At 69.5% G+C, this 112,914-nt stretch carries 103 protein-coding genes, 2 tRNA genes, 2 other RNA genes and 1 pseudogene (1 of these 108 only partly in view); 64 read left to right on the forward strand and 44 right to left on the reverse strand.

The genetic code is table 11. From position 1 onward, the window contains the following. Positions 1 to 215: 215 nt before the first annotated feature. From uvrC to E2493_RS05085, 6 genes are all read left to right on the forward strand, one after another. Entirely contained in the window at positions 216 to 2,138 is a 1,923-nt protein-coding gene (gene uvrC, locus E2493_RS05060; RefSeq protein WP_135084388.1) for an excinuclease ABC subunit UvrC, read from the forward strand. Between the two features lie 10 nt (positions 2,139 to 2,148). After that, a complete protein-coding gene (locus tag E2493_RS05065; protein WP_135084390.1) occupies positions 2,149 to 3,099 on the forward strand; it encodes a polysaccharide deacetylase family protein in 951 nt (316 codons plus the stop codon). Next, entirely contained in the window at positions 3,096 to 3,998 is a 903-nt protein-coding gene (locus tag E2493_RS05070; protein ID WP_225421157.1) for a GNAT family N-acetyltransferase, read from the forward strand. Before E2493_RS05065 ends, E2493_RS05070 begins: the two co-directional genes overlap by 4 nt. A 12-nt stretch (positions 3,999 to 4,010) precedes the next feature. Beyond that, on the forward strand, positions 4,011 to 4,742 hold the full coding sequence (gene recO, locus E2493_RS05075; protein WP_135084394.1) for a DNA repair protein RecO: 732 nt from the start codon (positions 4,011 to 4,013) through the stop codon (positions 4,740 to 4,742). A gap of 65 nt (positions 4,743 to 4,807) precedes the next feature. After that, on the forward strand, positions 4,808 to 5,875 hold the full coding sequence (locus tag E2493_RS05080; RefSeq protein WP_135084396.1) for a hypothetical protein: 1,068 nt from the start codon (positions 4,808 to 4,810) through the stop codon (positions 5,873 to 5,875). Positions 5,876 to 5,976: 101 nt separating this feature from the next. After that, positions 5,977 to 8,151, forward strand: a complete 2,175-nt coding sequence (locus tag E2493_RS05085; RefSeq protein ID WP_135084398.1) for a M3 family metallopeptidase — start codon at positions 5,977 to 5,979, stop codon at positions 8,149 to 8,151. Between the two features lie 44 nt (positions 8,152 to 8,195). Here E2493_RS05085 and E2493_RS05090 read toward each other — a convergent pair whose 3' ends face one another. After that, the gene (locus E2493_RS05090) at positions 8,196 to 9,263 is read right to left on the reverse strand and encodes a phosphotransferase family protein (RefSeq protein WP_135084400.1); all 1,068 of its coding nucleotides are present in this window, start codon (positions 9,261 to 9,263) and stop codon (positions 8,196 to 8,198) included. Positions 9,264 to 9,285: 22 nt separating this feature from the next. Here E2493_RS05090 and E2493_RS05095 point away from each other — a divergent pair, with 22 nt between their 5' ends. The 5 genes from E2493_RS05095 (at position 9,286) to E2493_RS05110 (ending at position 12,785) form a co-directional block, all read left to right on the forward strand. Beyond that, positions 9,286 to 9,870: an RNA polymerase sigma factor gene (locus E2493_RS05095; RefSeq protein ID WP_135084402.1), complete on the forward strand. Its 585-nt coding sequence runs from the start codon at positions 9,286 to 9,288 to the stop codon at positions 9,868 to 9,870. Further along, positions 9,867 to 10,487 carry a hypothetical protein gene (locus tag E2493_RS05100; RefSeq protein ID WP_135084404.1) on the forward strand — a complete coding sequence of 207 codons (621 nt, stop codon included), beginning with the start codon at positions 9,867 to 9,869 and terminating at the stop codon, positions 10,485 to 10,487. The genes E2493_RS05095 and E2493_RS05100 overlap by 4 nt, the downstream gene beginning before the upstream one ends. A gap of 201 nt (positions 10,488 to 10,688) precedes the next feature. Beyond that, on the forward strand, positions 10,689 to 10,814 hold the full coding sequence (locus E2493_RS22035) for a hypothetical protein (RefSeq protein ID WP_263854055.1): 126 nt from the start codon (positions 10,689 to 10,691) through the stop codon (positions 10,812 to 10,814). A gap of 58 nt (positions 10,815 to 10,872) precedes the next feature. After that, entirely contained in the window at positions 10,873 to 11,865 is a 993-nt protein-coding gene (locus tag E2493_RS05105) for a HEAT repeat domain-containing protein (RefSeq protein WP_135084406.1), read from the forward strand. After that, entirely contained in the window at positions 11,853 to 12,785 is a 933-nt protein-coding gene (locus E2493_RS05110; RefSeq protein ID WP_135084408.1) for a transposase, read from the forward strand. The genes E2493_RS05105 and E2493_RS05110 overlap by 13 nt, the downstream gene beginning before the upstream one ends. Positions 12,786 to 12,804: 19 nt before the next feature. Here the strand turns inward: E2493_RS05110 and E2493_RS05115 are convergent, their stop codons facing one another. Then, on the reverse strand, positions 12,805 to 14,928 hold the full coding sequence (locus tag E2493_RS05115; protein WP_135084410.1) for a malate synthase G: 2,124 nt from the start codon (positions 14,926 to 14,928) through the stop codon (positions 12,805 to 12,807). A gap of 132 nt (positions 14,929 to 15,060) precedes the next feature. Between E2493_RS05115 and E2493_RS05120 the strand changes: the two genes are divergently transcribed. The 7 genes from E2493_RS05120 (at position 15,061) to E2493_RS05150 (ending at position 23,469) form a co-directional block, all read left to right on the forward strand. Continuing rightward, positions 15,061 to 16,314 carry a metal-dependent hydrolase family protein gene (locus tag E2493_RS05120; protein WP_135084412.1) on the forward strand — a complete coding sequence of 418 codons (1,254 nt, stop codon included), beginning with the start codon at positions 15,061 to 15,063 and terminating at the stop codon, positions 16,312 to 16,314. An 85-nt stretch (positions 16,315 to 16,399) separates the two neighbouring features. Then, positions 16,400 to 16,473: transfer RNA gene (locus tag E2493_RS05125), tRNA-Cys, on the forward strand. 218 nt (positions 16,474 to 16,691) lie between these two features. Next, complete coding sequence (locus E2493_RS05130) at positions 16,692 to 17,342, forward strand: protein-L-isoaspartate O-methyltransferase family protein (RefSeq protein WP_135084414.1); 651 nt, start codon at positions 16,692 to 16,694, stop codon at positions 17,340 to 17,342. A gap of 16 nt (positions 17,343 to 17,358) precedes the next feature. Then, positions 17,359 to 18,795, forward strand: a complete 1,437-nt coding sequence (locus E2493_RS05135) for a TolC family outer membrane protein (protein ID WP_135084416.1) — start codon at positions 17,359 to 17,361, stop codon at positions 18,793 to 18,795. Between the two features lie 44 nt (positions 18,796 to 18,839). Continuing rightward, the gene (locus tag E2493_RS05140) at positions 18,840 to 19,226 is read left to right on the forward strand and encodes a DUF2497 domain-containing protein (protein ID WP_318531678.1); all 387 of its coding nucleotides are present in this window, start codon (positions 18,840 to 18,842) and stop codon (positions 19,224 to 19,226) included. Positions 19,227 to 19,292: 66 nt separating this feature from the next. Next, positions 19,293 to 21,941, forward strand: coding sequence for a valine--tRNA ligase (locus E2493_RS05145; protein ID WP_135084420.1), 2,649 nt, complete (start codon positions 19,293 to 19,295; stop codon positions 21,939 to 21,941). A 55-nt stretch (positions 21,942 to 21,996) separates the two neighbouring features. Further along, on the forward strand, positions 21,997 to 23,469 hold the full coding sequence (locus E2493_RS05150) for an MATE family efflux transporter (protein WP_135084676.1): 1,473 nt from the start codon (positions 21,997 to 21,999) through the stop codon (positions 23,467 to 23,469). A 6-nt stretch (positions 23,470 to 23,475) separates the two neighbouring features. Here the strand turns inward: E2493_RS05150 and E2493_RS05155 are convergent, their stop codons facing one another. Continuing rightward, positions 23,476 to 24,369: a diacylglycerol/lipid kinase family protein gene (locus tag E2493_RS05155; RefSeq protein WP_135084422.1), complete on the reverse strand. Its 894-nt coding sequence runs from the start codon at positions 24,367 to 24,369 to the stop codon at positions 23,476 to 23,478. Positions 24,370 to 24,438: 69 nt separating this feature from the next. Further along, complete coding sequence (locus E2493_RS05160; protein ID WP_135084424.1) at positions 24,439 to 24,879, reverse strand: hypothetical protein; 441 nt, start codon at positions 24,877 to 24,879, stop codon at positions 24,439 to 24,441. A gap of 174 nt (positions 24,880 to 25,053) precedes the next feature. Here E2493_RS05160 and hemB point away from each other — a divergent pair, with 174 nt between their 5' ends. The 4 genes from hemB to E2493_RS05180 all read left to right on the forward strand — a co-directional run bounded on the left by hemB (position 25,054) and on the right by E2493_RS05180 (position 29,492). After that, positions 25,054 to 26,043 carry a porphobilinogen synthase gene (gene hemB, locus E2493_RS05165; protein WP_135084426.1) on the forward strand — a complete coding sequence of 330 codons (990 nt, stop codon included), beginning with the start codon at positions 25,054 to 25,056 and terminating at the stop codon, positions 26,041 to 26,043. 133 nt (positions 26,044 to 26,176) lie between these two features. Then, positions 26,177 to 28,426, forward strand: a complete 2,250-nt coding sequence (locus tag E2493_RS05170) for a fused MFS/spermidine synthase (RefSeq protein WP_225421159.1) — start codon at positions 26,177 to 26,179, stop codon at positions 28,424 to 28,426. Continuing rightward, positions 28,423 to 28,959: a GNAT family N-acetyltransferase gene (locus E2493_RS05175; protein WP_135084428.1), complete on the forward strand. Its 537-nt coding sequence runs from the start codon at positions 28,423 to 28,425 to the stop codon at positions 28,957 to 28,959. The genes E2493_RS05170 and E2493_RS05175 overlap by 4 nt, the downstream gene beginning before the upstream one ends. Then, on the forward strand, positions 28,947 to 29,492 hold the full coding sequence (locus E2493_RS05180) for a gamma carbonic anhydrase family protein (RefSeq protein ID WP_135084430.1): 546 nt from the start codon (positions 28,947 to 28,949) through the stop codon (positions 29,490 to 29,492). Before E2493_RS05175 ends, E2493_RS05180 begins: the two co-directional genes overlap by 13 nt. On the opposite strand, the gene E2493_RS05185 is transcribed toward E2493_RS05180, so the two are convergent. Beyond that, positions 29,479 to 29,982, reverse strand: a complete 504-nt coding sequence (locus E2493_RS05185) for a hypothetical protein (RefSeq protein WP_135084432.1) — start codon at positions 29,980 to 29,982, stop codon at positions 29,479 to 29,481. The two genes, E2493_RS05180 and E2493_RS05185, sit on opposite strands and share 14 nt — an antisense overlap. A gap of 143 nt (positions 29,983 to 30,125) precedes the next feature. On the opposite strand from E2493_RS05185, the gene E2493_RS05190 reads away from it, so the two are divergent. Continuing rightward, positions 30,126 to 30,202, forward strand: a tRNA-Arg gene (locus tag E2493_RS05190). A 174-nt stretch (positions 30,203 to 30,376) separates the two neighbouring features. Further along, a complete protein-coding gene (locus E2493_RS05195; RefSeq protein ID WP_167737390.1) occupies positions 30,377 to 31,162 on the forward strand; it encodes a class I SAM-dependent methyltransferase in 786 nt (261 codons plus the stop codon). Positions 31,163 to 31,256: 94 nt separating this feature from the next. Here the strand turns inward: E2493_RS05195 and E2493_RS05200 are convergent, their stop codons facing one another. The 6 genes from E2493_RS05200 to E2493_RS05225 are packed head-to-tail and all read right to left on the reverse strand — an operon-like array spanning position 31,257 to position 37,220. After that, the gene (locus tag E2493_RS05200; RefSeq protein WP_225421160.1) at positions 31,257 to 32,129 is read right to left on the reverse strand and encodes an RDD family protein; all 873 of its coding nucleotides are present in this window, start codon (positions 32,127 to 32,129) and stop codon (positions 31,257 to 31,259) included. Further along, complete coding sequence (locus E2493_RS05205; protein WP_135084435.1) at positions 32,122 to 33,114, reverse strand: stage II sporulation protein M; 993 nt, start codon at positions 33,112 to 33,114, stop codon at positions 32,122 to 32,124. Before E2493_RS05205 ends, E2493_RS05200 begins: the two co-directional genes overlap by 8 nt. Continuing rightward, positions 33,111 to 34,424 carry a DUF58 domain-containing protein gene (locus E2493_RS05210; RefSeq protein ID WP_135084437.1) on the reverse strand — a complete coding sequence of 438 codons (1,314 nt, stop codon included), beginning with the start codon at positions 34,422 to 34,424 and terminating at the stop codon, positions 33,111 to 33,113. The genes E2493_RS05205 and E2493_RS05210 overlap by 4 nt, the downstream gene beginning before the upstream one ends. Further along, positions 34,421 to 35,377 (reverse strand): AAA family ATPase, encoded by a 957-nt coding sequence (locus E2493_RS05215; RefSeq protein ID WP_135084439.1) that lies wholly within the window; start codon positions 35,375 to 35,377, stop codon positions 34,421 to 34,423. The genes E2493_RS05210 and E2493_RS05215 overlap by 4 nt, the downstream gene beginning before the upstream one ends. Beyond that, a complete protein-coding gene (locus E2493_RS05220; protein WP_135084441.1) occupies positions 35,374 to 36,576 on the reverse strand; it encodes a DUF4350 domain-containing protein in 1,203 nt (400 codons plus the stop codon). The genes E2493_RS05215 and E2493_RS05220 overlap by 4 nt, the downstream gene beginning before the upstream one ends. After that, positions 36,573 to 37,220 (reverse strand): DUF4129 domain-containing protein, encoded by a 648-nt coding sequence (locus E2493_RS05225; protein ID WP_135084443.1) that lies wholly within the window; start codon positions 37,218 to 37,220, stop codon positions 36,573 to 36,575. The genes E2493_RS05220 and E2493_RS05225 overlap by 4 nt, the downstream gene beginning before the upstream one ends. Positions 37,221 to 37,358: 138 nt before the next feature. Between E2493_RS05225 and E2493_RS05230 the strand changes: the two genes are divergently transcribed. Further along, positions 37,359 to 38,759 (forward strand): M48 family metalloprotease, encoded by a 1,401-nt coding sequence (locus tag E2493_RS05230; RefSeq protein WP_167737391.1) that lies wholly within the window; start codon positions 37,359 to 37,361, stop codon positions 38,757 to 38,759. 63 nt (positions 38,760 to 38,822) lie between these two features. Then, positions 38,823 to 41,249, forward strand: a complete 2,427-nt coding sequence (locus tag E2493_RS05235) for an alpha-L-rhamnosidase-related protein (RefSeq protein WP_135084447.1) — start codon at positions 38,823 to 38,825, stop codon at positions 41,247 to 41,249. 5 nt (positions 41,250 to 41,254) lie between these two features. On the opposite strand, the gene E2493_RS05240 is transcribed toward E2493_RS05235, so the two are convergent. Continuing rightward, positions 41,255 to 41,437, reverse strand: a complete 183-nt coding sequence (locus E2493_RS05240; RefSeq protein WP_135084449.1) for a DUF3008 family protein — start codon at positions 41,435 to 41,437, stop codon at positions 41,255 to 41,257. Positions 41,438 to 41,522: 85 nt separating this feature from the next. On the opposite strand from E2493_RS05240, the gene pgl reads away from it, so the two are divergent. Further along, positions 41,523 to 42,236 (forward strand): 6-phosphogluconolactonase, encoded by a 714-nt coding sequence (gene pgl, locus E2493_RS05245; protein ID WP_135084450.1) that lies wholly within the window; start codon positions 41,523 to 41,525, stop codon positions 42,234 to 42,236. 52 nt (positions 42,237 to 42,288) lie between these two features. Here pgl and E2493_RS05250 read toward each other — a convergent pair whose 3' ends face one another. From E2493_RS05250 to E2493_RS05270, 5 genes are read right to left on the reverse strand one after another with little or no spacing between them, the layout of a single operon-like run. Beyond that, complete coding sequence (locus E2493_RS05250; protein ID WP_135084682.1) at positions 42,289 to 43,542, reverse strand: N-succinylarginine dihydrolase; 1,254 nt, start codon at positions 43,540 to 43,542, stop codon at positions 42,289 to 42,291. Then, positions 43,539 to 44,558: an arginine N-succinyltransferase gene (locus E2493_RS05255; protein WP_135084452.1), complete on the reverse strand. Its 1,020-nt coding sequence runs from the start codon at positions 44,556 to 44,558 to the stop codon at positions 43,539 to 43,541. The genes E2493_RS05250 and E2493_RS05255 overlap by 4 nt, the downstream gene beginning before the upstream one ends. Then, positions 44,555 to 45,766: a hydrolase gene (locus E2493_RS05260; protein WP_135084454.1), complete on the reverse strand. Its 1,212-nt coding sequence runs from the start codon at positions 45,764 to 45,766 to the stop codon at positions 44,555 to 44,557. The genes E2493_RS05255 and E2493_RS05260 overlap by 4 nt, the downstream gene beginning before the upstream one ends. A 57-nt stretch (positions 45,767 to 45,823) precedes the next feature. Further along, positions 45,824 to 46,306 carry an RNA pyrophosphohydrolase gene (locus E2493_RS05265; protein WP_135084457.1) on the reverse strand — a complete coding sequence of 161 codons (483 nt, stop codon included), beginning with the start codon at positions 46,304 to 46,306 and terminating at the stop codon, positions 45,824 to 45,826. Beyond that, positions 46,303 to 47,262: an alpha/beta hydrolase gene (locus E2493_RS05270; protein ID WP_135084459.1), complete on the reverse strand. Its 960-nt coding sequence runs from the start codon at positions 47,260 to 47,262 to the stop codon at positions 46,303 to 46,305. The genes E2493_RS05265 and E2493_RS05270 overlap by 4 nt, the downstream gene beginning before the upstream one ends. Positions 47,263 to 47,582: 320 nt before the next feature. Here E2493_RS05270 and E2493_RS05275 point away from each other — a divergent pair, with 320 nt between their 5' ends. Together E2493_RS05275 and E2493_RS05280 are read left to right on the forward strand one after the other, a co-directional pair. Next, a complete protein-coding gene (locus E2493_RS05275) occupies positions 47,583 to 48,020 on the forward strand; it encodes a bactofilin family protein (protein ID WP_135084461.1) in 438 nt (145 codons plus the stop codon). An 87-nt stretch (positions 48,021 to 48,107) separates the two neighbouring features. Continuing rightward, on the forward strand, positions 48,108 to 48,581 hold the full coding sequence (locus E2493_RS05280) for a hypothetical protein (RefSeq protein ID WP_135084463.1): 474 nt from the start codon (positions 48,108 to 48,110) through the stop codon (positions 48,579 to 48,581). Positions 48,582 to 48,605: 24 nt separating this feature from the next. On the opposite strand, the gene E2493_RS05285 is transcribed toward E2493_RS05280, so the two are convergent. The 5 genes from E2493_RS05285 to E2493_RS05305 are packed head-to-tail and all read right to left on the reverse strand — an operon-like array spanning position 48,606 to position 54,718. Further along, positions 48,606 to 50,810 (reverse strand): ATP-binding protein, encoded by a 2,205-nt coding sequence (locus tag E2493_RS05285; RefSeq protein WP_135084465.1) that lies wholly within the window; start codon positions 50,808 to 50,810, stop codon positions 48,606 to 48,608. After that, the gene (locus E2493_RS05290; protein WP_135084467.1) at positions 50,807 to 52,225 is read right to left on the reverse strand and encodes a glycosyltransferase family 2 protein; all 1,419 of its coding nucleotides are present in this window, start codon (positions 52,223 to 52,225) and stop codon (positions 50,807 to 50,809) included. The genes E2493_RS05285 and E2493_RS05290 overlap by 4 nt, the downstream gene beginning before the upstream one ends. Continuing rightward, positions 52,222 to 53,250 (reverse strand): HEAT repeat domain-containing protein, encoded by a 1,029-nt coding sequence (locus E2493_RS05295; RefSeq protein WP_135084469.1) that lies wholly within the window; start codon positions 53,248 to 53,250, stop codon positions 52,222 to 52,224. The genes E2493_RS05290 and E2493_RS05295 overlap by 4 nt, the downstream gene beginning before the upstream one ends. After that, entirely contained in the window at positions 53,247 to 54,344 is a 1,098-nt protein-coding gene (locus tag E2493_RS05300; protein ID WP_135084471.1) for a YaiO family outer membrane beta-barrel protein, read from the reverse strand. The genes E2493_RS05295 and E2493_RS05300 overlap by 4 nt, the downstream gene beginning before the upstream one ends. Beyond that, positions 54,341 to 54,718 carry a response regulator transcription factor gene (locus E2493_RS05305; protein WP_225421161.1) on the reverse strand — a complete coding sequence of 126 codons (378 nt, stop codon included), beginning with the start codon at positions 54,716 to 54,718 and terminating at the stop codon, positions 54,341 to 54,343. The genes E2493_RS05300 and E2493_RS05305 overlap by 4 nt, the downstream gene beginning before the upstream one ends. A gap of 558 nt (positions 54,719 to 55,276) precedes the next feature. Between E2493_RS05305 and proS the strand changes: the two genes are divergently transcribed. From proS to E2493_RS05335, 6 genes are all read left to right on the forward strand, one after another. Further along, positions 55,277 to 56,581: a proline--tRNA ligase gene (gene proS, locus E2493_RS05310; protein ID WP_135084473.1), complete on the forward strand. Its 1,305-nt coding sequence runs from the start codon at positions 55,277 to 55,279 to the stop codon at positions 56,579 to 56,581. Then, entirely contained in the window at positions 56,578 to 57,828 is a 1,251-nt protein-coding gene (locus E2493_RS05315) for a lipoprotein-releasing ABC transporter permease subunit (RefSeq protein ID WP_135084475.1), read from the forward strand. The genes proS and E2493_RS05315 overlap by 4 nt, the downstream gene beginning before the upstream one ends. Beyond that, entirely contained in the window at positions 57,821 to 58,492 is a 672-nt protein-coding gene (locus tag E2493_RS05320; RefSeq protein ID WP_135084477.1) for an ABC transporter ATP-binding protein, read from the forward strand. The genes E2493_RS05315 and E2493_RS05320 overlap by 8 nt, the downstream gene beginning before the upstream one ends. A gap of 86 nt (positions 58,493 to 58,578) precedes the next feature. Then, positions 58,579 to 59,490 carry a lysozyme inhibitor LprI family protein gene (locus tag E2493_RS05325; RefSeq protein ID WP_225421162.1) on the forward strand — a complete coding sequence of 304 codons (912 nt, stop codon included), beginning with the start codon at positions 58,579 to 58,581 and terminating at the stop codon, positions 59,488 to 59,490. An 83-nt stretch (positions 59,491 to 59,573) separates the two neighbouring features. Then, a complete protein-coding gene (gene dnaE, locus E2493_RS05330) occupies positions 59,574 to 63,047 on the forward strand; it encodes a DNA polymerase III subunit alpha (RefSeq protein ID WP_135084481.1) in 3,474 nt (1,157 codons plus the stop codon). 100 nt (positions 63,048 to 63,147) lie between these two features. Further along, complete coding sequence (locus E2493_RS05335; protein ID WP_135084483.1) at positions 63,148 to 64,782, forward strand: long-chain fatty acid--CoA ligase; 1,635 nt, start codon at positions 63,148 to 63,150, stop codon at positions 64,780 to 64,782. 207 nt (positions 64,783 to 64,989) lie between these two features. Here the strand turns inward: E2493_RS05335 and E2493_RS05340 are convergent, their stop codons facing one another. The 3 genes from E2493_RS05340 to E2493_RS05350 all read right to left on the reverse strand — a co-directional run bounded on the left by E2493_RS05340 (position 64,990) and on the right by E2493_RS05350 (position 68,772). Further along, the gene (locus E2493_RS05340) at positions 64,990 to 66,066 is read right to left on the reverse strand and encodes a PA0069 family radical SAM protein (RefSeq protein WP_135084485.1); all 1,077 of its coding nucleotides are present in this window, start codon (positions 66,064 to 66,066) and stop codon (positions 64,990 to 64,992) included. A gap of 175 nt (positions 66,067 to 66,241) precedes the next feature. Further along, on the reverse strand, positions 66,242 to 67,993 hold the full coding sequence (locus E2493_RS05345; RefSeq protein WP_135084487.1) for a lytic transglycosylase domain-containing protein: 1,752 nt from the start codon (positions 67,991 to 67,993) through the stop codon (positions 66,242 to 66,244). Next, positions 67,990 to 68,772, reverse strand: coding sequence for a uracil-DNA glycosylase (locus E2493_RS05350; RefSeq protein ID WP_135084489.1), 783 nt, complete (start codon positions 68,770 to 68,772; stop codon positions 67,990 to 67,992). The genes E2493_RS05345 and E2493_RS05350 overlap by 4 nt, the downstream gene beginning before the upstream one ends. A gap of 115 nt (positions 68,773 to 68,887) precedes the next feature. On the opposite strand from E2493_RS05350, the gene E2493_RS05355 reads away from it, so the two are divergent. From E2493_RS05355 to E2493_RS05390, 8 genes are all read left to right on the forward strand, one after another. Beyond that, positions 68,888 to 70,534 carry an electron transfer flavoprotein-ubiquinone oxidoreductase gene (locus tag E2493_RS05355; protein ID WP_135084491.1) on the forward strand — a complete coding sequence of 549 codons (1,647 nt, stop codon included), beginning with the start codon at positions 68,888 to 68,890 and terminating at the stop codon, positions 70,532 to 70,534. 64 nt (positions 70,535 to 70,598) lie between these two features. Further along, positions 70,599 to 72,188: a tetratricopeptide repeat protein gene (locus E2493_RS05360; RefSeq protein WP_135084493.1), complete on the forward strand. Its 1,590-nt coding sequence runs from the start codon at positions 70,599 to 70,601 to the stop codon at positions 72,186 to 72,188. After that, the gene (locus E2493_RS05365) at positions 72,188 to 73,006 is read left to right on the forward strand and encodes a 4-(cytidine 5'-diphospho)-2-C-methyl-D-erythritol kinase (RefSeq protein WP_191992970.1); all 819 of its coding nucleotides are present in this window, start codon (positions 72,188 to 72,190) and stop codon (positions 73,004 to 73,006) included. Before E2493_RS05360 ends, E2493_RS05365 begins: the two co-directional genes overlap by 1 nt. Before the next feature lie 250 nt (positions 73,007 to 73,256). Then, positions 73,257 to 73,991, forward strand: coding sequence for an enoyl-CoA hydratase/isomerase family protein (locus tag E2493_RS05370; RefSeq protein ID WP_135084495.1), 735 nt, complete (start codon positions 73,257 to 73,259; stop codon positions 73,989 to 73,991). A gap of 40 nt (positions 73,992 to 74,031) precedes the next feature. Beyond that, positions 74,032 to 74,448 (forward strand): hypothetical protein, encoded by a 417-nt coding sequence (locus E2493_RS05375; protein ID WP_135084497.1) that lies wholly within the window; start codon positions 74,032 to 74,034, stop codon positions 74,446 to 74,448. Then, a complete protein-coding gene (locus tag E2493_RS05380; protein ID WP_225421163.1) occupies positions 74,445 to 75,833 on the forward strand; it encodes an NAD(P)H-hydrate dehydratase in 1,389 nt (462 codons plus the stop codon). The genes E2493_RS05375 and E2493_RS05380 overlap by 4 nt, the downstream gene beginning before the upstream one ends. Continuing rightward, a complete protein-coding gene (locus E2493_RS05385) occupies positions 75,824 to 77,035 on the forward strand; it encodes a class I SAM-dependent RNA methyltransferase (protein WP_404828294.1) in 1,212 nt (403 codons plus the stop codon). Before E2493_RS05380 ends, E2493_RS05385 begins: the two co-directional genes overlap by 10 nt. 96 nt (positions 77,036 to 77,131) lie before the next feature. Further along, the gene (locus E2493_RS05390; protein ID WP_135084501.1) at positions 77,132 to 77,428 is read left to right on the forward strand and encodes a hypothetical protein; all 297 of its coding nucleotides are present in this window, start codon (positions 77,132 to 77,134) and stop codon (positions 77,426 to 77,428) included. Here E2493_RS05390 and E2493_RS05395 read toward each other — a convergent pair. The 4 genes from E2493_RS05395 to E2493_RS05410 form a co-directional block, all read right to left on the reverse strand. Next, a complete protein-coding gene (locus E2493_RS05395) occupies positions 77,425 to 77,817 on the reverse strand; it encodes a c-type cytochrome (RefSeq protein ID WP_135084503.1) in 393 nt (130 codons plus the stop codon). The two genes, E2493_RS05390 and E2493_RS05395, sit on opposite strands and share 4 nt — an antisense overlap. Further along, positions 77,814 to 78,803, reverse strand: coding sequence for a Vgb family protein (locus E2493_RS05400; RefSeq protein WP_135084505.1), 990 nt, complete (start codon positions 78,801 to 78,803; stop codon positions 77,814 to 77,816). Before E2493_RS05400 ends, E2493_RS05395 begins: the two co-directional genes overlap by 4 nt. Positions 78,804 to 78,876: 73 nt before the next feature. Next, complete coding sequence (locus E2493_RS05405) at positions 78,877 to 79,437, reverse strand: hypothetical protein (protein WP_135084507.1); 561 nt, start codon at positions 79,435 to 79,437, stop codon at positions 78,877 to 78,879. Between the two features lie 11 nt (positions 79,438 to 79,448). Further along, positions 79,449 to 80,597 carry a zinc-dependent alcohol dehydrogenase gene (locus E2493_RS05410; protein WP_135084508.1) on the reverse strand — a complete coding sequence of 383 codons (1,149 nt, stop codon included), beginning with the start codon at positions 80,595 to 80,597 and terminating at the stop codon, positions 79,449 to 79,451. Between the two features lie 228 nt (positions 80,598 to 80,825). Between E2493_RS05410 and E2493_RS05415 the strand changes: the two genes are divergently transcribed. After that, complete coding sequence (locus tag E2493_RS05415; RefSeq protein ID WP_135084510.1) at positions 80,826 to 81,914, forward strand: extracellular catalytic domain type 1 short-chain-length polyhydroxyalkanoate depolymerase; 1,089 nt, start codon at positions 80,826 to 80,828, stop codon at positions 81,912 to 81,914. 16 nt (positions 81,915 to 81,930) lie between these two features. Here the strand turns inward: E2493_RS05415 and E2493_RS05420 are convergent, their stop codons facing one another. From E2493_RS05420 to E2493_RS05430, 3 genes are all read right to left on the reverse strand, one after another. Beyond that, the gene (locus E2493_RS05420; RefSeq protein ID WP_225421164.1) at positions 81,931 to 84,141 is read right to left on the reverse strand and encodes a CHASE domain-containing protein; all 2,211 of its coding nucleotides are present in this window, start codon (positions 84,139 to 84,141) and stop codon (positions 81,931 to 81,933) included. 150 nt (positions 84,142 to 84,291) lie between these two features. After that, positions 84,292 to 85,347 carry a 1,9-bis(guanidino)-5-aza-nonane synthase gene (locus E2493_RS05425; protein ID WP_135084514.1) on the reverse strand — a complete coding sequence of 352 codons (1,056 nt, stop codon included), beginning with the start codon at positions 85,345 to 85,347 and terminating at the stop codon, positions 84,292 to 84,294. 128 nt (positions 85,348 to 85,475) lie between these two features. Continuing rightward, complete coding sequence (locus tag E2493_RS05430) at positions 85,476 to 86,657, reverse strand: type III PLP-dependent enzyme (protein ID WP_135084516.1); 1,182 nt, start codon at positions 86,655 to 86,657, stop codon at positions 85,476 to 85,478. 203 nt (positions 86,658 to 86,860) lie between these two features. On the opposite strand from E2493_RS05430, the gene E2493_RS05435 reads away from it, so the two are divergent. Next, positions 86,861 to 87,760, forward strand: coding sequence for a threonine ammonia-lyase (locus E2493_RS05435; protein ID WP_263854056.1), 900 nt, complete (start codon positions 86,861 to 86,863; stop codon positions 87,758 to 87,760). Positions 87,761 to 88,007: 247 nt separating this feature from the next. Here E2493_RS05435 and E2493_RS05440 read toward each other — a convergent pair whose 3' ends face one another. Next, a complete protein-coding gene (locus E2493_RS05440; RefSeq protein ID WP_135084520.1) occupies positions 88,008 to 88,253 on the reverse strand; it encodes a hypothetical protein in 246 nt (81 codons plus the stop codon). Positions 88,254 to 88,428: 175 nt separating this feature from the next. On the opposite strand from E2493_RS05440, the gene E2493_RS05445 reads away from it, so the two are divergent. The 4 genes from E2493_RS05445 to E2493_RS05460 all read left to right on the forward strand — a co-directional run bounded on the left by E2493_RS05445 (position 88,429) and on the right by E2493_RS05460 (position 91,901). Further along, complete coding sequence (locus E2493_RS05445; protein ID WP_135084522.1) at positions 88,429 to 88,608, forward strand: hypothetical protein; 180 nt, start codon at positions 88,429 to 88,431, stop codon at positions 88,606 to 88,608. Between the two features lie 137 nt (positions 88,609 to 88,745). Continuing rightward, on the forward strand, positions 88,746 to 89,303 hold the full coding sequence (locus E2493_RS05450) for an ankyrin repeat domain-containing protein (RefSeq protein ID WP_135084525.1): 558 nt from the start codon (positions 88,746 to 88,748) through the stop codon (positions 89,301 to 89,303). A 109-nt stretch (positions 89,304 to 89,412) separates the two neighbouring features. Next, positions 89,413 to 90,531, forward strand: a complete 1,119-nt coding sequence (locus E2493_RS05455; RefSeq protein ID WP_135084527.1) for a DUF1176 domain-containing protein — start codon at positions 89,413 to 89,415, stop codon at positions 90,529 to 90,531. Between the two features lie 11 nt (positions 90,532 to 90,542). Further along, positions 90,543 to 91,901 (forward strand): alpha/beta hydrolase family protein, encoded by a 1,359-nt coding sequence (locus E2493_RS05460; RefSeq protein ID WP_167737393.1) that lies wholly within the window; start codon positions 90,543 to 90,545, stop codon positions 91,899 to 91,901. A gap of 34 nt (positions 91,902 to 91,935) precedes the next feature. Here the strand turns inward: E2493_RS05460 and E2493_RS05465 are convergent, their stop codons facing one another. The 7 genes from E2493_RS05465 to E2493_RS05495 form a co-directional block, all read right to left on the reverse strand. Beyond that, on the reverse strand, positions 91,936 to 93,045 hold the full coding sequence (locus tag E2493_RS05465) for an NAD(P)/FAD-dependent oxidoreductase (RefSeq protein ID WP_135084531.1): 1,110 nt from the start codon (positions 93,043 to 93,045) through the stop codon (positions 91,936 to 91,938). 126 nt (positions 93,046 to 93,171) lie between these two features. Continuing rightward, positions 93,172 to 94,062, reverse strand: a complete 891-nt coding sequence (locus E2493_RS05470) for a DMT family transporter (protein ID WP_135084533.1) — start codon at positions 94,060 to 94,062, stop codon at positions 93,172 to 93,174. Positions 94,063 to 94,269: 207 nt separating this feature from the next. After that, positions 94,270 to 94,518, reverse strand: a complete 249-nt coding sequence (locus E2493_RS05475) for a DUF6894 family protein (RefSeq protein WP_135084535.1) — start codon at positions 94,516 to 94,518, stop codon at positions 94,270 to 94,272. A gap of 57 nt (positions 94,519 to 94,575) precedes the next feature. Next, positions 94,576 to 94,935, reverse strand: a complete 360-nt coding sequence (locus E2493_RS05480) for a hypothetical protein (protein WP_135084537.1) — start codon at positions 94,933 to 94,935, stop codon at positions 94,576 to 94,578. A gap of 68 nt (positions 94,936 to 95,003) precedes the next feature. Then, positions 95,004 to 95,888, reverse strand: coding sequence for an archaetidylserine decarboxylase (gene asd / locus E2493_RS05485; protein WP_135084539.1), 885 nt, complete (start codon positions 95,886 to 95,888; stop codon positions 95,004 to 95,006). Positions 95,889 to 96,060: 172 nt separating this feature from the next. Beyond that, complete coding sequence (locus E2493_RS05490; RefSeq protein ID WP_135084541.1) at positions 96,061 to 96,360, reverse strand: UvrB/UvrC motif-containing protein; 300 nt, start codon at positions 96,358 to 96,360, stop codon at positions 96,061 to 96,063. 316 nt (positions 96,361 to 96,676) lie between these two features. Then, positions 96,677 to 97,333, reverse strand: a complete 657-nt coding sequence (locus E2493_RS05495) for an alpha/beta hydrolase (protein ID WP_135084543.1) — start codon at positions 97,331 to 97,333, stop codon at positions 96,677 to 96,679. A gap of 107 nt (positions 97,334 to 97,440) precedes the next feature. On the opposite strand from E2493_RS05495, the gene E2493_RS05500 reads away from it, so the two are divergent. The 4 genes from E2493_RS05500 (at position 97,441) to bla (ending at position 99,861) form a co-directional block, all read left to right on the forward strand. Continuing rightward, entirely contained in the window at positions 97,441 to 98,358 is a 918-nt protein-coding gene (locus tag E2493_RS05500) for a cysteine desulfurase family protein (RefSeq protein ID WP_135084545.1), read from the forward strand. Between the two features lie 80 nt (positions 98,359 to 98,438). After that, the gene (locus E2493_RS05505) at positions 98,439 to 98,648 is read left to right on the forward strand and encodes a hypothetical protein (RefSeq protein ID WP_135084547.1); all 210 of its coding nucleotides are present in this window, start codon (positions 98,439 to 98,441) and stop codon (positions 98,646 to 98,648) included. Further along, positions 98,645 to 98,980: a 2Fe-2S iron-sulfur cluster-binding protein gene (locus E2493_RS05510; RefSeq protein WP_135084549.1), complete on the forward strand. Its 336-nt coding sequence runs from the start codon at positions 98,645 to 98,647 to the stop codon at positions 98,978 to 98,980. The genes E2493_RS05505 and E2493_RS05510 overlap by 4 nt, the downstream gene beginning before the upstream one ends. Next, a complete protein-coding gene (gene bla / locus E2493_RS05515) occupies positions 98,977 to 99,861 on the forward strand; it encodes a class A beta-lactamase (RefSeq protein ID WP_135084551.1) in 885 nt (294 codons plus the stop codon). The genes E2493_RS05510 and bla overlap by 4 nt, the downstream gene beginning before the upstream one ends. Before the next feature lie 36 nt (positions 99,862 to 99,897). Here the strand turns inward: bla and ffs are convergent. Continuing rightward, an RNA gene (gene ffs, locus E2493_RS05520) (signal recognition particle sRNA small type) lies at positions 99,898 to 99,992 on the reverse strand. A gap of 106 nt (positions 99,993 to 100,098) precedes the next feature. On the opposite strand from ffs, the gene E2493_RS05525 reads away from it, so the two are divergent. Both E2493_RS05525 and E2493_RS05530 read left to right on the forward strand, forming a co-directional pair. After that, positions 100,099 to 101,892 (forward strand): DNA polymerase III subunit gamma/tau, encoded by a 1,794-nt coding sequence (locus E2493_RS05525; RefSeq protein ID WP_135084554.1) that lies wholly within the window; start codon positions 100,099 to 100,101, stop codon positions 101,890 to 101,892. Continuing rightward, complete coding sequence (locus E2493_RS05530) at positions 101,893 to 102,216, forward strand: YbaB/EbfC family nucleoid-associated protein (protein ID WP_135084556.1); 324 nt, start codon at positions 101,893 to 101,895, stop codon at positions 102,214 to 102,216. 511 nt (positions 102,217 to 102,727) lie between these two features. On the opposite strand, the pseudogene mtgA reads toward E2493_RS05530, so the two are convergent. The 3 genes and pseudogenes from mtgA to E2493_RS05545 form a co-directional block, all read right to left on the reverse strand. Then, positions 102,728 to 103,459: pseudogene (gene mtgA, locus E2493_RS05535) on the reverse strand (monofunctional biosynthetic peptidoglycan transglycosylase); the annotation flags it as partial. Positions 103,460 to 103,514: 55 nt separating this feature from the next. Beyond that, a complete protein-coding gene (rpoH, locus tag E2493_RS05540) occupies positions 103,515 to 104,417 on the reverse strand; it encodes an RNA polymerase sigma factor RpoH (RefSeq protein ID WP_135084560.1) in 903 nt (300 codons plus the stop codon). A gap of 48 nt (positions 104,418 to 104,465) precedes the next feature. After that, positions 104,466 to 105,428 (reverse strand): RluA family pseudouridine synthase, encoded by a 963-nt coding sequence (locus tag E2493_RS05545; RefSeq protein WP_135084562.1) that lies wholly within the window; start codon positions 105,426 to 105,428, stop codon positions 104,466 to 104,468. A 153-nt stretch (positions 105,429 to 105,581) separates the two neighbouring features. On the opposite strand from E2493_RS05545, the gene E2493_RS05550 reads away from it, so the two are divergent. From E2493_RS05550 to E2493_RS05590, 9 genes are all read left to right on the forward strand, one after another. After that, entirely contained in the window at positions 105,582 to 106,223 is a 642-nt protein-coding gene (locus E2493_RS05550; protein WP_135084564.1) for a histidine phosphotransferase family protein, read from the forward strand. 96 nt (positions 106,224 to 106,319) lie between these two features. After that, positions 106,320 to 108,659, forward strand: a complete 2,340-nt coding sequence (locus tag E2493_RS05555; RefSeq protein ID WP_135084566.1) for a chemotaxis protein CheA — start codon at positions 106,320 to 106,322, stop codon at positions 108,657 to 108,659. Between the two features lies 1 nt (position 108,660). Then, on the forward strand, positions 108,661 to 109,092 hold the full coding sequence (locus E2493_RS05560) for a chemotaxis protein CheW (RefSeq protein ID WP_135084568.1): 432 nt from the start codon (positions 108,661 to 108,663) through the stop codon (positions 109,090 to 109,092). 64 nt (positions 109,093 to 109,156) lie between these two features. Next, entirely contained in the window at positions 109,157 to 109,522 is a 366-nt protein-coding gene (locus E2493_RS05565) for a response regulator (RefSeq protein ID WP_135084570.1), read from the forward strand. A 68-nt stretch (positions 109,523 to 109,590) separates the two neighbouring features. Beyond that, positions 109,591 to 110,613 (forward strand): chemotaxis protein CheB, encoded by a 1,023-nt coding sequence (locus E2493_RS05570; protein ID WP_135084572.1) that lies wholly within the window; start codon positions 109,591 to 109,593, stop codon positions 110,611 to 110,613. After that, on the forward strand, positions 110,604 to 111,455 hold the full coding sequence (locus E2493_RS05575; RefSeq protein WP_135084573.1) for a CheR family methyltransferase: 852 nt from the start codon (positions 110,604 to 110,606) through the stop codon (positions 111,453 to 111,455). Before E2493_RS05570 ends, E2493_RS05575 begins: the two co-directional genes overlap by 10 nt. A gap of 31 nt (positions 111,456 to 111,486) precedes the next feature. Then, positions 111,487 to 112,179, forward strand: a complete 693-nt coding sequence (locus E2493_RS05580) for an N-acetylmuramoyl-L-alanine amidase (RefSeq protein WP_135084574.1) — start codon at positions 111,487 to 111,489, stop codon at positions 112,177 to 112,179. Positions 112,180 to 112,189: 10 nt separating this feature from the next. Further along, positions 112,190 to 112,586, forward strand: an RNA gene (gene rnpB, locus E2493_RS05585) — RNase P RNA component class A. A gap of 41 nt (positions 112,587 to 112,627) precedes the next feature. Next, on the forward strand, positions 112,628 to 112,914 hold the 5' portion of the coding sequence (locus E2493_RS05590) for a J domain-containing protein (protein ID WP_135084576.1). 241 nt of this gene lie beyond the right edge of the window; the window shows 287 of its 528 coding nt (coding positions 1–287); its start codon is at positions 112,628 to 112,630; its stop codon lies beyond the right edge, outside the window.

Below are 112,914 nucleotides of genomic sequence, written 5' to 3' on the forward strand. Positions count from 1 at the left end.
GGGACCGCGCGTAGCGCGGTGGAGGGGCCGGGCAGACCGGCAAGGAGCACCCGGCCCCTCCACCAGCCTGCGGCCACCGGCTGCTGCGCAGCCGGGTTCCGCCTTCCGGCATGCCCCCGGCGTGCCGCGGCTACACCCCCCTCCCCATCCGCTGCGCGGACAGGGAGGATTACGGGCACTGGCCTCCCGCGCCCGGGCCCCCTACATCGCCAGCCGTGACCAAGACCCCGCCCACCGACCGCTTCCACGAAGAGAAATCCGCTTACACCGTCCGCGGCTCGGACCAGCCGGACATCGAGGCCGGCGTCGCGGCCATCCGCGCGGTGGTGAAGACGCTGCCGGTCCGGCCGGGCGTCTACCGGATGCTCGATGCGAAGGGTGAGGTGCTCTACGTCGGCAAGGCGCGGGCGCTGAAGAACCGGGTGACCAATTACACCCAGGTTTCGCGGCTGACCAAGAGGCTGCAGCGGATGGTCGCCCAGACCCGGTCGATGCAGATCGTCACCACCAACACCGAGGCGGAGGCGCTGCTGCTCGAGGCGCAGCTGATCAAGCGCTACCGGCCGCCGTACAACGTGCTTCTGCGCGACGACAAGAGCTTCCCGTTCATCCTGCTGCGCGAGGACCATGCCTTTCCGCAGGTCCGCAAGCATCGCGGCGCGCGGCGCTTCAAGGGCCAATATTACGGGCCGTTCGCCAGCGCCGGCTCGGTGACACGGACGCTCAACGCGCTGCAGAAGCTGTTCCTGCTGCGCAGCTGCACCGACACCTTCCTCGCCACCCGCGACCGGCCGTGCCTTCTCTACCAGATCCGCCGCTGCTCGGCGCCGTGCGTCGGCCGGATCAGCGAGGAAGGCTATGCCGAGCTGGTCCAGGACGCGAAGGACTATCTCGGCGGCAAGTCGACCCGGGTGCAGCAGAAGCTGGCGAGCGCCATGCAGACGGCGGCCGAGGCGATGGATTTCGAGCTCGCCGCCGTCTACCGCGACCGCCTGCGCGCGCTGACCTTCGTCCAGGGCACGCAGACGATCGCCGCCGAAGGCATGGGCGATGCCGACATCTTCGCGCTGGCGGCCAAGGGCGGCACGATCTCGATCCAGGCCTTCTTCATCCGCGGCGGCAACAATTGGGGCCATCGCAGCTTCTTCCCGGCCCACACCGCAGACGTGCCCGAAGAGGAGGTGCTCGCCGCCTTCCTGATGCAATTCTACGAGGAGGTGCCGCCGCCCAAGCTGATCCTGGTCGATCGCACCCTCCCCGAGGAGGGGCTGCTCTGCGAGGCCCTGTCCGAGCGCGCCGGGCGCAAGGTGACGCTGAAGGAGCCGAAGCGCGGCGATCAGGCGCGGATGATGCGCCAGGCCACCCGCAACGCGGAGGAGGAGCTCGACCGCCATCTCGCCGAGAGCAGCACCCAGGCGAAGAACCTGCGGGCACTGGCCGAGATGTTCGAGATGTCGGAGCCGCCGCAGCGGATCGAGATCTATGACAACAGCCACGTCATGGGCACCAACGCGGTCGGCGCGATGGTCGTCGCCGGGCCGGAGGGGTTCCTCAAGAACCAGTATCGCAAGTTCAACATCAAGCGCGACGAGACCGTACCGGGCGACGATTTCGCGATGATGCGCGAGGTGCTCGGCCGCCGCTTCGCCCGGCTTGAGAAGGAGGATCCGGACCGCAGCCGCGGCGACTGGCCGGACCTGCTGCTGATCGACGGCGGCAAAGGCCAGCTCAACGCGGTGCTCGAGACGCTGGAATGCGCCGGCATCCACGACGTGCCGGTGGTCGGCATCTCCAAGGGGCCGGATCGCAACGCCGGCCGCGAGGTGATGCACCTGCCCGGCGGCCGCGAGCTCACCCTGCCGGTCAACTCGCCCGTGCTCTTCTACCTGCAGCGGCTGCGCGACGAGGCGCACCGCTTCGCGATCGGCGCGCATCGCCAGAAGCGCGCGAAGAGCATGGCCTCGTCGCCGCTCGACGAGGTGCCGGGCATCGGCCCGAGCCGCAAGCGCGCCCTGCTGATGCACTTCGGCACGGCGAAGGCGGTGCGCGGCGCCGCGCTCGAGGATCTCGAGAAGGCGCCGGGAATCTCGCGGGGCATGGCGCGCTCCATTTACGATTATTTTCATCCGAGCGGCTAAGCCGCCGAGGATGGCCACGCGCGTCCTTCTGACCGTCGATACCGAGCTCGCCTGGCGCCACCATGCGCGCGGCGCCTCGTGGCAGGAGAACCTCCGCTTCTCCTACGATCCGGCCGGGGTCGGCGTGCCCTGGCAGCTCGCGCTGCTCCGCGAGCACGGGCTGAAAGCCTGCTTCTTCGTCGATCCGATGCCGGCCGAGGTCTACGGCCTCGCGCCGATCCGGGCGATGGTCGAGCCCATCCTCGCGGCGGGGCAGGAGGTCCAGCTCCATCTCCATCCCTGCTGGCGCAACGCGGCCGAAGGGGCCGCGGCGGGCGGAGCGTTCGAGCTGACCGCTTATGATGGCGAACGCCAGCGCGCCCTGATCGAGGCCGCCCGCGACCTTCTCGTCGCCGCCGGCGCGCCGCCGCCGGTCGCCTTCCGTTCGGGCAGTTACGCCGCCAATTCATGCACGATCGAGGCGCTGCGCGCGGCCGGCCTGGTCTTCGACAGCAGCCACAATGGCGCGCATCACCCGTGGCCGAGCGCGCTCCCGCTCGACCGAAGCCAGATCGCGCCCGTCCCCCTCGGCGGGATGATCGAGATTCCGGTCGGCCAGATCGAGGACTGGCCCGGCCAGCTGCGCCATCTCCAGCTCTGTGCGGTGTCGTTCGACGAGATGGCGGCGGCGCTGCTCCATGCCGAGCGCGAGGGCCAGCCGTTGGTCACTTTCGTCAGCCACAGCTTCGAATTCGCCAGCCGCGACGGCGCCCGGCCGAACCGGACGCTCTGCCGCCGCTTCGAGCGCCTGTGTGCCTTCCTCGCCGATCGACGTGCGGGAATGCCCACGGTCCATTTCAGCGATCTGGACAATGTGCCGCTCGCCGCCGACGCCCGGCCGCTCCCCGCCCGGCGGCTGCGCACCGCGCGGCGCATGGCCGAGCAGATATGGGCGAACGCCGTCTACGAGCGCGCCCTGTGAGCGCCGCAATCGCCCTTCCGTTCCGCGTCGGAGCGCGCACTTTGTGGCGGATCCGGCGGCAGTTGCAGCGGGTGTCGCTGACGCTCGATCAGGCGCGCAGCGGCACGGTGCCGGCGCTGCCGGACGCCTGTGGCGACGGCTATCTGATCGTCTCGCTTGCCGAAGCGAGCCTGGCGCCGCTGCTCGCGGACCGGCCAGGCCTGAAGCCGTTCGTGCGGCAACGCTATCCCCGCTTCTTCGCGTCGCTCGATCTCGGCTTCGACGCCTATCTCGCCGGCTTCTCGGCCAAGAGCCGGTCGACGTTGAAGCGCAAGGTGCGCAAGCTCGCCGAGCGCTGCGGCGGGACGCTCGATCTGCGCTGCTATCGGACGGCGTCCGAAGCGGAGGAATTCCATCGCCACGCCCGCGCCGTCTCGGCGATCAGCTATCAGGAAAGGCTGCTCGACGCCGGCATGCCCGACGGGGAGGCGGCGCTGGCCGATCTGCGGGCACGCGCGGCACGGGACGCGATGCGCGGCTGGGTCCTGTTCCTGGACGAACGGCCGATCAGCTATCTCTATGCGCCGGCGGAGGGCACGACCCTGGTCTACGCCTTTCTCGGCTACGATCCGGCGCATGCCGATCTGTCGCCGGGCACCGTCCTCCAGTTCGAGGCGATGCGCCAGCTGATGGAGGAGGGGCGTTTCCGCCTGTTCGATTTCACCGAAGGGGAGGGGCAGCACAAGCGCCTGTTCTCGACCGGTGAGGTGGCGTGCGTCGATCTCCTGCTGCTCCGGCCGACGGTCTCCAATCTCGCGGTCGGCTGGTCGCTGACCGGCTTCGATCGCGCGGTGGCGGTCGCCAAGTCGCTGGCGCGGCATCGGACGCTGGAGGGCCTCGCTCGCCGCCTGCGGCGCTGATAGACGGGGCCGATGCGGCTCGAGACCCAGGCGATCATCTGCGCGGTGCGGCCGCACGGGGAACACGGCGCCATCGTCCGCGCGCTGACCCCCGACGACGGCCTCCAGGCCGGTTATGTGCGCGGCGGCCGCTCCCGGGCGCTTCGGCCGGTGCTGTTGCCCGGAAATGTCGTCGCCTGCGAATTCCGCGCCCGCACCGCCGATCAATTGCCGCATCTCACCGCCGAGCTCAGCGTCAGCCGCGGCGCCCTGCTCTCCGAGCCGCTGCCGGCGGCGGCGATCGACTGGGCAACGGCGCTGGCGGCGGCCGCGTTGCCCGAGGGGCAGCCCTATCCGAGGCTCTACCTCGCGCTCGACGGCCTCCTCGGCGCGATCGATGCCGCGCCTGCGGCGCGCGGCTGGGCCGCGGCGCTGGTCCGCTACGAATTGCTCGTCCTTTCGGAGCTCGGCTTTGGCCTCGATCTCTCCGAATGCGCCGTCACCGGATCTGCCCTCGACCTCGCCTATGTCAGCCCGCGCAGCGGGCGGGCGGTAGGCGCCGAAGCGGGCGCGCCCTATCGCGAGAAACTGTTCCGGCTGCCCGGCTTCCTCGGCGACCGTGGCCCCGCGGAATGGGACGAGATCCACGACGGGCTTCGCATCACCGGCCACTTCCTCGCCCGCGACGTGCTGATCGAACGTCACGCCGAGGTCCTCGCCGCGCGCGATCGCCTGATCGAGCGGTTGAAGCGGGTGACCGGCTGAGGGGAGGACCGATTGCGGCGCGCGCCGCCTTCGGCCATCAAGGGGCCAGGTCAGGGGAGGGGCGAATGCTTGCTTGGCGACAGCTTCGGGGAGCGGCGCGCGCGGTCGGCGCCGCCTGTGCGGCGGTCCTCCTCTCGACGTCCGCCAATGCTGCGCCCCCGTCCAAGCCGCTTCCGACCAAGCAGCAGCTGAAGGCGTGTCCGGCGTTCAAGGACATCGATTTCCGCAAGATCTACGCCGATTACGACTCCGGCCGAACAGAGTGGCGCCAGCAGCTGGAAGCACGCCACGCCGCCACCCGCGGGCCCTACGGGCCGTTCCAGCCACCTGCGGACGCAGCGCTCACTTTGCGGATCTGGGCCGGCGGCAGCGAGACGCAGGAGGTGCGGACCGACACGTCGAGCGTCGTGTGGAAGGGCGCTGACGGCGCGTGGCGGGTCGATCGGGTCGACCACGCGACGACGCGTCCGCCACCACCGCCGCCACCTCCGCCTGCGGGCTGGGACGGGAAGACCCCCTATTTCCAGCGCAGCCCGGACGAGGAAGCGCGGCTGGTTCGCGATCACATCGTGGGCATCCTCGACCCGCAAAGGGCCGCGGGCATCGAGCAGACCCTTCGCGATCCCTGCTTCCTGCTCCAGCCCGACTCGATGCCGTTCGTGGTCCCGGTGAAGAAGGGGCGCGAGCCGCTCTCGCCCTGCTGGGGGATCATCGGCGGCACGCTCGAGATGCGCTGGGCCGACGGGCGCCGCCGTGACGTCACTGAGCTGTGCGGCAATTTCTACGCTCGGGGCATCATCAATGCGGTGATGTACGCGCGGCCGCTCGCCGAGGACGCTCAAACCACGGCGGCGTGCGATCCACTGCGGTCGGCCGCGGCCGCCGCGCTTTCGCCGCAGCAGCGCCGCGAGCTGGCGTTCTGCGAAGCGGGAGTCGCGGGAGATCTCGCGAGGAACGGGCTGGACGAGGCAGCCCGGGAACGGTTGGCGGCCGATGCCCTCGCTCTCGACCCGCGGGCCCTTACCGCGCGATACGACTTCCTGTCGGAGTGGGCGGCGGGGGCGCTGTCGAGCAGCCTGCGCGCGAGCGGGGGTGTCGGGGCGGCTGCGCGGGCGAGGACTGGCGGCGACTGAACGCCAAACGAGCAAGAGTGGGCCGTTGCTTGCCCTTCAGCGGGCCCTCTATATGGCGAACCATCGCCGCGGGCGCCCGCCCGTGGGCACCTGACGGAGATATGAACTTGAAGGCATTGCTCCTTGCCTCGGCCGCGGCCCTGAGCCTCGCGGCCTGCACGACCGCCACCGACACCGCCCCTGCCCAGAGCGCCGCCGATGCGGCCCCCGCCATCACCGAGGCTGCCGTGACCGTCCCCGACAACATCCTGCTCGCCGACTGGACTGGCCCCTATGACGGGGTTCCGCCCTGGGACCAGGTGAAGCCCGAGCTCTTCCCCGAGGCGATCCAGTTCGGCATCGACGAACAGCGCCGCGAGGTGCAGGCAATCGTCAACAATCCCGAGGCGCCGACCTTCGCCAACACGGTCGAGGCGCTCGAGAAGGTCGGCCAGCGCCTGGACCGCGTCCTCTCGATGTTCGGCGTGATGACCAGCAACATGGCGACGCCCGCCTATCAGGCGCTCGACAAGGAATGGTCGCCCAAGCTCTCGGCGGCTTCGGACGAGATCACGCTCGATCCGAAGCTCTTCCAGCGGATCAAGGCGGTCTATGACGCCCGCGAGGGTGCCGGCCTCGACGCCAAGCAGCAGCGGCTGGTCACGCGCCTCTACGAGAGCTTCGTGCGCCGCGGCGCCAACCTCGCCCCCGAGCAGAAGCAGCAACTATCCGCCTACAACAGCGAGCTCGCCGCCAAGTTCGCGACGTTCAGCGAGAAGGTGCTCGCGGACGAGAGCACCCACATCGTCGCCAGCGAGGCGGAGATGAAGGGCGTCCCGGCCGACATCAAGGCGGCCGCGGCGGCTGCGGCCAAGGAGCGGGGGCTGCCCGCCGGCAGCTACGCGATCGTCAACACCCGTTCCGCGGTCGATCCGGTGCTGACCTTCGCCGACAATCGCGCCCTGCGCGAGAAGGTCTGGCGTGCCTTCGTCAACCGCGGCGACAATGGCGGCGCGACCGACACCAACCAGACGATCGCCGAGATCGTGAAGCTGCGCGCGGATCGCGCCAAGCTGCTCGGCTTCGCCAACCATGCCGATTTCCGCATGCAGGACACGATGGCGAAGACGCCGGCGCGGGCGATGGAGCTGATGATGCGCGTCTGGCCCGCCGCCGCGGCCCGGGTCCGCGAGGAGGTCTCGGACATGCAGGCGCTCGCCCGCAAGACCGATCCGAAGCTCACCATCGAGCCCTGGGACTATCGCTACTATCAGGAGAAGGTCCGCAAGGACCGGTACAATCTCTCCCAGGAGGAGGTGAAACCCTATTTCGAGCTCAACAACATCATCGAGGCCTCTTACTGGGCCGCGGGCGAGCTGTACGGGCTGGACTTCAAGGAGATCACCGGCACCGTGCCCACCTGGAACCCGGACATCAGGGTCTACAGCGTCACCGATCGCCGCGACGGCCATCAGGTGGGCGTCTTCTACCGCGATGATTATGCCCGCACCGGCAAGCGCTCGGGGGCGTGGGCGACCACCTATCGCAGCCGCGCCGGCCTGCTCGGCGACCAGATCGTCCTCGGCTCGAACAACAACAATTTCGTCAAGCCCGCCCCGGGCGAGCCGGTGCTGATCAGCCTCGACGATGCCGAGACGCTGTTCCACGAGTTCGGCCACGCCATTCACTATTTCCTGTCGGACGTGCATTATCCGAGCTTCGGCGGCACCCCGCGCGACTTCGTCGAATATCCCAGCCAGGTGAACGAGAATTGGCTGCTCACCCAGCCGGTGCTCAGCCGCTTCGCCAAGCACTACAAGACGGGCGCGCCGATGCCGCAGTCGCTGATCGAGAAGATCGATCGCGCCTCGACCTTCAACCAGGGGTTCGCGACCGCCGAATATCTCTCCTCGGCGATCGTCGACATGATGCTGCACATGGATCCGGACGGCGTCGTCGATCCGGATTCGTTCGAGCGGCAGGCGCTCGCCAAGATCGGCATGCCGAAGGAGCTGGTGATGCGGCACCGCCTGCCGCAGTTCAACCACCTGTTCTCGTCCGACGCTTACTCGGCCGGCTATTATTCCTACCTGTGGTCGGAGACGATGGATGCCGACACCTGGGCAGCGTTCGAGGAGGCGGGCAATCCGTTCGACAAGGCGACGGCGGATCGCTTCCGCCAGACCCTGCTGTCGACCGGCAACGAGACCGATCGCGCCGAAGCCTATCGGGCGTTCCGCGGACGCGATCCGGACGTGAAGGCGCTGATGCGCAAGCGGGGCTTCCCGGTCCAATGAGCGAGGAGGGCAGCCGGAATTTCCGGCTGCCCTCACGCCACGGGTCAGGCGCCGGCCTTCACCGCCTGGGCCCAGGCCAGATCGGCGAGCCCCTCGAGGCTCGCCGCCATCTTGTCGGCATGGGCCGAGGCGGCGGTGCCGCGCGCGATCCGTCCCTTGATCCCGTGGACGATGGCGGCGAGCCGGAACATGTTGAAGGCGATGTAGAAATCGAGATCGGGAATGCTGTCGCGGCCGGTCCTGCGGCAATAGGCCGCGACATAGTCGGCCTCCGAGGGGATGTTCCGGGCGGCGAGGTCCAGCCCCGCCAGGCCGGTCGTGACGCCTGCCGGCATCCGGTACATCATCAGGTGGTAGCTGAAGTCGGCGAGCGGATGGCCGAGAGTCGACAGCTCCCAGTCGAGCACCGCCAGGACGCGCGGCGCCTCGGGGTGGAAGATCATGTTGTCGCAGCGGAAATCGCCATGGATGACCCGCGCCTCGTCCTCGCCGGGCGGGATGTTCGACGGGAGCCACTCGACCAGCCGGTCCATCGCCGCGACGCGGCCCGCCTCCACATCCTCCAGATACTGGGTCGACCAGCGCCGGATCTGCCGCTCGAAATAATTGCCGGACTTGCCGTAATCGGCGAGGCCGGCCGCCGCGGGATCGATCCGGTGCAGCTGCGCGATCGTGGCGTTCATCGCATCGAAGTAGAGCGGCCGCTCGGCGTCCGGGACCTGCGGGAGGTCGGCATCCCAGAAGATGCGGCCCTCGACCATGTCCATCACGTAGAAGGCCGTTCCGATCACCGTCTCATCGGTGCAGAGGGCATGCGCATGCGCCACCGGAAAGTCTTGCGATTGCAACGCACTGATAACGCGATACTCGCGATCGACGGCATGCGCACCGGGCAGCAGCTTGCCGGGTGGCTTGCGCCGCAGCACATAGGAACGGCGCGGTGTGATCAGCTTGTAGGTGGGGTTTGACTGGCCGCCGCGAAATTGCTCGACTTGCAGGGGGCCGTCGAAGCCTTGCACCTCGCGCTCCAGCCACTTCTCGAGAGCCGTCACGTCGAAGCCCTGACCATTGCGTACTTCGGTCGTGCCGCTATTCTGTGCGCTCCTGTCCATTTCTACGAAGACCCTCCGGTGCGTGGCTTTCGATGACGGCAATCTGGCAGCCCATCCCGGCCCGGCGGGCACGCTCCCCTCGGGCCTTGCTGCTGTAATGGGCGCCGACGGGATCAAAGAGCAACAATTCGCGGAGGTCAGTGCAACTTGCACCGGCCTTATCACGCGCATCGCGCTGTCCTACGAGGCCGATCCGGCCCTTCGCCGCGAGCTTGTCCAGGACATATTGCTCGCCGTCTGGATCGCCCTCGACAATTTCAGGGGCGAGGCCTCGCTCAAGACCTTCACCGCCTCGATCGCGCAGAAGCGCTGCATCTCGCACGTCACCCGGCGCGCGCGTGAGCCGCGGCAGGTCGAGCTGCCGACCGATCTCATCTCCGCGGCCCCGCCGCCGGACGAGATCGCCCTCCGCAACGATCAGAAGAAGCGGCTGGTCGAAGCCATCCAGCTTCTTCCCATCCCCCAGCGCGAGGCCATCGTCCTTGCCATTGAAGGATTCAGCTATGCCGAGATGGCCGAGATCCTCGGAATTTCGACCAACGCCGTCATGCTCCGCTGCCAGCGGGCAAAGACGACGCTGAAGTCGATCATGGAGCGGCGGTCATGAGCGATTCCGATCTGGACCTGGAGAAGCTCGCCGAGCTTTGGAACGAGCCGGACGCCAGTACGGCCGAGGACGTCGATGCGCTGGCCCGTCGCGCCAGGCGCGAGGCGCGGCTGATGGGCTGGGCGGACACGGCGCTGGCCGTGATCATCGTCGGCAGCCTTGTACTCGGGGCGATGATGAAGCCGTCGCTGCCGGTTGCGGCCGGCGCCCTGCTCACCATCGTCATGACTCTGTGGCTGAACTGGAAGCGCCGCAACTTCCGGCAGATCAATCGTACCCTCGCGGCCGCTACGCGCACCGATTTCCTCGAGAGCAGCATCCGGCTGGCGCGGACCCGGCTGCGGCGTGCCACGTTCAGCCTGATCACCTTCCCGCCGGCGATCCTGGCGGCGCTCCTCTATCGGGTGAGCACCAAGGGGGAGATCGATCATCCCGTTATCGCCATCGTCAAATGGGCGGCCTCGCTTCGCGGCATGGTCGCGCTCGGCCTGCTCGTCCTGCTGTTTCTGTGGATGCTCCGCTCGCGTCGCCGGCAGCGGGACGAGCTTCGTCGCCTGGAGGAGATTCACCGCGACTATGCCGAGGAAGCCGAGCGAGAGCAGCGGCTTGAGGTCTGAGTCGGCGTAATTATCCACCGCTTTTCCCGAGATTTCCTCAATTTGGTCCCCACCTAAATCTGCCGCGCTGCGAAAGGAATCCGGCTTCCGACCGACTGGCCAGCAGGGGTAGAAAAGACGTCGCGGCCGTGCCTCGCGAGGTTCGCGAGTTTCAGAACAAGACGATCTTTCTTCCGCCTGCAGTGCCAACGGAGGAATATCATGAAGAAGATCGACATCGCCAAGCTGCCGCAGCTCAAGACGCCGGTGGGCCTGCATGGCTCGGTCAAGCAGAGGGAAGTCGGCGGCCCGGGCTGCGTTGGTATCCTGATCATCATCTTCAGCTGAGGCGGCGGTAGGGGAGGGCGCTCTGGCGCCCTCCGCGCCGAGGGAGTAACCGAAGCGGATGATCGCTGGAGACGTGCTCGCGCGCTGGATGGCGGATGCCCGCGCGCGTGACGAGACGATGCAGGGCGTGGTGCGCGCCGGGGCTGCCGTCGAGGCGCTGCCGGCGCTTCAGGCGTTGGCAGACCAGGTCGACCAAGTGGCGGATTCGGGCTCGGCCGTCCTTGCCGCGGCCGCGCGTTTCCTCGCGACTCCGGGTGCGATCGAGGCGTGCCTGCGCCCGCTGATCGACGCCGCACGCGCCGACCCGTTCTTCCGGCCGGCCTTCCGCGCGGTGTCGAGCGCCATCCGGTCGGGCCTCGTGCTGTACGAACGGCCGGAGCTGAGTCTGCTCCTCGCGGAGATCGCGGCGGACGATCTCGCCGCCAAGCGGACGTTCGCGCAGGGGCCTTCGTCGATCACCTTCACCGGCGATCACAGCCTGCTTCACTTCATCGACGCGGGTGGCGCGACCTTGTCCTTCTGGGAAGCGCCCATGCTCGACGAGAGCTTTTCCGCGGTGGCCGCCGCGCCGTGCCGGCCGGTCGGCCGCCGCAAGCTTCGCGACGGCGAGACGATCGTCCTCGACGGCCGCCGGGAGGCCTTCGTCATCGAGCATCTGAGCGCGACCATGGTCTACGTCCAGGCGACGACGCGCGTCGGCGGTGGGGCGCTGAGCCGCGAATATGATTCGCGCACCATGGCCTTCGTCGGCGCCAGCAGCACCGACGATGCGGCCTCGCGCACCGGCCTTCTCCTGACCTTGCTGCGCGACATGGACCGCCAGGATGCCGTTCCCTTGTTCATCAGGGCGATCCGGGAAGAGGATTTCCATGGCCGCTGGCATGCGATGCGCGAGCTGCTGGCCCTCGACGCGGATACCGCTCTGCCGCACTTGCGCGAAATGGCCCGATCGGATCCGCATCCGGAGGTCCGCGGGGCGGCCGCGCAGACGCTCGCAGCCTTCTTTCCGGGGGATACGCCCGCCGAGGAGCGCCAGTCATGCCCCGCCTGATCGAGACCGAAACCGACGACCGGATCGAGCTCGGCGATCTGATCGAGGCGCTGGAGACGGGCGGCTTCGATCCGGAGGACGAGGAGAGCATCGTCGCCTTCGGTCCGGCGCTGCGTGCCCTCTCCAACAATCGGCGCTTCCTGGGCGATCTGATCATCGAGGAGCTGAAGCAGAACTGCTCGGGCCAGCGGCGGAAGAACCAGTACACGCCGCAGGTGTTCGTCCTGCACGGCAGCTCGGGGAAATACCTCATCCGCGCCAATTTCTGGCCTGCCGAGACCGACAGCGTAGTCGTGAACAGCGGCAAGGATCCCTTCTTCTACGAGCTGCCGCACGACCACAATTTCAGCTTCCTGACCGTCGGGCATCACGGGCCCGGCTATTGGAGCGACTATTACGAATATGATTACGAGCGGACCGTCGGCTATAGCGGCGAGAAGGTGGACCTGCGCTTCGTCGAGCGTTCGCGGCTCGATCCCGGCAAGGTGCTGCTCTATCGCCGGCACCGCGACGTGCACAGGCAGCTGCCGCCGGACGCCCTGTCGATTTCGCTGAACATCCTCGCGCTCTCGCCGGCGAGCGAGTTCCGCCACCAATATCTGTTCGACATCGAGCGGTCGGAGATCGTCAAGGTCGGCAATCCGTCGTCGCTCGAGAGCCTCGTTCTCCTCGCCGGTCATTGCGGCGGCGAAGAGGGGCGCGCGCTCGTCACCGACTTCGCGGACCATCATCCCAGCGATCGCATCCGCTTCGCGGCGGTGCGGGCGCAGGCGGCTCTCGCCTCGTCGGCCGATGACCGGATCTCGGTCTATGAAGCCGCGATCGGATCGGACAGCCCGTACGTCCGCGAGATGGCGGCCCAGGAGGCGCGGCGGCTCGAGGCCGTGCGTCCCTGGCTGGAGAGCGTTCCGGCGGCCTGACGCATGCCCCGGCGGAGCGTCACCCCGCCCGCTTGAGCGCCAGCCGATGGGTGTGGAGCAGGGGCTCGGTATAGCCGGACGGCTGCGCCGCCCCTTCGAAGATCAGCGCACGCGCGGCCTGGAAGGCGATGCTTGCCTCCGGATCGGGCGCCATCGGCCGATAACCTGGGTCGCCCGCATTCTGCCGGTCCACCACCGCGGCCATCCGCAGCAGCGCCTCCTCCACCTGCGCGGGCGCGACCACCCCGTGGAGCAGCCAGTTGGCGACGTGCTGACTCGAAATGCGGCAGGTCGCACGATCCTCCATCAGGCCGACGTCGTGGACGTCGGGGACCTTGGAGCAGCCGACGCCCTGGTCGATCCAGCGCACCACATAGCCAAGGATGCCCTGGACGTTGTTCTCGAGCTCCTCGCGAACCTCCTCCGCACTCCAGTTTCGGCCATCGGCGATCGGGATGGTCAGCAGGTTGGCGAGCGCGGCGGGAGTCCGGCCGGCAAGTGCGCGCTGCCGGGCGGCGACGTCGACGCGGTGATAATGGATCGCGTGCAGGGTCGCGGCCGTGGGGGAGGGGACCCAGGCGGTGCTTGCGCCCGCCTCCGGATGGATGTGTTTCTGGGCCAGCATGTCGGCCATGCGATCGGGCATTGCCCACATGCCCTTGCCGATCTGGGCGCGGCCGGGGAACCCGCACGCGAGGCCGGTATCGACATTGTTGTCCTCATAGGCCTTGAGCCAGGCCGCGCTCTTCATCTCGCCCTTGCGGACCATCGGGCCCAGTCGCATCGACGTGTGGATCTCGTCGCCGGTGCGATCGAGGAAACCGGTGTTGATGAAGACGATCCTGTCCTTCACCGCCGCGATTACCGCGCCGAGGTTTGCCGAGGTTCGGCGTTCCTCGTCCATCACCCCGATCTTGATCGTGTTGCGCGCCAAGCCCAGCAGGTTCTCGGTGCGATCGAACAGCGCGCCGGCGAACGCGGCTTCCTCCGGCCCGTGCATCTTCGGCTTGACGATGTAGATCGATCCGGCCGCGCTGTTGGCGCGCCTTTCGCCGATGTCGTGGAGCCCGATCAGCGCGGTGATCACGGCGTCGGCGAGGCCTTCATGGACCTCCTCGCCATCGATCCTCATCATCGGGTTGGTCATCAGATGCCCGACGTTGCGGACGAACAGCAGCGCGCGGCCCCTGAGGGTCAGCGTCTCGCCGCCGGGCGCGACATAATGCCGGTCTTCGGCGAGCCGCCGCTCGAAGCTGCGACCCCCTTTCGCGACCTGCGCGGACAGATCGCCTTTCATCAGCCCCAGCCAGTTGCGGTAGACGCCGATCTTCTCCGATGCATCGACGGCGGTCACGCTGTCCTCGCAATCCATGATCGCAGTGATCGCGCTCTCGAGCAGGATGTCGGCCACTCCGGCCATGTCGTCGCGGCCGATGGGATGGGCGGGGTCGAGCACGATCTCGACATGAAGGTCATGGTGGCGCAGCAGAATGGCGCCGTCGCGCCAGCCGGCGAGGCGGGCGGGATCGTCGAGTCCGCCCCGGTCGGTCACCAGCCGGTCCCCCTCGATCCGGTAGAAGGAGACGTCGGCGTGCCGCCCGCCGCTGAGAGGGGCGATCTCGTCGAGCAAAGCACGGCCCCAGTCGACCACGCGCCGGCCGCGCGCCGCGTCATACCCGCCCGCCGGCGGCAGGTCGCCGAGCGCATCGGTGCCGTAGAGCGCATCGTACAGGCTGCCCCAGCGCGCATTGGCGGCATTGAGGGCGTAGCGCGCGTTGTTGACGGGCACGACGAGCTGCGGTCCGGCGATCCGCGATATCTCCGGATCGACGTTCTCGGTGCCGATCGTGAACGGCGCCGGCGGATCGACGAGATAGCCGATCTCGCGGAGGAACTCTTCTTCCTCCACAGGCGAGGGCGGAAGGCCGTGCAGGCCGGCGTTGCGCCGGTCGATCGCCTCCTGCAGGCGGTCGCGCTTCCTCAGCAGCCGGCGGTTTTCGGGAGTGAGCTCGCGCAGCAGGGCCGAGAAGCCGAACCAGAAGGACGCGGGCTCGATCCCGGTGCCGGGAAGCGCTTCCTCCTCGAGGAAGGACTTGAGCTGCGCGTCGACCTCGATCCCCGAGACCAGCACATGTTGCGCCATCGGCCGCCCCCTTTATTGTGCATCGCGAAAAGGGACGTAGAGCCTGCCGCGCCTTCGGGAAAGCGCTTTGCGCGCAGCGCCGGGCCGCGGCGGATCTCGCGCCGCTTATGGTTTCGAAAGAGGCACGATCGAATGCGCCTGCTCCTCGCTCTCTTCGCCCTGCTCCTGCCGCCTGCGGCGGCGGCCGCACAGGACGCCGTCCTTCTGCTCCGTCCGGCGCGCGTCTTCGACGGCGTCAACCCGCGGCCGCACCAGGGATGGAGCGTGCTGGTCCGCGGCGAGCGGATCGACGCCGCCGGACCCGCCGTCGCTGCGCCTCCGGGCGCGCGGGTGGTCGATCTGCCGGGCACGACCCTGATGCCGGGCATGATCGAGGGCCATTCGCACCTTTTCCTCCATCCCTATGACGAGACGAGCTGGGACGATCAGGTCCTCAAGGAGCCGGAGGCGCTGCGCACGGCCCGCGCGGTCAATCACGCCCGCGCGACGCTTCGTGCCGGCTTCACCACGGTGCGCGATCTCGGCACCGAAGGCGCCGGCTATGCCGATGTCGGGCTCAAGCAGGCGATCGAGCAGGGGATCGTCGAGGGCCCGCGCATGCTGATTGCCACGCGCGCCCTGGTCGCCACCGGCAGCTACGGTCCCAAATCGGCCGATCCGCTGATGGCGGCGCTGGGCGCCGAGGAGGCCGACGGAGAGGCGCTGGTCGCTGCCGCCCGCCGGCAGATCGGCGCCGGTGCGGACGTCGTGAAGCTCTATGGCGACTATCGCTGGCGTCCGGGCGAGGACAGCCGCCCGACCTACAGCCTGCAGGAGATCCGGGCCGTCGTCGAGGCGGCGCACGCGGCCGGACGCCCGGTGGTGATCCATGCCAGCACGCCGGAAGGAATGCGCCGCGCCGTTCTCGGCGGGGCCAGCACCATCGAGCACGGCAATAGCGGGACGGCGGAAATCTTCCGGCTGATGCAGGTGCGAGGCGTCGCGCTCTGCCCGACGCTGGCGGCCACCGACGCGATCGCCCGCTACCGCGGCTGGAACGGCTCGGCGCCCGAACCGGCGGCGGTCGCGGACAAGAGGAAGAGCTTCGCGGCGGCGCTCGCCGCGGGGGTGCCGATGTGCATGGGCGGAGATGTCGGAGTCTTCGCCCATGGCGAGAATGTCCGGGAGATGGAGCTGATGGCCGCGTACGGCATGCGCCCCGCGGACGTGCTGATCGCCGCCACCAGCGGCAACGCCCGCCTGTTCGGCCTCTCCGACCGCGGCGCGGTGAAGCCGGGACTGCTGGCAGATCTGGTCGCCGTCGAGGGTGATCCGACGACGGACGTTCGCGCGGTCCGTGCCGTGCGGCTGGTGATGAAGGGCGGGAAGGTGGTGCGCGCGGACTGAACCGTCCGTTTCCGGACAGGCGTCCGTCACCGGACAGTGATAGGTGGTTGACTTGCGGGTCGTTCCCGGACAAGTCGCGCGGCGTGGCCCGATGGCGGAGTGGTTACGCAGAGGACTGCAAATCCTTGCACGCCGGTTCGATTCCGGCTCGGGCCTCCACTCCCTCTCTTCGCTAGCACCTGCCGGGACGCCGCCTGTCGGCGCCGCGTGCCCCGCAACCGCGCCCGCGCAAGCCGATGGCACGGCAATTGCTTAGTTCCCGCTGATCGCGCCGAGCGGAGACATCTTCGCTTGGCGGCATCGGGGCGAGCCGATAAGACGGAGGGCAGCCGCAAGGTGTATTGTATCTATAAGACAGTTGTGCGATTGAGAGCCCGATGACCGAGCATAATTTCGACCATATGCGACGCGCGATGATCGCGAACCTCCTGAGGACGACGGGGACCAACGATCCCAGGGTTCTCGCCGCGTTCGGCGAGGTCCCGCGGGAGCGGTTCGTTCCGCGGGACAAGATCGCGCTCGCTTATGCCGACGCGCTCGTTCCGCTGAAGCCGGGTCGCGATCTCAACAATCCGATGGCGCTCGGCAGGCTGCTCACCGAAGCGGCGCCGCAGCCGGGCGAGCGTGCGCTCGTCGTCGGCGCCGCCACTGGTTATGCAGCCGCGATCCTCTCGCGGATGGTCGGCTCGGTCGTCGCGATCGAGGAGGATGGCGAGCTGGCGGCCTTCGCGCGCGACGCCCTCGCGGGCTATCCGGTGCAGCTGGTAGAGGGGCCGCTCGCCGAGGGGCAACAGTCCGGCGCGCCTTACGATCTGATCCTTGTCGACGGCGCGATCGAGTTCGTGCCCGATGCATTGGTGGCGCAGCTTTCCGATCTCGGCCGGCTGGCGACCGCGACGATCGACCGGGGGGTGACCAGGCTGTCGCTCGGCCGCAAGTCCGGTGATGCGTTCGGCATCGCCGCTTTCTCCGATGCCGCGGCCGCCGTGCTGCCCGGCTTCGTGAGGCCGAAGGCGTTCACATTCTGATGAATGGAGTGAAGTGATGCGGGGTGGGTATCTGGCTGCTGCGGGGGCGGCGGCGCTTGCAATGGGCTGCGCGGCGGAGGCGGAGACGCTTCGCGACGCGCTTGTGCAGACTTACAATACCAATCCGACGATCATGGCGCAGCGGGCGCAGCTGCGCTCGCTCGACGAAGGCGTCGCGCTCGCCCGATCGCAGGGCCGGCCGTCGCTGGCGGGCACCGCCGGGGTCAACCAGAATCTGGTGCGCACCGGCGGCGGCAACGGCCGCAACCTCAGCGCCGGTCTGGAGGTCGGCTATCCGCTGTTCAACGGCGGGCGGGTGCGCAACTCGATCCGGGCCGCCGACGAGCGCGTGCTCGCCGGCCGGGCCGCGCTCCGCGCGACGGAAGGCGACATCTTCACCGAGACGGTTGCCGCCTACATGGACGTTATCCGCGACCGCTCGATCGTCACGCTGAACCGCAACCAGGTTCGGGTGCTCGAGACCAATTTGCAGGCGACCCGCGACCGCTTCGAGGTCGGCGATCTCACCCGCACCGACGTCGCTCAGTCCGAGGCGCGGCTGGCGCTCGCCCAGTCGAACCTCGCCACGGCCGAGGGGCGGCTCGAAGGCAGCGAAGAGAACTACCGGCGCGTGATCGGCGAGCTCCCCGATGAGCTCGATCCGCCGCCGCCGCTTCCGCAGCTGCCGGGCACCCCGGATCAGGCGGTCGAGATCGCGCTCGCCAACAATTCCGACCTCGTGTCGATCGCGGCGCAGATCCGGGCGGCGGGCCGCGACGTCTCGATCGCGCGCTCCGACCGGCTGCCTACCGTCTCGGCGGTCGGTTCCGGCAATTACACCAATTACCTCGGCACCGCCGACGAGCAGTTCGGCGGCGTCGGCAACCGCAACACCAACACGTCGGCCGGCGTCGGCGTGCAGGCGCGGATCCCGATCTATCAGGGCGGCGCCGTCGGCGCGCAGGTCCGCCAGGCCCAGGCGATCCAGAGCCAGCTGCTCGAGCGCGGGGTGGAGATCGAGCGCTCGGTCGTCGCCAACACCCGCGCGGCCTTCGCCAGCTACCAGGCGGCGCAGGAGGCGGTCGAATCGAACCAGGTCGCAGTCAACGCCAACACCCTGGCGCTCGAAGGCACGCGCGCCGAGCAGACGGTCGGCACCCGCAACGTGTTGGACGTGCTCAATGCCGAGCAGGAGCTGCTCAACAGCCAGGTCGCGGTCGTGACCGCGCGCCGCGACGCTTATGTCGCCGGCTTCCAGCTGCTCAACGCCATGGGCCAGGCCGAGGCGGAAGACCTCAATCTCGACGGCGGCGCTCTCTACGATCCGGTCGCGAACTACAATCGCGTCTCGCGCCGCATGTCCGACTGGAGCGACGACGCCACACCGCAGGCGGTTTCCACCCGGACGGTTGCGGGGCCGCCAAACACCCCCGTGACACCGCCGTCGGAATAAGCGATAAGCCCTTCATCATGGGGGATATTAACCAGGAACCCTCGATGGAGGACATTCTCGCCTCCATCAAAAGGGTGATCGCCGAAGACGGCCGCGCGTCTGCGCGGCCGGCCCGCGGATCGCGTCCGGCCGAAGCGCCGCGCCCGGTGCCGCCGCCCGAGGAGGACGTGCTCGAGCTGTCCGATCCGGTGTCGGAGACCGACGGCCTCGTCTCCGAGGATGCGGCCACGGCCAGCGCCCGCTCGCTCGCCGCGCTTTCGGCCATTCGCGAGCGGAGCGAGACGCTGCCGCAGGGCGACGGTCCGCTCGAGGCGGTGGTGCGCGAGATGCTGAAGCCGATGCTCAAGGAGTGGCTCGACCGCCATCTCCCGGAGATGGTGGAAGAGCTTGTCACCCGCGAGATCGCCCGGATCACCGGCAAGCACTTCTAGAGCCGCCCGCCCGGTGGAGCGCGCAAAGCGCTTCCACCTCGCGCGATCACGCTCTAAGTCGCGCGCATGACCGAGCTTGCCAAGACCTTCGATCCCGCCGCCATCGAGACGCGCTGGTATGCGCATTGGGAGGAGCAGGGCCTGTTCCGCCCCGAGAGGGGCGAGGCCGAGCCCTTCACCATCGTCATCCCGCCGCCGAACGTCACCGGCTCGCTTCACATCGGGCATGCGCTCGACAATACGCTGCAGGATATCCTGATCCGTCACGCCCGGCTCCAGGGCAAGGACGCGCTCTGGGTAGTGGGAACCGACCATGCCGGCATCGCGACGCAGATGGTCGTCGAGCGCAACCTCGAGAGCCAGGGCGTGCGCCGCGCCGAAATGGGTCGCGACGCCTTCATCGAGCATGTCTGGGAATGGAAGGCCCAGTCGGGCGGGCAGATCACCCGCCAGCTGCGCCGCCTCGGCGCCTCGTGCGACTGGCGGAACGAGCGCTTCACCATGGATCCGGGCTTCTCGGCCGCGGTGCTCAAGGTGTTCGTGCACCTCTATCGGGAAGGCCTGCTCTACCGCGACAAAAGGCTGGTGAACTGGGACCCGAAGTTCGGCACCGCCATCTCCGATCTCGAGGTCGAGACCAGGGAGGTGCAGGGCAAGTTCTGGCACCTCAAATATCCGCTCGAGGACGACAGCGGCTTCATCCACGTCGCCACCACGCGCCCCGAGACGATGCTCGCCGACATGGCGGTGGCCGTGCACCCGGACGACGCGCGCTACAAGGCTTTGGTCGGGCGCAACGTCCGGCTGCCGATCACCGGCCGGCTGGTACCGATCGTCGCCGACGAGCATGCCGATCCGGAGCTCGGCTCGGGCGCGGTGAAGATCACCCCCGGGCACGACTTCAACGATTTCGAGGTCGGCAAGCGCGCCGGCTTCAAGGCCGTCGACATGCTCAACATGCTCGATGCCCAGGCGCGGGTGATCCAGACCGCCGACGGGCTGATTCCCGAGGCATTGATCGGGCTCGATCGCTTCGAGGCCCGCAAGCAGGTGGTCGAGCGGCTCGACGCGGAAGGCCTGCTCGAGCGGGTCGAGGACCGCACGATCCAGACGCCTTATGGCGATCGTTCCGGCGTCGTGATCGAGCCCTGGCTCACCGACCAATGGTATGTCGACGCCGCGACGCTGGCGCAGCCTGCGATCGAGGCGGTCCGGTCCGGCAAGATCAACATCGTTCCCAAAACCTGGGAGAAGACCTGGTTCAACTGGCTCGAGAACATCCAGCCCTGGTGTGTCTCGCGCCAGCTCTGGTGGGGCCATCAGATTCCGGCCTGGTACGACGACCAGGGCAACGTGTTCGTCGCCGAGACCGAGGAGGAGGCGCAGCGCGAGGCCGGCAACCGCCCGCTCCGCCGCGACACCGACGTGCTCGACACCTGGTTCTCCTCGGCGCTGTGGCCGTTCGCCACGCTCGGCTGGCCCGAGCAGAGCGACGAGCTGCGCCGCCACTATCCGAACGACGTGCTCGTCTCCGGCTTCGACATCATCTTCTTCTGGGACGCCCGGATGGCGATGCAGGGCCTCCATTTCATGGAGGAGGTGCCGTGGAAGACGCTCTACCTGCACGGCCTGGTCCGCGATGCCAAGGGCGCCAAGATGTCGAAGTCGAAGGGGAACACGGTCGATCCCCTCGGCCTGATCGATCGCTACGGCGCCGACGCCCTGCGCTTCACCCTCGCCGCGATGGAAAGCCAGGGCCGCGACATCAAGCTCGATGAGAAGAGGATCGAGGGCTATCGCAACTTCGCGACCAAGCTCTGGAACGCCGCGCGCTTTTGCCAGGCGAACGGCATCGGCGGCGCCGCGACGCTCGAGCCTCCGTCCGCCGAGCTGACCGTCAACCGCTGGATCGTCGCGGAGACGGTGCGCACCATCCAGACGCTCGATCTGGCGCTCGCCGAGCTGCGCTTCGACGAATCCGCCAACACCATCTATCACTTCGTCTGGGGCACCTTCTGCGACTGGTATCTGGAGCTGATCAAGCCCGTCCTGAGCGGTGCGGAAGGGAGCGGGGAAGGGGGCGAAGAGACGCGCATCGTCGCCGGCTGGGTGCTCGACCAGATCCTGGCCATGCTCCACCCGTTCATGCCGTTCATCACCGAGGAGCTGTGGCATTCGCTCGCCGATCGCTCGTCGCCGCTGATCGTCGGCCATTGGCCGAAGCCGGATGCGCGGGCGCTCGATCCGCACGCCGGGCCCGAAATCGACTGGCTGATCCGCCTGATCTCGGGCATCCGGGGCGCCCGCTCGGAGCTCAACGTGCCGCCGGGCGCCAAGCTCGCGCTCCACGTCCGCGATGCCGGGCCGGAGACGGAGGCGCGGCTCGCCCGGCACGAGGCGGTGCTGAAGCGCCTCGCGCGCATCGAGGCGGTCAGCCACGCGTCGGCGGCCGGCGCGGGCGCGCAGGTCGTCGTCGACGAGGCGACCTTTGTCCTGCCGCTCGAGGGGGTGATCGACATCGCCGCCGAGCGGGGCCGGCTCGCCAAGGCGCTCGAGGCGGCCGAGAAGGAGCGGGATTCGCTCGCCGCCCGGCTCGGCAACCCGAGCTTCGTCGAGAGGGCGAAGCCCGAGGCGGTCGAGAAGGCCCGTGCCGATCATGCCGAAAAGGCTTCGGACGCCGAGAAATACAAGGCGGCGCTGGCCCGGCTCGGCTGACCTTCGATCGTCGCGGCGACGCGTGCTGCCGGGAGCGGCGTGCGTCCTCGTGCGTATGGTGCGAATGGCAACCCGAGCAGCACCCCGGCCCGGTCAGCGCGATCTCACGTCCGGCCCGATCGCGTCGACCCTGATCGCCTTCGCTTTGCCGACGCTGGGATCGTCGGTGCTCCAGTCCCTGAACGGCTCGATCAACGCGATCTGGGTCGGCCGCTTTCTCGGGGTCGATGCGCTCGCCGCCACCTCCAACGGCAATATCGTGCTGTTCATGCTGATGGCGTTCGTCTTCGGCTTCGGCATGGCCTCGACCATCCTGATCGGCCAGGCGATGGGCCGGCGCGATATCGACGAGGCGCGGCGGGTGGTGGGCACCGCCATCGGCTCGTTCGTCCCGATCTCCGCGGTCATCGCTGCGGTCGGATGGTGGCTCGCGCCGGACATCCTCTCCCTGCTCGGCACGCCCGGGAACGCGACTCCGCTCGCGCTCGACTATCTGCGCGTCATCTTCCTGGCGGTGCCGGGCACGCTGATGATGACGATGCTGATGATGGCGCTGCGGGGCGCCGGTGATTCGCTGACGCCTTTATGGTTCATGGCGCTGAGCGTGCTGCTCGACAGCGGGCTCAACCCTGTCCTGATCCTCGGCCTCGGGCCGCTTCCGGCGCTCGGCATCAGCGGATCGGCGCTGGCGACGGCGATCGCCAATTACGTCAGCCTCGCCGCGTTGCTCGTCTATATCTATGCCCGCGACCTGCCGCTTCGCCTCCGCGGCAGCGAGCTCGCCTGTCTCCGCCCCGATCCCGTGCGGCTCAGGACGATCGTCGGCAAGGGGCTGCCGATGGGGCTGCAGATGATCGTGATCACCTCCTCGGCGCTGGCGATGCTCGGGCTGGTGAACCGCGAGGGGGTGGACACGGCGGCCGCCTACGGCGTCACCCAGCAGCTGTGGACCTATGTGCAGATGCCGGCGATGTCGCTCGCTGCCGCCGTCAGCGCGATGGCGGCGCAGAATATCGGCGCGGGCAAGTGGGACCGGGTGTCCGCGGCGACCCGCGCCGGCGTGCTGTTCAACCTGCTGATGACGGGGGCGCTGATCGTCCTGCTCACCATCGCCGACAAACCCGCGCTCGCGCTCTTCCTGGGCGGCGACAGTCCGGCCCTGCCGATCGCGCGGCACATCCAGCTCGTCGCGACCTGGGGCTTCCTGTTCTTCGGGGTCAGCCTCGTCCTCTTCGGGACGGTGCGGGCGAACGGCCAGGTGGTCTGGCCGCTGATCATCCTGGCGGTATCAATGTATCCGGTTCGCCTCGGCGTGGCGCTCGGCACCTACGACTGGCTCGGCGCCGACGCCTTGTGGCTCAGCTTCCCGCTCGGCATGGTCGCGACGATGCTGATGGCGGTGGCCCTCTACCTGCACGGCGGCTGGCGCCGCGCCCGCATGGCGGGCCCCCCGATCGGCGATACCGAGTGCATCGAGCAAGCGGAGGCGACGCGCGAGCCCGGCGGGGCGCTTCGGCCGGCGGGCTGATCGGAGCTATTCGGCCGGAACCACCACCTCGACGGCGCAATGGGCGAGCTCGGCGACCGTCGGCGTCTTCGCCAGCACCTCGCCGTCGATCGAGATCTTCTGCCGCGGCTTGGTGTCGATACGCAGCACCTGGCCGTGGAAATGCTCGACCGGCGCCTGGCGTGCGGGGAGCTTCAGCAGGCTGGCGACCCAGTTCCAGACGAGGGCCAGCTTGCTGCGGCCGGTGACCGCCTGGACGACGAGCTCGCCGCTGTCGACGTCGGTATGCTCGACCAGCTCGACCCCGCCATGGAATCGTCCATTGGCGATCCGTACCTCGGTCGCCCAGACCGTCCGTTTCTCCTCGCCATTGTCGATGGAGAGCTTGAACGGCCGAAACTTGATCAAGCACCAGGTCGCCCAGGCGAGGTAGCCGACGCGGCCGAGATAGCGCTTCAATTTGTGCGGAATGCCTTCGCCGATCATCGGCGAGAGGCCCATGGCCGCGCAATTGGCGAAATAATCGCCGTCGATCGTACCGAGGTCGATCCGCCGCCGCCGCCCGGTGGCGATGGTTCGGACCGCGCCTTCGAGGTCCAGGGGGATGCCGAGGGTGCGTGCGAAGCTGTTCGCGGTGCCGAGCGGCAGGAGCGCGAAGACGCAGTCGCGCCCGACGACGAAGTCGATCGTGCAGGAGAGCGATCCGTCGCCGCCGCCGATGATCACCATCGGCGCGCCGTTCGCCACCGCCCGGTCGACGGTGGCGTTGAGGTTGCGCGGGTCCTTTACCGCATGGCTCTCGAGGAGCTCGATGCCGGACTCTTCGAGCCGGGTCTTCGCTTCGCGAAACAGGTCGCGCCCCCGCCGCGAATGGGCGTTGACGATCAGGGCGGCTTGGCGGGGAACGGGGCGGACGGTCATCAGCAGCCGTTCAACATCCGATCGGCGATTTGTGTCCAGTCCCGTGCCCGCCCTCCGATTGCGCCACCGCTACATCGAGGTATCGGCGAGGTTCGATTTGTACTTGGTGTTGGTCTGGCGGTCGGTGATCTCGATATAGACGTAGCTCGGCGGGATCGTCCCTTCCTCGGTTGCGAACCAGATCTGACCGAGGTTCTGCGGGCTGCCGAGCGCACAGAAGCCGTAGAGGCGCTTGCCCGTCCGTCCGTCGAAGAAATCGACCCACGAGCGCGAGGAATTGGTGTTCAGGCCGCACGGCGGCAGCGACGGAGCGGCCGCGAACATGTCCGCGGGATATTGATCCTTGTTGAACACGTCGTAACGGTGCCGCACCCAGTTCTTGCCGCCCGCCGAATAATATTCCTGGCTGGTCAGGTAGAGGATCGGATTGGGAGGCGCCGCGCTCGCCGACGCGCCCGAGAGCGCGGCCGCCAGGGCCGCCCCGACGATCAGAAGCTTGCGTGCGTTCATCGTTCGTCTCCCCCTGTTGAACCGAAGGCTCCTCGCAGCCTTCGTCCGGGCCGGCCCGGGAGCCGCGGCGAAGTGTGACATCAGCGCCGCTTCGGTTCAAGGCGGCGCCAGCCGGGTTCCTTGAAGGCGGGGATGGTGCTTCCCCCTCGTGCGGCGAGGGCCTAAGAGCCCGCCATGACCTCCTTTCCCGCCCTGCGGATGCGCCGCACGCGCACCCATGCGTGGAGCCGTGCGCTCGTCGCCGAGACCGTGCTCACGCCGTCCGATCTGATCTGGCCCCTGTTCATCGCCGAAGGGCAGGGGGTGGAGGAGCCGATCGCGGCGCTCCCCGGCGTCTCGCGCTGGTCGGTCGACCGGATCGCCGAGCGCGCCAGACAGGCGCGCGATCTCGGCATCCCCTGCATCGCATTGTTCCCGAACACGCCAGGCGGGCTGAGGACCGACGATGCGCGCGAGGCGCTGAACGCGGACAATCTCATCTGCCGTGCGGTGCGCGCCGCCAAGGAGGCCGCGCCGGAGGTCGGGATCCTCACCGACGTCGCGCTCGATCCCTACACCACGCACGGCCATGACGGCATCGTCGACGAGAGCGGCTATGTGCTCAACGACCGCACCAGTGCGGTGCTGGTCGAGCAGGCGCTGGTCCAGGCCGGGGCCGGCGCCGACATCGTCGCGCCTTCGGACATGATGGACGGGCGGGTCGCGGCGATCCGCGGCGCCCTCGAGGCCGACGGGCGCCACAACGTCCAGATCATGGCCTATGCCGCCAAATATGCCAGCGCCTTCTACGGTCCGTTCCGCGATGCGGTCGGCTCGCGCGGCCTGCTGAAGGGCGACAAGAAGACCTATCAGATGGACTATGCCAATGCCGAGGAAGCGCTGCGCGAGGTCGCGCTCGACCTCGCCGAGGGCGCCGACACGGTGATGGTGAAGCCAGGCCTGCCCTATCTCGATATCGTCCGCCGGGTGAGGGAGCGGTTCGAGGTGCCGGTCTTCGCCTATCAGGTGTCCGGCGAATATGCGATGATCGAGGCGGCGGTCGCGGTCGGCGCCGGCGATCGCGACGCCCTCGTCCTCGAGACGCTCACCGCCTTCAAGCGCGCCGGCGCCGCCGGCGTGCTCACCTATCACGCGCCGCTCGCCGCCCGGCTGCTCGGGGCGTGAAGCCCCTATCTTTCCGGGGTCCCGGGCGGATAGGAAGGAGCGGTTGCGTCCGGGCTGGTGAGGTGTTCGAGTTGCTGAACGATCCGCAGAGCTGCCCGCCACGTCCCGCCACGCGATCGTCCCGGCAGGCCAGGTGAGCTCGCGGGCCGCCGCGCCGTTGTTGCTGTCGCGCGCCGCGCGCCCGTTGTTCCTGCTCGCGATCCTCACCGGATCGTTCCTGCTCTTTCTCACCCAGCCGATGATCGCGCGCATGGCTCTGCCGCGGCTGGGCGGCGCGCCGGCGGTATGGAACAGCGCCATGCTGGTCTACCAGGCCCTGCTCCTCGGCGGCTATGCCTATGCCCATTACATCTCGCGCCTCGCGCCGCGCCGCCAGGCCGGGCTCCACCTCGTCCTGTTCGCTCTCGCCGCGCTATGGCTGCCGATCGGCGTCGGCGACCGCGTCCTGCCCGCCGATGCCGCGCCGGCGCTGTGGGCGCCGTGGCTGCTGCTGAGCTCGATCGGCCCCCTGTTCTTCATCGTCTCGGCGCAGGCTCCGCTGATGCAGCGCTGGTACGCGCTCGATCCGGCCCGCGGCGATCCCTATCCGCTCTACGCGGCCTCCAATCTCGGCAGCTTCGCCGGCCTGCTTTCCTATCCTTTGCTCGTCGAGCCTGTGCTGACGCTCGATCAGCAGAGCCTGCTCTGGTCCGCCGGCTACGCCTTGCTGGTGCTGCTCGTCGGCCTGTGCGCCCTCACCATTCCGGCCCATGTCGTGGAAGCGACTCCCGCAGCCGACGAGGGCGAAGCGCCGACCGTCCGCCAGATCCTGTGCTGGATCGCGCTGTCGGCCGTGCCGTCCGGGCTGATGCTATCGACCACAACCCATCTCACCACCGACATCGTCGCGCTGCCGCTGCTCTGGGTCGTGCCGCTCGGCCTCTACCTGCTGAGCTTCGTCATCGCCTTCGCGGCGCGGCGCCGTGCAGCCGACGTCTTCGTGACGATCGGGCCGTTCGTGCTGCTCATCGCCGGCGGCTTCGCATTCAGCGGAGGCTCGCGCAGCCCGTTCTTCACCGCGACACTGGGGCTCGCGCTCCTCTTCACGACCGCCGTCGCGCTGCACAGCGCGCTCTACCGCGCACGTCCCTCGGCGGGCCATCTGACGTCATATTATCTGGCGATGGCCCTCGGAGGCGTCCTCGGCGGCCTGTTCTGCGCTCTGGTCGCGCCCGCGGTCTTCGACTGGGCCTATGAGCATCCGCTGCTGATCCTCGCTGCGGCATGGCTGGTGCCGCAGAGGCGTCTGTTGCCCTGGGAGGTGCCGCTGTGGGCGACGTTATCGCTGATCGGCCTTGCCTTCGTTCTCTCGTTCGCGGCCGACATGAAGCCGTGGGCGTGGATCGATTCCACGGCCGCGCTGATGATGAGCATCGCCATCTCGCTGACCGCATTGCTGTTCATCGGGCGGCGCGGCGCCTTCGCCGCCTGCCTCGCGGCGCTGATGCTCAGCTACGGCGGCTGGAGGACGCTGGAGGAGAGCCGGGTGGCCGATCGGACCCGCTCCTATTTCGGGGTCTACACGATCAGCACGCGCAGCAATCCGCCGTCGCGCCTGCTGACCCATGGCACCACCCTCCACGGCGTCCAGAACCTCACGCCCGGGCAGGAGACGGAGCCGACCTCTTATTATTCGCGCCACTCGGGCATCGGCCATGCGATGACTTCGCTGGGCATCTTCCACGGCGACCATCCCAAAGTGGGCGTGGTCGGCCTCGGCACCGGCACCCTGTCCTGCTATGCGCAGCCGGGACAGGAGTGGCGCTTCTTCGAGATCGATCCGGCGATCGTCGCCATCGCCCGGGATCCGCGCCGCTTCAGCTTCCTCTCCCGCTGCGCTCCGGGCGCGAAGGTGGTCCTCGGCGACGCCCGCCTCAGCCTCGCGCGCGCCGCGCCCGGCAGCCTCGACATGCTCGCCATCGACGCTTTCTCGTCCGACGCGGTGCCGATGCATCTCCTCACCCGCGAGGCGCTGGCGGTCTACCGCCGCGCGCTCGCTCCGACCGGGCTCCTCCTGATCCACATTTCCAATCGGTACCTCGATCTGGAGCCGGTGCTGGCGGCCGCGGCGAAGCGCGACGGCTGGTACGGCCGGGTCTATGATTATGTGCCGAGCGGCGAGGAGCAGGGCCGAAACGTCACCATGTCTGTCTGGGTGGCGCTCGCCCCCGATCCGGACACCATCCTGACGCTGCAGATCGCCAGCGGCGAGGATGCCCATCAGTGGCGGCCGCTGATCGCCCGCAACGGCTTCGAGGGCTGGAGCGACGATCATGCGAGCATCCTTCCCTTGCTCGAGGATTGGAGCAATTGGGTGCCGGACGTAATCAGGGACATGCCATGATGGAGACCGAGCGGCTGCGGCTGCGCAACTGGACGATGGCGGATGTGGAGCCGTTCGTGCGCCACACCAACACCCCTGCGGTGATGCGCTGGCTGGGCGGCGTGAAGACTCCGGCGGAGCTCGAGGCGATCGTCCGCGACCGCTTCATCCGGTGGCAGGAAACGCGCGGCCGCACCTTCTGGGTCGTCGAGCGCAAGGCCGACGATGCGTTGCTCGGCTTCTGCGGCCTGAAGGTCGCCGACGATGCGGGCAGCCCGGTGGAGGGCGAGCACGAGGTCGGCTGGCGCCTGCGCGAGGATGCCTGGGGGCAGGGCTATGCCCGGGAGGCGGCCACGGCCTCGCTCGACTTCGCGTTCGACACCTTGGCGGCGTCGCGGGTGGTCGCCCTCACCGTCGACGGCAATCGCCCGAGCTGGGGGCTGATGGAACGGCTCGGAATGACGCGCCGGCCCGAGCTCGATTACGACGGGCCGGCCTGGGCGGAAGGGCGCGTCATCGTCTACAGCATCGGGAGGGACGAATGGCGGGCCTGATCCCGTTCGGCGGCCGCCGGCCGCGGATCGACGGCACGGCCTTCGTCGCGGCCGGCGCGCGGCTGATCGGCGACGTCGAGATCGGTGCGCAGGCGAGCATCTGGTACAATTGCGTGCTGCGCGGCGACGTGAACCGGATCCGCATCGGCGCGCGGACGAACGTCCAGGACGGCACCGTCATCCACGTCGATTCGCCCAAGCCCGGGAAGGACGGCGGCCATCCTACGATCATCGGCGCCGACGTGCTGATCGGCCATATGGCGATGATCCACGGCTGTGTGCTGCACGATCGCGCCTTCGTCGGGCTCGGCGCCATCGTGATGGACGGCTGCGAGATCGAGAGCGGGGGAATGCTCGCGGCAGGCGCCATGCTCACGCCGGGGCGGCGCATCCCCTCCGGCCAGCTCTGGGCGGGCCGTCCGGCCAGATATCTGCGCGATCTCAGCGCCGAGGAGCTGGCTGGGCACGCCGCCGGCGTCGCCCATTATGTCGCCCTGGCGCAGGCCCATCGCGAGGCGCTCAGCGGCGCCTGAGCATCTCGCCAAGGCTCTCCGTCTGGTCCTGCTGGCGATCGGCGAGGGCCTGCAGCGCCGCCGTCGCGCCCGCGAGCCGTTCGGCGTCCGCCGGGCTGAGCGGTCCCTGTCTCGCCCGCTCGATCGCATAGGCGTCGAGATCCGCCAGCGCGCGGCTGGTCGCCGATCGCGCGGCCGCGGCGCGGGAGAGCGCCTGCTGTGCTTCCACCCAGCTGTCGCTGCCCGTCGAACCGGCGCGTGCGGCAAGATCGCGAGCGCGGCCCAGAGCGTCGGCAAATCCCTCGTCGCCGGCGCGGCCCGCCTGGACGAAGGCGGCGATTCGACCGGGTAACGCCGGATCGTTCGGGGCCGGGACGGGAACCCGTTCCGGGTCACCCGCGGCATAGAGTTCTTCGGCGGGACGGCGCGCCAGGGAGGGATAGTCTCCGGAGCCGGCGCAGCCCGCGCCGAGCAGCGCGACGATCAGGGGAAGGGCGATCCGATAGGTCATCGGAGACCTCCTATAGGGTGAACCGCCGTACGGAAAGCGTGGCGCTGTCGCGGATGCCCGGCCGGCTTTGTTGCGCTGCCGCGACTTTTCCGCCCAACGCACTTGCCAGCCCCGAATCTTCCCCCTATGTGCCCCTCCACCGGGCGCCCGTAGCTCAGCTGGATAGAGCACCAGACTACGAATCTGGGGGTCAGAGGTTCGAATCCTTTCGGGCGCGCCATTTCAAAAAACCCCGGAAGACCGCGCGGTCTTCCGGGGTTTTTTCATGCCTCGGCCGCATCCCTCCGGCGAAGCTGCTGCGGCAGGCGAGGCCGCGCCGCGATTGATTCAGCATTTACCCCGACAATCGTTCGGCTAGGCTGCCGGAAGAACGGCCGTGGAGGGGGGACGCCACGTGTATTATGTATTGAGCAGCCGCGAGCACCTGCTTCGTCATTTCCCGAAGGGGGGAGTCGGCGCCGAGATCGGCGTGGCGGAGGGAAATTATTCGGCGGAGATCCTCGCCTCCGCCGACCCGAAAGAGCTGCATCTGATCGATCCGTGGAGCCATCTGGAGAGCGGTTCGGACCTGCTGCAGGCCCGTTCCCTGCTCTCCGAGGTGGACACGAAACGGGACCGCGCCGAGACCTTCGAGGCGCCCCCCGCGAATGCGCCGGGCGATGCGAAATACGCCGCGGTCGCCGCGCGCTTCCAGGGCGACCCTCGGGTCCGCCTCCACCGCCAATATTCCTACAAGGCGGCGGAGGCCTTCGAGGACGGCAGTTTCGATTTCGTCTATCTGGACGGCAATCACCATTACGAGTTCGTGCTGCGGGACCTCGAGGATTACGCCGCCAAGCTGAAGCCGGGCGGTCTCCTGTTCGGCCACGATTTCTTCGAGGATACCTTCGCGCAGAAGGAGCGCTACGGCGTGATCGACGCCGTCGGCGCGTTCGTGAAGCGGTCCGACTTCTGCTTCGTCCTGCTCACCTGGGAGCCGTTCTCGACCTTCTGTCTGGCGCGGCGCCTCGACGGCTTCGCCGGCGCCTTCCTGCGCAACGTCTTCGAAAGCGACGTGCAGATGATCGAGATCCCGGATGCACTGGCAGGGAGCTACCAGGACAAGATGTACGAGCGCCGCAACGGCTCTCGCAAGCGCATCCCGAGCTTCATGAACTCGCTCCAGTTCCAGCTCGGCTAGGGCGCGATCGGCTGAGGTGGAGGCGCTTCGCGCTTCTGCCGATGGCGTGAGCCTTGGTCTAGCGGCCGCCGCGGAAAGGCGGCGCCCGCGCCGCTCAGCGGTCGAACTTGTCGAGGCGCCGCCGTCCGAACAGCAGCTTGCGCTCCAGCCGCCGCCGCAGGGCCTCGTAATAAGCGGTGAGGAAGGCCTCGTGGCTCTCGACCTCGCCGATTCCGAGCTTGCCCCGGATCGTCGTCGCGACGGCATCGAGGCTGTCCTGGTTGCCGCCGCGGAGGACCTGCTCGAGCGTCTGCAGCTCGAAGATGCCGTAGGCGTCGAGCTGCTCGTCGGTGAAGGCATAACCGGCAGAGTGGGCGTCGGCGCGCATCAGATCGTAGGTCAGGCGCTGCCGCGGCGTGTTGATCACCCAGGTGCCGGCGAGAAGGTCGCCGACCCGGAGCCGGTCCTTGTTGAACAGGGGGAAGAACAGGAAGAGACAGGCCCAGCCGAGGCCGAGCAAGGTCATCGCAGCGCCGGCGCCGCCTTCGGCCGCCTCCATGCCGAGGAAGGAAAGCGGCAGGTAGACCTCGATCTCCCGCATCAGGTTGCGCGCGATCACCGCGTCGGCGGTCAGCCGTCCGCCGTCGCGCGCGACGACCCTCAACCCCGAGGCTCTCTTGCCGAAGGTCGCGGCGCGGGGGCCCATCTCGAGGATGATGAAGTAGAAGTTCCGCAGCAGGAAATAGCCGAGCAGCCAGATGATCGCGAGCGGCTCGGCGCCGGCCAGCCCCGTCGCCATGAAGCCGAAGGCGACGATCAGCGTCATCGCGATCAGCGTGGCGAACATGATCAGCGCGTCGAGCAGGAAGGCGGTCGCCCGCTGCCCCGCCGAGGCGAGGGTGAGGCCGAGGTCGACCCCTTCCGGTGTGACCAGCCGCCGGCGCATGCGGACCGATTGCGCCCGGTGCAGGATCGCCTGCTCAGCCATGGGGATTCCGCCGCGGAAGATAATAATAAGCGCACCACAGGATCAGCATCGTCATGCCGATCGCGTAACGGACGAGATCGTCGCGAATAAGCTGGCGGCCGAGGCCCTCGAGCAGCCCGGCGACGAGCAGCATCAGCACTACGCCGACCATGGCGGTTGCCGTCTCGCGGCCGGATCGGCTCGCCGCGGCCAGTCTCGGCAGGGCTCCCGGAAAGACGACGCTCCAGCCGATGCGCAGACCGGCCGCGCCGGCAAGGACGATCGCGAACAGCTCGGTGGAGCCGTGGATGATCAGCCATCCGCCGAGCTCGAAAGTGAGGCCGTGGGAGCCGTAAAGCGCCAGGAACGCTCCCAGCATCCCGCCGTGATAGAGGAGGAGGAGTACGGTCGGCGCGCCGAAGGCGAAGCCGAGCGCGAAGCAGAAGATCGCGACCCGCGAATTGTGGGTGAACAGCACCGTCGCGAACACGGCGAGGCCGTCTCCGCCGGCGCCCGAATAGAGGCCCTCGGCAAGCGCCTCGCGGCTGGCGTTGAAGTCCCGCCCCGAGGCGAGTTCCTCGGGAACGAACGCATTGTAGAATTCGGGCTGGCTGGTGACGAGGAAATAGCCGCCGATCGTGCCGATCACCAGGATAGCCAGCGCGATCAGCGTCTCGCGGGCGAGGCCGCGCATCGCCGCCGGCCAGTCGCGCGTGAAGAACTGCCGCAGCCGCGCCGCGGGCGTGGTCCTGACGCCGTAGAGGAAGAAATAAGCGCGCGCGCAGAGCGTCTCGAGATAGGTGACGAGCTCGAGGTCGAGCGACGTCTCGCGTGCGACCGAGAGGGAGGAGAGGGCGCCGCGATAGAGGACCGGCAGGGCGAGCAAGTCCTCGTCGGAGAGCGAACGCGGCGAGCGTTTCTCGCAGGTCGAGAGCAGGTCGTCGAGGCGCCGCCACTCCGCCTCGCGCTCCGCTCTGAGCCCGCGGAAGCTTTGCGTGTCGCTCACAGCAGGTTCCTCTGCTTGACGCCGAGATAGGCGTTGAGCAGCGCCGGTCCGGCCTGATCGTGCGCCGCCTCGATCACATGCACGCCCAGCCGCCGCAGCCGCCCTACGACCAGCCGTCGCTCGCGCAGCAGCGCCGCGGCCGTTACCGCTTTGGTGACGGCCTCCGGCGTCTCCGGCGCGGCGGCGGCGAGCCCTTCGAGTTCCTCGTCGCGGAGCAGGACGAACAGCACGAGATGCCGCTTGAGCAGGGTGCCGACCGCCTGGAGCATCAGCTCGGCGCTGATCGTGTCCGAAAATTCGGTGAAGATGACGAGCAGCGAACGGCGATTGAGCCCGGTGGTGAGCGTCGCGAGCGCCAGCGTGTAATTCGTCTCGCGCTCCGAATATTCGATGCCGGCGGCGAGCCGCTGGAGCAGGGTGAAGGCCCGCGCGCCGGACACCGGCTTGCTCGACACGCGCGGGTGGGAATCGAAGGCGAACAGGCTGACGCGGTCGCCGTCCTTCAGCGCGACGAAGGCGGTGAGCAACGCCGCGCCGACCGCCCGGTCGATCCGCGGCAGGCCGGCGAGCGGCTCGCACATGGTCCGGCCGCTGTCGAGCGCGATGATCACGTTGTTGTTGCGCTCGGTGCGATATTCCTTGGCGAGCAGCCGGCGGTGCCGCGCCGATTGCTTCCAGTCGATCGACCGGCGGTCCATGCCCTGCTGGAACTCGGCCAGCGCCTCGAACTCCGCGCCTTCGCCGATCTGCATCCGCGCCGTCAGTCCGTGCAGCATGTCGCGGTGGCTGAAGTCGGCCGAGCGCTCGCGCAAGGCGCGAATGTCGGGAACGATGACGATCTCCTCGCCCAACGACAGGCGCCGCTGCTTCCAGACGAGGCCGAGCGGACCCTGCCAGCGGAGCCAGACGGTCTCCAGTCGCGCCGTGCCGCGCCGCAGCGGTACCAGCGGGATCGTCGTCTCGCCTTCGCCGCCGTGCAGCACGATCCTGGTGCGCAGGCCCTGCGGCGCCGCGAGCAGGTAATGGCTGTCGAGGGCGGCCTCGCACCAACGCGGCGGTGCACGGGCGGCGCGTACGCTGACGGTGAGGGCGAGCTCGCGGCCGACCGCCGCGCTCATCGGCCCCGAGACGATCGGCGCCATGTCCCTTCCGGCCGCGCCGAGCGCCGCGTCGAGGACCAGCAAGGCGATCAGGAAGCCCAGGAAGACGAGGCCGACGAACCAATAGCCCGGCGCAAACACGCCGAGCAGGAAGGCAGCCGGCGCCGAGCCGGCGGTGATCAGGATCGTGCGGCGCGTCGGGTAGATCAACGCGGCGCCTCTACCGCGTCGACCAGCCGCTCGATCACCGCCTCCACCGGCCGCCCCTCAATCTCCGCCGCGGGCGAGAGCAGGACGCGGTGCCGGAGCACGGCCGGCGCGAGGGCCTTCACGTCGTCGGGAATGACATAGTCCCGGCCATCGAGCGCGGCGCGAGCCCGGGCGGCGCCGGCGAGCATCGCCGCCGCGCGCGGGGAGGCGCCGGTCTCGAGATCGGGTGCGTCGCGGGTCGCGCGAACGAGGCTCACGACATAATCGGCGACCTCCTCGACCATCGGGATCGCGGCGACCGCGGCCACCGCCGCGTCGACCTCCTCGCGGCTCGCGCGCGGCGCGATCCCCCATTCGGCCGCGCTCGGCGCGCCGAAGCGGGCACCGTGCTGGGCGACGATCCGCCGCTCGTCCTCGGCCGAGGGATAGTCCATCCGGTGCTTGAACAGGAATCGGTCGAGCTGCGCCTCCGGCAGCGGATAGACTCCCTGCTGCTCGATCGGGTTCTGCGTGGCCACGACCATGAAGCGCGGCGAGAGCTCATGGGTGTCGCCGTCGATCGTCACCGCGCGTTCCTGCATCGCCTCGAGCAGCGCCGCCTGCGTCTTCGGCGGCGTGCGGTTGATCTCGTCGGCCAGCAGCAGCTCGCAGAAGATGGGGCCGCGGGTGAGGGTGAACTGACTGGTCTGGAAGTTGAACAGGTTCGAGCCGAGGATGTCGGCCGGCATCAGGTCCGGCGTGAACTGGATGCGGCCGTAGCCGAGGCCGAGCACCCGCGCGAAGCATTGCACGAGGAAGGTCTTGGCGGTGCCTGGCGGACCTTCGAGCAGGACGTGTCCGGACGAGAAGAGCGCCACGAGCAGCAGCTCGATCGCCTCCTCCTGGCCGACGATCGCCTTGGCGATCTCGCCGCGGATCGTTCCGGCGAGGCTTCTGACGTCTTCTAGCTTCACTTGATCAGGTCCTTCTTCCACTGGAACAATGCGCGGGCGGCCGCGACCAGGCCGGCGCGGTCTCCTGCCTGGCGCGCGGCGGCGGCGAGCGCGCTGAAGCGGGGCTCGCCGGGCGGCGAGAGCCGATCGAGATAGGCGTCGAGCTCCGTGTCGCGCAACGCGAGGTGCGCGCCGCTCTCATGCGCGGCCGCTTCGCGGATAAGCTGGGCGTAAGCGTCGCCCGCGCGATGCTCGCGCCGCGCGATCTTGAGCAGCCCGGCGCTGTTCTCGACCAGGGCGGTCTTGCCGAAGGCGATCGCCCGCGGCTCCTCCGCCGCCGGGCCGAAACGGAAGGCGCCGTGCAGGCCGCCGAGGATCGCCGCGAGCACCAGCGCCAGGGTGAGGGGCAGGAACGGCGGCTCGAACGCCAGCTGCAGCGCGTTCGGGTGACGGCCGAAGCCGTTGACGGTGAGGTCGAACGCCACGGCGCGGGCGTCGGTGGCGTTCAGCTCGGTCAGGATCGCAAGCGCCGCTTTCGCCCGGGCCGGTTCCTTGAGGCCCTGATTGTTGAGCAGGTCCGGGTCCGCCAGGAGATAGAGCGGCGCGTCGCCGAGGCGTGCGAGGACGATCTCGCCGGGCGCTCCGACGAGGAGCGGCGTGACGTCATACCCGGAAACGGTCTGAACGATGCGCGGAAGCGGCGCTTGTACACCCGCCAGAAAATCGCGCCCGCGCGCCGTTCGGCTCTTCGCTTGAGATTGCGTAACCTTCAGCCGGCGGTCCTTGCCGAGGATCTCGGACACCAGGCCGTCGGGCAGCGTGCCGACGCCGCGCACCCAGCCGCGCTTGTCGCGATCCGGGACGACGCCCCATTTCGGCAGCACGATCAAAGTCGCGCGGCCGCCGCGCAGGCGCACCACCTCCTCGATCGCCTCGGCGCTCGTGTCCGGCTCGGCGGCGATGACGAGCAGGTCCTCGCCCTCGAAATCGCCGGCATTGCGGACGAGCCGCGTCTGGCCGCCGGAAAGCTCGATCAGCCGCACGATGCCCTTGAATCCGATTCCCGAGCTCGACAGCGCATGGGCGCGCCCGTCGCGGCTGGAGCCCGTGTCCCCGGCGTAAGCCGCGAGAACGAGGAACAGCCCGAAGGCGACGATTCCCGCGGCGATGACGGCCGCGACCACTTTCGGCTCGAAGGTCGGGCGCGCGCTCTCGCTCATCGCCCCCACTCCGCGGCGAAGGCGAATTCCTCATAAGCGGCGCGGCAGCCGCGCCAGTCGCCCTCGCCGAGCGCCCGGCCGCCGAACAGGCTGCGCTCCACCGCCATCACAATGCGGCCGAATGCGGTGCGCGGCCCCGCCGGGATTCGTTCGGCGCCTGCGATGTCGCGGCTGGTGAGGGCGGGGCGGACCAGCTTCGGCCGCTTGGCCTCGATCTCCTCGATGCTGCGGAAGAGCAGCAGGTGGACCGCCTCGTCGAACCGGCCGGCGGCGGCGAGCGCGTCCGCTTCGGCAAGCAGGGCGCGTGCCGGCGCTTCCTCGGGGCGCCAGCTCCCTTCGCCATCGTCGACCGCCTGGCCATCCCGCCTCAGGAAGCCGAGGCCGCCGCGCTCGATCCAGCGGAACAGAGCGTAGAGCAGGGCGAGGACGGCGGCGGCGACGACGATCCAGAAGATCGCCTTCAGCGCCGGACCGCTGCCTTCGAGGAACTGGCCGAGCCAGCGCACCCAGCCGGGCACGACCGGCGGCTCGAAGCCCGGCAGATCGAACTGGATGGAGGAATCCGCGCGAAGCGCCGCATGCGCCTGCTCGAAGCGCGCAGGGTCGCCCGTCGCCGCGACCACATTTCCCCCGGTGTTCGCCACCTACAGCCCCCCTGGCGCCGGTGTAGGCGGCACGCCGCAGCCCGCGCAAGCAAGAAGGGCAGGGAGCCGCGCAACCGAACGCACCTTCGGGCGTCCCTCCCGCTTATGATCCGCGTCCTTCCCGCCCTTGGGCTCGCAATGCTCCTGTTCTCCGGCTGCAGCGGAGACGATCCGGTCGTCAGCGACGCCGACCGCGAGGCGGGGGCGGAGGCGCATCCGCAGCTCCTCGCCGAGTTCGGCGGCGCCTATTCGGGCGAGGAATCGGCCTATGTCGTGCGGCTCGGCGGCAAGGTCGCGAACGCCGCCGGTCTGGGCGGACGCTGCACCTTCACCCTGGTCAACAGCGACGTCGTCAACGCCTTCGCCGTCCCGGGCTGCTACATCTACGTCACCCGCGGCCTGATGGGCATCGTCAACAGCGAGGGGGAGCTTGCCTCGGTCCTCGCGCACGAGGTGGGGCACATCACAGCGCGTCACAGCCAGCGCCAGCAGCGCCGGTCGATCTGGCGCGGCCTCGGTGTTCTCGCCGTCCAGGTGCTCACCGGGTCGGAGCGGCTGACCCGCATCGCCGGCGAGGCGGCGGCGTTCTTCACACTCCGCTATTCGCGCGGCCAGGAATATGAGGCCGACGATCTCGGCCTCACCTACCTCAGGGGCGCCGGCTACGATCCCTATGCGGCAGCCGACATGCTCGACGCGCTCGGCCGGCAGGAGAGTTTCCTCGCCCGCACCCGCGGGCGAGACGAGGCGCGCAGCCTGCCGGAATGGACCCGGACCCATCCGCTCACCACGAATCGCGTCACCCGGGCCCGCGAGCAGGCGGCGGCGACCGGGCTCGAGGCCGATGCTCTCCCCGAGAACGAGCTGCCCTTCCTCCGCGAGGTCGACGGCCTGCTCTACGGCGACGATCCGGAGCAGGGCTTCGTCATCGGCCGGCGCTTCGCGCATCCGGTGATGCGGATCGGCTTCGAGGCGCCGCAGGGCTTCACCCTGACCAACAGCCCCCAGGCGATCCTGATCGAGGGGCCGGACGGCCTGCGCGGCGAGTTCGCCGGCGGTCCGATGCCGCCCGGCGGGCTGGAGGCCTATGCCTCCTCGGTGCTCCGGCAGCTGCTCGGCGACACGCCCGTCGAGCCCGGCGAGGTTCGCCGGGTCGTCGTCAACGGCGTCCCCAGCATCCAGTCGCAGATGCGGATACAGACGAGCGATGGCGCGGTGACGCTCTCGCTCGCCGCCTATCGCGGTGCCGGCGACGGCGCCTATCATTTCGTGATGATCGGCAATCCCTCAGCCCCGTCGGCGGCCGCGGTCGCCTCCCTGTTCGGCTCGTTCCGCCTGCTCGGCGAGGAGGAGGCGCGCCGTCTGAAGCCGCGCTGGATCCGGGTGGCGAAGGTGAGCCCCGGGGAGACGGCGCAAAGCCTCGCAGCCCGCATGGCCACCGACGCCCCGCTCGAGCATTTCCTGATGCTCAACGGCCGGTCCGGCGATCAGCCGGTGCGCCCGGGCGAGCTGGTCAAGATCGTCACCTACACCCGCTGAGCCGCGCCTCGCCTTTCCCGCCGCGGCCCATATAGTGGCGCGAAAAGAGGGGGACGGCAGCGCATGTTTCGATCGTTCGGCCGCGTCGAGCGCGCGGTACTTGTCGCCGCGGCGGCGTTGCTCGGGCCACATCCGGCCGACGCTCTCGCCCAGGGCGGCGCGCAGGCCGAGACGCGGCGGCACGCCGAGTGGACTGCCCAGTGGGTCGCGCATCCGGACGCGCCGCCCACCGCCGCCGGCCTGTTCCATTTCCGCCGCAGCTTCGATCTCGCGGCGCCGCCCGAGCATTTCGTCGTCCGCGTCTCGGCCGACAATCGCTACCGTCTGCTGGTCAACGGCCGCTCGGTGGCGAGCGGACCGGCGCGCGGCGACGTCGCGCACTGGCGCTACGAGACGCTCGATCTCGCGCCCTGGCTCCGCGCCGGCCGCAACGTGATCGCCGCTTCGGTGTGGAACTGGGGCGAGCATCGGCCGGCGGCGCAGGCCAGCCACCGCACCGGCTTTCTCCTCCAGGGCGAAGGCGCGGCCGCGGCGGTGAGCACCGGCGCGGGCTGGCGGGTCCTGTGGAACCGAGGCTACGGCTTCGCGCCCGTCGTCGGCCCCGATGCCAATGGCTATTACGTCGCCTCCCCGGGGGAGGTGATCGACGGCCGCGTCATGCCCTGGGGATGGGAGCAGCCGGGCTTCGACGACAGCGGGTGGATCGCGGTTCGGCCGGTGGTGCTGCGCGCCGACGCGGCGAAGGGGGCGCTTCCGCGCGGCGGCCATTCCTACGGCGAGGCAAGCGAGTGGCAGCTCGTGCCGCGCGAGCTGCCGGCGATGGAGGAGACGCCGGTGCGCTTCGCCCGCGTCGCCCGCAGCGAGGGCGTTGCGCCGGACGACCGCTTCCTCCGCGGCAAAGGTGATCTCGTGGTTCCGGCGAACCGCCGTGTCTCGATCCTGCTCGATCAGGGCCATCTCACCACCGCTTATCCGGTGGTGGTCGCCAGCGGCGGGGAGGGGGCTTCGATGACGCTCACCTATGCCGAGGCGCTGTTCGACGCGCAGGGGCGCAAGGGCAATCGCAACGAGATCGCCGGCAAGACGATCCGCGGCGTGCGCGACCGCATCCTGTTCGACGGCGGGGCGCAGCGGCGATATCAGCCCCTGTGGTTCCGGACGTGGCGCTACGTCCAGCTCGACGTGGAGACCGGCGCCGCGCCGCTCCGCCTTCACGACGTCCATGGCATCTTCACCGCTTATCCCTTTGCCCAGCACGCCGCCTTTGCCAGCGATCAGCCCTGGATCACGCCGATCTGGGACATCGACTGGCGGATCTTCCGCCTGAGCGCCTTCGAGACCTTCTGGGACACGCCCTATTACGAGCAGTTCCAGTACGTCGGCGACACGCGGATCATGTCGCTGATCTCGCTGTACAGTGACGGCGACGACCGGCTGATGCGCAACGCGCTGATTCAGATCGACCAGTCGCGCATCCCCGAAGGAATCACCGCCAGCCGCTACCCTTCGGCGCTCCCGCAATACATCCCGCCATTCTCCTTGTGGTGGGTGGCGATGGTCCACGACTACTGGATGCACCGCGACGATCCCGCCTTCGTCCGGCGCTTCCTGCCCGGAGTCCGCGGCGTGCTCGGCTGGTACGAAGGCTTCGTCGACGAGACGGGCATGCTCGGCCCGATGCCGTGGTGGAACGTCCTCGACTGGGCCTCGGCTTACGATCGCGGCGTGCCGCCCGGCGCCGAGAATGGTCATTCGACGCCGCTGACGCTACAATATGCCTATGCCCTTCAGCGTGCGGCGGAGATCGAGGAGGCGCTCGGCCAGCCGGCGGAGGCGGCCCGCTACCGCGTCCGCGCTGAGGGACTGATCGCCGCGGTCGTCGCAAGGGCGTGGGACGCGCGCCGGGGCCTGTTCGCCGACACGCCGGACAAGTCGTTGTTCTCCCAGCAGACCAACAGCCTCGCCGTGCTGGTGGGCGCGGTCCCCGACGGGGAGCAGGCGGCGGTGATGGAGCGGGTCCTCGCCGATCCCTCGCTGGTCCAGGCGAGCTATTATTTCCGCTTCTATGTCGACGAGGCGCTCGTCCGCGCAGGTCTCGGCGGGCGTTATCTCGAGCGGCTCGCGCCGTGGCGGGAGATGATCCGCCTCGGCCTCACCACCACGCCCGAAAATCCGGAGCCGACGCGCTCCGACTCCCACGCCTGGAGCGCCCATCCCAATTACCATTTGCTCGCCTCGGTGCTCGGCGTGCGGCCGGCCAGCCCGGGCTTCAGGACCGTGCGCATCGCGCCGGCGCTCGGCCCGCTGCGGCGCGTGCACGGCATCGTGCCCCACCCCGCCGGTCCGATCGAACTACGGCTGCGGCGCTCCGGGGGGCGGCTGCGCGGCGAGGTGATCCTGCCGCCCGGGCTGTCCGGCCGCTTCGAGCAGGACGGGCAAAGCGTCGCGCTGCGGCCGGGACGGCAGCAGGTCGACCTCGGCGCGCCCTGAGGCCTTCAGCTGACGTGCTCGGGCTTGCCCTTGCGCTTGGTCGAGGCGAGCTCCTCGAGCTGCTTCTCGCTCATCGAGTCGACCATCTGCTTCGATGCGCCCTGCAACTTGCTCTTGGGCGTATCCCCCCTCTTTGCGGAGAGGGCGGCGCCGGCCGCCTTTTGCTGCGCTTTCGATTTGGCAGGCATGGGTGAACTCCTCTAACGGCGTCTCGACACCGGAACCGACGCGCGCGCCGCGCGGTTCCTTGACGCCGAAGCGAGCGGAGGAAAGATGGACGAGATCGAATGGTGGGAGTTCGACTCCGCCAAGGAAATGGCCGAGCAGGTCGCGGGCGACATCGGCTTCGTCATCGAGAATGCGCTCGAGGCGCATGGCGGCGCCCGGCTCGCCGTGCCCGGCGGCTCGACGCCCGACCTGATCTATGCCGAGCTGCTGAAGCGCAAGGACATCGACTGGACCAAGGTCACCTTGATCCCGACCGACGATCGCCTGGTGCCGCTCGACCACGAGCTCAGCAATTACCGCAAGCTCCACGGCTTCTTCGGCGCCAAGAAGGCCGATCTGGTCAGCCTCGTCGACGAGGCGGCGCTCGAGGACGCGCAGGAGGCGGGCCGGCTCGCCGATGCGCGCCTCTCCCTGCTGCACTGGCCGCTCGACCTCGCCTGCCTCGGCATGGGCGCCGACGGTCACACCGCCAGCATCTTCCCGGGCCCGGATTTCGACGCGGCGATCAACGGTCCGCGCGCCCGCCGCGCGCTCGGCGTACGCCCCGATCCAATGCCGGAGGCGGCCCCGGTGCCCCGCGTCACCCTCACCGCCGCGGCGCTCAGCTCGGCGCGGACGGTGATGATCGTGATCTCCGGCGCCGAGAAGCGCCGCGTGCTCGAGCAGGCGCTGAAGGAAGGCCCGCTCTCCAGCCTGCCGATCGGCCGCGTCGTCTCCGCGATCGACGCCTCGATCGACATCTTCTGGAGCGCCGAATAGGCGCGGTCCGAGCGGAAATTACACGCGGAGCCGAACGTCGTTTCAGTGGGTTCTAGATGAGTTCCGAAAGCTCCAGCGCCCCGTAGAGCGCGCTTCGAGCGTGCTCCATCTGCGCCGAGATCTCCGGCTTCAGCAGATCCTCGGGCGCGATCGCCTCGGGCCAATCGCGCGCGATCACGGCCGCGATCCGATCGAGCTTCGCCTCGTCGACCATGAAGCGAGGGTCGACGTCGGCAGGGTCCGCGACGACGCGCAGGCGCAGGCAGGCCGGGCCGCCGCCGTTCGCCATCGACTGGCGCACGTCGACGACGAACAGCTTCCGGATCGGGCCGTTGCCGGCGATCATCTGCCCCAGCCAGCCCCAGACCGAGGGCGTGTCCCGCGCTTCCTCCGGCACGATCAGGCCCATGCCTCCCTCCGGCAGCGTCACCAGCTGGGCGTTGAACAGATAGGAGTGGATCGCGTCTTCCAGGCTCACCGCCGCGGCGGGCACCTCGACGATCTCGACCTCGGGCAGCAGCCGCTTGAGCTCGGCGTAGAAGGACGGGCGGTCCTCGAACGCCTGCTCGTGGGCGAACAGCACGTTCTCGTTCGCCACCGCGACCACGTCGTTGTGGAAGGCGCCGGCGGCGATCGCCGCCTCGGACTGGCAGACGAACAGGGTGCGCTCCGGATCGAGGCCGTGGATTCGGGCGACCGCGCGGCTCGCCTCGACATGCTGGCGGACCGGGAAGGCGCCGCCGCGCTGGCCGTAGACGAAGACCTCGACTCCCTGCGCGTCGTGCGACGCGCACAGCCGCATGTGGTTGGCCGCGCCCTCGTCGCCGAACGTGCCGGGGACCGGCGCATGGACCGCGAAGCGCGCGTCGTCGGCGAAGGCGAGGCGAAGCTGGGCGAGCGTCTCCGGCCATTCGTGGCTGCGGTGCGCCATCGTCCTCAGATTCGCCACCGTGAGGTGCGTCCTGCCGTCCCGGCAGTCAGGGGCAGGGGAGACGGTGGCGGCGTTCGCCGCCCACATCGCCGATGCGGAGAAAGCAGCCGGGCGGAGCGACGCGGGCACGTCCTCGACGCTCGTGCCGAGCTCCGCCAGCCAGGCCCGGTCGGGGCGGCGGTGGGGGAGCAGCACGCCCTGGGCGAGGCCGAGCCGCAGGTTGTGGCGCATCTTCTCCAGCCCCTGCAGCGCGGCGGCGCGGGGGTGGGAGACGAGCCCCTTGTTGGTCGCGGATGCGACGTTGCCGAGGCTGAGCCCCGAATAATTGTGGCTCGGCCCGATGATCCCGTCGAAATTGATCTCGCGCATGCTCAGCGGCTCATCGCCAGGAAACTGTCGCCCGGACCGATGCCGAGCATCTCGGCGGCCTTGCGGGTGATCGTCACCTCGCCGTCGGCGGCAACCTGGACGTTCGCGCAGCAGCTCGCGAAATCGGTCAGCCGCCCGGCGGCGAGCATCAGCTCCGGGCCGTCCACCGCGTCCGCAACGGCGCCGACGATCATCTCCTTCGATTCGCGGACCGTGCGGATCTGGTCGGTCGGCGCGATCATCGTCGGGCCGCCGTCGAAGATGTCGATGTAGCAATCGAACTGGAAGCCTTCCTTCTCCAGCATCTTCATCGCCGCGCGTCCCTTGGGATGGGGCACGCCCATCACCGCCCGGGCATGCTCCGGCAGCAGCGCGGTGTAGATCGGCGTCTTGGGCATCAGGTCGGCGATGAACTGGGTGCCGTGGGCGGCATTGAATTCGTCGGCTTCCTGGAAGTTCATGCCGAAGAAGCGCCCGGCGATCGCGTCCCAGAAGGGCGATCCGCCGCCTTCGTCGATGACTCCGCGCAGCTCGGCGAGGACGCGCTTGCCGAAGCGTTCGCGGTGCAGCTTGATGAACAGATAGCGGCTGCGCGCGAGCAGCAGTCCGAGGCCGCCGGCGCGCTCTCCGGGATGAAGGAACAGGCCGCCGACCTCGGAGGACCCTTCAAGGTCGGTCGAGAGGTTCAGCATCTCGGCGCGGAAGGTCTTGCCGAGCGCCTGTGAGGTCTGGGTCAGGGTGCCGATGCGATAGCTGTAGAAAGGCGCGTGGACGCCCACCGTGCCGAACACCTGGCAGGTGCCCCGGATCTGGCCGGTCTCGACATTCTCCAGCACGAACAGGAACATGTCGTCGCTGGGCGTATCCCCCACCCGGGCGAACGACTTCTGCGAGCGGACGATCTTTTCGACCAGCGCGCCGCGGTCCGGCGGCAGGTTGGTGAAGCCGCCGCCGGTCAGCTTCGCCATCTCGTAGATCGCCTGGAAATCGTCATTGCCCGCCGGGCGTACGCGAAAGCTCACAAGTCCTCCCCTGAAGCGAGCCGGAGCAGGGCCAGCGTCGAAAGCTGCGCCCGCTCGATCAGGCTCTCCACGATGCAATATTCCTCGGCCGAGTGGATCGCACCGCCGCGCACGCCCATCGTGTCGACGACCGGCACGCCGCAGGCGGCGATGTTGTTGCCGTCGCAAACGCCGCCGCTGGCGCGCCAACCGATCTGCTGGCCGAGATCGGCGCCGCAGGCACGGACCAGCGCGAACAGGCGCTCGGCCGCGGGATCGAGCGGCTTGGGCGGACGGCCGAAGCCGCCGTGCACCGCAATCGAGACGTCGTGCTCGGCGGCGACCGCGGCGACCGCCGCGTCGAGCGCCGCTTGCGCGCGCGCCTGGTCCTCCGGCGAGCGCGGCCGCAGGTTGACGCGCAGCAGGGCGAAATCGGGGACGACGTTGTTGGGGCTTCCGCCCTCGATTCGCGCCGGATTCACGGAGAGGCCGTCCGCCCTCGCCGCGGCGAGCCTGAGGGCCAGATCGGCGGCGGCGACGATCGCGTTGCGGCCGTCCTCGGGGTTGCGCCCCGCATGGGCGCTGCGGCCGCGCACCACCAGCGAGAAATTGCCGCTCCCCGGCCGCGCGCCGGCGAGCGTGCCGTCGGGAAGCGCCGCCGGCTCATAGGTGAAGGCGGCGGCCTTGCCGCGCGCTGCGGCGGCGATCAGGCCGGCGGATCCGGGCGAGCCGACCTCCTCGTCGGAATTGATCACCACCTCGTAGCCGATGCGGTCGGCGAGCGGAGAGGCGTCCAGCGCCTTCAGCGCCGCCAGCATCACCGCCAGCCCGCCCTTCATGTCGGCGACGCCCGGTCCGCCGAGCACGCCGTCCTCGCGCCACGCGACCGACTGAAACACGTGCTCGGGGCCGAACACCGTGTCCATATGACCGGTCAGCAGAATCTGGCGTGGGGCGTCGGGCCGCACCCGCAGGTGGAGGTTCCGGCCGTGCTCTACCGCGCGCACGTCTCCGCCGGCATCGACCGCCTCGACGGGGGCGGGCGCCTCGAGGACGAGCGCGCCGGGCAGTGCCGAAAAGGCGTCCGCAAGCTGCGACCCCATGCGCGCGAGACCGGGAAGGTTGCGCGAGCCGCTGTTGATCGCCGCCCAGGCCAAGACCTGGTCGAGCATGGGCTCGGCGGCGCATCGCTCGGCCGCGTCTCTCTCAATGGCTGAAAGCCCCCGCATGGCGTCGCTCTAGCCAGTCGCCGGCGCGGAGTACAGGCCGGCGCCGTGTCGCGTCGTTCAGGCAAGCCACGCGCGGAAGGCGTGCAGAACGTCCTCGTAGAGTTTGCGCTTGAACGGCACGATCATCGCCGGAAGCGTCTCCGGATCGGCCCACTTCCAGGCGCGGAACTCGGGATGCTCGGTCTCGATGTCGACGTCCTCGTCGCGCCCGAGGAAGCGGCAGAGGAACCAATGCTGGCGCTGGCCCCGCCATTTCCCCTTCCACAATTTGCCGACCAGATCGTCGGGCAGATCGTAGAGCAGGGCTTCCGGCGCGCGGGCGATCACCTCCACCTGGTCGCGGCGGATGCCGGTCTCCTCCTCCAGCTCGCGCAGCGCGCCGTCCTCCGGATCCTCGCCCTCGTCCAGCCCGCCCTGCGGCATCTGCCAGGCCTCCAGCGTCGAATCGAGCCGCTGCGCGACGAATACCTTGCCCTCCTGGTTGATCAGCATCACGCCGGCGCCGGGCCGATAGGGAAGGGCTGCCTTGTCCGTCGTCATTTCGCCTGCGCCTCCTCGATGATCAGCCTCAACGCTTCGATCGCCGCGCGGACGTCCTCTTCCGACGAGGGGATCGCCTTGCGCAGCGAGATGAAGCCGTGGATGTTTCCGCGGGCCTCGCGGAAGACGATTGGCACGCCCGCCTGTGCGAGCGCCGCCGCATAGGCGCGGCCCTGGTCGCGGATCGGATCGAGGCTCGCGGTAACCAATACAGTCGGCGGCATCCCCTCCTGGCTGCGCAGCATCGGCGCGTAGCGCCAGTCCTCCTTGTCGGGGCGATAGCAGCGGTCGAACCAGTCCATGCCTTCGCGGGTCAGCAGATAGCCTTCGGCGAAATCCCTGAAGCTCGGATAGCCCTTGGCCGGATCGGCTGCGGGGTAGATCGGCCATTGGGCGATCACCGGCACCGCGGCGGGAGAATCGCGCAGCGCGAGGCTGACGACGATGGCGAAGTTGCCGCCCGCGCTGTCGCCGCAGGGGACGAGGCCGGTGACCGCGCGCCCGAGCGCGGCGGGGCTCTCCGCCGCCCAGCGCGCGACCGCGATGCAATCCTCGATGCCGGCCGGAAAGGGGTGCTCGGGCGCGAGACGATAGTCGACCGCGATCACCGGCAGATCGAGCTGCGCCGCCACGCCCGCGCAGAACGGCTCGTGCGTGTCGAGATCGCCGAGAACGAAGCCGCCGCCGTGGAAGAAGAGCAGCAAGGGGCCGGGGCCGCGTGCCTCGCGGCTGTCGTAGAGCCGCAGCGGGATCTCCCCCGCCGGCCCGGGGCAGGCGAGGTCGCGGATCACCGCAAGCGGCGCGACCGGAACGTCCGCGACATGCCTCGACTTCAGGAGCATCGCGCGCGCCTCGGAAAGGCCTGCTTCATGGCCCTTCGGCCCCGGCAGCGCGTTCAGGAAATCGAGAAAGGCGCGGACATCGGGCCGCACATAGGCTTCGGAAGTATCGCTCAACGCGGGCTGCTCCAGTCCTCCGGCAGGAACCGCCGGCGCGAGCGGCTCTCCTAAGCAGGCCGGAGGCGCTCGTCCATCGCCGACCGGGGCTTGGACGTGCACGCGCGAGGCCGCTCGAAGTTCCCTCGAAAACGCGTCTCGTAAAAACTGTGCCGGTGCCGCACAGCTCGTCGCGTTTTGCGGCCTTCTGCTTGAAACCAATGGGTTTCTAGCGAATTACCGTAGATCTGCGGTGTGTCATCCACCCACGAGTCGCCGAGCCTGTTCCCTGCTCGGAGTGGACGTGCCGGGCCGCGAGTATTTCAGAAGAAGGGGAACCCATGGACGCGATCGACCAGGCCCAGACGGGCGAGCCGAAATCCGTGTCGGTGATCGGACCGAACATCGTCATCAACGGCAATATCGAAGCGGCCGATGGGGCGCCTGAGACGGACCTCCAGATCGAGGGAACGGTGAACGGCGACATCCGCTGCGGCACCGTGATCATCACCGATACCAGCCGCGTCGCCGGCAACGTCATCGCCGATCGGGTCCGTGTCTCGGGCGCGGTGGAGGGCGGTATCAACACGGGCGATCTCGCCGTCGAGGCGACCGCCAGGGTGACCGGCGAGGTGGTCTACGAGCGGCTGCGGATTGCCGCCGGCGGCGTCGTCCAGGGCACGATGAAATGGCGCGGGGCCGATGCGGTCGAGACCAGCCGGCTGAAGCTGGTCGAGAAGGCGTCTGGCCATAACGTCAACGCCGTCTGGATCGAGTAGACGGCACACCGTCTCCCTCGCCGCGATGGCGCATCCGGACCTCCTGAAGGCGATCGGCACCGTCGACGGCGCGGAGCGGGGGCGGCGATGAGGCTCGCCTGCCGCCTGGGTTTCCACCGCCCGCAGCGTCCCGCCTTGTGGAACGCCGGCTACTATTTCAGCCGCTGCGCGCGTTGCCGCCGCGATCTCATCAAGACGCCCTGGGGTCGCTGGCGCGTCCCTCGTGGCTTCCGGGTCGTCTGGAAGACGGCATCGGAAGCTGCGCTCGGCCTGCTGCTCCGCGACGTACGCGAAGCCCCGGGCGCCAAAGCAGGGCCGCTCAGGACGTCCGTGCCGTTGCAGACCGTGCTGCGCCGCCTCCACCATCAGGATTTCATGGGCGACGAGCGCCGGCGGAGCGGCTGGGACGGCGAGATCGAGGTCGCCGTGGACGACGCCTTCCGCCGCATCGACCGCAGCGATTTCATGGCGCCGCGCGCCGGAGACATGCGGGCCGGCGAGGCAGCCGGGCCGGCTGCGCAGCCCGTCCGTCCGCCGCTCGGCCAGTCCGGTCGCCGCTGACCCGCCGCGCGGCGCGCCGGCCTTCTAGAGACCTTCGGCCTGCGCGAGCAGGGGACAGAGGAAGGTCTCCGGATCGCCGGCCGCCGCGCGAAAGGCGGTACGAGCCGGGACGATCAACGCCCGCTGGCGCACCGCCTGGTCGAGCGCGCGCGCCGCGTCGGAGAGGCGGGTGAGCCCGAGCATGCCCGCCTGCGACACGATCTTGTGCGCATCGGCCGCGACCTCGCCGTAGCGCTCGGGGTGCCGGTCGGCATCGGCGCATTCGGGGTCGAGCCGATCCGCCGCATCGGCGACCCGCGCGGCGGCGCCGATCAGCGTCTCGACATGGCCGCGCAGCCGGTCCGCCGGCAGCATGGTCTGGACATCGGCGAAGATCAGCGGCGCGAACACCTCTTGCGCCGTGTCCGCGGCCAACGCGCTCCGGTCGTCGCCGCGTGCCTGCAGGGCGGAGGCGACGGCGGCATGGAGCTGCGTCTGGCGCACCGGCTTCGCGATGTGGCCGTTCATTCCGGCCGCCAGGAACTCGCGCACCTGTTCGGGGAGCACGTTCGCGGTCATCGCCAGGATCGGCACCTGGCCCTTGGTGCCGGGAAGAGCGCGAATGCGCCGGGTTGCACTGATCCCGTCCATCCTGGGCATCTGGATGTCCATCAGCACGAGGTCGAACGTCTTCGTCCCGGCGGCATGCACGGCCGCTTCGCCGTCTCCCGCCACCTCCACCTGATAGCCGGCGCGCGCCAGCATCGACTTGGCGAGCTCCTGGTTCATCGGCAGGTCTTCGGCGAGCAGGATGCGCGCGCCGTCGGAGCGGGACGGCGCCGCCGTCGGCAAGGCAAGCTCGGGCGGCGCTGCGGCGCGGGCCAGGCTGACCTCGAACCAGAAGGAGGAGCCTTCACCCGCGATGCTGCGCAGCTCGATCCGCCCGCCCATCAGCTCGATCAGGCGCTTGGAGATGCTGAGGCCGAGGCCGGTGCCGCCGTAGCGCCGCGTGATCCAGGCGTCGGCCTGGACGAACGGCCGGAACAACCGCGGCTGCAGCTCGGCCGCGATGCCCGGTCCGGTATCGGTGACGGTGAAGCGGACCTTCTGCTGGTCGCCATCCTGTCCGGCCGCGGCGACGGCCAGGCTGACCTTGCCTTCCGACGTGAACTTCACCGCATTGTTGAGCAGGTTCAGCAGCACCTGGCGCAGGCGGTTCTCGTCGCCGAGCAGATAGGGCGGAAGCCAGCGGTCGATCGAGACCTCGACCTCCAGTCCCTTTGCCTCGGCGGCGCCGCGGACGATCGAAATGCTGTTGTCGACCAGCGTCTCGAGCGCGAACGGCTCCAGCGTCAGCTCGATCCTGCCGGCTTCGATCTTGGAGAAATCGAGCAGGTCGTTGACCACGGTCAGGAGCATCGTTCCGGCATTCTGGATCAGCCGGACCTGACGGTGCTGCTCGGGCGTCAGCCCACGATCCTCGTCGAGCAGATCGGCGAAGCCGATGATGCTGTTCAGCGGCGTTCGAATCTCATGGCTCATCACCGCCAGGAAATCGGTCTTGGCGCGGGTGGCGTTCTCCGCGCGGCGGCGCGCGTCGGCGAGCTGATTGGCCCATTGCCGCGCCGGCCGCACGACGACGATCCAGGCGACGCCGAGCAGCAGCAGGGCGGCGAGGCTGGTCGCCAGGTTGACGGCAAGGTAGCGATTGGTCTCCGCTCGCGTCGCCGCGATGAACGCGTTCGATCTGTTCTGGATTGAGGAAAGGCCCCGACGATAGGAACGGGCGAGTGCCCGGTAGCGCGCGTCGGCGACGATCTGCAGCGCCTCCTCGCGCCGGCCGCTCACGGCGAGGTCGAGCGCGGCGAATTGCAGCTTCGAGATTTCCTGTTCCGCGGCCTCGACGCTGGCGAAGGCCGCCCGGCTCTCGGTCAGGTGAATCGCCTCGCTGAGCCTGCGCAGCGTCGCGCGAAGCTGCGGCTGGATCTCGGCATAGCGCTGCGCATAAGCGGTGTTGCCGGTGGCGATCGCCGCCTCGACCGAGAGGTCGGCGACGTCGCTCTGGTGCTGCAGCCGCGCCGACGCGGTGAGGACCGCGAGCTGCGAGCTGGTGATGGTCCGCAGCCGCTCGCCGACGATCCAGGTCGTCGCCGCCGCGACCACCGCGATCAGCAGCATCGCCAGCACCCCGACGATCACGGCCCGGATCGGGAACTCGGCCTGGACCGCCCGTCGAATACGTCGTTTCATGCCGTTCCGAACCCTTTACGGCTCATGGCGCCCCAACCCTGCTCCCGACGCAGGAACTGCCACCATCCCCTGATCCGCCAGAGGTTGGAGAGCTGTCGGTAGCCGAAATTCTCCAGGACCGCGATGAAGGTCAGGATCGCCAGGTCCTTGGCGCGGGCGAGGCGGCGAAGCTCGACCTCCTCGAGGATCAAGGTAGCCACGCTCAGGAAGATGCCGAAGGTGAAGACGACTGCGAGCCACGCCAGCAAATGGTCTACGGAGAGCAGCCCCAGGCTCCAGAGCGAGGGAACGAGGACGTAGCCGAGTACTTCTACGATGGGACCGAGCACGTCGACGAGCAGCAGCTGGCCGAAAGCGAGAATGCCGATCCGCCCGTAACGCGGATTGAAGGTCATCCTCCAGTGGCGGAAGAAGGTCTCCAGAGCGCCCCGTTGCCAACGTGCCCGCTGCCGGCCGAGCGAGCCGAGGTCTTCCGGGACCTCGGTCCAGCACACCGGCTCCGGGATGAAGTCGATACGATATTTCTGGCGCCGATCGCGGAAGAGTTTGTGGAGCTTGATCAGCAACTCCATGTCCTCGCCGACCGTATCGGTGCTGTATCCGCCCACTTCGATCACCGCCTTGCGGTCGAAGAGCCCGAACGCTCCGGAGATGACGGTCAGCACCTGCATGGCGCTGAGCGCGATCCGGGCCATCAGATAGGCGCGGAGATATTCCACCGTCTGGATCAGGGCGAGAAAGTTGCGAGGCAGGGCGATCTCGCGCACCTGGCCGGCCTGGATCCGGCTCCCGTTGGCGATCCGGATCGTTCCGCCAACGGCCTTCGTCACCTGCGGATCCTCGACGAACGGGCGAACGGCGCGGAGCAGCGCGTCGGACTCGAGGAGCGAGTCGGCATCTACCGCGCAGAACAGCGGCGCCCGGGCGACGTTGATCCCGGCGTTCAGCGCATCTGCCTTGCCGCCGCCGTTGACCTTGTCGACGACCAGCAGCCGCGGAAGTCGCGGATTGGCGTAGAGGCCGCGGATCGGCGCGTGCCGAACGGCAAGGTCGTAATAGCGAGTGACCGGCGCCAGACCGTAATGATCGATCAATTTCTGCAGCGTCGCGTCCTTCGAGCCGTCGTTGATCACGATCACTTCGAAGTCGGGGTAATGCAGGCCGAGCAGGGAGGTGACGCTCTCGATGATCGTCAGCTCCTCGTTGAAGGCGGTGGCGAGCACGGCGATCGCCGGCGCCTCGTCGGCAAAACGCCCCCAGAGCATCGACGCCTTCGGCAGCGGCGGACGCCGAACGAGCGCCACCGCGGCGAAGACGAGCTGCACCAGATAATGCAGGATCTGCAGCAGGCCGGCCGCAATCACGACCAGCGCGATCCATTCGGCAGCGGCCACGCTCCAGGAGGCAGGGCTCACGCGAGCCCCCGCTCGGCCAGGATCGAGGCTGCTGCATGCCGCGCCGCCTCGCCGCCCGCCCTCGACGTAGCGCGAAGGCGCGCGACTCCTTCCTCGCCGAGACGCACCAGCGCTTCCCCGGCGCGGAGCCGGACGTCGAAGCTGAGATCGGCAAGGCAGCCCTCGAGCTCGTCTGCGAGCTCGGCCAATCCGATTCTCCCTGCCGCTTCGCACGCGGCGGCGCGAACATCGGCGTCCCAGCTGGACAGGCCGCGCTTCACCGCCTCGGCGGCGGCCGGGTGGCCGAATTCGCCGAGGGCATGAAGATAGCGCGCAACGATGGAATCGCCGGTCGGCGTCTCGCAGACCAGCCGAGCGACCATCGGCACGAGCGAATAATCGCCCGACGCGCTCAGCGCGTCGACGGCCGCCGCCTTCGCGCCGACGGGTACGCCGCCGGAAAGAATGAGCGCCTTTATCTCGTCGGGCCTGGTACGTGCGATGTCGGAGAACAGCGCCCTGACCAGCAGCGAATGCTCCGTCGTGCCGATGCCGAGCAGATCGACCAGGGTGACCGCGCTCGGCGCCCGATCTCGTGCCGCGAGGGCCAGCGCCGCGCTGAGGCGTACGTCGGCGCTGCGATCGCTCAGAGCCGTCAGCAGGCGATCGGTCGATTCCTCGTCCGGGAACTCCGATAGGGCCTCGACGGCCGCGATTCGGACCCGGGGTGACCCGCTGTCGAGGCGGCGTTGGAGGCGCGCGGCGACACCCAGCCGACTGGCTGCATCGATCAACCGGTCCCGTTCGCTCCCGCGGACCAGCCGGATCAACTCGACGGTGATGTCGGTCAGCAGCGGGCGGTCGCGTGCCCTCCTGTCGGTTCCGGCCGCCCCTGCGAGCAGCACGGGGACGAGCCGACGTCGTTCAGCCTCACGGCCGCTGCGTGACCACGTGACCGCAGTTCGCGCGATGACGAGGCCGATCATGATCGCCAGCGCCACGGCGGCGGTGGCGACCGACAGGGTCCAGAGGAAGAGACCGCTCAAAAGCGGTAACCCAGCCCCACGCTCACCTGGGTCCTGTCACTCCCGGTGTCGCTGTCGTCGTGCGCTACCGAAAGCCGGACAATGGTGCGATCGCCGACGTCGGCCGAGAGGCCGCCGAAGACGCTCAGCGTGTCGACGACCACGCCTTCGCTGACGTCGGGCGCGTCGGCGATCCCGGCGAACAGGCGGAGCCTCTTCGAAGCCTGGAAATCGCCGCGACCGAGCCAGCCGGAGCGGTGATCGCCATTCTCGTCGAAGGTGTTGATCCATCGACCGGTCAGCCAGACACGCCCGCCGGCGACATATTGCTCGAAGCCGGGCGTCAGCGTCTGGATGTCGCCGACGGGGTAGCGCGCCTGGCGCGCGTCGAGGGTCAGCACGCTGGCGCCGGGGCCGCTTCGCAGCCGGACGGAGCCACCCGCGCCGATCTGCCATTTCGGCCGGAAATCGGCGTCCGGCGTCGCGCCGACGCTCGCATAACCGCGCACGCCGTCGGAGAAGCGATGGTCGATCAGGATTTCGCCATAGGTGTCGGTCGCGCCGAAGCGCCGGGAGGTCTCGATCGTGGCCTGGACCGCGGTGGCGCCCGGCTGGTAGCGAAGCTGGAGCGCGCCTTCCTTCCAGTCGCGCGCGCCGCGCTCGACCGCGGTGTAGCTGGCACCGGCGTTGAACTCCCATGCAAATCCGGGGCGGGCGGAGTCGCGGCCGAGACGCGCGTGCAGCTCACGGGCCTCGGCATTGTCCGCGGCGACCGGCTCCAGCAGGGCTTTCGCGCCCGCGGTGTCGCCCCGCCGTTCGGCCTGCCGGGCGAGCGCGATCCGGGCGTCGTCATAATCGGGCGCGAGCGCGAGCGTCCGGCGGAATTCCGCTTCGGCCTCGGCGTCGCGATGCAGCGCTGAAAGCGCGAGGCCGAGCTGGAGGTGGGCATCGGCATTGTCCGGCTGGACGGCGATCACCTCCTGCAGCAGCGCGATCGCCCGCTCGGCCTGGCCGGCATGACGGGCTGCCACCGCCTCGGTGTAGAGACGGTCCGGATCCGCGGGCGGTGCGGCGGCGATCAGGAGGGCGGCGGCGGCCGGCAGCAGCCGCCTCACCGCGGCGCGCCTTCGACCAGGCGGGCGAGACGGGCGACCAGCTCTTCGGGGATGAACGGCTTCACCAGATAGTCGTTGGCGCCGAGCTCGAGCGCGCTGACGATGTCCTGCTCCTGCTTGCGGGCGGTGAGCATGATCACCGGCACGTCTCGGGTCGCCTCCTGCTCGCGGATGCGGCGCAGAAGCTCGTAGCCGTCGATGACGGGCATCATCGCGTCGAGCAGGATGGCGTCGGGCGTGCTTTCGCCCAGGCGGACGAGCGCCTCGCCGCCATCGCGGGCGATCTCGACGTCATATCCCTTCGCGGAGAGTCGGAATTCGATGAGGTCGACGAGCAGCGAATCGTCGTCGCACACCAGGATCTTCTTACGCACGCAGATGCTCCAGAGCCGGCCGGGCTTTACAACGTCTTATAGACCGCGGCCGCACGGTCTGGACGATGGCCGCTTTATGGCGGCGCGCGATGCGAGAAAATCGGCGGTGCGGCCGAATGTTTCGCATCCGCGCCGGATCCCGCGGCGGGCCCAAACGACAAGTGCCCGGGCATCGCTGCCCGGGCACCCGCGTGACGATTGCTCGTCAGCCCCCTTTGGAAGAAATCGGCCCGCACGCAGTCCCACCTCGCATAGGCTTGCGGGGCCGAAGCCTCCCCGAACCGAGGCCTTCGCCACTTGTTCGGTGAAGCCTTGCTAGGCGAAGCGGCGCCCGATTGTCACGATCCTATTCAAGGGGTTGTGGCAAAATGCCGACGGCCTGTGTCAGGAATGCCACAGCGGTCCGGCCGCGCGCGGGGGAGGGCGGTTGCCTAAAAGGGGGCGCACCCGTAGAGCGTGATGTCTCAGGTGGAAACGCCGCGCGGTTCCGCCGAGGCATTGATCAGATCTTTCCCGGCCTGCAGGCTCGACCCCCTTCAACGGACGAACGTCACCACGATGCGCCTTTCCCGCTATTTCCTGCCCGTCACCAAGGAAACGCCCGCCGACGCCCAGATCGTCAGCCACAAGCTGATGCTGCGCGCCGGACTGGTCCGGCAGACCGCCGCCGGCATCTATGCCTGGCTGCCGCTCGGCCTGAAGGTGCTCCGCAACATCGAGAGGATCGTGCGCGAGGAGCAGGATCGCGCCGGCGCCGTCGAGCTGCTTATGCCGACGGTGCAGTCGGCCGACCTGTGGCGCCAGTCGGGCCGCTACGACGCCTACGGGCCCGAGATGCTTCGCTTCCTCGACCGGCACGAGCGGGAGATGCTCTACGGGCCGACCAACGAGGAGATGATCACTGCGATCTTCGCCGAAAGCGCGCGCTCCTATCGCGATCTCCCCCGCACGCTCTACCACATCCAGTGGAAGTTCCGGGACGAGCGCCGCCCGCGCTTCGGGGTGATGCGCGGCCGCGAGTTCCTGATGAAGGACGCCTACAGCTTCGATCTCGACGAGGAAGGGCTGAAGGCGAGCTACGAGGCGATGTTCGTCGCCTATCTGCGCACCTTCGCGCGTCTCGGCCTGCAGGCGGTGCCGGTGCGCGCGCCGACCGGTCCGATCGGCGGCAACCTCAGCCACGAATTCCACATCCTCGCCGACACCGGCGAAAGCGCCGTCTTCTACGACGCCGCGATCGAGGAGATCACCCGCGAGGAGCTCCTCGCCGCCGACGCGTCGACCATCGCGAAGCTGACCGGCCTCTATGCGATGGAGGAAGAGGAGCATGCCAAGGTCGCCGATTGCCCGGTGCCGGCCGATCGGCTGCGCACCCGCAGGGGCATCGAGGTCGGCCACATCTTCGCCTTCGGCACCAAGTACAGCGCCAGCATGGGCCTGTCGGTCCAGGCGAAGGACGGCAGCCAGGTGCAGCCGCACATGGGCAGCTACGGCATCGGCGTGTCGCGCCTGATGGGGGCGATCATCGAGGCCAGCCATGACGAGGGCGGCATCGTCTGGCCGGAGAGCGTGGCGCCGTTCCGCGTCGGCATCGTCAACATGCGGGCCGACGATCAGGCCTGCACCGAGGCCTCGGACGGGCTCTACCAGGCGCTGCAGGCCGCCGGCGTCGAGACGCTCTACGACGATCGCGACGAGCGTGGCGGCGCCAAGTTCGCCACCATGGACCTGATCGGCCTGCCGTGGCAGCTGGTCGTCGGCCCCAAGGGTCTTGCCAGGGGCGTGGTCGAGCTCAAGAACCGCGCGAGAGGCGAACGCGAGGAGCTCTCGATCGAGAGCGCGCTGGCGAGACTGTCTCGGTGATCCTCAACCGCTACGAGCGGATGATCGCCCGGCGCTATCTGCTGCCGGGGAAAGGCGAGGGGTTCATCTTCCTCGTCGCCTCGATCAGCCTCGTCGCCGTGATGCTCGGCGTTGCCGCCCTGATCATCGTGATGAGCGTGATGAACGGCTTCCGCGCCGAGCTGTTCGACAAGATCGTCGGCCTGAACGGCCATGCCGTCATCCAGGGTTATGGCGGGCGGCTCGACAATTGGCAGGACATCGTCCGCCAGGCGCGGGCGACTCCCGGGGTCACCGACGCGGTGCCGCTGATCGAGCAGCCGCTGATGGCGAGCTATTCCGGCCGGGTCGAGGGCGTGATCGCCCGCGGCATGCAGCGCCAGGACATCCTGCGCAATCCCGTCCTCCAGGGGAAGGTGCTCGCCGGCTCGCTAGACGCGCTCCAGCCGGGCTCGAACAACGTCGCGATCGGCGCCCGCCTGGCCGAGGCGCTCGGCGCCAGCGTCGGCGGGCAGATCTCGCTGATCAGCCCGGACGGGCGGACGACGCCGTTCGGCACGGTGCCGCGCATCGTCTCCTACAACGTCGCCGCCGTGTTCGAGGTCGGGGTCTACGATTACGACAAGGCCTTCGTGCTGATGCCGATCGAGGACGCCCAGACCCTGCTCCTGCTCGGCGACGCGGTCGGGATGGTCGAAGTCCAGACCGTCGATGCCGACCGGGTCGGCGAGATCCTCGAGCCGCTGCGGCCGGCGGTCAGTGGACGAGCGGTGATCGCCGACTGGAGGACGCTCAATTCCTCGCTGTTCGAGGCGCTGCAGGTCGAGCGCGTGGCGATGTTCGTCGTCCTCTCGATCATCATCCTCGTCGCCGTGTTCAACATCCTCTCGTCGCTGATCATGCTCGTCCGCGCCAAGACGCGCGACATCGCCATCCTGCGCACTATGGGCGCCACCCGCCGGGCGATGATGAAGATCTTCATGACCGTCGGCGTGACGATCGGCGTGCTCGGCATCCTCGCCGGGCTGGTCCTCGGCGCGATCTTCCTGTTCTTCCGCCAGTCGGTGGTGAATTTCGTCCAGTTCGTCACCGGCCAGAATCTCTGGGATCCGTCGATCCGCTTCCTCACCGAATTGCCGTCGAAGACCGATCCGTTCGAGGTGCTGGCGATCGTCGTGATGGCGATGCTGTTCAGCTTCCTCGCCACGCTCTACCCGGCGTGGAAGGCGGCGAGCACCGATCCGGTCCAGGTGCTCCGCTATGAATGAAGTAATTTCGGTTCGCGGCCTGCGCCGCAATTTCGAACAGGGCGGCGTGACCATCCACGTCCTGCGCGGCGTCGATCTCGACGTCCGCAAGGGGGAGATCGTGGCGCTGCTCGGCCCCTCGGGCTCCGGCAAGTCGACGCTGCTGCAAGCCGTCGGTCTGCTCGAGGGCGGGTTCGAAGGCTCGATCCGTATCGCCGGCGAGGAGGCGGCGGCGCTCGACAATGACGGCCGCACCCGCCTGCGGCGCGACGCGCTCGGCTTCGTCTATCAGTTCCACCATCTGCTGCCGGACTTTACGGCGGCCGAGAACGTGGTCCTGCCCCAGCTCATCCACGGTGCCACGCCCGACGCCGCCGCGGCGCGCGCCGAGATCCTCCTGTCGTCGCTCGGCCTCGGCCACCGCCTCACCCACCGCCCGAGCCAGTTGTCGGGCGGCGAGCAGCAGCGCGTCGCGGTGGCGCGCGCGCTCGCCAACCGGCCGGCGCTGGTCCTCGCCGACGAGCCGACCGGCAATCTCGACGAGAGCACGGCCGACGTCGTCTTCGCCGAGTTCCTCCGCCTCGTCCGTGACGAGGGCAGCGCCGCACTGGTCGCCACCCACAACGAGCGGATCGCCGCGAAGATGGACCGCGTCGTGCGGCTTCACGAGGGCGTGCTCGAATAGCTTCGGCCGCGCCGCCGGTGAAAATCGGCGAGCGCCTGACCCGCCTGGGCTTTCGTGCGTTTGGGGCCGCAGTGCCCAACGATGGAGTGTCACGCTTCGTGCGCAGTGCCCTTTCGATCGCCCTCGCTTCGTCCTTGGTGCTGCTCGGCGCGTGCGACTGGATGCGGCCGAAGAAGGCGCCCGGAGAGAAGAGCGAGAAGCAGCTCGCCGCCGAGGAGCAGGAGGCGCTGCGCAAGACCTGCGCGTCGGAGGCCACCTACGACCGGTTGAAGGCTCTAGTATTCGATCAGGCCGCCCGCATCCGTAATCGTGACGCGCGTCTGCTCGATCCGATCGCGGCCGGCTCGGTGGTCCGGATGGAGGATCCGGTGGTGAAGAGTCGCGACGAGACGCTCGGCGTCACCGTCTGCACCGGCCGCTTCATCCTCGAGCTTCCGCCCGGAACGGAGAACGCCTTCGACGGCATGCGGCGGGTCTCCGCCGACGTCGAATATTCGGCCCAGGCGGCAGCTGACGGCAGCGGCCTCGTCTACCAGATGGATGGCGCGGAGCCGGTCGTCTACCGCCTCGCCATCTTCGATCTCGCCCGGCCGAGTCCGGTCGAGCTTCCCCAGCCGAGCGCGCCGCCGGCCGCGCCGCCCGAGGTGGCATCCGTGCCGGCGAAAGGTCCCGCGCCGGCCGTGCCGCCGGCGCCCGAGACTCGCCGCCCGGAAGAGCCTGCACAGCCGGCGAGCGGCCCCAGCTTCAACTGCCGCTACGGCCGCTCGAACTCGGAGCGGATGGTCTGCGGCTCGCCCGCGCTCGCCGCCAAGGACCGGCAGATGGCGTCGATCTATTATGCCGCCATGGCCCGGGTCGATCCGGCCGCCCGTGCGCACCTGCGCCGCAGCCGCGACTGGTTCCTGCAGCGGCGCGAGCGCTGCGGCTCCGAGGAGTGCGTGGCGGCCGCCTATAATGCGCGCATCGCCGAGATCCGGAGCATCGCGGAAGGACGCTAGGGCAGGCCGGCAAGCCCCCGATTTCCTGTGGAAAAGCCGCCGCCGCTATTCCCATCCCGGGCCCTTCTGCCCATAACGTCGCCATGGCCGCGCCTTACGTCCCGCTTCGCATCTTCTCCTGCTACACGATGCTCGAAGGCTCGATCGAGCCGAAGGCGATTGCCAAGCAGGCGAAGAAGCTCGATCTGCCCGCGGCGGCGCTCACCGATCGCAACGGCCTCTATGCGGCGATGGCGTTCACCGATGCCTGCAAGGGCGAGGGGGTACAGCCGGTCGTCGGCACGATGCTGGGCGTGGCGCGGCCGGGCACGCCCGAAGGGAAATCGCCGATCGTCGACTGGCTGGCGCTCTACGCCCAGAATGCTGCCGGCTATGACAATCTCTGCGCCCTGGTCTCGGCCGCCCATCTTGACCGGCCGGTCGAGGAGGAAGCGCACGTCCCCTTCGCCTTCCTCGAAGGGCGCACCGACGGCCTGATCGCGCTGACCGCCGGCGCGGAAGGCGCGCTCGCCCGGCTGATCGCCGAAGGACAGGACACAGCCGCCGAGCAAGTGCTCGAAAGGCTGGAGGCGCTGTTTCCGAACCGGCTCTACATCGAGCTCAGCCGCCGCGGCGAGGCGGTCGAGGAGCAGGCCGAGACGCGGCTGATCGACCTCGCATTTGCGCGCAGCCTGCCGCTGGTCGCGACCAATCCCGCGCGCTACGCCGAGGCGCACTTCCACCAGGCGCATGACGCGATGCTGTGCATCGCCCAGTCGAGCCAGATCGATCGCGACGATCGCCAGAAATCCTCGCCCGAAGCGTGGCTGAAGCCGGCCGCCGAGATGCGCCGCCTGTTCGAGGATCTGCCGGAGGCGATCGAGAACACCGCCGTCGTCGCGCGCCGCTGCGCCTTCGGCGCGCCGAAGCGCAAGCCGATCCTGCCGAGCATCGCCGGCGATCTCGAGGGCGAGGCGAAGCAGCTGCGCGAGGACGCTTATGCCGGTCTCGAGGCCCGCCTTGCCCCCTACGAGGGACTCTCGGCCGAAGAGCGCCAGGCCTATTTCGACCGGCTCGATTACGAGATCGACATCATCGTCCGGATGGGCTTCCCCGGCTACTTCCTGATCGTCGCCGACTTCATCAAATGGGCGAAGGAGCAGGACATCCCGGTCGGGCCGGGCCGCGGCTCCGGCGCCGGCTCGGCGGTCGCCTGGGCGCTCACCATCACCGATCTCGATCCGCTGCGGCTCGGCCTGCTGTTCGAGCGCTTCCTCAACCCGGAACGCGTCTCGATGCCGGACTTCGACATCGACTTCTGCGAAACCCGGCGCGGCGAGGTCATCCGCTACGTCCAGCAGCGCTACGGCGCCGACAAGGTGGCGCAGATCATCACCTTCGGTAAGCTGAAGGCGCGCGCGGTGCTGAAGGACACGGGCCGCGTGCTCCAGATGTCCTACGGCCAAGTCGATCGCCTCGCCAAGCTGGTGCCGAACCATCCCACCGATCCCTGGACGCTCGAGCGGACGCTGAACGGCGTCTCGGAATTCGCCGCCGAATACAAGAACGACGCCCAGGTCCGGCGCCTGATCGATCTGGCGATGAAGCTCGAAGGGCTGCCCCGGCACAGCTCCACTCACGCCGCCGGCGTGGTGATCGGCGATCGCCGGCTCGATGCGCTGGTGCCGCTCTACCGCGATCCCCGTTCCGACATGCCGGTCACCCAATTCGACATGAAATATGTCGAAGGCGCCGGCCTGGTGAAGTTCGACTTTCTCGGCCTCAAGACGCTGTCGGTGCTGCAGAAGGCGGCGCATCTCCTCAGGAAGCGCGGCATCGAGGTCGCCTTCGATCGGCTCGCCTGGGACGACGAGGAGGTCTACAAGCTCCTCCAGCGTGGCGAGACGGTCGGCGTGTTCCAGCTCGAATCGGAAGGCATGCGGCGGACGCTCGCCGCGGTGAAGCCGACCAACTTCGAGGACATCATCGCGCTCGTCTCCCTCTATCGGCCGGGTCCGATGGACAACATCCCGACCTTCGGCGCGCGCAAGAACGGCCGCGAGCCGATCGAATATCCCCACGCGCTGCTCGAGAACGTGCTGAAGGAGACCTACGGCATCTTCGTCTACCAGGAGCAGGTGATGGAGGCCGCCAAGGTCCTCGCCGGCTACAGCCTGGGCGAAGCCGATCTTCTCCGCCGCGCGATGGGCAAGAAGATCAAGGCCGAGATGGACGCCCAGCGCGAGCGCTTCGTCACCGGCTGCAAGGCGAACCAGATCGAGAAGGCCAAGGCCAACGAATTGTTCGACTTGATCGACAAGTTCGCCGGCTACGGCTTCAACAAGAGCCACGCCGCCGCTTACGCGCTCGTCGCCTATCAGACTGCCTGGCTGAAGGCGCATCATCCGGTGGAATTCTACGCCGCGTCGATGTGTTTCGACATGCACCAGACCGACAAGCTCGCCATCTTCGTCGAGGACATGCGTCGGCTCGAGGTCGAGTGCCTGCCGCCCTGCGTCAACGCCAGCGAGGCGGAGTTCGACGTCGAGCCGCACGGCGAGGGGTTCGCCGTCCGCTACGCCCTCGGCGCGCTGAAGGGCGTCGGCGAGAAAGCGATGGAGCAGCTCGTCGACGAGCGGAAGACCAAGGGGCGCTTCAAGTCGCTCGACGATTTCGCCGAGCGGGTCGATCCGCGCCTGCTCAACCGCCGCCAGATCGAGAGCCTCGCCGCCGGCGGTGCGTTCGATGCGCTGGCGCCGAACCGCGCCGCCGTTTTCGCCGCGGCCGAGACCATCCTCGCCCATGCCGCAAGCGCGGCCGACGAGCGCGCGAGCGGCCAGGGCGGCCTGTTCGGCGGCGAGAGCAATGTCGTGCCGATCCGCATGCCGGTCGCCGCGGCCTGGTCGATGGCCGAGAGCATGGCGGCCGAGAAGGAGGCGTTCGGCTTCTATTTCTCAGCCCATCCGGTCGATCGCTTCCGCCATCTCGCCGAGGCGCACGGTGCGCGCAGCTTCGGTGCGCTCTGCGCAATGCCGGCGCCGCCCGACGGCGGCCGGTCGAACGGCGTCATGGCCGGCCTGATCGAGGATGCCCGCTGGCGGACCTCGGCGCGCGGCCGCCGCTATTTGATGGCGACGCTGTCCGACGCGTCGGGCCAGTTCATCGCCACCGTCTTCGACGACGATGTCGCCGAGCGGGTGGAGGAGGGCGCGAAGAGCGGCGCCTGCGCCCTGCTCACCGTCGAGCTCGATCGCCGGCCCGGCGAGGACACGCCGCGAGTGACCATCAAGCAGCTGCAGATGTTCGACAGCCTGTCCAAGCGCGCCCGCCTGCAGCTCGAGGTCGAGGTGGAGGATGCCGCTGCGCTCCGCCGCCTCGCCGAAGCGCTGGCGAGCGAGCGCGGCGGCAGCGGCGATCTGCGCCTCAAGGCGCGCTTCGACGGCGGCAATGCCGAGGTGCTGCTCGGCCGCGACTACCGCCTCGATGCGGATCTTGCCGCCCGTATCGAGCGCATTCCCGGCGTTGTCGTGGCGCGTCTCTCGGCGGCTCCCGCGCCGCGGCTCGCGCTGGTCTCCTGAGGGTACACGTCGCCAGCACCACATACCGCTGAACGGAGTGTGGGTGCCCGCTTGTGCTTGCTCCGGGACCGCATACACTCTCCTCGCAAAAGGAGAGACGATGCTCGGAGGAATGCAGGACTGGCCGCTCCGCGTCACGCGGATCCTCGATCATGCGGAGCGCGAGCACGGCACGCGCGATATCGTCTCCCTCTATGCCGACGGAACGAGGACGCGGACCGACTGGCGGGGCATCGCCCATGACAGCCGCAGGGTCGCCCAGGCGCTCGAGCGGCTCGGCATCCGCCGTGGAGAGCGGGTCGCGACGCTGGCGATGAACCACGCCCGCCATCTCGCTGCCTGGTACGGCACGATCGGCGTGGGCGGCGTCATCCACACGATCAATCCGCGCCTGTTCGACGATCAGCTCGTCTACATCGCCAACCATGCCGAGGATCGCGTGCTTTTCTACGACGCGGCCTTTGCGCCGATCGTCGAGCGGCTGAAGCCCCACTGGACCAGCATCGAGCATTTCATCTGCTTCGATCCCGCCCCGGGCCGCGAGGGGTTCGAGGACCTGATCGCGGGCGAGAGCGGCGACTATTCCTGGGTGGAAGGGGACGAGCGCGACCCCTGCATGCTCTGCTACACCAGCGGCACCACCGGCAATCCCAAGGGCGTGCTCTACGAACATCGCTCGACCGTACTCGAGGCGATGGTAATCAGCTCCGGAGACGTCTTCGATCTCAGGGCCAGCGCGGTGGTGCTGCCGGTCGTGCCGATGTTCCATGCCGCCGCCTGGGCGCTGCCGTTCGCCAGCCCGATGGTCGGCGCGAAGATGGTCTTCTCGGCCGATTACACGCCGAGCGTGATGTGCGATCTGCTGCGCGAGGAACGCGTCACCCATACGGCGGGCGTGCCGACCGTATGGCTGGCGCTGATCAACCATGTCGAATCGACCGGCGCCGATCCCGGCAACCTGAAGATCGTCCACATCGGCGGCGCGGCGGCACCGCGCGCGATGATCGAGTGGTTCCGCGGCCGCGGCATCCGCGTCGGCCACGCCTGGGGCATGACCGAGATGTCGCCGCTCGGCACCTGCGGCGCGCCGCCGGCCCATTGGGAGGAGCTCGGCGACGAGCAGCAGCTCGATTATTTGTGCCGGCAGGGACGGGCGCCGTTCGGCGTCGAGCTGCGCATCGTCGACGACGCAGGCAATGTCCTGCCGCGCGATGGCATCACCTCCGGCCGGCTGCAGGCGCGGGGCCCCTGGGTGATCCAGCAGTACTTCCAGGACCAGAACGGCCCGATCGCCGACGCGGACGGATGGTTCGACACCGGAGACGTCGCCATCCTCCATCCCGACGGGGTGATGCAGATCACCGATCGCGCGAAGGACGTGATCAAGTCCGGCGGGGAATGGATCAGCTCGATCGAGCTCGAGAATGCCGCGATCGGCTGCCCCGGCGTTGCCGAGGCGGCCGCGGTCGCCGTGCCCCATCCCAAATGGGACGAGCGGCCGCTGCTGCTCGTCGTCCGGAAGGAGGGTTCCGACGTCGGCCCGGACGCGATCCGCGCCCATCTTGCCGGCCAGGTCGCGAAATGGTGGCTGCCCGACGAGATCCTGTTCGTCGAAAGCCTTCCCCACACCGCCACCGGCAAATTGCTTAAGACGGCAATCCGGGAGCAATACAAGGACTACCGGCTGGGCGTGGCGGGGGAGCCACTGTCCGTGGCGCAAGCTAGCCGCGCCTGAGCCGCGCACCCCATATTCGTTTCCTCGTCGGAGGCCGGGGCCTCAGCCCGGAAGAGGCGGAGGACTCAAGGGCGCGCTCCATTTGCGCCGCGGGAACTCTCCCTGGGACTCCGACAATAGTCCATCCTGAGCGCCGCCACAGGCGGCGTCGAAGGGCCGGGGTGACAATCGGGACGGGGATGACCTTCGGGGATTGATCCCGAAAGGTCACAGCAATCGCAGCTGCGGCCCCTGTGGCGGGACGAACAGGTCGGTCCGAAGCTTCTTCTTCTCCCTGTTCAGCCCGTGCTTGGCCGCCGCCACCCTCAGCCTGGTCGCCATCAGCTCCGCCCAGGGGCCGAAGCCCTGCAGGCGGGTGAAGAAATTGGGATCGTTGTCGCGGCCGCCGCGCAAGGCGCGGATGATGTTCATCACCTTGTCGGCGCGGTCGGGGAAATGCTCGTCGAGCCAGGCCCGGAACAGCGGCGCGACCTCGTGGGGCAGGCGCACCGGCAGGAAGAAGGTGCCGCTGGCGCCCGCTTCCGCCGCTGCGGCGACGATCTGCTCGACCTCATGATCGGTGATCCCCGGCACCACCGGCGCGATCGCCACCGTGACCGGGATCCCCGCCGCGCTCAGCGCCCGCACTGCGGCCAGCCGCTTGCGCCCGGACGGCGCCCGCGGCTCGAGCGTCCGCGAGATGTCCGGCGTCAGCGAGGTCACCGAGATCGCCACCGAGGCGAGGCCGTCCGCCGCCATCGGCGCGAGGATGTCGATATCGCGCGTCACCCGATCCGAGTTGGTGGTGATGGTCAGCGGATGCCGGGTCTCGGCGAGCACCTCCAGCACGCTGCGCGTGATCCGCCATCTCGCCTCGATCGGCTGGTAGGGATCGGTGTTGGTGCCGAGCGCGATCGGCCGCACGTCGTAGCCGCTCTTGCCGAGCTCGGTGCGCAGCAGCGCCGCGGCGTCGGGCTTGGCGAACAGCTTCGATTCGAAGTCGAGGCCGGGGGAAAGGTCGTGATAGGCGTGGGTCGGCCGGGCGAAGCAATAGATGCAGCCGTGCTCGCAGCCGCGGTACGGATTTATCGAACGATCGAAGCCGATGTCAGGCGAGGTGTTGCGGGTGATGATCGTCTTCGGCTTCTCGACCGTCACCGTCGTCCGGAGCGGCGGGGGGCCGTCGTCCAGCGCCTCGCGCGCATCCAGCCAGTCGCCGTCGGCCTCCCGCACGGGAAGGTTGAAGCGCGTCGGCGTCCGGTTCTCGGGCGCGCCGCGGCCATGACGCACGTCGGGGCGACTCATCCGGGAACCATGCGCCCCGAACAAGAACAAAGCAAGAACTTTGCGGCCTAGACCATCCTGCTCGAACACCGTTCGGCCCGAGCTTAAGGCCGCACCTTCTCCTCATCGGGGTTCCGAAAGGCAAGGCGGGCTTCAACGGGCTCCGCCCATACGGGTTTACATTTGCTGAGGCGCTTCAGTCCGCGCCGCTGGCGAGCTCGCGATTGCCCTGCAGCCGGACTCCGGCGGCGCCGGCCATGCCGGGGAATTTGGGCCAAAGGCCCTGGGCCAGCGCGTGCCGGCTCGGCGAGCTCTTGCCGTTCGCCTGGTCGTAGACCCAGTAATTGCGCAGTACGATCGGCACGTAGCCGCGCGTCTCCCAATAGGGGATCGACTCGATGTAGAGCAACGGGTCGCTCTGGTCGGTCGCCCGGAAGTTCCACTCGCCGATCGGCTTCGGTCCGGCATTGTAGGCGGCGATCACCTTCGGCAGCAGGCCGCCTGTCTCGGCGCGATCGCGGAGGAACTCGATGTAGCTTTGCCCGTACTCGAGGTTCGGCCCCGGCTGGCCGAGCTCGTCGCGGCTGAACGCCTGGCCGCGGCTGCGCGCGATGTCGCCGGCGGTGCCGGGCCGTACCTGGAGCAGGCCCTGGGCGCCGGCCGGACTCACCACCTGAGTGCGGAAGTTCGACTCCTGCAGCGCATGGCCGAAGACCAGCGCCTGGTCGACCCGCCAGCCGCGGGTCGGGCTCCAGTCCGGCCGCGGGTAGCGTGCGCCGAGGTTCACCGAGGTGCCGCGCGGCGCATTGTGGGCGAGCCAGAACTGGGTGGAGGCGAGGTTGAGGTCCGCGGCGAGGTGGAGGAGGGCGTGATGGTCGCTCGGCCCGCCGATCCGCGCCTGGTGGCGGATGAAGCTGTCGGCGAGATTGGTCTCGCCGATCTCGGCGAGCGCGATCGCGGTCCTGACGTTCGGCTTGGTCGCGATGCCGCGCCACTCGGCGTCGCGATAATCGTGCAGGCCCACATAATTGGGCGTGCGGATGCCGAGCGCGGTCGCCGCCAGCATGCCGTAGAAGGTTTCCTTGAGCCGGGCCGCGCTGCGCAGCTGGGATTGGACCCGCTCGGGCCGTCCGCAGATCATGTCGGCGCGCGATGCCCAATAATGGCCCGCGGCGGCGAGCTCGACGTCAGTGGCACGCCCGCCGACGGTGGCGAACGCCTCGGCCGCGGCCTTGCAGTCCTTCATCCGCCAGGCGGCGAGGCCGGAGGTCCAGGCGGCGTGCAGCACGAACTCGCCGCTGCCCTGCCGCGCCTCATCGGACAGCCGTCGCGCGTCGGCGGAATTGCCGATCAGATAATGGGCCCAGCCGATCCTCTGGAGGAACTCGGTGCGCGCTTGGGGTGCGAGCATCACTTCGCGCTCGCGCAGCAGGGCCTCGGCCTCGGCCGGCCGGTCGGCGACGATCAGCGGCTGAACCAATTGGTCGAGCTCGGCGGCGAGGGGATCGTTCTTGCTGCCGCTCTGGGCACGGGCCCGGCGAGGCTGGCCGCCCTGCCAGATCAGTGGCTGGGCCTGCGGGAGGACGGGGAGGGCGGTGGCGCCGCGCGTCGTGGCGAGCCGCGAAAGCTGCTCGGCGCCGGGCAGCTCCGGCGCCTTCTCGAGCAGCGCCAGCAGGGGCTGGAGCTCGACCTTTGGACTGTTCTTGGCGAGATAGAGCTCGGCGCGCGCAGCGGCGTGGAGGGGCCCTTCGGCCAAAGCGTCGAGCTTCGCGGCCGCGCCGGCCCAGTCCTCCGCCCGGATCGCCGCGAAGATCTCGCGATAGGCGGTGCGCTGGTCGGCCGTCAGCTGGGCCGGCACGGCGGCGCGCGCGGCGGCGGCGCTCTCGGCGAGGGCGGGAGCCGCCGGAAGCGCGATGGCGGCGGCGAGGAGCAGGGCTCGAAGCCTCATCCTTTCACCTCTTCGATCAGCATCTGGAGATCCGCCCAGGCCAGCGCCTTGTGGGCCGGATGGGTGAGGAGGAAGGAGGGCGGGAGCGAGACCAGCGCCTTGATCGGCCCCGATTGCGTCCGCACCTCGTGCCAGCGGCCGCGCGCCTGCGCCATTGCCAGGCCGGTCAGCGCCTTGGAGCAGGCGTCGCCGAGCAGCAGCAGCGCCTTGGGCTGGACCAGGCCGGCGTGGTGGAGCGCCAGCGTCGTGCAATTGCGCGCCGCGTCGCTGGCCAGTCGGCCGTCGGGCGAGCGCAGGCAGGAGAGCGCGGCAAGATAGATGCTGTCCCGGTCGCGTCCGATCGCCGCAAGCATCCGGTCGAACAGGCGCCCGCTCTCGCCGGAAAGCAGCGTACCGGTCGTGCAATCCTCGGCCGAGGGCATGTCGGTCATGATCATCAGCCCGGACGCCGGATCGCCCGCGGGGCAGACTCGCGGCGCGGCCGGCGCGGCGAAGCTCAGCCGGTCGCTGGTGCGCAGCCATGCCTGGAAGAGATCGAGCTGGTCGGGCAGGGCCTCGGGCGGCGCGTCCGCGGGCGCCGCGGGCGGGGTGGCGCGGGCGCGGGATGCCGGCGCCTCGGGCGCCGGCGCCGTCGTCTCGAAGACGGCGGGACGAACGGGCTCGGGGCGCAACCAGTCGCGCGGCTGCTCGTCGATGAGAACATCGACGCCCGCGTCCGACCACCATTGCAGGACGCTCGCCGCGTCCGCAGGGGATAATGGATCGTTGCCCCGCTCCATCCTCGGCCATCAAAGGGGGTGAGTTGCCGGGCTGGTCAACCGCAAAATTGCCTTATATCTGCCAGACGTTGGCTCCTTGCGACGATCAGAGCGCGAGCGGGCGAGGGAGAGCTGAATGTCCGAACGCGAGTCGATGGCCTATGACGTGGTGATCGTCGGTGCGGGGCCGGCGGGCCTCGGCGCCTCGATCCGCCTGAAGCAGCTGGCGGAAGCGGCCGGCCGCGAGCTCTCGGTCTGCATCCTGGAAAAGGGCTCCGAGGTCGGCGCCCACATCCTGTCCGGCGCCGTGGTCGATCCGCGCGCGCTCGACGAATTGCTGCCGAACTGGCGCGATCTCGACAGCCCGCTGACCGTCCCGGTCACCGAGAACCACCATTGGGTGCTCAGCGCCACCGGCAAGCGCGCGATGCCCCATGCGCTGATGCCGCCGTTCATGCGCAACAAGGGCACCTACACGCTGAGCCTGGGCAATCTCTGCCGCTGGCTCGCCGGTCAGGCCGAGGCGCTCGGCGTCGAGATCTTCCCCGGCTTCGCCGCCGCCGAAGTGCTGTTCAACGAGGACGGCTCGGTGAAGGGCGTCGCCACCGGAGACATGGGCGTCGCCCGCGACGGCACCCGCAAGCCCGAATATCAGCCGGGCATGGAGCTGCACGGCCGCTACACCTTCTTCGCGGAAGGCGCGCGCGGCCACCTCACCAAGGAGCTGAAGCGGATCTTCGCGCTCGATGCCGAGAGCGAGCCGCAGGTCTACGGGATCGGCCTCAAGGAGCTCTGGGACGTGGATCCGGCGAAGCATGCGCCGGGCCGCGTGATCCACACCCAGGGCTGGCCGCTGAGCGACGCCTGGGGCGGGGGCTTCCTCTACCATCAGGAGAACAACCAGGTCGCTTTGGGCTTCGTGGTCGCGCTCAACTACCGCAATCCGCACCTCTCCCCGTTCGAGGAATTCCAGCGCTGGAAGCAGCACCCCGCGATCCGCGCGGTGCTCGAGGGCGGCCGTCGCGTCAGCTACGGCGCGCGCGCGATCAACGAGGGCGGCTACCAGGCCATTCCGAAGCTGGTCTTCCCGGGCGGCGCGCTGATCGGCTGCTCGGCCGGCTTCGTCAATGTGCCCCGGATCAAGGGCAGCCACACGGCGATGAAATCGGGGATGCTCGCCGCCGAGGCGGCGTTCGACGCGATCGTCGCGGAGCGCTCGGGCGATGTGCTCGACGCCTACGATTCCAGTCTCCACGCCAGCTGGGTGGCGGACGAGCTGAAGATGGTCCGCAACGTCGAGCCGATGGTCGCGAAATTCGGCGGCACGGTCGGCACCCTGCTCGCCGGCATCGACATGTGGATGCGCACGCTGAAGATCGGGCTGCCGTTCACCATGGGCCATCATCCCGACGACAAGACGCTGTGGCGCAGGGACCTCGCGCCGAAGATCGATTATCCCAAGCCCGACGGCGTGATCAGCTTCGACCGCCTCTCCTCCGTGTTCCTGTCGAACACCAATCACGAGGAAGATCAGCCGATCCATCTCACCCTGAAGGACGCGGCGATCCCGACCGAGGTCAACCTGCCGCTCTACGACGGGCCGGAGCAGAGATATTGCCCTGCCGGAGTTTATGAGTTCGTCGAGGAAGGCGGGCGTCCGCGGCTCCAGATCAACGCCCAGAATTGCGTCCATTGCAAGACGTGCGACATCAAGGACCCGACCCAGAACATCAACTGGGTCGTTCCCGAAGGCGGAGGAGGGCCGAACTATCCCAACATGTAGGCACGCGCTCGGCGCCCTCGCGGCGGCTGCCCTCCTCCTGCCGCTCGCCCCCGCGGCGGCGCGGGTGGAGGAGGGCGATGCGCTCGCCGCTTATGCCCGCGCTCTCGCCGCCGACAGCTTCGGCGCGCAGCGCCAGGCCATCGCCGGCTATGCGGCTGCGCTCGATCTCGCGCCGGACAATGAGGTGCTCGCCGCCCGCGCGCTCGAGGAGGCGCTCGCCGCAGGGGACCAGCCGCTCGCCGTCCGCGCCGCGAAGGTGCTCGAGGCGCGCAACAAGCTCGGTCCCGACGCGCGCCTCGTCCTTCTCGCCGACGCGGTGCGCCGCAAGGACTGGCGGGCAGCGGGCCTTAACGCCGATCGAATGGCCGAGGACCGGGTGTTCGTCTTCACCGCGCCGCTGCTCCACGCCTGGATCGCGGTCGGCACCGGCAAGGGCGATCCGGTCGCGCCGATCGTCGCGGCGGCGCGCGATCCGCTGGCGACCGCTTATGGCGCCGAGCAGCGTCCCTTGCTGCTGATCGCCGCCGGGCGGACGAAGGAGGGTCTCGCCGCGCTTGCCCCGCTGATCGAGGGAAAAGAGCCCCGCGCCGAGCGCCTGCGCCTCGCTGCGGCGGCGCTCCTTGCCCGCAAGAAGGCGCGCAAGGACGCGCTGGCGCTCCTGCCCGAGGACCAGCCGAGCTTCGCCCGCGCCCGCAGCCTGATTGCCCGCGGCAAGCCGCTGATCGAAGGCGATCTCGCTGCCTGGGGCATTTCCTCCTTCCTCGTTCGAATCGCAGCCGATCTGCGCGGGCAGGAGGTCCCGGCGCTCGCCTTCAACCTCGCCCGCATCGCCACCTTCGCGGCGCCCCGCAACAGCGAGGCCTGGCTTGCCACCGCCGAGATGCTCGCGGGGCGCGGCCAGAACGAGGCGGCGCTCGCCGCTTTGGCGCAGGTTCCCGCCGACGACCTGCTCGGCCAGGCGGCGATGGATCGGCGCCTGTCGCTTCTGGTCGAGAACGGCAACGCCGAGAGCGCCCTCGCCGATGCCCGCGCCGCGGCCGAAGCCCAGCCGAATTCGCCGGCGGCCTGGACCCGCCTCGCCGACCTCTTCGCCAAGCTCGAGCAGCATCGCGAGGCCGCCGACGCCTACGGCAAGGCGCTGCAGGCGATTGCCGCGGGCGCGGAGAGCGACACGCCGGAATGGGCGCTGTGGCTGCTGAGCGGCGCAGAGCTCAGCCGCGCGGGCGATTGGGAGCGGGGCAAGACAGCCCTGCAGCGTGCCTACACGCTCGCGCCCCAGCAGCCGGTGGTGCTGAACCACCTCGGCTATTCGCAGCTCGAGCGGCGGGAGAATCTCGACGAGGCCGAACGGCTGATCCGCGAGGCGAGCAAGCTCGATCCGGACAGCGCCGCGATCACCGACTCGCTCGGCTGGGCGCTCTACGTGCGCGGCGATTATTCCAGGGCGATCGAGCTGCTCGAGCGCGCCGCCAAGGGAGAGCCGGCGGATTCCGCGATCAACGAGCATCTCGGCGACGCTTATTACAGCGCCGGCCGCCGCTACGAGGCGCGCTACGCCTGGCAGGCGGCTCTGATCTATGCCGAAGCCGAGGCGGCCGAGCGCCTGCGCGCCAAGATACTCCGCGGCCTCCATCCGGAGCTCGCCGCGCCCTGATGGAAGAGACGGCGCGCGCCAAGCTCAATCTCGCGCTCCATGTCCGCGGGCGCGAGCCCGACGGCTACCATCGCATCGAGACGATCTTCGCCTTCTGCACGGACGGAGACCTGCTGCGCGTGGCGGCGGGGGAGGATCTCGGTCTCGAGCTCGTCGGGCCCTTCGCTGCGGGTCTCGCAGCGGAGCACGACAATCTCGTGCTGCGCGCGGCGCGTGCGCTCGCTGAGCGGCACGCGCCGGGCAGGGGCGCCCGCCTCACGCTCGACAAGCGCCTGCCGGTCGCCTCGGGGATCGGCGGCGGCTCGGCCGATGCCGCCGCGGCGCTGCGCCTGCTCGACCGCTGGTGGGGGCTGGATCTCGGCGAGGCGGGGCTGCTTGACATCGCCCGCGGCCTCGGCGCCGACGTTCCCGCCTGTCTGCTGTCGCGGCCGACCCGCGGCACCGGCCGCGGCGACGTGCTCGAGGAGATCGAGGATGCGCCCTTCCGCGGCCTTCCGGCGCTGCTCGTCAATCCGCGCGTCGCCGTCTCCACCCCGGCCGTGTTCCGCGCCTGGGACGGCGTTGATCGCGGCCCGCTGCCTGGCGATGTCCGCGACGGCCGCAATGACCTTCAGCCTGCCGCCATCGCGGTGGCGCCGATCGTCGCCGACTGCCTGCGCCTGCTCGGCGAGCGCTTCGGCGCCACGCTGGTGCGCATGTCCGGCTCCGGCGCCACCTGTTTCGCCTTGTTCGACAATGAGGTGGACCGGGACCGGGCGGCCGCGAAGATGGCCGAGGAACGCCCCGGCTGGTGGCGGCTGGCGACCCGTCTTGCCTGATCCGGACGTCCCGTCGCGGGACGCATTTTCAACGCCTTAACCATCGTCGGCCGCACCCGTCCGTCGTGGCATGCTTCTTGCTGCCAGCTCCGCGACGAGTCGATGCGCCGCTCAGGGCGACGCTGACATTCGCGCATGCCCCCTCCGCCGTCCGCGGCGGAGGCGCCATGCTCAAACTCGAGAGCCGGTGCCGCGAGGCGCCGGCTCTTTTTATCGGGACAAAGCCGCGCCGCCGCGCCATTCAGCCGCGATGTTCGATCTCGCGCTCGCCGGCTCCGTCGCCCGCCTGACCCTCGTCCGGCCCGAGGCGCGCAACGCGATCCCCGCGCATGGCTGGGGCGATCTCGCCGCGCGGGCCGAGGAGGCCGTCGCGGCCGGCGCGCGCCTGCTCCTCGTCGGAGGGGCGGGTGCGGCCTTCTGCGCCGGGGCCGATCTCGGCGATTTCGATGCGCTGCGGGACGATCCGGACGCGCGCGCCCGCTTCCGCACCAACATGGAGGACGCGCTCGAGCGCCTGGCCCGCGTGCCGATTCCGACGCTGGCCCTGATCCATGGCGCCTGTTTCGGCGCCGGCGTCGCCCTTGCCATGGCCTGCGACTTGCGCCTCGCCGCGCCCGCCGCCCGCTTCGGCATCACGCCGGCCAAGCTCGGAATCGCCTATCCACAATCGGACGTGGCCCGCCTGGTCGCGCTCGTCGGCCCCGGCCAGGCCTCGCGGCTGCTGTTCACCGCCGGGACGATCGACGCCGGCGAAGCCGCGCGGATCGGATTGGTCGAGATCGTCAGCGACGATCTCGAGAGCAGCGCGGAGGCGCTCACCCAGGTAGTGCTGGCGAATAGCGCGGGAAGCCTTGCCGCGTTGAAGCGCGGCATCGGCCTCGCCTCGGCGGGGCACGCGCGCGATGCGGGGCAGGACGAGAGCTTCGAGGCGCTGTTCGGAGGCGAGGATCTCGCCGCCCGCCTCGCTGCGTTCCGGGGCCGCTAGCCGCCTTGCCAGCGCAGCGGCATTGGACCAGAAGCGGGCGATGATCCGGCCGATCCTCTTGCTCTCGCTGATCCTTCCGCTCGCCGCCTGCGGCGACGCGCCGGAAGAGGGGCAGACCGTGCCGATCACCGAGGGCGGCAAGACGGTCGAGAGGCCCGCCGCGCCGCTTGCCGAGGGCGCCGAGCGCGTCGAATGCGCGGTCGCCGGCGCCGAGACGTTCGAGCCGGTCTGCGCGGTCGAGCGCAGCCCGAGCGATCAAGGCCTGGTCCTCACCATCCGCGCACCAAGCGGCGGCTTCCGGCGGCTGCTCGTCACCAGGGACGGGCGCGGCGTGATCGCCGCGGACGGCGCGATGCCGGCGGCCGTGACGCCGCTCGGCCCCGATCGCATCGAGGTGGCGATCGAGGGCGATCGCTACCGGCTTCCCGCCACCGTCCGCCCGATCGCCGGACAGTGACTCCCGGCCCGATCCTGACGGCCGCCGAGATGCGTGCGGCCGAGGCGGCCGTGATCGCCGCCGGCACTCCGGAGAGGCTGCTAATGGAACGCGCCGGCCTTGCCGCCGCGGACGCGATCCGGCTCTACGCCGGCAACCTTCCCGCCCTGGTCGTCTGCGGTCCGGGCAACAACGGCGGCGACGGCTATGTCGTCGCGCGTTTGCTGCGCGAACGCGGACTCGACGTCCGGGTTGCCGCGCTCGCCGATCCGCGCAGCGAGGCGGCCCGCCAGGCCCGCTCCCGCTGGCCGGGAGAGGTCGAGAGCCTCGGCGAAGCGAGGCCCGCGCCGCTGCTGATCGATGCGCTGTTCGGCACGGGCCTCACCCGTCCGCTCGACGAGCCCGTGGCGCAGGCGCTGGCGCGGCTCGCCGCGGCCGCACGGATAAGGGCCTCGCTCGACCTCCCGAGCGGCGTCGCGACCGACGACGGCGCCATTCTCTCGCCGGTCACCGATTACGATCTCACGATCACGTTCGGCGCGCTGAAGCCGTCCCACCGTCTCCAGCCCGCCGCCCGCCACATGGGCCGTCTGGTTCTCGCCGACATCGGCGTGCCGGTCGAGAGCCGCCTTCAGGACATCGTCCGGCCCTTGCTCGTCGCGCCCGGGCCGGCCGACTACAAGTACAGCCGCGGCTATGTCGCGACCATCGCCGGAGAGATGCCGGGCGCGGCGGCGCTCACCGCGGTCGCGGCGCTGCGCGGCGGCGCCGGCTACGTCCGCCTCGTCGCCCCTGAGATCGTGCCGGGGGTGCCGAGCGCGATCGTCCAGGGTAAGGGCGAGGCTGCGGAGGTGCTGGCCGATCCGCGGGTCAGCGCGGCGGCGATCGGGCCGGGTCTGGGCAAAAGCGACGAGGCCCGCGCCCTGCTCGAGCAGGTGCTCGCCGCCGATGCCAAATTGGTGCTCGACGCCGATGCCCTGACGCTCGCCGCCGAGGCGGGAAGCGACATCCTCCACCGCGCCCGCTTCACGCCGGTCCTCACCCCGCACGCCGGAGAGTTCTCGCGGCTCTTCCCCGCATGCCAGGGCAGCAAGGTCGATCGTGCCCGCCAGGCGGCGCGGGAGGCCCGGGCGGTGATCGTCTACAAGGGGCCGGACACGGTGATTGCCGATCCCGAGGGGCGCGCCGCCATCGCCGCCGCGGCGCCGCACTGGCTGGCCACCGCCGGCACCGGCGACGTGCTCACCGGCGTGATCGCGGCGATGCGTGCCTGGGGCTTCGAGGCGTTCGAGGCGGCCTGCGCCGGCGTCTGGCTGCACGGACGTGCGGCCGAGCTCGCTGGCCCCGGCATGATCGCCGACGATCTGCCCGGCCATCTGCCGGCCGCCTTCGCGGAATGCCTATGAGCGGGGAGCTCCCTCCCGGCGATCTGGTCGTCCGGCTCGCCGCCCGCGGCGACGGCGTCACCGCCGACGGCCGCTTCGTCCCGCTCACCGCGCCGGGCGATCTGGTCGCCGCCGATGGAAGCGTCACGCCGGGACCGCACCATCGGGTACCGCCGTGCCGCCACTTCCCGGAATGCGGCGGCTGCCAGCTCCAGCAACTCGATGACGCCGCGTTTGGTGCCTACCTCCAGGACCGGATCGCCGCCGCTTTGGGGAGCCAAGGCATCGCCGCGCCCGACATCCGTCCGGTCCATATCTCGCCGCCGAACAGCCGCCGCCGCGCCTCGCTGCGCGCCGAGCGGCGCGGCAGGCAGGTGCTGCTCGGCTTCAACGCGGAGGCGAGCCACCGCATCGTCGACATGCGCGAATGCCACATTCTACGGCCCGAGCTCTTCGCCCTCGTGCCGCCGCTTCGCGCCCTGCTCGCCGATCTCCTGCCGCAGCGCGGGCAGGGCGGCGTGCGCATGACGCTGACCGATCAGGGCGTCGATCTGCTGCTCGAGAAGGTCGACGCGGACGATCTGCGCGCCGCGGAGGCGCTCGGCGCGTTCGCGCAGAGCCACGGCCTCGCTCGCCTCGCGCTCGACGACGGCTACGGGCCGCAGACGCGCTGGGAGCCCGATCCGGTGACCGTCACCCTCGGCGGCGTGGCGGTGCCCCTCCCGCACGGCGCCTTCCTCCAGGCGACGCAGGAAGGGGAGGGCGCGCTCGTCGCCGCGGTCCGCGAGGCGATCGGCGCCGCCGCCGTGATTGCCGACCTGTTCGCCGGCCTCGGCACCTTCGCTCTGTCGCTGCCCGGCCGGGTGCTCGCCGTCGAAGGGGCGCGGGGCGCGGCGCTGGCGCTGAAGGCGGCGGCCAATCGCGTCCAGCGCCCGGTGTTCGTCGATCATCGCGATCTTTTCCGCCGCCCGCTCACCAGCGAGGAAGCCGGGCGGTTCGAGGCGATCGTCCTCGATCCGCCGCGCGCCGGCGCCAAGGAGCAGGTGCCGCTGCTCGCCGCCTCGGCGGTGCCGCGCATCGCCTATGTCTCGTGCAACCCCGCCACCTTCGCCCGCGACGCCAGGGCGCTGATCGATGGCGGCTTCAAGCTGGAATGGGTGCAGCCGGTCGGCCAGTTCCGCTGGTCCACCCACGTCGAACTGGCCGCCAGCTTCGCGCGCTGACCCTCATTCCTCCCCGAAGCCGGGGAGGGATCCGGACCGCCTTGCCCTGCGCATCTGAAACACCGAAGGTCGGCCGGTCGATAGGGGAGGTCACCGATGCGCGCAATTTCCATCTCGCCGCGCCGCCTGGCGCTGGTTCTCGGCCTGTCGCTGGCGCTCGCCGCCTGCGCGACCGCGGTGCCATCCGCCGCCTCGGCGCAGCAGCCCGGGTTCCTGCTCGGCCTGCTCCACGGCTTCATCCTGCCGTTCGCCTGGATCGGCTCGTTGTTCAGCGACACGATCGCGATCTACGCCGTTCCCAACAACGGCGGCTGGTACGATTTCGGCTTCGTCGTGGGGGTCGTGATCTTGGGCGGCGGCTCGCACGGGCGGCGCAGCCGCGCTGCGGACTAACGTTCCGCCCTCAGCGCCGCGAGGTAAGCGAGCAGGTCCGTCCGCTCGATCGGATTCTTCATGCCCGGGTAGCTCATCGCCGTGCCAGGTGCGATCGCATCCGGATCGGCGATGAACCGATCGAGCAGTTCAGGGTCCCAGCGCCCGTTCTGCACCGCGAGCGCCTTGAGCGCCGGCGAATAGGCGAAGCCCTTCTCCGTCGCGATCGGGCGTTCGACGATGGCGTGGAGAGTGGGACCGGAGAGATCGTTTCTGCCCGGCTCCACCGCATGACACGCATAGCATTTTTGGTACGCCCGCTCGCCGCGCGTGGCGTCCCCCTGCGGCGCCGCCGCGGCTCCGAGCGCCAGCAGCATCACGGCGGCGCCGGCAAGGGCGGCGGCTCTCACTGTGCCGTGCGCACGATCATCAGCCGGTCGGCGCCGGATTCCGGCAGGAAGACCTCGCCCGGGCGGCCGAGGATCTGGCGGACGCGCGCGTCCGGCGCGCTTCCCGGATAGGTCTTCCACGTCTCCCGCGCCGGATCGAAGGCGAGGGTGGCGTTGGCCGCGAAATCGGTCACCCAGACGATGTCGCGTTCGTCGACATAAACGGCGTAGGTCTGGGGCTTGGCGCCCGGCAGCTTCCAACTCTTCCAGGCGCGGCTGGAGGGCGTGAAGCGGCTGAGCTGGCCGCTGTTCCATTCGGAGATCCAGAGATTGCCCTTGCTGTCGGACCAGACGCGTCGCGCTCCCTGGCTCGGCGTCGGCGGCTCGATGATCTCGGCGGCGCCGGTCCTTCGATCGATGCGGGCGAGATGGTTGCCGGCCAGCGAGACGTAATAGATCTCGCCTGCCGGCGTCGCGGCGATGCCATAAGGCCCGCGGCCGTCCGGGTCCTTCCACACCTTGATCGCCCCCGTCTTCGGATCGAGGCGGCCGTAGATGCCGTTCTGGCCGGTGAACCAGTGCATGCCGTCGCCGTCGAAGGCGCCGGTGTTGAGATTGGCGTAGCCGGTCTCCTCCGGCAGCTTCCAGACGTCGATCCGGCCGCTCTTCGGCTCGTAGCGGACGATCGCATTCTGGCCGCCATCGGTGATCCAGGCCGCCCCGTCCGGCCCCTGGATCACGCCGTGCGGCGCCGAATCCGGCCCGAGCGGCACCTGACGCACCGCGCCGGTCGCGGGATCGAGGATGCCGAGCGCGCCCTGGTGCTGGGCCGTGTACCAGATCTTGCCGTCGGACGCCGGCGCGACGTCGTGCGGGTGCGAGCCCTTGGGCAGGTCGAACACCCGGATCTCGACGGCGGCGGGCGCCACGGCGGAATTGCCCTCGGTCTGCTCGGCGCAGGCGGGCGTCGCCAGTAAGGCCAAAGCGAGCAAGGCGGAACGGCGCATGATCTCCTCCCTTCCGGATGCGGCGAGTCTACCGCATCGCAAGGGGCGGGCAAGGCCGCTCCGCGCGCCGCGCTCAGTCCGCCTCGTGCACCTCGGGCGGAGTCACCCGTTTGCGCTGCGCCTCGAAGGGCTTCGGCTTGGACCCGCGCAGCAGCAGGAACAGGCCTGCCGAGACCGCGGTGAGCACCGCCACCTTGGTCGCGAGCCCTTTCTTGTTGTGCTGCCACTCGGCCCTGACGCCCATCTCCGCCGGAATGTTCGGCACCTTGCCGCGGCTGAGGTCCTGGGCGACGCCTTCGACGACGTTGATCCGGTCGGCCCCCATCAGCAGCAGCCAGTGCAGCCAGTTGGATTCGCTCCAGCGGAAGGCGAGGCGGCGAATCATGCCGCTGAGCCCGCTCGGCGGAGTGGAGGTGCCGACCACCGCCGGCCGCGTCTTGTGCTCGATCGACTGCAGGATCTCGACGTCGGTCTCCTGGATCGGCGGCCGCTGCCAGTTGAACAGCAGCCCGTCGTCCTTCGATCGGTCGCGATAGGGATAGGTCGGATCGTTTTCCGGATCGGCGTCGACGCCCCAGCCGGGAATGGCGGAGGTGTCGACCAGCGGTTTACGCTCGGTGCTGAGTGCGTCCATCTCGCGTCTCCTCAATGCGTGCTCGGCACCAGCACCGGCTTGATGCAGCCGTCGAGCTTGGCCGAGAAGATGTGATAGGCGTCGGCGACGTCCTCCAGCGGCACCTTGTGGGTGATCAGCGCCTTGGGATTGATGTGGCCGTCACGCACATGGTCGATCAGCCGCGGCAGCAGGCGCTTCACCGAGGCCTGGTTGGCGCGCAGCGTCAGGCCCTTGTTCACGACGTTGCCGATCGGGATCATGTTGCCGGTCGGGCCGTAGACGCCGACGATCGACACCACGCCGCCCTTCTTCACCGAGTTGATTGCCCAGTGGAGCGGGATCGCATTGCCGGCCTCGAGCTTCAGCTTGGTGCCGAACAAGGTCTGCAGGAAATTGCCTTCGGCGTCGCCGCCCACGGCCTCGATCGCCACGTCGGCGCCGAGGCCGTCGGTCGTCTTCTTCATGAACACGACGACGTCGTCGACCTCCTTGAAATTGTAGACTTCGGCCGGCGCATAGGTGCGGGCGAACTCCAGTCTATAGTCGACATGGTCGAAGACGATGACGCGGCCCGCGCCAAACAGCCAGGCGCAGCGCGCCGCCATGATGCCAACCGGTCCGGCGCCGAACACGACGACGGTATCGCCTTTCTTGATGCCGCCCATCTCGGCGGCCTGGTAGCCGGTCGGCACCACGTCGGTGAGCAGCACGGCGTCGTCGGGGTCCATCCAGTCGGGGATCACCGTCGGGCCGAAGTCGGCATAAGGCACGCGGACATATTCCGCCTGGCCGCCGTCATAGCCGCCGGCGGTGTGCGAATAGCCGAAGATGCCGCCCACGGCGGTCGCCTGCGCATTGCTCTCGTGGCAATTGCCGAACAGGCCCTGCTTGCAGAAATGGCATTGGCCGCAGGCGATGTTGAACGGCACGAGCACATGGTCGCCGCGCTTGAGGTTGGTCACCTCGGGGCCGACCTCCTCGACGATGCCGCAGAATTCGTGGCCGAAGGTCATGCCGATCCGGGTGTCGGGCACCATGCCGTGGTAGAGATGGAGATCGGATCCGCAGATGCACGAGCGCGTCACCCGGACAATCGCGTCGCGGGGATGGAGGATCTTCGGCATCGGCTTTTCTTCGATGCGAACCCGATAGGGGCCGCGATAGTCCATGGCGCGCATTGAGGGCTCCTTCGTTGTGCGTCCCCAACAGGAACGAGCCTCCTCGGTTCCGCGTCGCTGCGCCCGTTTGCCGATGGCGAGAGACGGGCCGAGGTGTTGTTTGGCAGGTTCGGCGACCGTTCGCCGGGCGCCGCGTAACATCCCGGTCTTGTATTTTGCTGCGGCGCAACAAACGTGGCCCTACGCTGTTGAGGCGCAAGGCCTTTCGGCAGAGTGAGTGGAGTGACCATGCCCGTGATCAGACCCGGACTGCGTGTCCGCAGAAGCGCCAGGGGGCGCAGCGCCTTCGCCCCGCCGTCGCAGATCCGGGACAGGCTCTCCGATCTTCCCGATTTTGGAGCCAACCCCGGCAGTCTGCTCGCCCGCTTTTATGTTCCCGAGGGAATGAAGGAGAATGCGCCGCTCGTCGTCGTGCTCCACGGCTGCACCCAGAATGCCGCGGCCTATGATCACGGCGCCGGCTGGTCGCGTCTCGCGGACCGCCACGGCTTCGCTCTGCTCTACCCCGAGCAGCAGCGTGCCAACAATCCGATGCTGTGCTTCAACTGGTTCTCCGACGGCGACACGCGACGCGGGGAAGGGGAGCCGGCCTCGATCCGCGCGATGATCGAGGCGATGCGCGTTCGCTACGGCATCGACCCCGCCCGGATCTTCGTCACCGGCCTGTCCGCCGGCGGGGCGATGGCGAGCGTGATGCTCGCCGCCTATCCCGAGGTGTTCGCGGCGGGCGCGATCATCGCCGGCGTTCCCTACGGCTGCGCGAGCGATGCCGCGCAGGCGTTCGAATGCATGGCGGGCCGCGGCCGCGGCGGCGCCACCCGGGATCTTGCCGCGCGCGTGCGTCGCGCCTCTCCCCACCAAGGCCCTTGGCCGCGCGTCCAGGTCTGGCAGGGCAGCGCCGACCGCACCGTCGCCGCCAGCAATGCGGACGCGATCGTCCGCCAATGGACCGGCCTCCACGGCTTGCCGGCCGCGCCGCAGCGGTCCGATCTCGTCGCCGGCCACCCGCGCCGCCAGTGGCTCGACGCGTCGGGGGCCCTGCTGGTCGAGCAATATGAGATCACTGGCATGGCGCATGGCACGCCGCTCGATCCCGGAACCGACGAAGGTCGGTCGGGCGAAGCGGGCGCGCACATGCTCGACGTCGGGCTGAGCTCGACCGATCGGATCGCCGCCTTCTTCGGCATCGCTCCGGCCGTCGAGCCGCCCGCCCGGCGTCGTGCGAGGCCGAGGGTGGAGCCGACCCGCCCGCGCCCCGCCGGCGATGTCCAGGCCCTTATCGAGGATGCCCTTCGTGCCGCCGGGCTGATGCGCTGAGCGCCGCCGGCGACCGTCAGGCCTGATCCAGCGCCCTGCGCACGCGCCTCGCCAGCTCGGCCCGACCGTAAGGCTTCTGGAGCGTGGCGCCCGCAGCCGCGCCGTTCCCGCCATTGTCTGCCGCGTCGGGCGTATAGCCGGTGGTGAACAGGATCTTCAGATCCGGCCGGCGCGCGCGCGCTTCTTCGGCGAGGCGCCGGCCGTTCATCCCGGGCATGACAATGTCGGTGAACAGCAAGGTGATGTCGCCCCGTTCTGCCATCATGGCGAGCGCCTCCTCGCCGCCGGCCGCCGCGACCACTGAATAGCCGAGGTCGCGCAGCGCCTCGGTCGCCATGTCGCGCACCTGCTCCTCGTCCTCGACGACGAGGACGAGCTCATTCTCGCGGCCCGGCGGCAGGTCGTCATCGGCCGGGCGATGCTCGCTTCGCACCGCTTCCGCCTCGCCCTCGTGGCGCGGAAGATAGATGTCGATCGAGGTGCCGCGGCCAGGCGTGGAGCGGATCCGCAGATGACCTCCCGACTGCTTGACGAAGCCATAGACCTGGCTGAGGCCGAGGCCAGTGCCGCGGCCGACCTCCTTGGTGGTGAAGAACGGCTCGATCGCGCGGGCGGTCACCTCCGGGCTCATGCCAACGCCGGTATCGCTGACCGTGATCAGCACGAGCTCGCCGGGTCTCAGCCCGTCGCGGTGCCGGTCCGATCCCTCGGCGACCGAGATGTTGGCGGTGGCGACGCGCAGCGTCCCGCCATCGGGCATCGCATCGCGGGCGTTGATCGCGAGGTTGAGGATCGCGTTCTCGAGCTGCGCGGGATCGGCGTGGACGCGCCAAAGCCCGTCGGCGAGGTCGGTCTCGTGGCGCACGGTGGCGCCGAGGCTGCGCTCGAGCAGCTCGGACATTCCCGCGATCAGCGCATTGGCGTCGATCACCCGCGGCGAAAGCGGCTGCCGGCGGCCGAAGGCGAGCAGCCGGCGGGTCAGCTCGGCGGCCTTGTCCGCGCCCTGCCGCGCGTTGGAGATCGCGCGGCTCAGCCGGCTGGGGTCGTCGAGCCGCCGCTCGGCGACGTCGAGGTTGCCGATGATCACCGCCAGCATGTTGTTGAAGTCGTGCGCGATGCCGCCGGTCAGCTGGCCCACCGCCTCCATCTTCTGCATCTGCCGGACCTGCGCCTCGGCCTGCTCGCGCGCCGCCGCTTCCTCGTGCAGCCGCTCCATCGCCTTGCGCAGCTGGCCGGTGCGGCTGCGCACCTCGCGCTCGGTGGTCTCCTTCGCGCGCACCTGCTGGAGCATCAGCGTCGCGAGCAGCAGGGTGATCAGCGCGCCGGCGGCGCCGACCAGAGCGCCGAACAGCATCGGCGGCCCGCTGTCGAAGCTCTCGGACGAGGAAAGCCGGACGATCCACGGGCGCCCCGCCACCTCCATCCGGCGCGACACGATCTGGCCGGCGCCGGCGCGCGGCGCGGCGCTGCGGTAGAGCAGGCGCTGCGGCTCCACCCGCTCGTCGTAGATCTCGACCACCAGCTCGCTGAGATCGTGCTCGGAGAAGATCGCCCCGAACAGGTCGTTGGCGCGCAACGGGCTGTAGACCCAGCCGTAGAGCCCGCCGGCCGGGCGGAAGAGGGGCGCGTAGATCAGGAAGCCCGCCTGCTTCACTGGATCGATCTCCTGGACGAGCCGGACCTTGCCGCTCATCCGAGCGTGACCGGACGCTGCGGCCCCTTCCATCGCCGCGCGCCGGGTCGGCTCGCTGGTCATGTCGAAGCCGAGCGCCTGGAGGTTCATCCGGTTCATCGGCTCGAGGAAGAGGATCGCCGATCGCGCTTCCTTGCCGCCGGCGGCCCAGGGACGAAGGCCCGGCGCGCGCTCGTCCCGCGCCGCGCTCGCCAGCCGGGCGAGCGCGTCCGGGTTCGCGGCATAAACGGCATAGCCGATGCCGAGCACGCCGGGATAATTCTCCTCCAGCCGAAGCCCGCCGATGAAATCGCGAAAGTCGTCGCGGTCGATCGCGTCGGAGGCCTGGAAGAAGCCCGATGTGCCGCGCAGCAGGGTGAGCTGCGCCAGCATCCGGCTCTGGATCGCGGCCACGGCGCCGCTCGCCAGCCCCTCGAACCGGGCTTCCCGTCGCCCGGCTTCGGCCTGGGCGGTGAGGAAGGCCGCGAGGAGCGTGGCCGCAACCCCGACGATCAGCGCGATCAGGGGCGCGGCATATCGGTGCACGAACGGCATGCCGCGCGATAGCAGGCGGATACCGCCAGTCAACGCCGGCCGCATGTCGACCGCCCTGCTTCCTGCCGGGCCAAGCTCGGGAAGTTGCCTGCCGAAAAAAAAGCCCCCGCCGTTGCCGGCAGGGGCTCCTGTTTCCGTCCAGACGGGCGCTTACTTGCGGTCGAACAGCTTGGCGAAGCTGCGCTTGGCGCGGTCGCGCCAGTGGCCGCGGTGATAGGCGTCGGAGGCGATCAGCGGGATCGCGGTGGTCGCCTCGGCGAACACCATCTGCTCGAGCGCGGTCGAGACCTTGCCCCAGCTCGCCGCCTCCTGCAGCGTCGAGGACGAGCAGGCGCCGTCGCGCACGTCGGCGACGGTGATCTGCACCGCATATTTGTGGACGTCCACTTCCTTGCCGAGGATCTCGGCGCAGACCACGGTGTCCTGGACGAAGTTCTTCGGCACGCCTCCGCCGATCATCAGCAGGCCCGAGACGCCCGCCTCGATCTTGATGTCGGTCAGCTCGCGGAAGTCGGCGATGGAGTCGATCGTGAGGTAGGGCTTGCCCTCCTTCATCCGGTCGACCTGGTGCTTGACCAGGCCGAAGCCGGCCGAGCTGTCGGTGAACGCCGGGCAGAAGATCGGCACGTCATGCTCGTAGGCGAGCTTGACCAGGCTGTTCTCCTTCTTGCCGTTCACCGTCAGCCACTTGCCCATCTCGCGGATGAACTCGCGCGAGGAATAAGGGCGCGGCTCGAGCGAATTGGCGATCTCGCCGATCGTGTGATCGGTCTGCTGGAGCTGCTCCTCGTCGATGTACGTGTCGTAGATCCGATCGATGTAGAGCGAGCGCAGGGTGTCGTCGTCGGGGATCTCGAGCGCCTGATAGTGCTTGTGGCCGAGCGCCTCGAAGAAATCCATGTCGACGATGGTCGCACCGGTGGCGACCACCGCGTCGACCATGTTGTTGCGGATCAGCTCGGCATAGAGGTCCATGCAGCCGCCCGCCGAGGTCGAGCCGGCGATCACGAGGAAGATCGAGCAATCCTTGTCGGCCAGCATCTGGTTGTAGATGTCGGCGGCGCGGCCGAGGTCGCGGCTCGAGAAGCTCATCTTCTTCATCGCATCGACGATCGGGCGCGCGTCGAAGCTCTTGATGTCGATATGCTCGACGACGTTGGAGAGCAGCTCGGCCTTGCGAGTGTCGTTGCGGGTCAGATCGTTCATTCCAGCTTCCTTTTCACATATGCAACGCCGTGCCAGCCGCAGCTGACAAGGTATTGAAAACACGAAATTGATAGGGACGGGACCGAGCCTCGCTCAGGTCCCGCACCCTTTACACAAACGCGGCTTGCTTAAAGCTGAACCGCTTTCTCGCGGGCGTCCTCGAGGACGTCCCCATAGAGGCTCGCCATCGGCTCGTCGTCGACGATCACTTTGGCGGTGGCGCCGAAGCCGTTGAACGCGGTCCGCATCGCGCAGCCATAGGCGCCGAGCATGCCGATCTCGATATAGTCGCCGGCGGCGATGTCGGCGGGGAGATGGAACGGCCCGGCCATATGGTCGAGATCGTCGCAGGTCGGCCCGTAGAAGCTGAACGCCATCGGCTTCGACTCCGAAGCCTCGTCGCGAACCAGCCTCACAGGGAAGCGCCAGCCGATATGCGCCGCATCGAACAAAGCGCCGTACGCGCCGTCGTTGATGTAGAGCTGGTCGCCGCGGCGCTTCTCGACGCGGACGAGCACGCTCGCATATTCGGCGCACAGGGCACGACCCGGCTCGCACCAGAGCTCGGCCGAATAGCTGACCGGCAGGCTCTCGAACGCGGCCGCGATGACCTCGAAATAGCCTTCGAGCTCGGGCGGCTCCATGCCCGGATAGACCGACGGGAAGCCGCCGCCGACGTCGACGATGTCGACCGTCACCGCCGCCTCGACGATCGCCGCGCGAACCCGCTCCATCGCCTCGGCATAGGCCTTGGGCGACATCGCCTGGCTGCCGACGTGGAAGCAGATGCCGAGTGCGTCCGCCGCCTGGCGGGTAGCGAACAGCAATTCCTTCATTTCGGCCGGATCGGCGCCGAACTTGGAGGCGAGGCTGAGCTTCGAATGATCGGACGAAACCCGGATCCGCACGCACAGGTTCAGGTCCTGGGCGCCGTCGGTCGCGCGGACGATCTTCTCCAGCTCCTCCATCGTATCGAGCGAGAAGGTGCGGACGCCGAGCTCGTACGCTTCGGCGATCGCTTCCTCGGCCTTGACCGGGTGCATGAAGCACAGGGTCGCCTGCGGCAGCGTCTCGTTGACCAGGCGCACCTCGGCGAGCGAGGCGACGTCATAATGGGTGACGCCGCTCTCCCACAGGATGCGGAGCAGGTCCGGAGACGGATTGGCCTTCACCGCATAAAGCGACCGGCCCGGAAACTTCTCGATGAAGAAGCGGGCGGCGCGCCGGGCGGCGTGCGGACGAATGAGCGTGACCGGCTGAACCGGACGAAGGGCAGCAGCTAGCCCCAGCGCATTATGGTGCGTGTGCAACTCAAGGGACCTCCAACGGGGTAGTTGACGAAAAAGCTGCCTTGCGGTTGGAAGTCCCCATGGGGCAGCGGCGGCCGATATATGGGCCGCTCCCCTCTCTGTAAAGAGTTGCTTTTTTCCACTTAAAACCAGGAGCTTACGTGACAGAGAGGAGGGTGTCGCCGGAGGGTGTCGCAGCTGCGGCGAGACGAGTGGCGAGTCACGTGACTCGCACGCCTCTGCTGCCGCTCCAATGGGGCGAAGTCTCCCTTTGGGTGAAGGCGGAGTGCCTGCAGCAGGGCGGCAGCTTCAAGCTGCGCGGCGCGACCAACCGCCTGCTCCAGCTCAGCGATTCGGAGCGGGCGCGCGGAGTCGTCGCTTTCTCGTCCGGCAACCACGCTCAGGGCGTGGCGATCGCCGCCCGGCGGCTCGGCATCGCCGCGACCATCGTCATGCCGGCCGACGCTCCCGCGGTGAAGCGCGACGCGACGCTCGCCGAGGGCGCGAAAGTGGTCGCCTACGATCGCGCGACGGAGAGCCGCGAGGCCATCGCCGCCCGGATCGCGGCGGAGGAGGGCTCGACCGTGGTGCCGTCGTTCGATGACGTCGACGTGATCGAAGGGCAGGGGAGCGTCGGCGTCGAGATTGCCGGGCAGCTCGGCGGCGCGCCCGACAAGGTGGTCGTGCCCTGCGGCGGCGGCGGGCTTGCCGCCGGCATCGCGCTGGCGCTGCCGGGCACCGAGATCGTCACCGCCGAGCCCGAGGGTTGGGACGATATGGCCCGCTCGCTCGTCGCCGGCGCGCCGGTGCCGGTGGTCGAGCCGGCGCCGGCGACTCTGTGCGACGCGCTCCAGACCAAGCTGGTCTCGCCGCTCACCCTCGGCGCGTTGCGCGCGGCCGCAGCCCGCGGCGTCGTGGTCACCGAGGCGGAGATCGAATCCGCGGTCGCTTTCGCGATGCGCCGCCTCCGCCTCGTCGCCGAGCCGGGCGGCGCCGCCGCTCTCGCCGCTTTGCTCGCCGGCAAGGTCGGCCCGGTCAGCGAACGGACGGTTGTCGTGGTCTCGGGCGGTAACGTCGACGCGGCGCTCTACGCGAACATTCTGGAGCGCGGCGCGAATCTTTGAAAAAGGAGTCTTCCTCGAGCGGCGGCGTCAACGGACTCTCCGACGTCGCTCGGTGGGACGCTGGATCTGCACGCGAAGACGCGAAGTAAAGGAAAGGCGCGAAGAGCCTACGGACCAGCACCGGATTGCACGGACCGGTTTTGACCGGATCATTGATCGGCACGCAAAGCGTGCCGTTTCCTGCATGTCTGATTCGATATCTGAGCACGCCTGGACAGGCACGAGCCCTGCGCGGCGACGCGGCGGATCAGGCGGCTGTGGCGCGCTGGACCAGGGCGGGGCTGGAGAGCATCGATACCTGGCGGGTGACCGAGTCGAGCTCGGCGGCCAGGCTCCTGATCTCGGCCGCGACGAACGCCGCATCTTCTCCCGGCCGCGCCGTCGCCGCCGCGTCGAGCAAAGCGTCGAGCATCATCGTCAGGCTCGGCAGGATCGACGATTCGATCCGTCCGAAATCGGCATCGAGGCTGGGCTGCGACTCGGCATGGGTCATGTCGAGGAAGCTACGAGCCGCGGTTTAACGCCCGGTAAACCCTGTCCTGAGCCCCGTCGAAGAGCCCGGCCTGAGCGAAGTCGAAGGCGTGCCCTCCCCGGTCTCGCTGGCGGAGCGACGGGGAAGAGGGGCGCCGCCCCTTTCCCGTCCGCCCGCGCAATGCCAGAAGCGCCCGATGACCTCGCTCTTCTCCGTCGCCCTCTCGGTCGCGATCCTCGCCGCCTTCGCCCTGACGATCGGCGGCCTCTACCTGCTGATCAAGCGCCGGGAGGTGAAGCAGGGCCTGCTGATGCTGCTCTGTGCCGCGGTGTTTTTCGTCAACGTGCTGATCTGGACCCTGCCGACGCCGTCCTGAGCCCTCTGTCCCGCTCGTCTTCTCATCCGGCCGAGCCGTCGTAACGAGCGGCGCCTTCACCGTGCCGCGCTTGCCGAATCTCGCCGGCCGCCGCCCATTGCCGCCGCCCGCACCAGCGGTCGTAGGAGAAATCTGCCATGTCGCGAATCCTGATGTTCCTGATCGGCCTCGTCGCCAGCGCAAGCGTCGCCTATGCGATGCAGACCGGCGATCCTTATATCGACGCGGTCACCGCAGTGGTCGCCACGCCGAAGCCGGCGGACGAGGTGATGCGGATCGTAGATGAGGGGCAGGTCGATCCGAACCAGCATTATTCGGACGGCATGACGCTGATGCATTACGCCGTGGTCGCCGGGCGCACCGACGTGGTGAAGGGCCTGCTCGCCCGCGGCGGTCGGCTCGACGTGCCGCGCAACCAGTCGGATCACGCGACCGCGCTCCAGCTCGCGAGGGCGCCGGCGCTGGTCGCCTATCTCAACAGCATCGGCAAGGTCGCGACGCGCGCCGAGAGCCCGGCGCCTGCCGCCGCGTCGGCGAAGAAGCCGGCGCCCGTCGCGGCCGAGGTCTCGCCGCGCCGCAAGATGTGCAACGAGCGCCATTATTCCTCGTCAGCCCTGTGCGGAGACAGCAGCACCTGCAAGATGCGCGAGTATCGCAAGTGGCAGACCTGCCTGAAGACGGGCAGCTACATCTGACCGGACCCTGGACAGCGAAAGCGGCGCTGGGTCGGGCGGCGGCGGAGACATTGCATTTGGCCCTCCCGCGTCGCGGTGGCATGGTGCCGCCTCAACGAGGGGGGAGCCTATGCGAAAGAGGACGGGCGGCGTCGGGGCGCTGATGCTGCTGGCGGCGTGCGGGGGCGGCGCCTCGGACGTCGCGCAGGGCAACACCGCCTCGGCCGCCGACGCCAATGCCAGCGGCGACGTCGTGGCCGCCGCCGCTGCGCCCGCCGCCGCCGTTGCGCCGGCCAGGCCCGTGCCCGGCGAGGTGAAAACTTTTTCCGACTGGGCGGTCGGCTGCGACAATCTCGGGACCTGCAAGGCCGCGGCGCTCGCGCCGGAGGGCGAGGAATTCCCGGCCGTGCTGATGTCGATCACCCGCGCCGCGGGTCCGAACGGCGCGCTCAGCGTCGCCTTCCTGTCGAGCGAGGCGATCCCGCTGCCGTTGCGCGTCGCGGTCGACGGCAGACCGGCCGGGGAGGGCGGCCGCACCGACGATGACGCCACCCGGATCGAGGGCGAGGAGGCGGCGCGCATCGTCGCCGCCGCCGCCAGTGGAAAGACGCTCAGCGTCTCCGACGGCGGCAACGCGGCGACCAGCGACATCTCGCTCGCCGGCCTCTCCGCCGCCCTGCGCTACATCGACGACCGGCAGGGCCGCGCCGGCACCACCGGCGCGCTGGTCGCCCGCGGCAATGCGCCCGATACGCGCGCCGCGCCCACCGCGCCGGTCCTCACCCTAGCTGCGCCGGGCGGCGGCGCCGCCGCCCCGTCTGCGCAGCAGCTCGCCGAGTTCCGCAAGGCGGGCGAGTGCGACGTCGACATGGCGTCGAACGGCGCCGCGGCGCCCGAGACGCACGCGCTGGGCGGCGGCAAGACCCTGTTGCTGCTGCCCTGCTCGATGGGCGCCTACAACGTCATGGCCCTGGTCTACGTCGGCGACACGGCCGGCTTCCGCCCGGCCGGCTTCGACGCCCCGACCGGCATGGGCGAGGAAGGCGGCGTGCCGAGCGTTGTCAACGGCGCCTGGGAGAACGGCCTGCTCGAGAGCTACGACAAGGGCAGGGGGCTCGGCGATTGCGGCGTCAGCGCGTCATGGGGCTGGGACGGCGCCGGCTTCCGCCTCGTCGAGCAGGCGGTGATGCCCGAATGCCGCGGCAACATCGATTTCATCCGCACCTGGCACGCCGAGGTTCGGCGGTAGGGGGGTACAAGATGACCAAGGCTTTCGTGAGGGCGCTGGCTGCGATCGGCGCGCTGCTTCTCGCGGCCTCGCCGGCGTCGGCGCAGCAGGCGGTGGGCGCCTGGAACGGGCGCCTGACGGTCGGGGCGATGTCGCTGCGCATCGGCGTCGAGGTGACCAGGGGCGCCGACGGCACGCTGTCGGGCACGATGTCGAGCCCGGACCAGGGCGCGGCGGGCATTCCGCTGTCCGCCGTCACTCTGGCCGGCACGCATTTCTCGTTCGAGGCGCCGTCGATCCGCGGCCGCTATCAGGCCGAGTGGGACGCGGCGCAGGGCGGCTGGGCCGGGACCTGGACACAGGGGCAGGCGCTGCCTCTGGTGCTGCGGCCCGGCGCGGTCGCCGCGCCGGCGCGCCCGCAGGCGCCGAAGCCGCCCTTTCCTTATTCGGAGGAAGAGGTGGCGATCGACGCGGCGGCGGGCGTCCGCCTCGCCTGCACCTTCACCCGGCCACGCGGCACCGGTCCCGTCCCGGCGGTGTTCCTGGTCAGCGGATCGGGCCCGCAGGACCGCGACGAGGCGCTGGCGGGGCACCGTCCGTTCGCCGTTCTTGCCGATCATCTCACCCGCGCCGGAATTGCGGTGCTGCGCTGCGACGACCGGGGCTTCGACAGGTCGACCGGCGATTTCGCCACGTCGGTGACCCAGGATTATGCCGCCGACGCCATCGCCGTGCTCGCCTGGCTGCGCCGGCAGCAGGGCATCGGCAAGGTCGGCCTGGTCGGCCACAGCGAGGGCGGCGTGGTCGGGCCGATGGTCGCCGCGCGCGACCCGAAGCTCGCCTTTCTCGCCCTGCTGGCGGCACCGGGCATTCCGATGGCCGATCTGCTCGTCGCCCAGGCGGAGGCGGTCGCCCGGTCGATCGGCATGCCGGCGGAGCGGGCCGCCCAGGAGGGACAGGTGACCCGCCGGGTCATCGAGGCGGTGGCCGGCGCGCCCTCGGCCGAGGCGGCACGCGCCGCGGCGAGCCGGACCCTCGCCGAGGCCGGCGCCGGATCGGAGGCGATCGCGAACCAGTCGGCGATGGTCGCCACCCCCTGGTTCCGCGGCATCGCCGCTTACGATCCGCGCCCGGCGCTCGCCGCGCTGCGCCTGCCGGTGCTCGCGATCAACGGCGCCACCGACACCCAGGTGCTCGCCGGCCCGAACCTCGCCGGCATCCGCGAGGCGACCCGCGGCAACGCGGACGTCACTATCGTCGAGCTCCCCGGCCTCAACCATCTGCTCCAGACCAGCGCGAGCGGTGCCCCGACCGCCTACGCCGCAACCGAGGAGACCATGTCCCCCTCCGCGCTGAACCTGATCGCCGAGTGGATCCTGAAGCGCAGGTGAGGAGCGGCGCCGGCGGAGCAGCTGCGCCGCGGGCTCAGCGGCTTGTTCGCGCCAGCCGTTCCACGTCGTTCGCGATCGCCAGCGAGGCGGTGAGCCCGGGCGATTCGATGCCGAACAGGTTGATCACGGCCGGGGTGCCGGTCTCGGTCGGGCCCTGGACGAGGAAGTCCTGGGCCGGGGCGCCCGGCGGAACGATCTTCGGCCTGATGCCGGCATAAGCGGGCTCGAGCACCCCGCTCGGCAGATCCGGCCAGTAGCGCCGGATCGCCGCCTCGAAGGCCGGGCGGCGGCTGTCGTCGGTGCGATAGTCGATCCGGTCCACCCACTCGACGTCCGGGCCGAACCGCGCCTGCCCGGCGATGTCGAGCGTCAGGTGCACGCCGAGGCCGCCCGGCACCGGCACCGGGTAGATCAGCCTCGCGAACGGCACGCGGCCGCTCAGGGTCATGTAATGCCCCTTCGCGTAATAGGCCGTCGGGACGGAGCCGGGCCTCAATCCGTCGATCCGTGCGGCGAGCGCCGGAGCGTGCAGCCCGGCCGCGTTGACGAGCAGGCGTGCGCGGAGCGCCAGCGGCGCGTCGCCGCCGACGCGGATCTCGATTCCCGCGCCGGTCGCACGCGCGCCCTCCACCGGGCTTCTGAGCACAAAGAGCGCGCCGGCATTCTCCGCGTCGCCCTGCAGCGCCAGCATCAGCGCATGGCTGTCGACGATCCCGCTGGAGGGGGAGAGCAGGGCGCCCTCGCAGCGCAGCGCCGGCTCGAGCCGGAGCGTCTCTTCGCGGCTGAGCAGGACGAGGTCGTCGACGCCATTGGCAGCGGCCCGTGATCTGATCGCGTGCAGCGTCGCAAGCTCCGCGTCCTCGGTGGCGACGATCAGCTTGCCGATCCGGCGATGGAGTACCCCGCGGGCGGCGGCATAAGCGTAGAGGGCCTCTCGGCCGGCGACGCAGGTGCGCGCCATCAGGCTTCCCGCGGGATAATAGAGGCCGGCGTGGATCACCTCGCTGTTGCGCGAGGAGGTCTCGCTGCCGATCGCCTCCCCGGCTTCCAGCACGAGCACCTCGCGACCGGCGAGCGCCAGCGCCCGGGCGATCGCGATCCCGATCACGCCGGCCCCGGCCACCACGACGTCGACTGTGTCCACCTTCGTCCTCCGCCCCCGCGCTCGACTAATCGACCGAGACACCCCCGGCAACCGGCGCCCCCGCCATAAATCGGGAACACAATACCAATTAGCGGTGCCGCCGTTCGGGTCCATGCGTGGACCGCGCTAGGTGCCGGCCCTGCGGCTGGCCATGGCGACGCCGGCGGCGGTGAGCAGCATTCCGGCCAGCGCCGCCGCCCCGAGCGTCTCGCCGAAAAGGGGCCAGGCGATCAGCGCGGTGCAGGGCGGGACCAGGAAGAACAGGCTGGCGACCTCGGCCGCGGCGCCGCGGCGGATCAGCAGATAGAGCAGGGTCACCGCGCCGATCGACAGCACCAGCACCAGCCAGAGAAGCGCGAAGACGAATTCGCCGGTCCAGTCCACCGCCCAGCCCTCGCCTAGCAACGCCAGCGGCGCCGTCGCCAGGCCGGCGGCGGCGAACTGGACGACGCCGCCGGTGCGCAGGTCCATGTCGGCGCAGAAGCGCTTCTGGTAGAGGGTCCCCGCCGTGATCCCAAGCAGGGCCGCGACGCAGGCGAGGCTGCCGAGCGCGTCGCCCGGGCCCTGGCCGAGCTTGCCGGCGAGGACCAGCGCCACGCCGGCGAGCCCCAGAGCGAGGCCGAGCCATTGCCGGGCGCTCACCCGCTCGCCGAGCAGCGCCCCGGCGAGCGCCGCGGTGAGCAGCGGCTGCAGCCCGACGATCAGCGCCGAGACGCCGGCCTCGACGCCGAGCGAGATGCCGACGAACACGCCGCCGAGATAGAGGCCGTGGACCAGCAGCCCCGCCACCGCATAATGGCCGATCGCCGCCGGCCGCCGCGGCCATGGCGCCCGCGTCGCCAGCGCGACGAGGGCGAGCAGGACGAGGGCGACGCCGTAGCGCAGCGACAGGAAGGTCAGCGGGCCGGAATGGGGCAGGCCGAGCCGGGCGCCGATGAAGCCGGTGCTCCAAAGCAGCACGAACAGCGCCGGCACGCCCGCCGTTCGAAGCAACGCGGAAGGGGCGGTTCTGCGCATCTCGCTCGCACGATCTCCTCGTCCCGCCGGTGGCATGCGGCGGCCGCGCGGCTATGTCTCAGCGGCGAGGGAACGGCCAGCCGGAAAGCGCCGCCCGCGTCGCAGCAGCACCCGTCCGGCGGCGATCGGACCGGCGGCGCCGGGAAGAGCGGCGGTGCGGCCTGCCTTGATCCCGGCCCGGCGCGAAACCGTGGATGGTCGCACCAGTCATTTGTGTCTTGCGAGCGCCTCCGCGTCGACGCCGGCGATGAGGAGGGTGAACAACACGGTTCCCCAGATGTCCGTCGCCTCGATCCTCAGCTCGGCGCCCTTCCAGACCCGCTCGGGCTCGCTTTTCAACATCTCTCCGGCGAAGCGGACAGCTTCCATGCGCGCGATCTCCGGGTTCGCGTAATCGGCCCCGACCGTATCGATCTTGTGATCATTCTCGACAATGTTGAAGAAGTAGCGCGCCACGGCCGGACCATCCGCGAACCGGCTTCGTTTGACAAGCGTCCGTACCTGCCGCCTCGGTTACTGATAGCGCAGCAGCTTGTCGAACCCGTCGTTCGTCCTGGTCATCCTGGCCAGCTTGCGAAGGTGGCTGCGGACATGCCGTTCGAAACGCGCATCGTCGTGGATACCGGTCACAGCATAATCGTCCTGCCCGGCCAGCTGCTTGATCCTTCCTGCGAATGCGGCCTGCTCGCTCGTCCACGCCGCGTCGTTCAATGCCCGGCAGACCCATTCCTCGGCGGCGGCCTGGTCATAATCGTGGCGCGCCTCATAGCCGCGCCGGTCCGCCGCCGCCTGATCGAGCTTCGCAGCCTCGCACCGGCGCGCCAGCCATGTCCGCACCTGCTCCCCGTTCCACGCTCTTGCCGCATCGCCCATCATCGTCCTCCCACTTGCCGAGCAGGCGCGTCCTTGCCGCAAAAACGGCACGAGCGACAGGCGCTGCGTCAGCCGGCGGGCCGGCCGCCGAGGGCGCGCGGCGAGGCCGGGCGATTGCCCATCGGCTCGCCGAGGCGTACCGGCCGTTCCGGGGCCCAGTCTTCGTTGAAGACGATCCTGTCCTTCGCGAACAGCATCACGATCGTGGAGCCGAGCAGGAAGCGGCCCATTTCCTCGCCCTTGTTCAGCACGATCGACCGGTCGTCGTAGCGCCATTCGGACACCCTGCCGGTTCTCTTCGGATTGACGACGCCGTGCCACACGGTCGCCATGCTGCCGACGATGGTGGCGCCGACCAGCACCATCACGAACGGGCCGTGTTCCGGCGAGTCGAACACGCACACCACGCGCTCGTTGCGCGCGAACAGGTTCGGCACGCCGCGCGCCGTCGTCGGATTCACCGAGAAGAGGGTGCCCGGAACGTAGATCATCTGCGTCAGCCTCCCCTCGCAGGGCATGTGCAGCCGGTGGTAATCGCGGGGCGAGAGATAGAGATTGGCAAAGCTGCCGTGGCGGAACCGGCTCGCCAGCGCGGCGTCGCCGCCGACCAGCTCGGTGGTCGTGAAGGCATGGCCCTTGGCCTGCAGGATGCGATGGTCGTCGATGGCGCCGAACTGGCTGATCGCGCCGTCCACCGGGCAAACGAAGTCGGCCCGTGCGATCGGGCGCGCTCCGTCGCGGAGCGAGCGGGTGAAGAAGTCGTTGAAGCTGGCGTAGCCGGCGATGTCCGGATCGGCGGCCTCGGCCATGTCGACCTTGTACTTGCGGACGAACCAGCGGATCAGCCGGGTCGTCATCCTTCCCCCCTTCGCGCCGGCGACGCGGCCGGCGAGCCTTGTCAGGCCTTGCTTGGGCAGGACGTGCTGAAGCAGAATTTTCAGGCGATCGGACATCGTGAACCTCGGTTAAATCGGGGACACAATACCAATTAGCGGTGCCGCCGCCCGGGTGGACTGCATCCCTGAGCCGGGTAAATCGGGGACACAATACCAATTAGCGGTGCCGCCGCCCGGTTGGAGTGCGCCCCTGACCCGAGACACGGAAATCGGGGAATGCTCGGTTGCATCAAGGCCGTGGGCCGCCGCGCTGCTTGCCGCCGCGGCGCGAGCGGCCGGCGGTGAGCGGGTCGGGTTTGCGCGGCGGCGTCCAGCCGGGCGGCGGGGTGACGCGCTGCTGGCTGGTGCCGAGGCCCATCGCCCCCGGCTGCTGACGCTCGAGGCCGGCGGTGTCGGCGCGTTCGGCCTCCGCGCGGCTCGCGCCGCCGCGCATCAGGTTCAGCATGTCGCGGAGCCGCCGCGCCTCCTCGAAATCGAGAGCCGCCGCCGCTTCGTCCATCCGCCTCTGGATATCGTCCTGCTCGTCCATGCCAGGCTCCCGGTTCGGAGCCGCAAACGAGCGACGCGCGGCGAAGGTTCTGGCGCCACGCGATGGGAACTCACGGCGAGCGGAATGACGGCACCGATCTGATATGAACGCGTCCTCGAGGCCCAGACCGCGGACGCCGCGCAAAGTCAGTGTCGTCGACCCGGATCTCTCCCGCGTTTCGTGGCGGTTACGCGGAGCGCCGGCGGACGACCGCGGAGCCGTCGGTTTGCTGTATTTTTCCTGTTTCAACAGCAGCCGTGCGCGGCGGGCCGGCGGGGCGGCGCTTGGCGCCGCCCGCGCCGCCGCGGCGCCAGGCTCAGCGGATCGGGCAGCTCGGGTCGAGCCGGAAGTCGAGATAATCGTCCACCGACTTCATCAGCTGCGGCATCTCGTTGGCGAAGAAGTGGTTCGCGCCGGGGATGGTGTCGTGGTGGATGGTGATGTGCTTCTGGGTGCGGAGCTTGTCGACCAGCTTCTGCACCGCCGACGGGGTCACCACCTCGTCGCTGTCGCCCTGGATGATGATGCCCGAGGCGGGGCAGGGGGCGAGGAAGGTGAAATCGTACATGTTGGCCGGCGGCGCGATCGAGATGAAGCCGCGCACCTCGGGCCGGCGCATCAGCAATTGCATGCCGATCCAGGCGCCGAAGCTCACGCCGGCGATCCAGGTCGTCTCGGCCTCCGGGTGGACCTGCTGCACCCAGTCGAGCGCCGACGCCGCGTCGGAGAGCTCGCCGATGCCGTTGTCGAAGATGCCCTGGCTCTTGCCGACGCCGCGAAAGTTGAAGCGCAGCGTGGCGAAGCCGCGGCGCACGAAGGTCTTGTAGAGCGCCTGGACCATCGCGTTGTTCATCGTCCCGCCGCCCTGGGGGTGCGGGTGGAGGATAAGCGCGACCGGCGCGCGGGGCCGCGGACCAGGGCTGAAACGACCTTCGAGCCGGCCTTCCGGTCCGGGAAAAATGACTTCGGGCATTGCACCTGCGCTTGGCTTGGCGTGATAAGGATCCGGGGGCTGCCCCCGCTTGCGTGCCCGCTATATAGGGCTCGGACGCTCCCGCGCAATTTGAAAGGGACTTCGCCGTGCCGCGCCGAATCTATCTCGACCACGCCTCGACCACGCCGATCCTGCCGCAGGCGGTCGAGGCGATGCGGGAGGCCTGCGGTCTCTGGGCCAATCCGTCCTCGCCGCACGCCGAGGGGCGGGCGATCCGCGCCAGGCTGGAGGAGGCGCGAGGCCGGCTCGCCAAGGCACTCGACTGGGGCGGCACGATCGTCTTCACCTCGGGCGCGACGGAAGCGATCGCCCTGGTCTTCGAGCGCGGCCAGGCCAAGGACCGGATCGTCTCGGCGGGCGAGCATCCGGCGGTGCTGCGCAGCGCCCCCGATGCGCGCCAGGTCGCGCTCCGCCGCGACGGGACGCTCGATCTCGACGATCTCGACGCTGCGCTGGCGGGGGCCGAGCGGCCTCTGGTCGCCGTCCAGCAGGTCAACAACGAGACCGGGGTGATCAACCCGATCGACACGGTCGCGGCGCGGGTTGCTGCGGCGGGCGGCCTGCTGCTCGTCGATTGCGCGCAGAGCGCCGGCAAGCTGCCGATCCCCGACGTCGATTTCGCCATCGTCGCCGCCCACAAATTCGGTGGACCGCCAGGCATCGGCGCCCTGCTGGTCCGGGACACGTCCGCGCTCGACGCGATCGGCGGGCAGGAGGGCGGCTACCGCCCGGGCACCGTGCCCGTTCCGGCGATCATGGCCTTCGCCGCCGCGGCCGAGGCCGATCACGGTTGGTTCGAGGAGGCGAAAAGGCTGCGGGCGAGGCTCGATGCGGCGATCGTCGACGCGGGCGGCGAGATCGTCGCTGCGGAGGCGCCGCGCATCGCCACCATCTCGGCCTATCGCATGCCTGGCGTACCGGGCGCGTCGCAGATGATGCAGCTCGATCTCGCCGGCATCGCCGTCTCGGCGGGCAGCGCCTGCGCCTCGGGCACTGGCAGCTGAACGGCTCCGCCGAGCAGCGCTACCGCGGCAACCTCAATCTGAGGCGTGACGGCGTCGATGCGGCCCGCCTGCTGTCGGAGGTGCGGGCGGTCGCCTTTTCGGCCGGATCGGCTTGCGCCAGCGGCTCCGGGCGTCCGAGCCACGTCCTCTCCGCGCTGGGTCTCGGCGAGCGCGCGGCGCGGTCGAGCATCCGCCTCGGCTTCGGCCGCTACACGCAGGAGGAGGATCTCCTCCGCGCCTTGTCCCTGATCGACGAGGCCGCCGGCCGCCAGCTGGCGTTCGCGGCATGACCCTGGTCCGCTTCGTCTCGGCCGACGGCCAGCGCGTCCAGGAGATCGAGGCCCCGGCCGGCGAGCGGCTGCTCGACGTCGCCCAGGCCGCCGGCCAGCCGCTCGAGGGCACGTGCGAGGGCCAGATGGCGTGTTCGACCTGTCACGTCATCGTCGCCGACGAGGATTTCGGGAACCTGCCGCGCGCCAGCGAGGAGGAGGAGGACATGCTCGATCTCGCCTCCCACGTCACCCGCACCTCGCGCCTCTCCTGTCAGATCTGGCTCGTCGACACGCTCGAACGCCTCACCGTCCGAATCCCCGGCGGGTCGCACAACATGCAGGGCCGATGATCGACCGCCGCACCTTCTGCGCCGGCGGGGCGCTGCTGCTCGGGGCGTGCGCGGCCTCGCCGGCGTCGCCGCCGCGGGACGAGGATGCGGGGCATGCCGAGGCGGCGCTCGAGGCGATCCGCGCCACCCTCGGCAATGGCGCGCGGCTCGGCGTCGCGGCGATCGATACCGCCACCGGAAGCCGCCTGCTGTTCGATGCCGACAGCCGTTACGCGATGTGCTCGACCTTCAAGGCGCCCCTCGCCGCCGCGATCCTCTCCGCCGCCGAACGGGGCACGCTCTCGCTCGACGAGGAGATCGCCTTCGGTCCCGCCGACCTGCTGGATCATGCGCCGGTGGTGAGAGCAAATCTGGCCAAGCCCCGTTTGCCGGTCCGCACCCTCTGCGCCGCGATCGTCGAGGTCAGCGACAACAGCGCTGCAAATCTCCTGCTGGCGAGGATCGGCGGACCCGCCGGCCTGACCCGCTTCGTCCGCGCGGCTGGCGATTCTGTGACCCGGCTCGACCGGACGGAGCCCGAGCTCAACAGCAACCTGCCCGGCGATCCGCGCGACACGACGAGCCCCGCCGCCTTCGCGGCGTTGATCCAGCGGCTCGTGCTCGGGGACGTGCTGCGGCCGGCGTCGCGCGACCTGCTCGCCGGCTGGCTGCGGAGCGCATCGACCGGCCTCGACCGGCTTCGCGCCGGCCTGCCGCAGGGCTGGACGGCCGGCGACAAAACCGGAACCGGCAACGGCGCCAACAACGACGTTGCGGTCGCCTGGCGGCCCGACGGCAGCGCGCTGGTGATCGCCAGTTTCACCAACGGCGATGCCCCGGCGGGAGTCCGCAACGCCGCCCATGCCGAGGTCGCGCGCCTCGTGGTCCGACAGCTCGGCTGAGCGGCCGCGGCTGCCGTGATCTTGCGCGATGGGGTGAGGTGGGAGCCGGGACGACCCGACACGAAACTCGTTGCGGCTGCTTCCTTCCGGACCTGACCGGGTTGGCGAGAGCATCGTCCGCCCGACTCCCGCTGCGCATATGGCCGCTGATCGGCAGCGATGCAAGGTGGCTGCTCGGCGGGACCCCGTAGTTCATCGGCTTCGACACGCCGGAGCCGTTCGTCTAGTGTTCCGGCGATGACCAGCGAATCCGATTCCCCTGACGATCTCTCCTTCGGCCTCGGCCTCGAAGAGCCGCCGCAGCCCCAGAAAGCCGCCGCCGCGGCTCAGCCTTATCGGGTGCTCGCCCGCAAATACCGGCCGCAGAGCTTCGAGGAGCTGATCGGCCAGGACGCGATGGTCCAGACCCTTGGCAATGCAATCCGGCGTGACCGGCTCGCCCACGCATTTCTGATGACCGGCGTGCGCGGGGTCGGCAAGACGTCGACCGCGCGGCTGATCGCCAAGGCACTCAACTGCATCGGGCCGGACGGGCAGGGCGGTCCGACGATCAGCCCGTGCAACGTCTGCGAGCCGTGCCGCGCGATCGCCGAGGGGCGGCATATCGACGTGGTCGAGATGGACGCCGCCAGCCACACCGGCGTCGACGACGTGCGCGAGATCATCGAGGCGGTGCGTTACGCCGCCGTCTCGGCGCGCTACAAGATCTACATCATCGACGAAGTCCACATGCTGTCGAAGAACGCGTTCAACGCGCTCTTGAAGACGCTCGAGGAGCCGCCGGCGCACGTCAAATTCCTGTTCGCCACCACAGAGGTGAACAAGGTCCCGATTACCGTCCTGTCGCGCTGCCAGCGGTTCGATCTTCGCCGCATTCCGGCGGAGAAGCTCGCCGAGCATTTCGCCGACGTCTCGCGCCAGGAAGGCGTCGAGGTGGAGCCCGAGGCGCTGGCGCTGATCGCCCGCGCCGCCGAGGGCTCGGCCCGCGACGGTCTGTCGATCCTCGACCAGGCGATCGCCCACGGCGCGGGCGGCGTTACCGCCGATCAGGTGCGGACGATGCTCGGCCTCTCCGATCGCGGCGCGATCCGTGGCCTGCTCGGCCTGCTCCTCGCCGGCGACGCCCGCGGCGCGCTCGCGGCGCTGAAGAGTCAGTATGAGCTCGGCGTCGAGCCGTCGGCGGTGCTGCGCGGGCTGCTCGAGAGCGTCCACGGCATCACCCGCGCCAAGGTCGGCGGCAGCGACGATCGCGCCCTCTCCGCCGAGGAGCGGGACGCCTATGCGACCTGGTCGGGTGGCCTTTCCTACGCCGCCATCCACCGGCTCTGGCAATTGCTGCTCAAGGGGCTCAGCGAGGTCAACAGCGCGCCGATGCCGCTCGAGGCGGCCGAGATGGCGCTGCTGCGCGTCATCCACGCCGCCGAGATGCCGGATCCGGGCGCCCTGCTCGAGCGACTCGCCAATGGCGAGGCGGTGAGCCTGCAGGGCCGCGCCGCCGCGGCCGCACCGCCGGCGCCGCCGGAGGCGCAGGGCGCCGCGTCCGAAGCATCGGCCGAGCTCGCGCGGTCGCCGCAGGCGGCGAGCGAGCCGCCGCCCTGGGAAGAAGCGCCCGCGCCGGCCACAGCTGCCGCCGCCGCCGAGCCGGCCGGGCCGCCCAGGGCGCCGGCGAGCTACAAGGATCTGGTCGAGGCGCTCGCCTTGAACGGCAAGCCGCACCTTGCCCAGCAGCTCCACGATTTCTGCGGCGTGATCCGCTACGCTCCGCCCGAGATCGCCATCCGGCCGGTGAAGCCGATGTCGGGCGATCTGATCCGCGAGCTCGGCGCCGCGCTTCACAAGCTCACCGGCGAGACCTGGCAGGTCTCGGCGGAGGACGGCCCAGCCGAGCCGACCCTGCTCGAGCAGGAAAAGATGGCCGCCGAGCAGGAGCGGCAGGACGTGCTCGATTCCCCCTTGATCAAGGCGGCGTTCGAGGCTTTTCCGGGCGCCGAGCTCACGGGCTACACCCTCGACGAACAACGGAGCGCGTAAATGCCGAACCTCGATGATCTGATGAAGATGGCCCAGGAGGCCCAGGCGAAGCTGATGCAGGCCAACGAAGGCCTCGACAAGGTCGAGGTCACCGGCGCCTCGGGTGGCGGACTGGTCAAGGTCCGGGCGACCGCCAAGGGTCGCATCCTCGGCGTCGAGATCGACGAGAGCCTGCTCCAGCCGAACGAGAAGCAGATGGTCGAGGATCTGGTCGCCGCCGCAATCAACGACGCCCGCGCCAAGGCCGACGAAGCCGCCCAGGGCGCGATGTCCGACGTCACCGGCGGCCTCCAGCTTCCTCCCGGCTTCAAGATGCCGTTCTGAGCCTCACAAGGGGAGGCTCACCCCGGCGAAGGCCGGGGTCCCAGGTCGCCAAGGGCGCAGCGCCTCTTCAGCGCTGAGACCCCGGCTTTCGCCGGGGTGACGGATGTGGGGGAGGTTCGACGCGGCCCTCCAGATCCCCGCGGAACGGGGAGGGGGACCGCGCCGCGGAGCGGCGGGGTGGTGGGGGGCCTCCACCCGCGGGGGCGCTTGTCATGAGATTGCACAGCGGCGTTCAACGGACCCCCTCCACCACCGCCTGCCGGCGGCGGTCCCTCTCTCGGTGCCGGGAGAGGAGCTAAAGGACGTTGCCTTCGACAGGCTCGGCAGGGGTCTCGCGCGGCGCTTGCACCGGAGACTCGACCTTCGGCTCGGGCAGCTCGATCGCCTGCGGCCGCTCATATTCCTCGCCGGGGAGCGCGGCCGGAGCAGGGGCGGCCTTCCTGGGCGCCGCTTTCTTCTTCGCCGGGGCGGGCGCTTCCTTCGGATCGCGCGCCGCGGCCGCGTTCTGGTAGACGCAGGCGTCCAGCCCGTCCCGCGCCACCACGCCGATCCTCGCGGCGATCGAATTGCCGTAGCGGCGGGTGAAGCCCTTCGGCGCCACCGCGCCCCGCTGCTTGGGGAGCGGCAAAACGGCGGCGATCCGCGCCGCCTCGACGCGGCTCAGGGTCGAGGCGTCATGGTCGAAGTAGCGCTGCGCGCCGGCGTTGACGCCATAGGTGCCGATGCCGGTCTCAGCGACGTTGAGATAGACCTCCATGATCCGGCGCTTGCCCCAGAGGTTCTCGATCAGCAGGGTGAACCAGGCTTCCAGGCCTTTGCGAAAATAGCCGCCGCCCTGCCAGAGGAAGGCGTTCTTCGCGGTCTGCTGACTGATCGTCGAGCCGCCGCGGATCACCGATCCGCCATTGGCGTTGCGTCGCATCGCCTCGGCGATCGCGTCCTGATCGAAGCCGGAATGGCTGCAGAACTTGCTGTCCTCGGCCGAAACCACGGCGCGAACCATGTCGCGGTCGATCTCCTCGATCGCCATCCAGTCCCGCTCGGCCGAGCGGCCCGAGACCATGTCCCCGATCATCGTGAAGGTGATCGGCGGATTGACGAAGCGATAGACGAACACCCAGAGGACGCTGAGCAGCACGAACAGGAACACGCCCTTCACCGCCCAGCCGAGGATGCGGCCGGGCCAGCCGCGGCGCGTGGCGCGGCGGCGGGCGGGAGCAGGGCGGGAGGCGGCGCGGGCCATCAGAAAGGAAAAGCCCCTCCGCCGCGGGGGAGGAGGGGCTCGTTCGCGTCCAGGATCAGCCCGCGGGCAGCAGCCGGCGCTCGCCGGCCAGATTCATCAGCGCCTTCTGGAGCTTCTCGAACGCCCGGACCTCGATCTGCCGGATGCGCTCGCGGCTGACGTCATAGACCTGGCTCAGCTCCTCGAGCGTCTTCGGCTCGTCGGTCAGGCGCCGCTCGGTGAGGATGTGCTTCTCGCGCTCGTTGAGGGCCTGCATCGCCTCGAGCAGAAGCTCGTGACGCACCTTCGACTCCTGCGCCTCCGCGACGCGCTCGTCCTGCAAGGGATCGGTGTCGACCAGCCAATCCTGCCACTGGCCTTCGCCTTCCTCGCGCAGCGAGACGTTGAGCGAGGTGTCGCCGCCCATCGCCATGCGGCGGTTCATCGAAACCACGTCCTCTTCGGACACGCCGAGGTCGGTGGCGATCTTGGTGACGTCCTCGGGGCGCAGATCGCCGTCCTCGAACGCCTCGATCTGGTTCTTCATCCGCCGCAGGTTGAAGAAGAGCTTCTTCTGCGCGGCGGTGGTGCCCATCTTCACCAGGCTCCACGAGCGGAGGATATATTCCTGGATCGAGGCGCGGATCCACCACATCGCGTAGGTCGCAAGGCGGAAGCCCCTCTCGGGCTCGAACTTCTTGACGCCCTGCATCAGGCCGATGTTGCCCTCCGAGATCAGCTCCGAGGTCGGCAGGCCGTAGCCGCGATAGCCCATCGCGATCTTGGCGACGAGGCGGAGGTGCGAGTTGACCAGCTTGGCGGCAGCCTCAGTGTCCTGATGCTCCGTCCACCGCTTGGCCAGCATATATTCCTCCTCGGGGGCGAGGATCGGAAATTTCTTGATCTCGGCGAGGTAGCGGTTGAGGCCCGCTTCGCCGCCCATGGCGGGGATCGTCGCCACGTTTCTTCCGCTAGCCATACTTAAACTCCCTGGATTCCAGCTCTGTTCTGCTCTCTGCCGGTCCGTTCAGCCAGATAACGTGAGGCCGCTTAACAGTTCCTGCATATCGGACGGAACGGCGCTTTTGAACGACAAGTTTTCGCGCGAGACCGGATGGATGAAGCCGAGCTCGGCCGCGTGCAGGGCCTGCCGTTCGAAATTCAATCTTTTCAACAACTCGCGGTGGGCGGATCGGGTCCGCCCGTAGACCGGATCGCCGATCAGCGGATGACCGAGCGAGGTCATGTGGACGCGCACCTGATGGGTGCGGCCGGTCTCGAGCCGGCATTCGACCAGCGCCGCCTCGTAGAGCGGGCGCACCATCCGATAGTGAGTCACCGCGCGCTTTCCGCGCCCGTCCACAACGATCGCCATCTTCTGACGGTTGGCGGACGAACGGGCGAGCGGCGCGTCCACGGTGCCCGACGGCGGGTTCGGCACGCCCGCGACGATCGCCTGGTAGCGGCGGTCGATGCTGTGCCTGGCGAATTGCGCCGCAAGACCTTCGTGGGCGACGTCGGTCTTGGCCACGACCAGCAGGCCGGACGTGTCCTTGTCGATGCGATGGACGATCCCCGGCCGCGCCACCCCGCCGATGCCCGAAAGCCGCCCCGCGCAATGGTGGAGCAAGGCGTTGACAAGGGTCCCGTCGAAATTGCCGGCCGCCGGATGGACGACCATGCCGGCCGGCTTGTCGACGACCAGCAGGTGCTCGTCCTCGTGAACGATGTCGATCGCGATCGCCTGCGGCACGTTGTGCGCCGGCTCCGGCTCGGGAACGGACACTTCGTAGGCCGCGCCGGCCACCGCCTTGGACGAAGGATCCCGCACTGGCTGGCCGGCGGGGCCGAGGACCCGGCCGCTGCTGATCAGCGCCTTCAGGCGCTCGCGGGACAGGGTCGGCACCGCCGCCGCGAGCGCTCGATCGAGACGCCAGCCTTCGGCATCGGCGGCGAGCGTTGCGGTGATCGTGTTTCCCCCCCGGGTCATCAGGGACCTGATGTGGTGCACTGCAGCGGAAATTCAAGGGGCTTGCGACCAGAGCGACATTCTCAGCGTCGGGTCTGACGTCATGGCCTTGCAAGGCGGAGCGTGCGGGGCCAATAGGCAGACAGACGCCAGGGACTGGGGCAAGACAGCGACATGAAATCTTACGAATTTGCGAGCCTTCTGTGTTCGCGCCTCTGTCATGATCTGCTCTCGCCGGTGGGAGCATTGAACAACGGCATCGAATTGCTGGCCGACGAGCACGATCCGGAGATGCGGGCCCGCTGCCTCGACCTGCTCGGCGAGAGCGCGCGGGCCTCGGCCAACAAGCTCAAGTTCTTCCGCCTCGCCTTCGGCGCCGCCGGCGGCTTCGCCGACGAGGTCGACACGCGCGAGGCACGGGTGGCGATCGAGGGCCTGTTCGGCGGCGACGGGCGCGTCCAGCTCGGCTGGATGGTGGACGAGCCGACGATGTCGAAATCGGCGCTCAAGATCCTGCTCAATCTCGTGCTGATCGCCGGCGACGCGCTGGTCCGCGGCGGGCGGCTCGACGTCGGCGCCGAGCGCCACGCGTCCGGGCTCGACATCGTCGTCCGCGCCGAGGGACCGCGGATCGTCCTCGATCCGGAGCTGAAGCGTGCCCTGGTCGGCGAGAGCGACGAGCAGTCGATCGCCCCGCGCGCCGCCGCCGCCTGGCTGGTCCATTCCCTGGTCGTGGAGACCGGCGGCGAGATCCAGGTCGCCGACCAGGAAGAGAACGTGCTCCTGATCGGCGCGGCGGTTCCGACCGCCGCCTGATCCGCCGTTCCACCGCGGTCTGCCACGCGGGCGGTGGTAAACTCCTTCTTTACCTCTCGGCTCCCATAACCTGCATCAGGATTGACGGCGGGGGCCATGGACGACCTGATCGGCGAATTCATCGCGGAAACGCGGGACATGCTTGGTGCCCTCGGCGGAGAGATCGTCGCCTGGGAAGCCGAGCCGCACGATCGCGCGCGTCTCGATGCCATCTTCCGCTTCGTGCATACGGTGAAGGGCAATTGCGGCTTCTTCGATCTGCCGCGCCTCGCCGCGCTCAGCCACGCCGCGGAGGATGCGCTGGCCGAGGTCCGTTCGGGCAAGCGCAATGCCGATCTCGCTCTGGTCAGCGGGGTTCTTGCCATCGTCGATCGGATCGGCGAGCTGATCGAGGCGATGGACGCCTCGGAGGATCCGCCCGAGGATGACGATTCGCGGCTGATCGCGGCGCTCTCGACGGGGTCGGAGATCGCCGCGATCGTCGGCGATTCCGCCGTCCGCCGCCGTGCCCCGGCGCGCAGCATCCGTCTTTCGATCGAGCTGCTCGACCGGATGATGAACGGCGTCTCCGATCTGGTGCTCGCCCGCAACGAGCTCGCCCGCCGCCTTCGCGACGCCTCGCTTCCGGTCGAGACCGACGAGGCGTTCGAGCGCGTCTCGGCTTCGATCGCCGAGGTGCGTGAGGCGATCACCCGCACCCGCATGCAGCGCGTCGAGACCCTGTTCGCCGCCATTCCGCGCATGGTGCGCGACCTCGGCTCGGCGACCGGCAAGAAGGTGCTGCTCGATATCGACGGCGGCGACGTCGAGCTCGATCGCGAGATGATCGAGATGATCCGCGATCCGCTCACCCATATCGTCCGCAACGCGATCGATCACGGCATCGAGCCGGCGGCGGCGCGGCGCCGCGCCGGCAAGAGCGAAACCGGGCTGCTGCGAGTCAGCGCCCGCCAGGCCGGCAACCAGATCCTGATCGAGGTCGCGGACGACGGCCGCGGCATCGACGGCGACGCGCTTGTCGGGCGCGCTCTGGCGGCAAGCCTTCTGACGCCCGATCAGGCCGCCCGCCTTACCCCCGACCGCCGGCTCTCCCTGATCTTCGAGCCAGGTCTTTCGACCGCCACCAAGGTCACCTCCCTGTCCGGGCGCGGCGTCGGCATGGACGTGGTGCGCGCGAACATCGAGCGGATCGGCGGTCTCGTCGACGTCGATTCCACGGTGGGGCAGGGCGTGCGCTTCACCCTGCGCGTGCCGTTGACGCTGACCATCATTCCCGGCCTCACCGTCGAGGTCGGCGGCCAGAGCTTCGCCATTCCGCGATCGGCGATCGAGGAGATCGTCCGCACCCGCGCGGCCGGCGTCCGGGTCGAGATCGTCGCCGGAGCCGGGGTCGTCACCCTCCGCGGCGAGCGTTTCCCCGTCGTCGCGCTTGCCGGCGTGCTCGGCACGGAGAGCCGAATCGATGTCTCCGAACAATTGCTGGTCCTGCTCAAGACGACCGGCGGCGGCGCCTATGCGCTGGCGGTCGACGACGTCCACGATCACGAGGAGCTCGTCGTGAAGCCCGCCTCGCCGGCGGTGATGGCGACCGGCCTCTACGCGGGGACGACGCTGGACGGCGATGGCCGCCCGGTGCTGCTGCTCGATCCCGCCGGTCTCGCCGCCGCCGCGGGCGTCTCCCTCGATCGCGGCGAGCTCGCCGCGGCCGCGGACAGCGAGTGCCAGGCCGACGAGCAGCGCCCGGTGCTGCTCTTCACCACGCTCGCCGGTGCCCGGCGCGCCGTCAGCCTGCCCGCCGTCCACCGGATCGACGAAGTGCCGCCGGCCACGATTGCGGCCAGCGGCGGCCGTTTCCATATCACCCTCGACGACCGCATCCTGCCGCTCGCCGGCTGCGATCGCGTGCCCGATCGGGCCAAGATCCCGATCCTCCGCCTCACCGACGGCTGCGACGAGATCGCCTACGCCGTGGACGAGGTCATCGACACGGTCATGCTCGGCTCGGGGCTCGTCCCGCCGCCCCAGCCCGGTGAGATCCAGGGTGTGGCGCTGGTCGACGGCGAGCAGGTGGAGGTCGTCGACCTGTTCTGGATCTTCGCGCATCACGCCGCCGGGGCGCCCGCGGCCGACCGACCGCTCTGCCTGATCCCGGAAGCCGATCCGTGGATGGACACCTTCCTGCGCCCGCTGATCGAGAGCGCCGGCTATCGCGTCGTCCGGGGCGGCGAGGCGGCCGCCGAGCTGCCGTCCGCCGATCTCGTCGTGGTCGACGTCGAGACGGGCGCCGAGCCGCCGTCGGGCGCTGGTCAGGTGCTGAGGTTGCGCGCCACCCCCGAGCCGCGCGGAGCCAGGGACGACAGCATCCATCGCTACGATCGCGCCGCCTTGCTGGCCGTCCTCGGTGACGCCGCGCGCGCGGCGAGGAAGGAGGCCTAAGGTGGCCGAATTGCTCCTCATCGTCACGCTCGCCGGCGAGCAGGTCGCCGTGCTTGCCTCGGAAGTCGAATCGGTCGTCGAGGTCGAGGGCCTGACGCCGGTGCCGCGCGCCGGCGGCCATGTCGCGGGCCTCACCGCGCTGCGCAGCCGGGTGCTGACCGTGATCGACTGCATGGCTTCGCTCGAGCCCGGCGGCCGGATCGACAATCCGCGCGACGCCATCGTCGTGGTCGCCGACGGACATCCCTACGCCCTGCTGGTCGATCGCGTCGAGGACGTGGTCGAGGCCGAGGGCGAGATTGCGCCGGTCCCGGCCTCGCTCGCCTCCGGCTGGGCGGGGGTGGCGACCGGCTACGTGCCGGCCGAGGGACGCTTGTTCCTGCTGGTCGACATCCATGCCCTCATTGCCGGCCCGACCGCAGAGGCCGCATGAGCCCCTTTAATCCCGTGCTTACCCTTGGCGGCGTAGCCGTCCGTTCGAACAGCGAGTGAAGATCATGAAGAGCTGCCTTGTCGTCGACGATTCGAAGGTCATTCGAAAGGTCGCACGCCATATTCTGGAGACGCTGAACTTCACCGTGGAGGAGGCCGGCGACGGGCGAGAGGCGCTTGCGCGGTGCGAGGAGCACATGCCGGACGTCGTCCTGCTCGACTGGAACATGCCGGTAATGGGCGGAATGGAATTCCTCCGCACGCTGCGCCAGCGCGACATCGAGCCGCAGCCCAAGGTGGTCTTCTGCACCACCGAAAACGATGCGGCCCACATTCGCGCGGCGATCGACGCCGGCGCCGACGAATATGTGATGAAGCCGTTCGATCGCGAGACTCTCGAAAGCAAGCTGCAGATCGTCGGCGTCGCGTGACCTCCGCCGCTTCCGCGGCACCGCGCTCTCCTGTCGGGACCGAGGACCGGCCGCCTCCGATACGCCTGATGATCGTCGACGATTCGCCGGTGGCGCGGGCGGTGCTGGCGCGCATGCTGGCGCCGCACGGGGATATGGAGGTGGTGGCGATCGCCGGCAATGCGCCGGAGGCGCTCGATGCGCTCGCCGGCACCCGCGTCGACATCGTGCTCCTCGACATCGAGATGCCGGGCACCAGCGGCCTGGAAGCGCTTCCGGAGATCCTGCGCAGGGGGCAGGGAGCCAGGGTTCTCGTCGTCTCCTCGGCGTGCGACGAAGGCGCTGCGGCGGTGGTCAAGGCGCTCTCGCTCGGCGCCGCCGACACGCTCCCCAAGCCCGGCATCGGCCGCTTCGCCGGACGTTTCTCCGACGAGCTGGTCGATCGGCTGCGGCGGATCGGTCCCGCGGCTCGCCACGGCCAGTCGGCGCCGATCGACGCGCTCCGGTTGCGGCCCCCGTCGGAGCACCGCCTCGGGTGCCTCGCGCTCGGCGCCTCGACCGGGGGACTTCACGCGATCACCGGCATCCTCAAGGCGCTGCCGGCGATGATCGGCGCGCCGATCCTCGTGACCCAGCATCTTCCGCCGGCATTCATGCCGTTCTTCGCCCGCCAGATCGAGGGCGCATGCGGGCGGGCGACCCGGCTTGCCGAGCCCGGGCTCGTCCTTCAGCCCGAAGAGGTCGTTCTCGCGCCCGGCGACGCGCACCTCGCGCTCGATCAGCACGGCAGCCGGGTGCTGGTGCGGCTCGACACGACGCCCGTGGCGAGCGGCTGCCTGCCGTCGGTCGACGTCATGCTCGGCGCCACGGCGGAGATCTACGGGCGCAGCGCGGTGGGGGTCGTGCTCAGCGGCATCGGGCGCGACGGCCTGGAAGGCGCGCGGCGGATCGTCGAGCGGGCAGGGACGATCTTCGTCCAGGACCGCGCCAGCTCCGCCGTATGGGGCATGCCGCGCGCGGTTGCGGAAGCCGGGCTCGCTTCGGCGATCCTGCCGCCGGCCGATCTCGGCCGCCGGATCGCCGCCCGAACGGAGGCAAAGCCATGGAGGTGAGCGAGGCTGCGATCCGCGTGCTCGGCTCCCTGCTCGGCGCGCGCACCGGCCAGCAGCTGGCGATGAGCCGCAGCTGGCGTATCCACACCGTCCTGCAGTCGCTGGTGCGCGAGCGCGGACTCGGCTCGCTGGATCGGCTCGTCCATGCCGTCGCGGCCGGCGGGGAGCCGGAGCTGGCCGATGCGGTGGTCGACGCTTTGCTCAACAACGAGACCAGCTTCTATCGCGACCGCACCAGCTTCGAGCAATTGCTCGGTCCGGCGCTGGCACGGCTCGAGGAGGCGCGCGCCCGGACGCGGCGCCTCTCCATCTGGTCCGCCGGCTGCTCGACGGGCCAGGAAGCCTATTCGCTCGCCATGTGGTTCGCCGAGCGCAAGAGCCGCTGGGCCGGCTGGACGATCGAGATCGTCGCCAGCGACGTCTCCCGCGCCGCGGTCGAGCAGGCGCGCGGCGGCCTTTATTCCCAGTTCGAGGTGCAGCGCGGCCTGCCGGTGACGCAGATGATGCGCTGGTTCGAGGAGCGGCCCGGCGCCAATTGGCAGATCTCCGACGAGCTTCGCGCGATGGTTCGCTTCGAGATGCGCAGCCTGATCGACGCGCCGCCCGCGCCGGGCCGCTTCGACATCATCCTGTGCCGCAACGTCCTGCTCTATTTCGCCGAGCCGGTGCGGCGGACCGTCTTCTCGCGGCTCGCCGAGGCCGCGGCAGAGGACGGCGTGCTGATGCTCGGCGCCGGAGAGACGGTGATCGGCCAGACGCGTGCCTTCGTCTCCGATCCGGACTGTCGCGGCCTGTATTTGCGTCATCCGGAAGCCATGGCGCCTTGCCGCGCCGCCTCTTGACGCACGCGCCATTTTCCTGCCCGAAGGCTTCATGAGCGAAATCATCGACTGTCCTTCGCCCAATTTCAGCGAGCGAAGCCTGCCGATCTCGATGCTCGTGCTTCATTACACAGGGATGGTCGACGCCCGCTCTGCAATCGACCGGCTGCGCGATCCGGACGCGGGAGTTTCCTGCCATTATCTGGTGACCGAAGAAGGCCAGGTGCTGCGCATGGTCGATGAGGAGAAGCGCGCCTGGCACGCCGGAAACTCCTTCTGGCGCGGCGTCACCGACATCAACTCCGCGTCGATCGGCATCGAGATCGTCAATCCAGGCCATGAGTTCGGCTACACGCCCTATCCGGACGAACAGATCGACGCGCTCGTGCCGCTCGTCGCCGGGATCGTCGAACGCCACAGGATCACGCGCGGCAACGTCGTCGGCCATTCCGACATCGCGCCGCGGCGCAAGCAGGATCCGGGCGAGCTCTTTCCCTGGAATCGCCTTGCCCGCCTGCGGCTGGCGCTGCCGCGGCCGACCAAGAATTTGATGGATCCGCAGTGGACCGATGCCGGCTTCCTGCTCGCGCTCGAGCGGTTCGGCTACGACGTCACCGATCCCCTGGCGGCGACCGTCGCGTTCCAGCGCCGCTTCCGGCCGGAGCTGATCGACGGCACCATCGACGGCGAGTGCCGCGCGATCCTGCTCGCGCTGCTCCTTCCCAAGCCGCGCGGGGATGACTAGATAGCGCTTGCCAGAGGGCCGGGCGGCCGCGCGCCGAAGCTTCAGCGAGGTGCGAGGAAAGTCCGGGCTCCACGGAACGACGGTGCCGGGTAACGCCCGGCGGGGGCGACCCCAGGGACAGTGCAACAGAAAGCAGGTCGCGCCAGGCCTCGGCCGAGATCTTCGGAGGCGTGACATTGAAAGGGTGCGGTAAGAGCGCACCGCGGCCCCGGCAACGGCGGCCGGCACGGTAAACCCCACCGGGAGCAAGACCGAATAGGGATGGCTGGGCTCGTTCCGCCCTTTGCCGTCCGGGTTGGTTGCTGGAGGGGCGGAGCGATCCGTCTCCTAGAGGAATGGCCGCACATCCGTCGATGCCTCACGGCTATGGCGGAGGACAGAACCCGGCTTACAGGCCCTCTGGCAATTTTTGTCCCCGCCGTCGCAGGGACCGGATAGATGAGAGTGTATGGCTCGGCAGACGCGATCGAACGACTGGGGATTTCCGCGCTGGCGGAGCTACGGCTCGGAGCGGCAGGCGCAGCAGGTGCGCCTGTGCGATCGCGAAGGCTGCGACAATCCCGGTGATCGGCCGGCGCCCAAATCCCCAAACAGCCCCGAGCGCTGGTATTTCTGCGAAACGCATGCCGCCGAATACAATCGCAACTGGAACTATTTCGAAGGCCTGTCAGCCGAGGACGCCGCCCGCCGCGAGGCCGACGAGCGCCGCGGCGCCAACGGCTATCGCCAGGCCAA

Source organism: Sphingomonas parva (ex Maeng et al. 2020) (assembly GCF_004564275.1).
GTDB classification, from domain to species: Bacteria; Pseudomonadota; Alphaproteobacteria; order Sphingomonadales; family Sphingomonadaceae; genus Allosphingosinicella; species Allosphingosinicella parva.

Bases quoted from the DNA above. Each gene is read 5' to 3' on its own strand.
- E2493_RS05065 (WP_135084390.1), top strand. From the start codon at position 2,149: ATGGCCACGCGCGTCCTTCTGACCGTCGATACCGAGCTCGCCTGGCGC.
- recO (WP_135084394.1), top strand. From the start codon at position 4,011: ATGCGGCTCGAGACCCAGGCGATCATCTGCGCGGTGCGGCCGCACGGG.
- E2493_RS05080 (WP_135084396.1), top strand. From the start codon at position 4,808: ATGCTTGCTTGGCGACAGCTTCGGGGAGCGGCGCGCGCGGTCGGCGCC.
- E2493_RS05085 (WP_135084398.1), top strand. From the start codon at position 5,977: ATGAACTTGAAGGCATTGCTCCTTGCCTCGGCCGCGGCCCTGAGCCTC.
- E2493_RS05090 (WP_135084400.1), bottom strand. From the start codon at position 9,263: ATGGACAGGAGCGCACAGAATAGCGGCACGACCGAAGTACGCAATGGT.
- E2493_RS05100 (WP_135084404.1), top strand. From the start codon at position 9,867: ATGAGCGATTCCGATCTGGACCTGGAGAAGCTCGCCGAGCTTTGGAAC.
- E2493_RS22035 (WP_263854055.1), top strand. From the start codon at position 10,689: ATGAAGAAGATCGACATCGCCAAGCTGCCGCAGCTCAAGACGCCGGTG.
- E2493_RS05105 (WP_135084406.1), top strand. From the start codon at position 10,873: ATGATCGCTGGAGACGTGCTCGCGCGCTGGATGGCGGATGCCCGCGCG.
- E2493_RS05110 (WP_135084408.1), top strand. From the start codon at position 11,853: ATGCCCCGCCTGATCGAGACCGAAACCGACGACCGGATCGAGCTCGGC.
- E2493_RS05115 (WP_135084410.1), bottom strand. From the start codon at position 14,928: ATGGCGCAACATGTGCTGGTCTCGGGGATCGAGGTCGACGCGCAGCTC.
- E2493_RS05120 (WP_135084412.1), top strand. From the start codon at position 15,061: ATGCGCCTGCTCCTCGCTCTCTTCGCCCTGCTCCTGCCGCCTGCGGCG.
- E2493_RS05130 (WP_135084414.1), top strand. From the start codon at position 16,692: ATGACCGAGCATAATTTCGACCATATGCGACGCGCGATGATCGCGAAC.
- E2493_RS05135 (WP_135084416.1), top strand. From the start codon at position 17,359: ATGCGGGGTGGGTATCTGGCTGCTGCGGGGGCGGCGGCGCTTGCAATG.
- E2493_RS05140 (WP_318531678.1), top strand. From the start codon at position 18,840: ATGGAGGACATTCTCGCCTCCATCAAAAGGGTGATCGCCGAAGACGGC.
- E2493_RS05145 (WP_135084420.1), top strand. From the start codon at position 19,293: ATGACCGAGCTTGCCAAGACCTTCGATCCCGCCGCCATCGAGACGCGC.
- E2493_RS05150 (WP_135084676.1), top strand. From the start codon at position 21,997: ATGGTGCGAATGGCAACCCGAGCAGCACCCCGGCCCGGTCAGCGCGAT.
- E2493_RS05155 (WP_135084422.1), bottom strand. From the start codon at position 24,369: ATGACCGTCCGCCCCGTTCCCCGCCAAGCCGCCCTGATCGTCAACGCC.
- E2493_RS05160 (WP_135084424.1), bottom strand. From the start codon at position 24,879: ATGAACGCACGCAAGCTTCTGATCGTCGGGGCGGCCCTGGCGGCCGCG.
- hemB (WP_135084426.1), top strand. From the start codon at position 25,054: ATGACCTCCTTTCCCGCCCTGCGGATGCGCCGCACGCGCACCCATGCG.
- E2493_RS05175 (WP_135084428.1), top strand. From the start codon at position 28,423: ATGATGGAGACCGAGCGGCTGCGGCTGCGCAACTGGACGATGGCGGAT.
- E2493_RS05180 (WP_135084430.1), top strand. From the start codon at position 28,947: ATGGCGGGCCTGATCCCGTTCGGCGGCCGCCGGCCGCGGATCGACGGC.
- E2493_RS05185 (WP_135084432.1), bottom strand. From the start codon at position 29,982: ATGACCTATCGGATCGCCCTTCCCCTGATCGTCGCGCTGCTCGGCGCG.
- E2493_RS05200 (WP_225421160.1), bottom strand. From the start codon at position 32,129: ATGGCTGAGCAGGCGATCCTGCACCGGGCGCAATCGGTCCGCATGCGC.
- E2493_RS05220 (WP_135084441.1), bottom strand. From the start codon at position 36,576: ATGAGCGAGAGCGCGCGCCCGACCTTCGAGCCGAAAGTGGTCGCGGCC.
- E2493_RS05230 (WP_167737391.1), top strand. From the start codon at position 37,359: ATGCTCCTGTTCTCCGGCTGCAGCGGAGACGATCCGGTCGTCAGCGAC.
- E2493_RS05235 (WP_135084447.1), top strand. From the start codon at position 38,823: ATGTTTCGATCGTTCGGCCGCGTCGAGCGCGCGGTACTTGTCGCCGCG.
- E2493_RS05240 (WP_135084449.1), bottom strand. From the start codon at position 41,437: ATGCCTGCCAAATCGAAAGCGCAGCAAAAGGCGGCCGGCGCCGCCCTC.
- pgl (WP_135084450.1), top strand. From the start codon at position 41,523: ATGGACGAGATCGAATGGTGGGAGTTCGACTCCGCCAAGGAAATGGCC.
- E2493_RS05260 (WP_135084454.1), bottom strand. From the start codon at position 45,766: ATGCGGGGGCTTTCAGCCATTGAGAGAGACGCGGCCGAGCGATGCGCC.
- E2493_RS05265 (WP_135084457.1), bottom strand. From the start codon at position 46,306: ATGACGACGGACAAGGCAGCCCTTCCCTATCGGCCCGGCGCCGGCGTG.
- E2493_RS05275 (WP_135084461.1), top strand. From the start codon at position 47,583: ATGGACGCGATCGACCAGGCCCAGACGGGCGAGCCGAAATCCGTGTCG.
- E2493_RS05280 (WP_135084463.1), top strand. From the start codon at position 48,108: ATGAGGCTCGCCTGCCGCCTGGGTTTCCACCGCCCGCAGCGTCCCGCC.
- E2493_RS05285 (WP_135084465.1), bottom strand. From the start codon at position 50,810: ATGAAACGACGTATTCGACGGGCGGTCCAGGCCGAGTTCCCGATCCGG.
- proS (WP_135084473.1), top strand. From the start codon at position 55,277: ATGCGCCTTTCCCGCTATTTCCTGCCCGTCACCAAGGAAACGCCCGCC.
- E2493_RS05320 (WP_135084477.1), top strand. From the start codon at position 57,821: ATGAATGAAGTAATTTCGGTTCGCGGCCTGCGCCGCAATTTCGAACAG.
- dnaE (WP_135084481.1), top strand. From the start codon at position 59,574: ATGGCCGCGCCTTACGTCCCGCTTCGCATCTTCTCCTGCTACACGATG.
- E2493_RS05335 (WP_135084483.1), top strand. From the start codon at position 63,148: ATGCTCGGAGGAATGCAGGACTGGCCGCTCCGCGTCACGCGGATCCTC.
- E2493_RS05340 (WP_135084485.1), bottom strand. From the start codon at position 66,066: ATGAGTCGCCCCGACGTGCGTCATGGCCGCGGCGCGCCCGAGAACCGG.
- E2493_RS05345 (WP_135084487.1), bottom strand. From the start codon at position 67,993: ATGAGGCTTCGAGCCCTGCTCCTCGCCGCCGCCATCGCGCTTCCGGCG.
- E2493_RS05350 (WP_135084489.1), bottom strand. From the start codon at position 68,772: ATGGAGCGGGGCAACGATCCATTATCCCCTGCGGACGCGGCGAGCGTC.
- E2493_RS05355 (WP_135084491.1), top strand. From the start codon at position 68,888: ATGTCCGAACGCGAGTCGATGGCCTATGACGTGGTGATCGTCGGTGCG.
- E2493_RS05365 (WP_191992970.1), top strand. From the start codon at position 72,188: ATGGAAGAGACGGCGCGCGCCAAGCTCAATCTCGCGCTCCATGTCCGC.
- E2493_RS05370 (WP_135084495.1), top strand. From the start codon at position 73,257: ATGTTCGATCTCGCGCTCGCCGGCTCCGTCGCCCGCCTGACCCTCGTC.
- E2493_RS05375 (WP_135084497.1), top strand. From the start codon at position 74,032: ATGATCCGGCCGATCCTCTTGCTCTCGCTGATCCTTCCGCTCGCCGCC.
- E2493_RS05385 (WP_404828294.1), top strand. From the start codon at position 75,824: ATGCCTATGAGCGGGGAGCTCCCTCCCGGCGATCTGGTCGTCCGGCTC.
- E2493_RS05390 (WP_135084501.1), top strand. From the start codon at position 77,132: ATGCGCGCAATTTCCATCTCGCCGCGCCGCCTGGCGCTGGTTCTCGGC.
- E2493_RS05400 (WP_135084505.1), bottom strand. From the start codon at position 78,803: ATGCGCCGTTCCGCCTTGCTCGCTTTGGCCTTACTGGCGACGCCCGCC.
- E2493_RS05405 (WP_135084507.1), bottom strand. From the start codon at position 79,437: ATGGACGCACTCAGCACCGAGCGTAAACCGCTGGTCGACACCTCCGCC.
- E2493_RS05410 (WP_135084508.1), bottom strand. From the start codon at position 80,597: ATGCGCGCCATGGACTATCGCGGCCCCTATCGGGTTCGCATCGAAGAA.
- E2493_RS05415 (WP_135084510.1), top strand. From the start codon at position 80,826: ATGCCCGTGATCAGACCCGGACTGCGTGTCCGCAGAAGCGCCAGGGGG.
- E2493_RS05420 (WP_225421164.1), bottom strand. From the start codon at position 84,141: ATGCCGTTCGTGCACCGATATGCCGCGCCCCTGATCGCGCTGATCGTC.
- E2493_RS05425 (WP_135084514.1), bottom strand. From the start codon at position 85,347: ATGAACGATCTGACCCGCAACGACACTCGCAAGGCCGAGCTGCTCTCC.
- E2493_RS05440 (WP_135084520.1), bottom strand. From the start codon at position 88,253: ATGACCCATGCCGAGTCGCAGCCCAGCCTCGATGCCGATTTCGGACGG.
- E2493_RS05445 (WP_135084522.1), top strand. From the start codon at position 88,429: ATGACCTCGCTCTTCTCCGTCGCCCTCTCGGTCGCGATCCTCGCCGCC.
- E2493_RS05450 (WP_135084525.1), top strand. From the start codon at position 88,746: ATGTCGCGAATCCTGATGTTCCTGATCGGCCTCGTCGCCAGCGCAAGC.
- E2493_RS05455 (WP_135084527.1), top strand. From the start codon at position 89,413: ATGCGAAAGAGGACGGGCGGCGTCGGGGCGCTGATGCTGCTGGCGGCG.
- E2493_RS05460 (WP_167737393.1), top strand. From the start codon at position 90,543: ATGACCAAGGCTTTCGTGAGGGCGCTGGCTGCGATCGGCGCGCTGCTT.
- E2493_RS05470 (WP_135084533.1), bottom strand. From the start codon at position 94,062: ATGCGCAGAACCGCCCCTTCCGCGTTGCTTCGAACGGCGGGCGTGCCG.
- E2493_RS05480 (WP_135084537.1), bottom strand. From the start codon at position 94,935: ATGGGCGATGCGGCAAGAGCGTGGAACGGGGAGCAGGTGCGGACATGG.
- asd (WP_135084539.1), bottom strand. From the start codon at position 95,888: ATGTCCGATCGCCTGAAAATTCTGCTTCAGCACGTCCTGCCCAAGCAA.
- E2493_RS05490 (WP_135084541.1), bottom strand. From the start codon at position 96,360: ATGGACGAGCAGGACGATATCCAGAGGCGGATGGACGAAGCGGCGGCG.
- E2493_RS05495 (WP_135084543.1), bottom strand. From the start codon at position 97,333: ATGCCCGAAGTCATTTTTCCCGGACCGGAAGGCCGGCTCGAAGGTCGT.
- E2493_RS05510 (WP_135084549.1), top strand. From the start codon at position 98,645: ATGACCCTGGTCCGCTTCGTCTCGGCCGACGGCCAGCGCGTCCAGGAG.
- bla (WP_135084551.1), top strand. From the start codon at position 98,977: ATGATCGACCGCCGCACCTTCTGCGCCGGCGGGGCGCTGCTGCTCGGG.
- E2493_RS05525 (WP_135084554.1), top strand. From the start codon at position 100,099: ATGACCAGCGAATCCGATTCCCCTGACGATCTCTCCTTCGGCCTCGGC.
- E2493_RS05530 (WP_135084556.1), top strand. From the start codon at position 101,893: ATGCCGAACCTCGATGATCTGATGAAGATGGCCCAGGAGGCCCAGGCG.
- rpoH (WP_135084560.1), bottom strand. From the start codon at position 104,417: ATGGCTAGCGGAAGAAACGTGGCGACGATCCCCGCCATGGGCGGCGAA.
- E2493_RS05545 (WP_135084562.1), bottom strand. From the start codon at position 105,428: ATGACCCGGGGGGGAAACACGATCACCGCAACGCTCGCCGCCGATGCC.
- E2493_RS05550 (WP_135084564.1), top strand. From the start codon at position 105,582: ATGAAATCTTACGAATTTGCGAGCCTTCTGTGTTCGCGCCTCTGTCAT.
- E2493_RS05555 (WP_135084566.1), top strand. From the start codon at position 106,320: ATGGACGACCTGATCGGCGAATTCATCGCGGAAACGCGGGACATGCTT.
- E2493_RS05565 (WP_135084570.1), top strand. From the start codon at position 109,157: ATGAAGAGCTGCCTTGTCGTCGACGATTCGAAGGTCATTCGAAAGGTC.
- E2493_RS05570 (WP_135084572.1), top strand. From the start codon at position 109,591: ATGATCGTCGACGATTCGCCGGTGGCGCGGGCGGTGCTGGCGCGCATG.
- E2493_RS05575 (WP_135084573.1), top strand. From the start codon at position 110,604: ATGGAGGTGAGCGAGGCTGCGATCCGCGTGCTCGGCTCCCTGCTCGGC.
- E2493_RS05580 (WP_135084574.1), top strand. From the start codon at position 111,487: ATGAGCGAAATCATCGACTGTCCTTCGCCCAATTTCAGCGAGCGAAGC.